The 106,895-nt window shown below is 38.3% G+C and carries 76 protein-coding genes, 1 other RNA gene and 1 pseudogene (1 of these 78 cut by a window edge); 57 read left to right on the top strand and 21 right to left on the bottom strand.

Annotation, left to right across the window (positions count from 1 at the left end; translation table 11 throughout):
* The first annotated feature begins 664 nt into the window (after positions 1-664).
* The 31 genes and pseudogenes from D0T53_RS02445 to D0T53_RS02295 all read left to right on the top strand — a co-directional run bounded on the left by D0T53_RS02445 (position 665) and on the right by D0T53_RS02295 (position 41,424).
* Positions 665-1,129: a hypothetical protein gene (locus D0T53_RS02445; protein ID WP_163264716.1), complete on the top strand. Its 465-nt coding sequence runs from the start codon at positions 665-667 to the stop codon at positions 1,127-1,129.
* A gap of 1 nt (position 1,130) precedes the next feature.
* Entirely contained in the window at positions 1,131-2,327 is a 1,197-nt protein-coding gene (locus D0T53_RS02440) for a DUF2586 family protein (RefSeq protein WP_163264714.1), read from the top strand.
* A 1-nt stretch (position 2,328) separates the two neighbouring features.
* Positions 2,329-2,784 (top strand): hypothetical protein, encoded by a 456-nt coding sequence (locus D0T53_RS02435; RefSeq protein WP_163264712.1) that lies wholly within the window; start codon positions 2,329-2,331, stop codon positions 2,782-2,784.
* Between the two features lie 5 nt (positions 2,785-2,789).
* Positions 2,790-3,080 (top strand): hypothetical protein, encoded by a 291-nt coding sequence (locus D0T53_RS02430; protein ID WP_163264710.1) that lies wholly within the window; start codon positions 2,790-2,792, stop codon positions 3,078-3,080.
* A 157-nt stretch (positions 3,081-3,237) separates the two neighbouring features.
* Positions 3,238-5,007 carry a tape measure protein gene (locus D0T53_RS02425; RefSeq protein ID WP_163264708.1) on the top strand — a complete coding sequence of 590 codons (1,770 nt, stop codon included), beginning with the start codon at positions 3,238-3,240 and terminating at the stop codon, positions 5,005-5,007.
* 4 nt (positions 5,008-5,011) lie between these two features.
* Positions 5,012-5,515, top strand: coding sequence for a DUF6046 domain-containing protein (locus tag D0T53_RS02420; protein ID WP_163264706.1), 504 nt, complete (start codon positions 5,012-5,014; stop codon positions 5,513-5,515).
* Between the two features lies 1 nt (position 5,516).
* Positions 5,517-6,461 carry a hypothetical protein gene (locus D0T53_RS02415; RefSeq protein ID WP_255489372.1) on the top strand — a complete coding sequence of 315 codons (945 nt, stop codon included), beginning with the start codon at positions 5,517-5,519 and terminating at the stop codon, positions 6,459-6,461.
* Positions 6,461-6,910: a hypothetical protein gene (locus D0T53_RS02410; protein ID WP_163264702.1), complete on the top strand. Its 450-nt coding sequence runs from the start codon at positions 6,461-6,463 to the stop codon at positions 6,908-6,910. Before D0T53_RS02415 ends, D0T53_RS02410 begins: the two co-directional genes overlap by 1 nt.
* Positions 6,907-7,227, top strand: coding sequence for a hypothetical protein (locus D0T53_RS02405; protein ID WP_163264700.1), 321 nt, complete (start codon positions 6,907-6,909; stop codon positions 7,225-7,227). The genes D0T53_RS02410 and D0T53_RS02405 overlap by 4 nt, the downstream gene beginning before the upstream one ends.
* A complete protein-coding gene (locus tag D0T53_RS02400; protein ID WP_163264698.1) occupies positions 7,211-7,495 on the top strand; it encodes a hypothetical protein in 285 nt (94 codons plus the stop codon). Before D0T53_RS02405 ends, D0T53_RS02400 begins: the two co-directional genes overlap by 17 nt.
* Before the next feature lie 20 nt (positions 7,496-7,515).
* Positions 7,516-7,806: a hypothetical protein gene (locus D0T53_RS02395; protein ID WP_163264697.1), complete on the top strand. Its 291-nt coding sequence runs from the start codon at positions 7,516-7,518 to the stop codon at positions 7,804-7,806.
* Positions 7,807-7,809: 3 nt separating this feature from the next.
* The gene (locus D0T53_RS02390) at positions 7,810-8,214 is read left to right on the top strand and encodes an N-acetylmuramoyl-L-alanine amidase (RefSeq protein ID WP_163264695.1); all 405 of its coding nucleotides are present in this window, start codon (positions 7,810-7,812) and stop codon (positions 8,212-8,214) included.
* Entirely contained in the window at positions 8,211-8,726 is a 516-nt protein-coding gene (locus tag D0T53_RS02385; RefSeq protein WP_163264693.1) for a hypothetical protein, read from the top strand. The genes D0T53_RS02390 and D0T53_RS02385 overlap by 4 nt, the downstream gene beginning before the upstream one ends.
* 2 nt (positions 8,727-8,728) lie before the next feature.
* Positions 8,729-9,598 carry a hypothetical protein gene (locus tag D0T53_RS02380; RefSeq protein ID WP_163264691.1) on the top strand — a complete coding sequence of 290 codons (870 nt, stop codon included), beginning with the start codon at positions 8,729-8,731 and terminating at the stop codon, positions 9,596-9,598.
* A 166-nt stretch (positions 9,599-9,764) separates the two neighbouring features.
* Positions 9,765-10,073 (top strand): hypothetical protein, encoded by a 309-nt coding sequence (locus D0T53_RS02375; RefSeq protein ID WP_163264689.1) that lies wholly within the window; start codon positions 9,765-9,767, stop codon positions 10,071-10,073.
* On the top strand, positions 10,066-10,941 hold the full coding sequence (locus tag D0T53_RS02370) for a tail fiber protein (RefSeq protein WP_163264687.1): 876 nt from the start codon (positions 10,066-10,068) through the stop codon (positions 10,939-10,941). The genes D0T53_RS02375 and D0T53_RS02370 overlap by 8 nt, the downstream gene beginning before the upstream one ends.
* Positions 10,942-10,945: 4 nt before the next feature.
* Positions 10,946-13,135, top strand: a complete 2,190-nt coding sequence (locus tag D0T53_RS02365) for a sialate O-acetylesterase (RefSeq protein ID WP_163264685.1) — start codon at positions 10,946-10,948, stop codon at positions 13,133-13,135.
* Positions 13,136-13,306: 171 nt separating this feature from the next.
* A pseudogene (locus D0T53_RS02360) lies at positions 13,307-13,495 on the top strand (transporter); the annotation flags it as partial.
* Positions 13,496-13,636: 141 nt separating this feature from the next.
* Positions 13,637-15,049, top strand: coding sequence for a glycosyl hydrolase family 28 protein (locus tag D0T53_RS02355; RefSeq protein ID WP_163264683.1), 1,413 nt, complete (start codon positions 13,637-13,639; stop codon positions 15,047-15,049).
* A gap of 174 nt (positions 15,050-15,223) precedes the next feature.
* A complete protein-coding gene (locus D0T53_RS02350; RefSeq protein WP_163264681.1) occupies positions 15,224-17,734 on the top strand; it encodes a TIM-barrel domain-containing protein in 2,511 nt (836 codons plus the stop codon).
* Positions 17,735-17,862: 128 nt separating this feature from the next.
* A complete protein-coding gene (locus D0T53_RS02345; protein WP_163264679.1) occupies positions 17,863-20,178 on the top strand; it encodes a glycoside hydrolase N-terminal domain-containing protein in 2,316 nt (771 codons plus the stop codon).
* Positions 20,179-20,187: 9 nt separating this feature from the next.
* Positions 20,188-22,890: a glycoside hydrolase family 2 TIM barrel-domain containing protein gene (locus tag D0T53_RS02340; protein WP_163264677.1), complete on the top strand. Its 2,703-nt coding sequence runs from the start codon at positions 20,188-20,190 to the stop codon at positions 22,888-22,890.
* Positions 22,891-23,093: 203 nt separating this feature from the next.
* Complete coding sequence (locus D0T53_RS02335; RefSeq protein WP_163264675.1) at positions 23,094-24,530, top strand: family 43 glycosylhydrolase; 1,437 nt, start codon at positions 23,094-23,096, stop codon at positions 24,528-24,530.
* A 652-nt stretch (positions 24,531-25,182) separates the two neighbouring features.
* The gene (locus D0T53_RS02330; protein WP_163264673.1) at positions 25,183-27,705 is read left to right on the top strand and encodes a fasciclin domain-containing protein; all 2,523 of its coding nucleotides are present in this window, start codon (positions 25,183-25,185) and stop codon (positions 27,703-27,705) included.
* A gap of 4 nt (positions 27,706-27,709) precedes the next feature.
* Positions 27,710-31,009 carry a SusC/RagA family TonB-linked outer membrane protein gene (locus D0T53_RS02325; RefSeq protein ID WP_163264671.1) on the top strand — a complete coding sequence of 1,100 codons (3,300 nt, stop codon included), beginning with the start codon at positions 27,710-27,712 and terminating at the stop codon, positions 31,007-31,009.
* Between the two features lie 21 nt (positions 31,010-31,030).
* Complete coding sequence (locus tag D0T53_RS02320) at positions 31,031-32,614, top strand: RagB/SusD family nutrient uptake outer membrane protein (protein ID WP_163264669.1); 1,584 nt, start codon at positions 31,031-31,033, stop codon at positions 32,612-32,614.
* Between the two features lie 16 nt (positions 32,615-32,630).
* On the top strand, positions 32,631-34,568 hold the full coding sequence (locus D0T53_RS02315) for a fasciclin domain-containing protein (RefSeq protein ID WP_163264667.1): 1,938 nt from the start codon (positions 32,631-32,633) through the stop codon (positions 34,566-34,568).
* 29 nt (positions 34,569-34,597) lie between these two features.
* A complete protein-coding gene (locus D0T53_RS02310) occupies positions 34,598-36,157 on the top strand; it encodes a fasciclin domain-containing protein (RefSeq protein WP_163264665.1) in 1,560 nt (519 codons plus the stop codon).
* A gap of 12 nt (positions 36,158-36,169) precedes the next feature.
* Positions 36,170-39,316 carry a SusC/RagA family TonB-linked outer membrane protein gene (locus D0T53_RS02305; RefSeq protein WP_163264663.1) on the top strand — a complete coding sequence of 1,049 codons (3,147 nt, stop codon included), beginning with the start codon at positions 36,170-36,172 and terminating at the stop codon, positions 39,314-39,316.
* A 13-nt stretch (positions 39,317-39,329) separates the two neighbouring features.
* Positions 39,330-40,994, top strand: coding sequence for a RagB/SusD family nutrient uptake outer membrane protein (locus tag D0T53_RS02300; protein ID WP_163264661.1), 1,665 nt, complete (start codon positions 39,330-39,332; stop codon positions 40,992-40,994).
* 265 nt (positions 40,995-41,259) lie between these two features.
* Positions 41,260-41,424 (top strand): hypothetical protein, encoded by a 165-nt coding sequence (locus D0T53_RS02295; protein WP_163264659.1) that lies wholly within the window; start codon positions 41,260-41,262, stop codon positions 41,422-41,424.
* A 35-nt stretch (positions 41,425-41,459) separates the two neighbouring features.
* Here D0T53_RS02295 and D0T53_RS02290 read toward each other — a convergent pair whose 3' ends face one another.
* The 3 genes from D0T53_RS02290 to D0T53_RS02280 all read right to left on the bottom strand — a co-directional run bounded on the left by D0T53_RS02290 (position 41,460) and on the right by D0T53_RS02280 (position 50,786).
* Positions 41,460-42,854, bottom strand: a complete 1,395-nt coding sequence (locus D0T53_RS02290; protein WP_163264657.1) for a glycosyl hydrolase family 28 protein — start codon at positions 42,852-42,854, stop codon at positions 41,460-41,462.
* Between the two features lie 251 nt (positions 42,855-43,105).
* Entirely contained in the window at positions 43,106-47,140 is a 4,035-nt protein-coding gene (locus tag D0T53_RS02285) for a hybrid sensor histidine kinase/response regulator transcription factor (protein WP_163264655.1), read from the bottom strand.
* 76 nt (positions 47,141-47,216) lie between these two features.
* On the bottom strand, positions 47,217-50,786 hold the full coding sequence (locus D0T53_RS02280) for a Tat pathway signal protein (protein ID WP_163264653.1): 3,570 nt from the start codon (positions 50,784-50,786) through the stop codon (positions 47,217-47,219).
* Between the two features lie 268 nt (positions 50,787-51,054).
* Between D0T53_RS02280 and D0T53_RS02275 the strand changes: the two genes are divergently transcribed.
* From D0T53_RS02275 to D0T53_RS02250, 6 genes are all read left to right on the top strand, one after another.
* Entirely contained in the window at positions 51,055-52,653 is a 1,599-nt protein-coding gene (locus D0T53_RS02275; RefSeq protein WP_185152962.1) for a hypothetical protein, read from the top strand.
* Between the two features lie 6 nt (positions 52,654-52,659).
* On the top strand, positions 52,660-53,781 hold the full coding sequence (locus tag D0T53_RS02270) for a serine hydrolase (protein ID WP_163264649.1): 1,122 nt from the start codon (positions 52,660-52,662) through the stop codon (positions 53,779-53,781).
* Between the two features lie 52 nt (positions 53,782-53,833).
* Positions 53,834-55,822 (top strand): glycoside hydrolase family 97 protein, encoded by a 1,989-nt coding sequence (locus D0T53_RS02265; protein ID WP_163264647.1) that lies wholly within the window; start codon positions 53,834-53,836, stop codon positions 55,820-55,822.
* An 86-nt stretch (positions 55,823-55,908) separates the two neighbouring features.
* Positions 55,909-58,647 (top strand): hypothetical protein, encoded by a 2,739-nt coding sequence (locus D0T53_RS02260; RefSeq protein WP_163264645.1) that lies wholly within the window; start codon positions 55,909-55,911, stop codon positions 58,645-58,647.
* Positions 58,644-60,311: a glycoside hydrolase 43 family protein gene (locus tag D0T53_RS02255; RefSeq protein ID WP_163264643.1), complete on the top strand. Its 1,668-nt coding sequence runs from the start codon at positions 58,644-58,646 to the stop codon at positions 60,309-60,311. The genes D0T53_RS02260 and D0T53_RS02255 overlap by 4 nt, the downstream gene beginning before the upstream one ends.
* 20 nt (positions 60,312-60,331) lie before the next feature.
* On the top strand, positions 60,332-61,549 hold the full coding sequence (locus D0T53_RS02250; RefSeq protein WP_163264641.1) for a glycoside hydrolase family 88 protein: 1,218 nt from the start codon (positions 60,332-60,334) through the stop codon (positions 61,547-61,549).
* A 120-nt stretch (positions 61,550-61,669) separates the two neighbouring features.
* On the opposite strand, the gene D0T53_RS02245 is transcribed toward D0T53_RS02250, so the two are convergent.
* Positions 61,670-61,972, bottom strand: coding sequence for a hypothetical protein (locus D0T53_RS02245; RefSeq protein ID WP_163264640.1), 303 nt, complete (start codon positions 61,970-61,972; stop codon positions 61,670-61,672).
* Between the two features lie 159 nt (positions 61,973-62,131).
* On the opposite strand from D0T53_RS02245, the gene D0T53_RS02240 reads away from it, so the two are divergent.
* From D0T53_RS02240 to D0T53_RS02220, 5 genes are all read left to right on the top strand, one after another.
* The gene (locus D0T53_RS02240) at positions 62,132-62,674 is read left to right on the top strand and encodes a phBC6A51 family helix-turn-helix protein (RefSeq protein ID WP_163264638.1); all 543 of its coding nucleotides are present in this window, start codon (positions 62,132-62,134) and stop codon (positions 62,672-62,674) included.
* 735 nt (positions 62,675-63,409) lie between these two features.
* Positions 63,410-66,025, top strand: a complete 2,616-nt coding sequence (locus D0T53_RS02235) for a valine--tRNA ligase (protein ID WP_163264635.1) — start codon at positions 63,410-63,412, stop codon at positions 66,023-66,025.
* Positions 66,026-66,163: 138 nt separating this feature from the next.
* Positions 66,164-66,520, top strand: a complete 357-nt coding sequence (locus tag D0T53_RS02230) for a hypothetical protein (protein WP_163264633.1) — start codon at positions 66,164-66,166, stop codon at positions 66,518-66,520.
* Between the two features lie 146 nt (positions 66,521-66,666).
* The gene (locus tag D0T53_RS02225; protein WP_163264631.1) at positions 66,667-68,520 is read left to right on the top strand and encodes an ABC transporter ATP-binding protein; all 1,854 of its coding nucleotides are present in this window, start codon (positions 66,667-66,669) and stop codon (positions 68,518-68,520) included.
* Positions 68,521-69,424: 904 nt separating this feature from the next.
* Positions 69,425-70,498, top strand: coding sequence for a M20 family metallo-hydrolase (locus D0T53_RS02220; protein WP_370457774.1), 1,074 nt, complete (start codon positions 69,425-69,427; stop codon positions 70,496-70,498).
* An 11-nt stretch (positions 70,499-70,509) separates the two neighbouring features.
* On the opposite strand, the gene D0T53_RS02215 is transcribed toward D0T53_RS02220, so the two are convergent.
* Positions 70,510-72,498 (bottom strand): KUP/HAK/KT family potassium transporter, encoded by a 1,989-nt coding sequence (locus tag D0T53_RS02215; RefSeq protein ID WP_163264629.1) that lies wholly within the window; start codon positions 72,496-72,498, stop codon positions 70,510-70,512.
* An 83-nt stretch (positions 72,499-72,581) separates the two neighbouring features.
* Positions 72,582-73,568 (bottom strand): glycosyltransferase, encoded by a 987-nt coding sequence (locus tag D0T53_RS02210; protein WP_255489371.1) that lies wholly within the window; start codon positions 73,566-73,568, stop codon positions 72,582-72,584.
* Positions 73,569-73,766: 198 nt separating this feature from the next.
* Between D0T53_RS02210 and sufB the strand changes: the two genes are divergently transcribed.
* Both sufB and D0T53_RS02200 read left to right on the top strand, forming a co-directional pair.
* Entirely contained in the window at positions 73,767-75,215 is a 1,449-nt protein-coding gene (sufB, locus tag D0T53_RS02205; RefSeq protein WP_163264625.1) for a Fe-S cluster assembly protein SufB, read from the top strand.
* 266 nt (positions 75,216-75,481) lie between these two features.
* The gene (locus D0T53_RS02200) at positions 75,482-76,888 is read left to right on the top strand and encodes an exopolysaccharide biosynthesis polyprenyl glycosylphosphotransferase (protein WP_163264623.1); all 1,407 of its coding nucleotides are present in this window, start codon (positions 75,482-75,484) and stop codon (positions 76,886-76,888) included.
* Between the two features lie 2 nt (positions 76,889-76,890).
* On the opposite strand, the gene D0T53_RS02195 is transcribed toward D0T53_RS02200, so the two are convergent.
* The 4 genes from D0T53_RS02195 to D0T53_RS02180 form a co-directional block, all read right to left on the bottom strand.
* Positions 76,891-77,586 (bottom strand): ComF family protein, encoded by a 696-nt coding sequence (locus tag D0T53_RS02195; RefSeq protein WP_163264621.1) that lies wholly within the window; start codon positions 77,584-77,586, stop codon positions 76,891-76,893.
* Entirely contained in the window at positions 77,567-78,049 is a 483-nt protein-coding gene (locus D0T53_RS02190) for a regulatory protein RecX (protein WP_163264619.1), read from the bottom strand. The genes D0T53_RS02195 and D0T53_RS02190 overlap by 20 nt, the downstream gene beginning before the upstream one ends.
* A gap of 380 nt (positions 78,050-78,429) precedes the next feature.
* Positions 78,430-79,419, bottom strand: coding sequence for a tryptophan--tRNA ligase (trpS, locus tag D0T53_RS02185; RefSeq protein WP_163264617.1), 990 nt, complete (start codon positions 79,417-79,419; stop codon positions 78,430-78,432).
* 176 nt (positions 79,420-79,595) lie between these two features.
* Entirely contained in the window at positions 79,596-82,022 is a 2,427-nt protein-coding gene (locus tag D0T53_RS02180) for a hypothetical protein (RefSeq protein WP_163264615.1), read from the bottom strand.
* A 184-nt stretch (positions 82,023-82,206) separates the two neighbouring features.
* Here D0T53_RS02180 and D0T53_RS02175 point away from each other — a divergent pair, with 184 nt between their 5' ends.
* Both D0T53_RS02175 and D0T53_RS02170 read left to right on the top strand, forming a co-directional pair.
* On the top strand, positions 82,207-83,538 hold the full coding sequence (locus D0T53_RS02175; RefSeq protein WP_163264613.1) for a UDP-glucose/GDP-mannose dehydrogenase family protein: 1,332 nt from the start codon (positions 82,207-82,209) through the stop codon (positions 83,536-83,538).
* Positions 83,539-83,666: 128 nt separating this feature from the next.
* Positions 83,667-84,722 (top strand): DUF6340 family protein, encoded by a 1,056-nt coding sequence (locus tag D0T53_RS02170; protein ID WP_163264611.1) that lies wholly within the window; start codon positions 83,667-83,669, stop codon positions 84,720-84,722.
* A gap of 33 nt (positions 84,723-84,755) precedes the next feature.
* On the opposite strand, the gene D0T53_RS02165 is transcribed toward D0T53_RS02170, so the two are convergent.
* Positions 84,756-86,081, bottom strand: coding sequence for a YihY/virulence factor BrkB family protein (locus D0T53_RS02165; RefSeq protein WP_163264609.1), 1,326 nt, complete (start codon positions 86,079-86,081; stop codon positions 84,756-84,758).
* A 66-nt stretch (positions 86,082-86,147) separates the two neighbouring features.
* An RNA gene (rnpB, locus tag D0T53_RS02160) (RNase P RNA component class A) lies at positions 86,148-86,503 on the bottom strand.
* Between the two features lie 219 nt (positions 86,504-86,722).
* Between rnpB and D0T53_RS02155 the strand changes: the two genes are divergently transcribed.
* From D0T53_RS02155 to D0T53_RS02145, 3 genes are read left to right on the top strand one after another with little or no spacing between them, the layout of a single operon-like run.
* Positions 86,723-86,965 (top strand): ferredoxin family protein, encoded by a 243-nt coding sequence (locus D0T53_RS02155; protein WP_163264608.1) that lies wholly within the window; start codon positions 86,723-86,725, stop codon positions 86,963-86,965.
* A gap of 5 nt (positions 86,966-86,970) precedes the next feature.
* On the top strand, positions 86,971-87,327 hold the full coding sequence (locus D0T53_RS02150) for a hypothetical protein (RefSeq protein ID WP_163264606.1): 357 nt from the start codon (positions 86,971-86,973) through the stop codon (positions 87,325-87,327).
* The gene (locus tag D0T53_RS02145) at positions 87,327-87,905 is read left to right on the top strand and encodes an RNA polymerase sigma factor (RefSeq protein ID WP_163264604.1); all 579 of its coding nucleotides are present in this window, start codon (positions 87,327-87,329) and stop codon (positions 87,903-87,905) included. The genes D0T53_RS02150 and D0T53_RS02145 overlap by 1 nt, the downstream gene beginning before the upstream one ends.
* A gap of 3 nt (positions 87,906-87,908) precedes the next feature.
* Here D0T53_RS02145 and D0T53_RS02140 read toward each other — a convergent pair whose 3' ends face one another.
* The 3 genes from D0T53_RS02140 to D0T53_RS02130 are packed head-to-tail and all read right to left on the bottom strand — an operon-like array spanning position 87,909 to position 90,933.
* Positions 87,909-88,364: a MarR family winged helix-turn-helix transcriptional regulator gene (locus D0T53_RS02140; protein WP_163264602.1), complete on the bottom strand. Its 456-nt coding sequence runs from the start codon at positions 88,362-88,364 to the stop codon at positions 87,909-87,911.
* Positions 88,365-88,412: 48 nt separating this feature from the next.
* Entirely contained in the window at positions 88,413-89,510 is a 1,098-nt protein-coding gene (locus D0T53_RS02135; protein WP_163264600.1) for a hypothetical protein, read from the bottom strand.
* A gap of 4 nt (positions 89,511-89,514) precedes the next feature.
* Positions 89,515-90,933 carry an MBOAT family protein gene (locus D0T53_RS02130; RefSeq protein ID WP_163264598.1) on the bottom strand — a complete coding sequence of 473 codons (1,419 nt, stop codon included), beginning with the start codon at positions 90,931-90,933 and terminating at the stop codon, positions 89,515-89,517.
* Between the two features lie 210 nt (positions 90,934-91,143).
* Here D0T53_RS02130 and rpsF point away from each other — a divergent pair, with 210 nt between their 5' ends.
* The 3 genes from rpsF to rplI are packed head-to-tail and all read left to right on the top strand — an operon-like array spanning position 91,144 to position 92,267.
* A complete protein-coding gene (gene rpsF, locus D0T53_RS02125; RefSeq protein ID WP_163264596.1) occupies positions 91,144-91,503 on the top strand; it encodes a 30S ribosomal protein S6 in 360 nt (119 codons plus the stop codon).
* A gap of 3 nt (positions 91,504-91,506) precedes the next feature.
* Positions 91,507-91,773, top strand: coding sequence for a 30S ribosomal protein S18 (gene rpsR / locus D0T53_RS02120; protein WP_006798740.1), 267 nt, complete (start codon positions 91,507-91,509; stop codon positions 91,771-91,773).
* Positions 91,774-91,823: 50 nt separating this feature from the next.
* Positions 91,824-92,267 (top strand): 50S ribosomal protein L9, encoded by a 444-nt coding sequence (rplI, locus tag D0T53_RS02115; protein WP_163264594.1) that lies wholly within the window; start codon positions 91,824-91,826, stop codon positions 92,265-92,267.
* 80 nt (positions 92,268-92,347) lie between these two features.
* Here rplI and D0T53_RS02110 read toward each other — a convergent pair whose 3' ends face one another.
* Both D0T53_RS02110 and D0T53_RS02105 read right to left on the bottom strand, forming a co-directional pair.
* Entirely contained in the window at positions 92,348-92,944 is a 597-nt protein-coding gene (locus D0T53_RS02110) for a hypothetical protein (protein ID WP_163264592.1), read from the bottom strand.
* Positions 92,941-95,535 (bottom strand): thiol protease/hemagglutinin PrtT, encoded by a 2,595-nt coding sequence (locus D0T53_RS02105; protein ID WP_163264591.1) that lies wholly within the window; start codon positions 95,533-95,535, stop codon positions 92,941-92,943. The genes D0T53_RS02110 and D0T53_RS02105 overlap by 4 nt, the downstream gene beginning before the upstream one ends.
* Positions 95,536-95,704: 169 nt before the next feature.
* Here D0T53_RS02105 and D0T53_RS02100 point away from each other — a divergent pair, with 169 nt between their 5' ends.
* Positions 95,705-96,505: a glycosyltransferase family 2 protein gene (locus D0T53_RS02100; protein WP_163264589.1), complete on the top strand. Its 801-nt coding sequence runs from the start codon at positions 95,705-95,707 to the stop codon at positions 96,503-96,505.
* Positions 96,506-96,545: 40 nt separating this feature from the next.
* Here the strand turns inward: D0T53_RS02100 and D0T53_RS02095 are convergent, their stop codons facing one another.
* The 4 genes from D0T53_RS02095 to D0T53_RS02080 form a co-directional block, all read right to left on the bottom strand.
* Positions 96,546-97,730 (bottom strand): TolC family protein, encoded by a 1,185-nt coding sequence (locus D0T53_RS02095; protein ID WP_163264587.1) that lies wholly within the window; start codon positions 97,728-97,730, stop codon positions 96,546-96,548.
* Positions 97,727-100,840, bottom strand: a complete 3,114-nt coding sequence (locus D0T53_RS02090) for an efflux RND transporter permease subunit (RefSeq protein ID WP_163264585.1) — start codon at positions 100,838-100,840, stop codon at positions 97,727-97,729. Before D0T53_RS02090 ends, D0T53_RS02095 begins: the two co-directional genes overlap by 4 nt.
* A 14-nt stretch (positions 100,841-100,854) precedes the next feature.
* A complete protein-coding gene (locus tag D0T53_RS02085) occupies positions 100,855-102,153 on the bottom strand; it encodes an efflux RND transporter periplasmic adaptor subunit (protein ID WP_163264583.1) in 1,299 nt (432 codons plus the stop codon).
* A 97-nt stretch (positions 102,154-102,250) separates the two neighbouring features.
* The gene (locus D0T53_RS02080; protein ID WP_163264581.1) at positions 102,251-102,643 is read right to left on the bottom strand and encodes a DUF6769 family protein; all 393 of its coding nucleotides are present in this window, start codon (positions 102,641-102,643) and stop codon (positions 102,251-102,253) included.
* 816 nt (positions 102,644-103,459) lie between these two features.
* Here D0T53_RS02080 and dut point away from each other — a divergent pair.
* The 4 genes in view from dut to D0T53_RS02060 are tightly spaced (at most 43 nt apart) and all read left to right on the top strand, a layout consistent with a single transcriptional unit that may run on beyond the window.
* A complete protein-coding gene (gene dut / locus D0T53_RS02075) occupies positions 103,460-103,891 on the top strand; it encodes a dUTP diphosphatase (protein WP_163264579.1) in 432 nt (143 codons plus the stop codon).
* A 43-nt stretch (positions 103,892-103,934) separates the two neighbouring features.
* Positions 103,935-105,680, top strand: coding sequence for a tetratricopeptide repeat protein (locus tag D0T53_RS02070; protein WP_163264577.1), 1,746 nt, complete (start codon positions 103,935-103,937; stop codon positions 105,678-105,680).
* A gap of 6 nt (positions 105,681-105,686) precedes the next feature.
* Positions 105,687-106,514: a DUF4292 domain-containing protein gene (locus D0T53_RS02065; RefSeq protein ID WP_163264575.1), complete on the top strand. Its 828-nt coding sequence runs from the start codon at positions 105,687-105,689 to the stop codon at positions 106,512-106,514.
* A protein-coding gene (locus D0T53_RS02060) for a murein hydrolase activator EnvC (protein ID WP_163264573.1) crosses the window boundary here: on the top strand, positions 106,511-106,895 show its 5' portion. 899 nt of this gene lie beyond the right edge of the window; only the first 385 of its 1,284 coding nucleotides appear in the window; the start codon lies at positions 106,511-106,513; its stop codon lies beyond the right edge, outside the window. Before D0T53_RS02065 ends, D0T53_RS02060 begins: the two co-directional genes overlap by 4 nt.

The raw sequence follows: 106,895 nt of genomic DNA, 5'->3' as shown, positions 1-106,895 counted from the left end.
CACACATTTTACCTAACTGGTGGTATACTTTTCAATTATTTTAGTGGACTACTTTTCAATTATATTATACAAATACCATTCCGCAAATTCGGATATGGTGCGATTTACAGTGCCAACGCATAAGCATAATAAAGATAAGATTAAACAAAACAGGCTTTAACCTGGATTTAAAGCCTGTTTATAAACTAAAGAAATCATGTCAGAATTAGAAAACAAAGAAAAAGATGCTTCAACGAAGGTGAACCTGAAAAACGTTGGGCTGATTATCGTGGTTGGTTGCTTGGATTCCAAATGCGATTTGTAGCAATACCATTCCGCAAATTCGGATATGGTGCGATTTACAGTGCCAACGCATAAGCATAATAAAGATAAGATTAAACAAAACAGGCTTTAACCTGGATTTAAAGCCTGTTTATAAACTAAAGAAATCATGTCAGAATTAGAAAACAAAGAAAAAGATGCTTCAACGAAGGTGAACCTGAAAAACGTTGGGCTGATTATCGTGGTTGGTTGCTTGGATTCCAAATGCGATTTGTAGCAATACCATTCCGCAAATTCGGATATGGTGCGATTTACAGTGCCAACGCATAAGCATAATAAAGATAAGATTAAACAAAACAGGCTTTAACCTGGATTTAAAGCCTGTTTATAAACTAAAGAAATCATGTCAGAATTAGAAAACAAAGAAAAAGATGCTTCAACGAATCCTGAAAATACTGTTTTGGTACAAGGTGAAGAAAACACCAATCCTGAACCAAAAGACGAAACGCAGAAGGTATCGAAAGACACCGCAAAAGCCAAATCAACTGGTGGTAAAAGCACAAAAGGTGGAAAAACTACCAAAGTGGATTCTAAAAATAAAGCAACAGGAACTTCAACGAAAGAAGGGGATCAACCTGGTGGTGAAGTGAACAAAGGTGATCAGTCGGACAAAACACCAAAAACGGCAAAGCCTGGTGGAAAAACTGATCAACGTGATAAGGTTGCAACAGATGTGTTCAAAAACAATCCGAACTGCACCAAACTATTCTTCACCAGTGATGACATTCCATTTTTTGCAGAAAGCGATGCATTGAAGCATGCAAGATCGCTTGATGATCAAACAGTCGTACCAAAATACAAAGAATAAAATGGCAGGATTACCAAAAGTAACATTCACATACGGAAACGGTGCATTAGGTCAAACCATTGCCAGTGCTGATGGTCTGTTGTGTCTGATTGTAGTTGGTGCAGCAAGTGTTGATGACACTTTTGTGCTTGCAACAAATTACAGTATCAGAAAAACAGCAGATTTGGAAGCACTTGGTGTGACTGCTGACAATAACGCACTTCTTCATAAAACTGTTTCAGATTTCTACAAAGAAGCACAAGAAGGAACACAATTGTTCATTTGTGGCTATCCTGATACACTGACCATGTCAGCAGTTTTGGACAAAGAAAATCCGTATGCAAGAAACATAATTGAATCCACCAATGGTCAGGTGCGTGGATTGATAATCACGAAGGTTGCCAAAGAAGGTGCAACCATTGAAAATGGGTTGGATTCAGATGTTGCACAAGCAATGATGAATGCAAATGCACTAGGTGATTGGTCGGCTGAAACGAAATATGCACCAATATTCACCATTATTGATGGACTTGGATTTTCAGGTGATCCACAAGAACTGGTGGACTTGAAAACATACAGATATAATCGTGTGGGTGTTGTGATCGGTTCAAGCGAAAAAGGATCAGCAAATCAGGCTATCGGTTTTATTGGTGGACGCATTGCCAGTTCGAGTGTTGACAATAACATCGGACGTGTTGCAGATGGTGCATTGAATACGCTGACCATGTATGCAGGTGACAAAGCTATTGAATTAGCAGATGTTGAAAGCATATATGACAAAGCATATATCACTTTCAGAACCTTCACAGGTATTGCAGGATATTTCATTTCTGATGACCTGTTGGCAACCAAAGCAACAGATGACTACAACCAACTGACACGCAGACGAACCATTGACAAAGCATTGCGGATCGCTTATGCAGTTTTAGTTGAAAAACTGTTGGACAAAGTGCCAGTGAAAAATGATGGAACAATGTTGCAGCCTGTGATTATCGGATGGCAGCAAGATGTTGAAAATGCAATTGCAATCAATATGACAGCCAATGATGAATTGTCTGCTGACAGTTCTGATTCATCGGATCGTGGTGTGCAATGCTTCATTGATCCAACACAAGATGTTTTGGCAACCAGTACAGTGAACGTTGAATTGCGTGTGCGTCCATTCGGTTATGCCAGGTATATCAAAGTGGTTTTAGGTTTTACAGTAAACGAAAATTGATATGGAAGATATAATCAAAGATTTATTCAGAATCAATGGACGTGAATATGAGTGGGCTGATATCAGCATTCTGTTTGGTGGAATTCCAATTTCAGGATTCCGTGAAATCAAATATAAGAAAGCAACTGAAAAGGAAGCGATGCATGCCAAAGGACGCAATGCACACACCATTCAGCGTGGCAATAACTCTGTCACAGGTTCATTGATATTCACACAAAGTCAATTATATGCACTGGATGCAGCAGTTGCCAAAGGTGATCTGTTGGACATGCAGATTGATATTGTGGTGTCTTATGGTGCTGAACTGAATTCAGTAGGTGGAGCAGGAAAAACAGCCATCAATACGCGTGTGATCAAAGGTGTTGAATTCACCGAATACGAAGAAGGAATGTCACAAGGTGACAAGTTCATGGAAATTTCAATGCCGTTTTTGGCACTGGACATATTAAAAGCATAATCAAAATGGCAAAAGCAACAAAAGATCAAATCGAAAAGTGGAAAAAGCAGCATGGTGAAATATACCATGTTGAAGTTGGTGAATATGATGCATATCTGAAAACACCTGACCGAAAAACAATGAAGTACGTTGCACAAGTTGCAAATGATCCAATCAGAGCAAACGAAGTGCTGTTGGAAAATTGTTGGGTTGGTGGTGATGAAATCATCAAAACTGATGATGAACTGTTTTTTGGAGTTTCGGCAAAACTCAATGAAATAGTAAAAATCAAAGAGGCTACTATTTCAAAGCTCTAAAGTCAGCACAATATGTCGTTGCCCAAAATGGATTGATGCAGACTGATGTACAACTAAGATACTTTCTTCACATTGATCCTGACGTGCTGACTGATGCAGAATGGGCAATTCAGGTCAAATCACTGGAATGGATAAGAAAAAAAGAAGCTGAACAACAATGAATATCCTAAGCTATACACTTCGATTGAACGATCAGATGTCATCCACACTTTCACGTGTGGGTGCATCATCGAATTCAACACGTTCTGATGTTCAAGATTTACGTGAAGAAGTTCAGCAATTGGATAAAACATCAGTTAGTGGAATCACTTCATCCATGAGTGGATTGGCAAAGATCGCAGGTGCTTTGGGTATCGGAACACTGATTGGAAAAGGTTTGGCAACATCGGTGACAGCAGGTATGGAAAGGGAAATGCAAAACGTTTCTTTTGAAGTGCTTTTTGGTGGTGCTGACAAAGCTAAACAGATGATCAGTGAAATTTCTGATTTTGGAGCAAAAGCCTATGGAAGCAATGCGATAAGTGGTGCAGTTCAGATGATGAAAGGTTTTGATGTTGCATCGGATCAGATAATGTCTGATTTGCGTGTGATTGGTGATATTGCAATGGGTGATGTCAATAAATTCAATTCATTATCGCTTGCATTTGCACAGATGTCATCAACTGGGAAACTGACAGGTCAGGATTTATTGCAGATGATCAATGCAGGTTTCAATCCATTGACACAGATGGCAAAAACCACAGGAAAAAGCGTTGCGACACTGAAAGACGAAATGGCAAAAGGTCTGATCACATCTGAAATGGTCAAAAAATCATTTTATGATGCAACAACAGCAGGTGGTTTATATCACAACATGATTGATCGTATGGCATCACAAACAGGTGGTGAATGGTCACGATTGCAGAATACAATAAATGAAAGATTGATCCAATTGTATGATAATATTTTGCAACCGTTGATTTTGCCTGTTTTACGTGCAGCAAATATGTTGTTGACAGACACCATCGGTTTTGTCGCTAAAGTAACCGAAAAAATAACCAATTTGAATCCTGTGTTGCTGATTGCAGGTGGTGCAATGCTTGCTTATGCATCTGCAATCGGTATTGTCAAAGTAGCAACGTTGGCTTATGTCGGTGTCACTAAAATGTTAGCTTTTTTCAAAGGAATTGAAACTGCTGCATGGTGGGCAAATAATGCTGCCATGTTTGCAAATCCTGTGACATGGATTGTTGCAGGTGTGATTGCTTTGATTGCCGTGCTTGCTTATCTGATATTGAAAATTGATGGTTGGGGTGCAGCATGGGAACACACTGTGAATGGTGCTAAACTTATATTCAAAGCCTATGTGGAATCTGTGAAACTCTATTTTAACACCATGATCAATGGTATAATGATAGGGTTGAATAAGATCAAAGAAGGTTGGTATGAGTTTAAAGAAGCAGTTGGAATCGGTGACAGTTCTGACAATCAACGGATGCTGCAACAGATACATGCAGACACAGAAGCACGCAAAAAAGCAATTGTGGATGGTGCAAAGAATGTTGCAAATTTAAGTATTGAAGCAGCCAACGAATTCAAGAAAGCAGCAGGAAGTTTCAGTTGGAATGACAAATCATTGTCTGATGTTGTTGGTGGTCTGAAAGGTCAATTGGGCATTTCTTCACCAACAGTGCCAGGAATGGAAGCAACAGGTGGTGGATCAGGTTCAGGTGGTGGATCAACTGGTGGAAAAGGAAGCAAAGATGCAGCCAATGCAATTGCAACAGGTGGATCGAAAACAACACATGTGACCATCAATATTGGTGAAATGGGAAACAGGATTGTCATCAATGCTGCCAATGCCAAAGAAGGTGGAACACGGATGCGTGAAATTATTTTGGATGAATTAACACGTGTGCTTTCAATGGCACAAGGTCAATTGATATAATGCAATGAATACGATTCTAAACAGACGAAACAATATCACTGTGCATCAGGCAAAAGATTTGATGCAGAAAGGATATACAGTGGAAATGGTTTTGCCATTGTCATTGCGGATGCCTGATGGTGATTGGTGGTTGTTTCCTATCGAACCATTGATTTCAATTGCAGGAAAGAATGAAATCATCAAAAGAAGCGTTGCAAAATCAGACAAGCGTGGAACGATCAAAGAACGTTGGTCAGAAGCAGATGTTCAGGTTAGCATACAAGGTTCATTTATTCATCCTGATATATATACCTATCCATCACAAAACGTGACTGACCTGACCAATCTGATCAGGCAAAAAACAGCCATTGAAGTTCAGAATGAATTGCTGCAACTGTTGGATGTTCATCAGATCGTGATTGAAGATTATAAATTTCCATTCTCGAAAGGTGAAAATGTTCAGAATTATAGCATTGAAGCAGTCAGTGATGATTTGTATAATCTTTTTATTGATGTGAAAGATGTTTAACATGGTTTATGACATACAGATAGGCAACTACAAATTAGGATTGTTAGAATCGGTTGAAATAACCAAATCGGTCAGTGTGATCACTGGTACGGCAATCATCACTGTGCCTGGTGTGGTTTATAACCAATCACTGGATATTGAAAATAAAGTGAAGGTTGGTGATCCTGTGATCGTAAAACTTGGATATGATGATGACCTGGTGACAGAATTTGAAGGATATCTGCAACGTATTGACACGGATGACAGCAGCATCATATTCAATTGTGAAGATTCTATCTACTTGACACGCAAACCTGTTGTTGATAAACAGTTCAACAAAACATCGGTGAAAGAAATTGTGCAATATTGTTTGTCACAGATCGGAATGAAAAACCTGAATTGCACCTATGACATCACTTATGAAAAATTTGTGATCAAAGATGCAAATGCTTTCGATGTACTGAAAAAATTGCAAGATGATACGAATGCACACATCTACATGCAAGGTGACACACTGAATGTGCATCCTGCATATATTGAAAAAGGTGGTGATGTGGTCTATGATTTTGCAGTGAACATTGAATCATCTGATCTGAAATATAGGAACAAAGATGATCGCAGGTTTGAAATCACTGTTGAAGGAATTGGATTGGATGGAAAGAAGAAAACAGTGACCATTGGCACAACTGGTGGTGAAAAACGAACCATCAAGGTTTTCAATGTGATGGATGATGCTGCACTGAAACAACGTGGTGAAGAAGAAATGAAACATCTGTCTTATGATGGATATGAAGGAAAAATCACCAGTTGGTTGATTCCTTATGTTGAACCGACCTATTCTGTACGCATAAAAGACAAAGAATATGAGTACAAAGAAGGCATTTATTATGCTGTTTCGGTTACAACCACATTCAGTGATCAGGGTGGTGTTCGTGAAGTTGAAATTGGACGAAAATTGGCAAAGTAATGAGTAAATACGCACGCATAGCAGAATTATTGAAAGGTTTTCAGAAAAACAGTGTTGTGTTCTTCAATGCACAGGTGGTGAGTGTTGAAGGTGCGACATGTACTGTGAAAATTGATAATCTGAAACTGGATGATGTGCGATTGCAACCGACCACAACAGGTGCAGATAATAAAGTGCTTCTGATTCCTGCAAAAGACACACACGTTTTGATTGGTTCTTTTTCAGGTGATTATAATAATCTGTTTGTATTGGCAGCAGATGAATATGAAAAGGTTGAAATCACCTGCAATGGTGTGAACTTGATGGAAACTGTATCTGATTTAATTGGTGCATTCTCAGGAACATTGGTGCTGACTACATCAGTAGGAACGGCAACAGGCACTTTTGATCCTGGTACTATTGCGAAATTAAAGAAGGTTGAAACGCAATTTAAACAGATTTTAAAATGAAGAATGTTGGTTTATTGCTTGATCAGGAAACAGCAGATTTGCATGTGCAGATTTTGAAGGATGCAGAAGGAAAGATTGTGCAGGGTTTGCATCTTGGTGATGTGACAAATCAGAATATCACCATCATTCTGAAAATGCAACCAGGTGAAATGAAGGAACAACCAACAGTGGGTGTCGGTATTGACAGCATGTTGTTAGATCACGAATATCTGTTGTATAAACACAAGATCAGACAGCAGTTGGTGGATGATGGAATGACAGTGAAGTATTTGGAAATTGAAGATCAAAAAGTGAATATAAATGCAGTCTATAAGTAAACAAGGACAATGGTTGGGTGATATCACTGTGCGTGAAGCAGGAAGCATTGAAGGTCTGATTGATATGGCTGTCAAAAATGAAATATCAACCACTGATGCTTTGGAAATAGGAACATCATTGCTTAATCCTGATCCAATCAACAGACGTGTGATCAATTATTATAAACGCAATAACATTTATCCTGCAACAGCATCAGATTACAAAGAAGAACAAATTGGTGGTGGTATTGGAAATATGGGTATTGAAATAAATTTTGTAGTGTCATGATCGAATTTTTATCAACACATTTGGACACAATAATTGCTTTTCTTTCAGGTGGTGGATTGCTGACTGTGATCACTGCACGTGCAACCAAAAGACAAGCAGAAGCACATGCAATGAAAGCCGTTCAGGAAGTTTATCAGGAAACTATAAAGGACTTACGGACTGATAAAGACAAAATGCGTGAAGATAATGCAGAAATGCGTGAAATGGTTGACAAACTTGAAATCAGGGTTCGTGAAATATCCATTGAAGTTGGTAAACTGAAAAGGTATAAATGCACAGTAGTTGGATGTGCAGCAAGAAGAAAAGATTGAAATATGAGAAAAATCGACAAAATTATATTGCATTGTGCAGCAACCAAAGAAGGTCAGCACTTCACAGTTGAAGATATTGACAAATGGCACAAACAGCGTGGATTCAAGAAAATAGGCTATCATTTTGTGATCTATTTGGATGGTTCGGTACACAAAGGACGTGATCTGTCTGAAATAGGTGCACATTGCCTGAATCAAAATGCAAATTCCATTGGCATATGCTATATAGGTGGTTTAGACAGCAATGGAAAACCAAAAGACACACGGACGCTTGCACAAATAAATGCAATGCATAAACTGGTTGAAACGTTGCAGTCAAAGTTTGATAATCTGACAATTCATGGACACAACGAATTTGCAAACAAAGCATGTCCATGTTTTGACGTAAAAAAAGAATTTAAGCAATGAAACACTTCCTGTTGATAATTATTTCGCTGATGGTGTTTTCATGCAAAGCACCACAAAGCACTGTTGTTGAATCGAAACTGAAAGAAGAAAACAACATTCAGAAGGATGTTTTGATGTTAGATGCACATGACCTGTCTGTGATATCAGATCAGGTGATGAAAAAGCTGATGAATGAGAAATTGAACATCAACATCAATCAAAAGAAATACGACACTGAAAAACCTATGAATCCTGAAACTGGTTTACATCCATTGAAAGAAGAAAATGATATCAATATCAACAAAGAAACGGATGTGCAGGAAGAATCAGAACATCACCAGGTGACAGATAGCGTTGCAAGTTCAGTGATCAAAGATGGATCAGTTGAAAAAAGCAAAAAAGATATTCAGATAGAAGAAACGAAAAAGCCAGGACTTTCCATGATAGAAAAAATATTGCTTGGTTTCGGACTGATGGTGGTGGGTGTGATCGTGTTCTTTGTGTCTAAGTTTCTATATAAAATATTCAAATAATTATGACAATTGCTGAAATAAAGAAATCAATGACTGACATGTTTATTCAAAACGATGATGTAAGGAATAAATATGGATTGAAGGATGGATTGACATTTGAAGATCAGTTTTCAACAGTGTCTATCGAAAATATATTGTTCTTCATTGTGGCAACTTGTATGTGGGTGAATCAACAGTTGTTTTCACAGCACAAGATTGATATTCAGCAACTATTGAATGAACAAAAAGCACACACAAGCAACTGGTATGCACACATGGCAAAGCAATTTCAGTTTGGTCAGGATTTGATTGCAGAAACAGACAGATATGACAATACTGGATTGACCAGTGAAGAAGTTGAAAAAAGACGTGTTGTCAAATATTCAGCAGCAGTTGAATCATTAGATAAAAGCATCTTATATCTGAAAATTGCCACTGATTCAAATGGTGTGCGTCAACCATTATCAAACAACCAGTTGACTGCATTTAAAGCATATATAAATGCCATTCAGGATGCAGGTGTACGAATGCAGGTGATCAATGATCAAGCAGATGATATGCGATTGAGAATCGACATTTATTATGATTCATTGATTCTTGATCAGGATGGAAAACAGTTGGATGGTGAAAATGATTCACCAGTGCAAAGTGCAATCAGAAATTATCTGAACAACCTTCCTTTCAATGGTACATATACCAATCAGGGTTTGGTGGATGTGTTGCAAAACCTGAATGGTGTTGAAGTTGCAGAACTCAAATCAGCAGCATCAAGATATGGTTATTATACTGAATATACTGAAATAGATGCACGTGAAATTCCACATGCAGGATATTACAAGATATCAGACAGTAATTTGATATTGAACTTTATTCCAAATGAAGAGATACTATAATACAAATTATTCGTTGTTGGTGACTTTGCTGTTGCCTATAATGCTGCGTAAAAATATTACCACAATTCTATTACGGTCACTGGTGCGTCCACTTGAATTGATCAGTGATTCATTTGTCAGATACATTGATTCATTGGTGGTGTCTGCAAATTCACAGGTGTGTTATATGGAAGCGATGATCAATGATGAATTTGACTTTATAGAAAGACGTATAAAAATACGCACAACAGACGTGGATTTGGATGCTTTGATCACCTGGAAGAAAACAACAACTAAACGGATATTGATTCCATCACACAACACTGATCAACGCTTTCTGCTAAATGCAAAAGGTCAGATTGGTGCAAATGAAAAAGACTTTGAAATTGTGTTTCCATCAGGTTACACACTTTCAGAAAGTGAAATGATCAAGTTAAAACAGATAGTGAATAGACATAAATTATCAACCAAAAAATATATTGTAGTCAATGAATAATGCAAATTTTTTAGCAAAGGAAAACTTTCCACAATCAACATATACATTCGATTTTCTGCAAAACATGATCAAGATGGCAGGAAGTTTGGCATTGCTTGGTGGTGATAATTTCATTCTGACAGGATGTGCAGATGGTGGAAAAGGTGTGTTCAGTGAAGGATTGATTGTGATCAATGGTCAGTTGTACCCATTTGCAGGTGGTGCAAAGAAAGCGAAAATAAAAATTCAGGAAACGAAAGAATCAGACCATTATGCAGGTGTTGATTATCCCGAAGCATACATTCATCGAAAAGTGATATTTGCTGATGATGGTGATATTCTTTGGGATGATCTGAAACAGGTTTTGACCAATAAGGATTTGGAAAACAAAATCAATGCACTTCGTGGTGAATCACCTGGATTTGTGAAAATGTGGTCAGGATTACCTGAAAGAATGGGAAAAGAATATCTGCTTTGTGATGGATCAACAGTGAACACTGCTGACTATCCTGATCTTGCATACTTCTATGGAAAGGAAGGTGAAAGCAGCTTTAAATTGCCTGATCTTCGACAAAGGTTTATTGTTGGTTATGATAATGGTGTGACTGACTATAATGAAATAGGCAAAATAGGTGGTGAGAAAGAACATGTTTTGACCACTGATGAAATGCCTGAACATAAGCACATCATGCCCTGGGGGGAAAATGTGAATCAGGATTGGAATCCACCCTGGGGATATGCAGATGATTATCTGACAGGAAGGCGTGGAAGTAACGGAAATGACAGTGATAATGCGTGGGCATGGTCATCACCATCAGGTAAGAATAAAGCACATGAAAACCGTCCACCTTTTTATGTGTTGGCTTTTGTAATACGTGCAAAATATTAAAATCATGGCTAGTTTAAAAGACATATTGAGTTGGTTTGAAAAGAATGACTATCCAACAGAAGAACAATTTAGAGAATCATGGAAATCTTTTTGGCATAAGTCAGAAAGAATTGATCAATCATCTGTTTTGGGGTTGCCTGATGCACTCAACAGTAAAGCATCAAAAGAAGATTTGGCAAATGCGACAACCAATTTCAAAGGGTATCACACATCATTGGCTGCATTGCTTGCTATTCATCCACAAAATGAGAATAAAAAGGACTTTTTTGCGTGGGTTGGCACACCTTATCCTGGCACAGTTCACAAAGTTTTTGCGGACAAAGGTGCATGGACTGACACTGGTGAAGTGCCAACACAACAGGAGATTGATTTGGCTGAATATACCAAAAGAGTGGATTTATTCAATAATGCCACAATTCCTTTTATTGCAGATGGCAATGGCTATTGGACAGGAACTGTTGGACAACCTGCAACGATAAGCACCGAATTTGAACAATACAGGTACATGAATCTTAAACATGTTTTACCTGGTACATTGGTTGTTTGGGATGGTTTTTTTGCGAATGCTCCAACTTCTGCAATATGTGCATTAATAGATTCAGCAGGTAATTTTGTGAAACGTCTGAATTTCAACGGATGTTCTAATATTGATTACAATACAGGACATTTTGAATATACAATGCCATCAAATGCTTCACAAATCGGTTTTTTCTTTGATATAAACAATGCTGCATTTCCAATTGCCAATGCAAAAATAACCATTGGCATAACAGATGAATCTGTAATAAAAGATGAAGTTTTGCCAACAGCAACCGAAATTCAGAAGGGTATAACAAAACTCACTGCTGCAATAGATGATCGCAATGATATAGCATTGTCATCTAAAGCTATGTTTGATTATAACAATATGCTGTTTGATAGTGGTGTTGCACCTTTTCCTTTCATTGCAGATGGCAATGGTTATTGGACAGGAACTGTCGGACAGCCTGTGACAATAAGCACACAATATCCTGAATATAGATACATGAATTTGAAACAGGTATTGCCAGGAACACTGATTGTTTGGGATGGTTTCTTTTCAACGCAACCAACATCAATGCTTTGTGCATTTGTTGATAATGATGGCAATTTTGTGAAACGTTTGAACTTCAACGAATGCACTAATATTAATTATGACACAGGACATTATGAATATATAATGCCATCAAATGCTTCACAGGTGGGTTTTGTTTTCAATGTTAATGGTGGTGCTTTATTTCCAATTGCCAATACAAAAATAACTATTGGCAAATCAGGGAAAATAAGAATTGAGCATATTAATATTGATGCTATTGTTGAAGAAATAGGTGGTGGATCAATAACAACAGGACGTGTCCTGGCTTCACAGTCTGATATGTTTATGCGTGGCAATGTATCAAAAAAATATGCAGCATCCACAAAGAAAAAATGTATCATTGTTGCAGGTCAAAGCAATACAGATGGACGTGTTCCTGCTGCACAATTTCCTTCAACCTATGTTGATGAAGGTGGTGCAACTGTTAATTATCTGACAGGTGGTCAAATACCAAACACAAAGTATTGCAAAAACAATCTGAATGCAAATTTTGGTACATGGTCACTTGGTTCTAATCGTTGGGCATACGATGCTATTGTATTAAGCAGGTTGCAGCATCTATTGAATGACACTGTGTATGAAATCAAATGGTCACAGGGTGGAACGGCTATTTCACCGAATGGTGGTGATGGTGGTGGATTTTGGACACCTCGATTTGAAAACATACCATCAAATAAAACTAAGTTGTTGCAAAACTTTGAACAATCAATCAGGGCAGCTATTGCAAACAATCCTGATTCATTTGATATAAAGGCTTTCTTATGGCATCAGGGTGAAAGTGACTGGTTGGCAGCTTCTGCACCTCAATACTATGACAGTCTTTGTGATGTGATTGATTATGTGCGTGGTGTTGTTGGCAATCCAATACTTCCATTCATCTTTGGAACTGTACCACACGCATCAGGTCAATATTCATCAATTGTTGAAGAAGCAATGAAAAGAGTTGCAGCACAGGACAAATATGTTTTCATGGTTGACATGTCGAATGGAACACTTTTGGATGCTTACCATTTTGATGCAGCTAGCAGCGAATATTTAGGCACTAAGATGTATGAGATATTGAGAGATAGTGTATTGTAATTAAATAGCGTTTAAATATAATTTAAAAGCCATTCAAACAATCTGAATGGCTTTTGCTATATTTGTACAGTTGTAGATGTATTTCAAACATCCGTGCGTGTGTTTTGATGTACATTTCATTTTAAAAAATTGTACAATTCGATTTTGCGATTATAAATGATAGCCAGAATTGTATTCAAAATAAATTATTTTACTCTGATGGGTTTGATAGCCGGAAGCATGACCGATCCACCTGCCTTGGCTTATGCTAATTCTGTTTCCGACAACGATGCACCGGCGGTCGGATATGCATCGGTTTATCCGCTAGTTATGTTTTTAAGGGTGTTGGCAGCCCAGTTGTTGATATTGTTCTTTCTTTAGCAAAACAAGCGTGAGCACCTCTGTTTAAATGTGATTTATAGCACAATGATACATATTGTCCTATAATTGTCTACAAAATGACTCATAGTAAAGGGTGTTTATTTGATAACTTTGCTGCAAGTAATAGTTAAATCTTTTATCATGACTGGGATATTAAATATTCGAGGAATTTTTCTTTTCGTAATATGTTTCTTTTTAAGCCAGGGACTTTTAGCTGAAATTATCACTTATCCGATTCCTGCCGAGTTGTACTATGCTCGCCATAACGACGATTTTACTGTAAAAGTAAGAGAGAAGGGAGGGAAATGGGTCGACCTTTTCGAATATACTGTAAAAGTAGATATGGATACACAAAGCGAGGCTTCGATGGCGTATTTCGATTTTTCGGGAACGGTCGAAGTACGTGTTCAAAAAAATAACGGAGAACTAAATTCTGCAATTATAAGTCCATTATCGAAAGGTATTGTGCCCGAAATAGATGGTAATGTTATAAGTTTTACTATCGACAAGCCTCAAAACTTATCGATAGAATGTAATGGCAACCGTTTGAATAATCTTCATTTGTTTGCGGGAGATATAGATACAAACAAACCCGACAAGAACGACCCCAATGTAATATATTTCGAAGCAGGCTATCATAAACCAACCGATTCGATAAATAAGGTGTTTAATATACCATCTAATTCGACTGTTTACTTAGAAGGGGGTGCTGTTTTGGCAGGAAAACTGAATTGCCATAAAGTTGAAAATGTAAAAATATGCGGACGGGGAATTTTGTTGGAGCCAACTCAGGCTATTAGTGTCGATTTTTCGAACAATATAACAATTGATGGAATTATAGCTCTTAATCCACGGTATTACACTGTTAGTGGAGGACAATCTACAAATATAACTATCAGCAATCTGAAATCGTTCAGTTATCAGGGTTGGAGCGATGGCTTGGATTTTATGTCGTGCAGGGATGTTGTTATCGATAACGTTTTTATGCGTAACTCCGACGACTGTATTGCAATTTATAACCACAGATGGGATTTTTGGGGCGATTCGCGTAATTTCTTAATTCAGAATTCGACCCTATGGGCTGATGTTGCCCATCCTATAAATATAGGTACACACGGAAATACCGAAACAGGCGATGAAGTAATGGAGAACATCGTTTTTCGTAATATCGATATATTGGAACACGATGAGGACGACCCCGATTATCAGGGCTGCATGGCTGTAAATGTTGGCGATTATAATACGGCAAGGAATATACTGTTCGAGGATATCCGTGTCGAGAGCATTCAGGAAGGGCAATTGTTTCATTTGCGGGTAATGTATAACAAGAAGTATAACACAGGCGAAGGAAAAGGTATAGAGGATATAACGTTTCGGAATATTTATTATAATGGAAAAAATGAAAATTCGGCGCTGACAGAAGGGTATGCTCCGGATCGAATGATAAAAAATATTACGTTCGAAAATATTGTAATAAATGGAATACGTGCCAAGTCGTTAGACGAATTGAATATGAATAGGGGAAAATATACGAAAGATATTCGTGTTAAATAGTTGTTAGCAATGGAAGCACTAAAAAGATTCGGAAAAACACAAAAAGATTGAGTGAAAAGCTGCCGTGGTTGGGGCAAGCCAAAACGAACCAAACAAAGAGCAGGCTTGAAATATATCCGTTGCCGGTTTTCGGGATAATTTGAAAAACAGATACAATATATATTAATAATAACTATGAAATTAAAAGTCTTAAGTCTGAACAAATGGATACATAAGCTACTGATAGTAGTGTTTTTTTGTTTAACAGCATCGTTTGTTTATGCTGAAAATAATCAAGGGTATGTTGTTTTACAGAATGGAGTCCAGTTTCAAACAAAACAAGAACAAGGGCTTTTGCGTGTAGAATTTGTGTCGCCGGAAGTTGTACGAGTACAGTATACAAAAGAGGCGGATTTTTTAGGAAACGGAACGATAGTTTGTTTGGAGCGTTCGGAAAAGAAAGTGTTTTTCAAAACCAAACGGACAGGGGATATTTTGTCGCTATTGTCTGATAGCCTGATTGTTCAGGTGGATATGAGAACCCATTCTGTTGCCTACAAGGATGCTAAAAGCAATCGGTTATTATTGGCCGAGAATAATATGAATCCACACGAGGGAGAACAAGTTTACAAGGAGAAAGTAACATACGACGAAAAATCTAAACGGATTGTAAAAACAGCTGATGGCGAAAAAGAGGTGATGGATGTATTACGTCGTGATACTATCGGGTATAATTGGAAGTATCGCAATCATTTTCAGTGGTCAAATGACGAAGCTATCTATGGTTTAGGTTCACATATGGAAGATTACCTGAATTTGAGAGGTAAAGAACTATTTTTAACCCAACATAATCTGAAAGCCATGGTTCCGGTTCTTAATTCGACAGCTGGATATGGTTTGCTTTTCGATGCAGGTTGCGGAATGATTTATTCGGATAAAGGAGCCGGTAGTTTTATAGAACTGGAAGCCGCCAAACAAATCGATTATTATTTTATGAAGGGGGTTACCATGGATGAAGTAATAAAACAATATCGTTTACTAACCGGAGAATCTCCCATGATGCCACGTTATATATTTGGGTATATTCAGTCTAAAGAGCGATACAGAAGTTCGAAAGAAATAATTGATGTGGTAACAGAATACCGTAAGCGTGAGGTGCCATTGGATGTAATTGTTCAAGATTGGAATTACTGGCCTCAGGGATGGGGATATATGAAAATGAATCGTAAACATTACCCTAATCCAGCTAATCTGGCAGATTCGGTTCACATGCTGAATGCCAAATTGATGATCTCTATTTGGCCTAATCCAACCAACTGCCCACAGACAGATGATTTCAGGAAAGATGGCTTTATGCTTGAACGTTCAATTTATGATGCATATAATCCGCTGGCTCGAAAAAAATATTGGAATTATGCCGATAACGAATTTTTCAATAATGGTTTTGACGCTTGGTGGTGCGATTGTACGGAACCACTTGATGCTGACTGGAGAAATATGAAAGACGGTTACGGATGGGATAGTCATAAGGAGCGCTGGGAGCATAATATGTCTTTATTGAGTGATGTTTTGGGAGCCGAACGCAGCAGTACTTTCTCGCTCTATCACTCGAAAGGTATATATGAAAACCAGCGGGCTACATCAAGCAGTAAACGTGTAGTAAACCTGACACGCTCCAGCTATGCAGGGCAACAACGCTATGCAACCATTACATGGAATGGAGATACGTATGCTTCGTGGAAATCTTTCGCACAACAGATTCCTTCGGGATTGAATTTTATGGCTACCGGGTGTCCTTATTGGACTGTAGATATAGGAGCTTTCTTTACAAAAAAGAGAAGTCAATGGTTCTGGAAAGGAGATTTTGAGCAGGGAGTGAACGATTTAGGCTATCGGGAGTTTTATACCCGTATGTTTCAATATGCCGCCTTTTTACCGCTTTTCCGCAGTCATGGTACAGATACTCCGCGTGAAATATGGAATTTTGGGAAGCCCGGCGAGCCTTTTTACGACAGTTTGTTGAAAATGATTCATTTACGTTATCAATTACTGCCTTATATTTATTCTCTTGCAGGCAAAGTAAACCAAAATCATTATACAATAAGCCGTTTGTTAGCTTTCGACTTTCCGAATGATGTAAATGTGTTTGATATAAAAGATCAGTTCATGTTTGGTCCCGCCTTTCTTGCATGCCCGGTAACTACTCCGATGTATTATGAAAAAGAATCGCTTGAACTGACAGGTATAGATAAAAAACGAAATGTATATCTACCTGAAGGAGCAGGCTGGATTGATTTCTGGACCGGTAATTATTACAAAGGCGGACAGCATATTGAAGCAGATGCGCCGATAGATAAAATTCCGCTGTTTGTGCGTCAAGGCTCAATCGTCCCGATGGGTCCGGTAATACAACATACAGGAGAATTGCGTGGAAAGGATATCAGAATTTCGGTATATCCCGGAAAAAATACTAGTTTCACTTTTTATGAGGATGAAGGGGATAACTACAATTATGAGCAAGATGCTTATTCGACAATTGAGTTAAACTGGAACGATAAAAAGAAGACTTTAACTTTCGGAAAGAGAAATGGAGAATTTTCTGATATGGAAAAAGTACGTACAATACATGTTGATTTACATGATAAAAATAAAGTAGTAACTAAAACTGTTTCATATTCAGGAAACGAAACTAGCTGTAAGTTTTGATGAAATTTGTGTGAAAAAAATTATAGCACTTTTTTATAACACACATTTTTTAATTTCGAGTAACGTTGAAAAGAGAATGTGTGTTTAATATAAATCTGATTATAGCCTTAAAAATTTAATTGAAGATAATGAAAAAAAAATTTGGTAGTTTAATTCTGTTTTTAGCTGCACACTTTTGTGTTTTAGGTGTTTATGCTGCCGGTCAGCCACCAATGAAATTATGGTACGACAAGCCTGCTACGGCGTGGATGACTTCGGCGTTACCTATCGGGAACGGCGAATTTGGCGGTATGTTTTTTGGAGGAGTTGAAACAGAACAGATGCAGTTCAACGAAAAAACCGTTTGGCGAGGAAGTACTAGTATACGGGGTGCATATCAAAACTTTGGTGATGTGTTTGTTGAATTCGAAGGACAGCAAGCGTACACCGATTATTATAGAGAATTGAGCTTGGATGAAGCTGTTGGTTCTGTTTCGTACAAAATAGGCAATGTAAAATACCTACGCGAATATTTTACCAGTAACCCCGATAGTGTTTTGGTGATGCGTTTTACGGCAAGCAAAAAAGGAAAACTTTCTCTTTCGGTCAGCCTGAAAGATGCGCATGCAGGAACTACTGTTGTTTCGGGGAATAATATTACCATGACCGGTAAACTCGAACTGATTTCGTACGAAGCACAGGTTCAGGTGTTAAACGAGGGCGGAAAACTAAGTTCGGATAATGAAAAAATCAGGATTGAAAACGCTAATTCAGTGACTATTTTGCTAACAGGAGCAACCGATTACGATATAGCTTCGACCAATTATATAGGAAAAACGGTTACTCAATTGCACAAAAATCTGTCAGGACGTATTGCATCTGCTTCGGCAAAAAAATATGCCGACTTAAAAAAGGCTCACATAAAAGATTATCAACCCTTTTTTAATCGTGTTAAATTAGATTTGGGTGTGCAAATGCCCGATATGACAACCGATAAACTGGTTCGTGAACATAAGGAAAACAACTATCTCGATATGTTATATTTTCAGTACGGACGTTATCTGATGATTGCTTCATCGCGTGGAATGGATTTACCTAGTAATTTGCAAGGAATATGGAATAATAGCAACAATCCACCGTGGCAATGCGATATTCATACAAATATAAATGTTCAGATGAATTATTGGCCGGTCGAAAACACGAATCTATCCGAATGCCACATGCCGTTCATCAATTATGTGAAAATAGAAGCTTTAAAGGAAAATGGTTCGTTTAGGCAAGTTGCTGAAAAAGAAAATAATCGGGGTTGGACTTTACACACTCAGAGTAATATTTTCGGACAAACCGACTGGAATATAAACCGACCTGTTAATGCTTGGTACTGTATGCATTTGTGGCAACATTACTTATATACAAACGATAGGGATTACCTCAAAAATACGGCATTTCCGGTAATGGAAAGTGCCTGCCAATATTGGTTCGATAGGTTGAAAGAAGATCAAAATGGAAAATTGGTTGCTCCGGATGAGTGGTCGCCCGAACAAGGCGATTGGGAAGATGGCGTAGCCTATGCTCAACAGCTTATTTGGGAACTTTTTGACAATACCCTGAAAGCAGGTAAAGTGTTGAATGCCGATGCCTCGTTCATGTCCGAATTGTCTGATAAGTTTTCGAGACTCGATAATGGACTCGAAATCGGTAGCTGGGGACAGATTAAGGAATGGAAATACGATAAAAAGAAACTCGATGTTTACGGAAATCAACATCGCCATTTGTCGCAACTCATGGCTCTATATCCGGGAAACCAGATATCTTATCTAAAAGATAAGGCTTTTGCCGATGCCGCAAAAAAAACACTGGAGTCGCGTGGCGACGAAGGTACCGGCTGGAGCCGTGCATGGAAAATAGCTTGTTGGGCGCGCCTATTCGATGGCGACCATGCATACCGATTGATAAAGCAAGCTCTCAATGTAACTTATATACAGGGTACTAGTATGAGTATATCTGATGGAGGTGTTTACGAGAATCTGCTGGATGCACATCCGCCCTTCCAAATTGATGGAAACTTCGGAGCAACGGCTGGAATTGCCGAAATGCTGGTTCAGAGCAATCAGGGTTTTATACATTTATTGCCTGCATTGCCTTCGGCGTGGCCAACAGGAACATTTGGCGGCTTAAAAGCAGAAGGAAATTTTACAATAGGTTTAGATTGGAAAAATTCGAAACCGAAAAAAGCAACAATACAATCTTTGTCGGGCAATGTATGTAACGTTTATTTCCCATTACTAAACGTTAGTAAAGTAACAAATAGTAATAATAATGAAGTAGCATTCGATAAGTCGGTTGAAAATAGGATTTCTTTCGATACCGAGAAGAATGAGGTTTATACCGTTTTTTTTGATGAACATATAGCCGGAATAGTTCCTTATATTCAGCTAAAAATACAGGAACTGATTGTTAATTAATAATTTACCATGAATTGTCGAAAAATATCATTTATAGTACTGTTTATCAGCCTTTTTACAGCAGTAAATTTAAAAGCAGAAGAAGTTCGGTCGAAGATAAATATTAACAGGGACTGGAAATTTGTATTAGGCGATTGGGCTGGAGCACAAAATTTGTTGTTTAACGATAGCGATTGGGGTAATATATCTATACCCCATTCGTTTTCGATGCCTTACTTTTTGTCGAAGCAAGTGTATGATGGATACGGATGGTACCGTAAGGAGGTAGAAATGCCTGCCTCGTGGACAGGTAAAAATGTAACACTTGAATTTGAGGCTTCGTTTATCGAAACCGAAGTTTATGTAAACGGAACATATCTGGGAAAACATGTTGGAGGTTATACCGGTTTCTTTTTCGATATAACAAACAATCTGAAAAAAGGTAAAAATACTATAGCCGTAAGAGTTAATAATTTGTGGAATGCTCGTGTTGCACCAAGGGCGGGCGATCATCAGTTTAGCGGAGGAATATACCGCGATGTTTTTCTGAATGTAACCGATAAACTTCATGTTGATTGTTACGGAACATTCATATATACTCCGCAAGTGAATAAAAAATCTGCTGTATGTAATTCCGAAACAGAGGTACGTAACAACCATAATGAAGACAAGGAATGCACAGTAAAAACAGAGATAAAAGATGCAAACGGAAAAGTTGTAGCTTCAGTTTCCTCAAAAGGAATCGTTCCAAAATCGGGCGTGAAGATATTCAAACAAACACTGCCTCCTTTAAAGAATCCTAAGTTATGGTCGCCCGAAACTCCTAATTTATATAAGGCTGTAACAACAGTTATTCAGAATGGGAAGCAGGTTGATAAATATGAGACAAAATTTGGAGTCCGTTGGTTTGAATGGACTACCGATAAGGGGTTCTTTCTGAATGGAGAGCATTTTTATTTAAGAGGCGCAAACGTTCATCAAGATCAGGCTGGATGGGGCGATGCTGTAACAAATGCAGCACTGAGGCGTGATGTACAAATGATGAAAGATGCAGGCTTTAATTGTATTCGAGGATCGCATTATCCGCACGATCCGGCATTTTCGGAAGCTTGCGACGAAATAGGGATAATTCTTTTTCAAGAAAATGCATTCTGGGGAATGGGCGGAGGCTCGGGCGACCGTGATGGTTGGGGAGGTCCCTCGTCGAGTTGCTATCCACCTAAAAAAGAAGATCAGCCTTATTTCGATAAAAGCGTTCTTGCCCAGCTGAAAGAAATGATAAAAATACACCGTAATCATGCTTCAATTGCAGCATGGAGCATGTCGAACGAGCCATTCTTTACCGATCAATCGACTTTAGAGCCTATGAGGAATTTGCTGAATATGGCAACAGATAGCTCCAGAGTGTGGGACCCAACCCGAACTGTAGCCATAGGCGGTGCTCAGCGGGGAGAGATTGATAAATTAGGAAAAGGTGCAATTGCTTTTTATAATGGAGACGGGGCCTCGTTGTATCAAAACCCCGGTGTACCAAGTTTAGTTTCGGAATATGGAAGCACAACGGCTCATCGTCCCGGTAAGTTTTTTGCCGGATGGGGCGATATTTTAAAATCTCCGGAAGGAAGCAACAACCCGTGGAACCCGCCAATGTGGCGAAGTGGGCATGTTATCTGGTGTGGCTTCGATCATGGTACTATTGGAGGTGTAGGACTTGCAACAATGGGAATGGTCGATTATTTCAGATTGCCCAAAAGACAATATTATTGGTATGTAGAAGCTTTAAAAAATGGAAATAGAAATCCACAGGAGCCTCAATGGCCTGCCGAAGGCGTTCCTGCAAAACTTAGACTCGAAGCAAGTAATACTATATTGAAATCGACAAATGGTACGGACGATGCACAGATTATTGTAACAGTGCTCAATTCGGAAGGAAAGCATATAAGTAATAATATTCCGGTCGAACTGGCTATTGTTTCGGGGCCCGGAGAATTTCCAACAGGATCGGTTATTAAATTTATGCCTCCATCGGACTACGAAGAGTCGGATATAACCATTCGTGACGGACAGGCTGCAATAGCTTTCAGATCTTATCATGCAGGAACTACCGTAATAGAAGCAAGGGCGCCGGGTGTCGAAAGCGCAACCATAACAATAACAACAGAAGGGTCTCCGGTTTGGGTCGAAGGTGTAACGCCAAAGACGAAAGAGCGTCCATATAAAAGGTATGTAAAACAAATAGGAGATGTGCCTCCAATAACATCGTCAGAAATGTTATTGGCAAAAAACAGGCCTTCGTGGGTAAGTTCGACGCAGAAAGGTACAAGTAAAGCTAATGTGAATGACGATAATAGCTCTACTATTTGGAAACCCGAGGCTGGGGACTCGGAAAAATGGTGGAAACTGGCTCTGGAGGCATCTTACTGTGTGAACCAAATTCAGCTTGAGTTTCCCTCCGAAGATGCTTACCGTTACATAATAGAAGTTTCGGGCGACGATGTTGACTGGAAAACTGTTGTCGATCAGACTGAAAGTTCTATTAACGATAAAGTACGTACTGCTTGTGGCAATTTTGGCTGCGACATAGCTTTCATCAGGATTAAATTTGTATCCAACGTTGCAGGTTTGGCGGAAGTCAGGGTGGGAGGATCTTCAACCCTTCCGTTCAAAAAAAATCTGTTGACAAGCACTATTATAGGTGCAGATGGGTTGTGGAATGATAGTACGAACTTATAGTGTGAATACTATTAAGTTTACGCAAAAAGCAAGTGGGCGATATGTAATGTATATTCAGAAAGTATTGTTTTGAAAATAAAAGAGTAACGTGGAAAGGATGTTTCGTTTACATCTTCAGAAAAGGATGTAATTTCATACCCTACGAAGTAAGGAAGTACATATATTGTCTATTTTCAGTAATAAATTAAGTAGAATCTTCAAATATGAAAGCAACAACTAGTTCATTTTTAATTAAGAAGCTAAATAAAATTAATATTTTTTTAGTGTTTTGTTTTTTCTTTTTATTTAATCAATCGCTAAAGTCGCAACCCTCCAATCCTTTTGGCAATGCGCTTGTACCCGACATGATTGCCGATGCCAGCATTCAGGAAATTGACGGTGTTTTTTATTGCTATGCCACTACCGACGGATATGATAACGGATTGCATACTTCGGGGCCTCCGGTGGTGTGGAAATCAAAAGATTTTGTAAACTGGAGTTTTTCGGGATATTATTTCCCATCGGCTGTAGGTCAGGTGTATTGGGCACCAAGTAAGGTTGTTCAGGCAAATGGCAAGTATTATATTTATCCTACAATAAATAAGTTTATGTATCCGGCGGTATCGGATTCGCCTGATGGTCCGTTTAAACTGGCTAAGGGAGAAGACGAGTTTATTAAACCCTATTCACCTTCGTCTACATTGTTAAAGGCAAACGGATCGAACCCGCCATGGGGTATTGATGCCGAAATTTTTATCGACGACGATAATCAGGCTTATGTTTATTGGCAAAAAAGAAACGCTGCCCGATTGAACAGTGATATGATTAGCCTCGATTCTACCAGTATTATTACAATCGATTCGCCTCGCAAATCATATTCCGAAGGCCCTATTTTCTTTAAACGAAAAGGCATTTATTATTATCTCTACTCGCAGGGAGGCGATGAAAGATATCAATATGCTTATATGATGAGTACCTCGTCGCCACTGGGGCCGTTCGAAGCACCGCAAAACGACATCATTTCGACTACAAATTATGAAAGAGGAGTTTTTGGACCCGGACACGGCTGTGTTTTCAATCTTTCGGGAACGGATGACTACTATTTTGCTTATCTGGAATTTGGACGCAGAAGCACCAATCGTCAAACTTATGTAAATAAGCTTGAATTTAACGAAGATGGTACTATCCGCCCTGTCGACCTGACGCTTGATGGAGTAGGGGCATTACGGAAAATTAAGCAAGATAAGAAAATTGCAATAAAAAGTTGTAAAGCTTCGAGCGTTAGAGACAGTTTGAAAATTGCGCCAAATCAGGACAGTTTATTAAATAGAACAGAATATTTTGTGCCTGAATTTGCTTTCGATTCGGCAAACGGTTCGAGGTGGATGCCTAATAACAAAGACGAAGATTGTTGGTTGACAGCTGATTTGGGAAAGACCCGAAAACTAAAGAAGAGTGAGGTTTTCTTTGTTCGTCCAACGGCAGGACATGCATATATACTTGAATATTCGACTGACGGTAAATCATGGAAATCGTGTGGCGGACATGATGAGACAGAAATAAAATCGCCCCATACTGATGTTCTTAATATTAAAGCCCGTTATCTTAGACTTAAAATAACCAAGGGGATAAAAGGCGTATGGGAATGGAATATATTCTAGTTTGTTAGGCTGGCTACAAAAAATATAAAGACAAAGAGATGTGAAAAAAGCTTATTTTTCTTCTTTGTTTATTTAGGATATTTGCAGGTTGTTCTGCCATCAATAAAATTGAGGCATGAGCAGCCTGTAATAGTATGGATGAATTTGTCGGCCGATGCAGGTAATGGTAATGTTGCTGAGGTTGAGTTTTATGGTAACCTCTATTTAAATAAAATTTAATATTTACGTTTTTTTATTATCACCATAAATTTATACACAAATTATCAGGAGAGAATGGAGACAATAGTCTTTATTCTCTTTTGTTTTATACATTAATGCAGGGTAGAGTATTGTTTTTAACTATGCAGAAATAGGGATGCAACAAAATGTACCAGTAATTGAATGTTTTCATCCTATGTAATAACCGTCTTTTAGCATTAATTTGCATTTAGAGAAAAGGGCTTTTCCCAATCCCTATAAACATTATAAGTATGGGGCTAGTTTACCATGAATAAAGAAATATCAATATTTAAAAGAAAAAGAGGTATGTTATTGTTAAATACAAGTTGATTCTTATATACTGTATTTAACAGTATTGTATTATGTAATACTTAACAGATGTAAAATAATAAACAATGATTAGCGTTTAGTTTCGATTAATAAATTTAATAGCATGAACAAATTTTCACTCTCATTAATTTCTCTGATTTGTATTTGTCTGTTTAGTTGTAACGACGAATATTACTACGAGAATAATATCCCCGAAACATTAGGGAAGAGTATTTATGACTATTTAGAAAGTGATGGACATTTTAAAACCTATGTCCGTCTTATCGACGATTTGGAGTATAGCGAGGTTTTGGCCCGAACAGGTAGTAAAACCTTGTTTGTAGCAGATGATGAGGCTTTCGAACGTTTTTATGCCAATAACGAATGGGGCGTAAGGCGTTACGAAGATTTATCGTTGGCTCAGAAGAAAGTTATACTGAATTCGTCGATGATAAATAATGCTCTATTGATAGAAGGGTTATCAACTCTCGAAGGGCCGGTTAAAGGTCAGGTGTTGCGCCGTAGTACGGCTATCGAAGTTTCAGACTCTATTCCTTTTGTTGGAGGCAGTAATTTGCCCGAAAATAAATACTGGAATAGATTTAGAAGTTCCGGAGTCCACTTGGCAAAAGATGGAACGGCCACGCCAATGCTTCATTTTGTGAAGGGGCAAATGTTGGCACATAATATTACAAAAGAAGATTTTACTATTCTGATGAATGGTATTGATGCAGGAAAAGATGATGCGTATATTTATGATGTAAAAGTAAAAAAACGCGATGTAATCTGCCAAAATGGATATGTACATGTTCTGGACGATGTGTTATTGCCTCCCTCCAATATGGCGGAAGAGTTAAACAATCTGCCTGAAACCCGTATATTCAGTTCTCTTTTAGAAAGATATGCAGTGCCATATTACAGCGAGTCTTTAACATCTCAACACCATTTGTTAGGAGGAGCCGACTCGGTATTTATTAAGGGGTATCTGTCGAAACGCACAGCAGATGATGCCAATAGAATAAAAATAAAAGACAATGTTGTTTCGGTTTTAGACCCAAGCGATCCTAATAGAGAAAAAACAGTGCCAAGTTTTCTTGAGTACGATCCGGGATGGAACAGATATACAGCTAGTACATCTGTAGGAACGTACCAAACAGATATGGCAGCTGTATTTGCACCGTCGGACGATGCTTTAATCAGATATTTTGAAGGTTTGGGGCGTCCTTTGCTCGAACGCTATGGAAGCATTGATAATATTCCTGATGGAGTAATAGAAGAATTGGTAAAGAATCATATGCAATCGAGTTTTCTTGCGGCATTACCATCTAATTTTATGAATATAACAGACGATGCCCAAGAGAAAATGGGTGTGGAAAAAAGTCATGTCGATAAAGTTCATTTGTCGACAAATGGTGTGATATACGTAACCAATGTGGTTTATCCTCCGGCATTGTATTCGTCTGTTATGCTTCCGGCAGAAATAAATGAAAACATGAAAGTGTTTAAATGGGCTATCTCTACATTATCATTTAAGCCATATTTACTTTCTATGGTTAACTATTATAGTTTCTTCATTCCTACCGATAATTTTACATATATTGTTCCTAACTCATTGGTATCGGCGAATCCTTTCGCTTATAAATTCCATTATAACGACGTGAAGAATGATGTTTATGCGTCTGTACATTATTACAATCTGACAACACATGAAGTAGGCGACTCTATTGGAGCCGTATCTTCTTCCACATTGAGAAGCCATTTAGAAGACATGCTTAACTACCATATTATAGTAGGAAATATTGAGGATGGAAGAGATTATTACAGAACCAAAGGTGGTGGTACTATTAAGGTTGCACGTAGCAGTAACGATATAATAGTTGCCGGAGGTGGAGATATAGAACGTGACAACACTATAACTGTTGAAGATATATACGATCAAACAAAGGAAACAAATGGTAAAGGTAATGGTAAGACTTATGTAATAGATGAGCCGCTTCAAACACCAACTAAATCGGTTTATAAGATTTTATCAAACGAGCCGAAGTTTGAAAAGTTTTTCAAATTGTTAGAAGGTCGTGACGATTTATGGCTTGGAGACAGCAAGCGCTCGGCAAAATACAGTATTTTCTACAAAGATGTTTCGCAAGCAGGTTTAGATTATAATGTGAGGTTCTTAAACACTTTCCACTATACTCTTTATGTACCTACCAACGAAGCCGTTCAGAATGCTTTAGACGCAGGGCTTCCCAGCTGGGATGATGTAGAAGCCGAAACCGATCAGGATAAGCGCGATGCTTTGGCCGAGAAGATTATTCGTTTTTTACGTTACCATTTTCAGGATAATGCGGTGTTCCTTGATAAAGTAGGAGTATCGGCATCTTACGAAACAGCAACACTAGATAAGAATACAGACACATTTTATAAATTGACATTAAACGGAGGTAATTATGCGTTGAATATTCAGACCGAATCGGGTGGCAGCACATCTGTGAAAACAGATGAATCTCTTTTCAATATCATGGGCAGAGATTTTAAATTTAATACTGCAAATCCGGTTACATCAAGCTCTATTGTAACGTCTTCATATATTGTAATTCACCAGATAAATGATTGTTTGTATTATGAGAATAACCAATTTAATGACTAAATATATGAAACAGCATATTTGTGCACTATTGTTAATTGTAACCTTTTTATGTTCGTCTCAGTTTATTGTGGCTCAGCAGGCTTCGGGCGATATTATTGTCGGAAACGTTTACTCGAAGGCCGAAGGTGGGCTCATAGGTGTATCTGTTCAGGAAAAGGATGCAACAAACCGTGTAGTATCGGGAACGGTTACCGATATAAACGGAGACTTTTCGTTGAAGATTAAAAGCCGAAAAAATAAGCTGGAAATCAGTTATATGGGTTTTAATAAGCAAACAATTTCTATTGACGATCGTAAAAGTTTTTCTATAGAACTGAAAGAAAATACTACCGAGCTGGAAACGGTTGTCATTACGGCTAAACCAAGAACAAAAACCGGAACAATCGATATTCCCGCAAGGGAGAATCCTATGGCAATTCAAACCTTGCAAGCTAACTTTGAAGAATTGTCGGTATCGTCTTTAGACGAGGCACTTCAAGGGCAGATTGCGGGGCTGGATATCATTTCGAATTCGGGAGACGTTGGATCAGGATCGGCTATGCGTTTACGTGGAGCATCTTCAATAAATGGAGACGTTACGCCTTTGATTGTTGTAAACGATTTGATTTTTGATGCAGCCAATACTGATAACTTCGACTTTGTTAATGCCAATCAGGAAAGTTTTGCAAATCTATTGTCTATCAATGTCGATGATATAGAGAGCATTTCTGTAATGAAAGATGGTGCATCTACTGCAATTTGGGGGTCGAAAGGTGCTAACGGGGTTATATCAATCAGAACCCGTAGAGGGATAAAAGGTAAACCACGGGTTCGTTACTCGTACCGTTTATCAGGTGAATGGCAGCCGGAGGGTATGAAAATGCTGAATGGTGACGAATATACAATGTTTCTCAAAGAAGCATATTATAACCCGACTCACAGCGATCAGGCTTCAAACATAAAGGAACTGAATTATATTCAGAACGATGCAGTATTTCCCGAATGGAGGATGTATGACAATAATACCGATTGGGTTGATGCTGTGAAAACTACCGGTTATACGCACGACCATTATGTAACATTAAGTGGAGGAGGTGATAAAGCAACTTTTTATGTGTCGGGTGGATATTTTAACAAAACAGGTAGTATTATCGGACAAGAATTGGAACGTTATACTTCGCGTATGGATTTGAATTACGATGTGTCGGATCGTATTAAATTTAAGTCTGAGATGTCTTTTACATATACCGATGAAGACAAAAATTATGATAAGTTATTGGAAATTGCCTATAAAAAAATGCCTAATTTGGCAATATACAAAGAAGATATAAACGGGGTAAGCACCGGCGCTTATTATGCGCTGCCGCAGGATATGTCGGAAAAATTGAAAGATCAAAAAGGCTTGAGAAATCCTGTAGCATCGGCAAATTTAGCTAAAAATACAGTAAAGAGTTATCGTCTTATTCCTACGTTTCGTTTAGAGTATGACCTATTACCTTACGAAGAAAGACAAATGCTTCGCTTAAAAGCATTAGTTTCGTTTGATATCCAGAATAACTCATCTTATTCTTTTTTACCGAAAGAATTGTCTACTGCAGTATGGACTGATGGACAAATAAACAAAGTGGATAAGGGAAGTAGTAAATCGCGCACAACAACAGGTAGGCTCGATATTACATGGGTGCCCAAGTTTAATAGTGAAGATCACTCACTTACATTGTATGCTGATGCTGAAATAAGCGGAGGAACTTCGTCGTCTCAATCCAGTGCCTCTTATGGGTTACCCGAAGGAGTAGAAAGCCCATCAACAGGCTCATACGTGTCGGCTATGAAGTCAGGTTCGGGTTATTCGAGAGGGATGATATTCAGGCATTCGGCCCATTACTCTTATAAATCAAAATATAGTTTGGGCTATAACTTGGCGTATCAGGGAAGTTCGAGGTTTGGTCCAAATAACCGTTTTGGCCTTTTTGGAGGAATTTCGGGACGTTGGAATATTGTTGACGAAAATTTTATGAAACCTACACATAGTTGGTTAAGTATGTTAAGTCTTCGTGTCAGTACAGCAGTTGTAGGAAATCCTCCGAAACATGAGTATTTACATTTTAGCCGTTATCAGGCATGGGGTAATTATCTGGGAACAGGTACAGTGCGCCCTTCCACAATCAGGTTAAATGACCTTAAGTGGGAAAAAGTTTGGGATGTAAACCTTGGAACCGACTTCGGGTTTTTCGACGATTTGTTTACCGGAGCCTTCAACTATTATAATAAGGAGACATCCGATTTGCTAAACGAAAAAGTTAGAATTCCAACTACTTCGGGATATTCTTCACTATCGTGGAAAAATGTTGGAACTGTACGTAACGAAGGCTGGGAATTGTATTTTAATTTAAACAGATTTCTAAAAATCGAAAAATTTCATGCCGATTTAAATCTGAATTTCTCGAACAACCGAAATACTGTTTTAAAATTGGATGAGTCGATATTAAAACAACACAATGGAGATTATGGTTTTGATAATGGAACATATATGTCTCGTCTTCAGTTAGGCAATTCTTTGGGTTCTATTTATGGTTTCCGTTACAAGGGAGTTTATCAATATAGCATAGATAACCCCGATTTAAAGGAAAGTGGTTATACTTTAGGTTCGGCACCTATTGCCCGCGATGCAAGTGGTAACATTATTTACGACTCGGAAGGCAATCCGGTTCCTATTTATTTTGCTTATGGAACTTCTAACGAATTGGCGTTTCAGGGAGGAGATGCTATTTATGAGGATATAAATAACGATGGAAATATAAACGAATTAGATATCGTGTATTTAGGTAATTCATATCCGAAGTTTAACGGAGGACTTGGTTTAAAACTTACCTACGATCGTTTATCAGTCAGTGTAAACACTGTATTCCGTTATGGAAATAAGATTGTAAACACAGCGCGGATGAATGCCGAGAACATGCATAACAATAACAACCAAAGCCGTGCAGTAAACTGGCGTTGGAGAATGGAAGGTGATAAAACCAATATGCCAAGGGCTTTAAATGGAGCCGGACGAAATTTTTTGGGAAGCGACAGATATGTTGAAGATGGTTCGTTTTTGCGTATAAGGCAAGTTTCGCTTAATTATGCAATTCCTCAGAAGTTTTTATCGAAGTTTTCGATATCGTCGGCATCGGCTTTCTTTACTATATATAATCTGTATTGTTTTACGAGCTATTCGGGAGTCGACCCCGAAGTTAGTTATGGATCTTGGGGAGTTAGTGTCGATAATAACCAAACACCTCGTCCCAAATCATTTACTGCGGGTATAAGTGTTCAATTTTAATTGACTGGAAAAATAATGTATATGATGAAAAATATTAAATATTACCTACTGATTTTGGTTTGTGTAATTACAGGAGTTTCGTGTAATGATTATTTAGATGTCCGGCCCGAAAACGAAATGTTGCTGGATGATTTTTGGCAAAAAGAATCAGATGTAGAAGCTGTAGTTATGGCTTGCTATAGAGGTATGCAGGAAGATGCTTTTATGCAACGAGTAATACTTTGGGGCGAATTAAGGTCTGACAATATGATACCTAACAGTTCGTCTAATGATGAGTGGCAAATACACAATATGAATATATTGCCATCGAATAGTCTTAGTTCGTGGGAGTCTTTTTACCAAGTTATTAACTATTGTAACACAGTATTAAATTATGCTCCGGCCGTAGTTGGTCGTGATGCTAATTTTACCGAAAACGATTTGCGGGCAAAAGAAGCCGAAGTTAAGGCGATACGCTCTTTGTGTTATTTTTATTTGATGCGTACTTTCAGGGATGTTCCTTTTGTAGGCAATGCAACCGTTGATGATGGTCAGAATTTTGTGGTTCCTCAAATTTCACCCGATTCATTGTTGAACATCATAACAAACGATTTGCTTTTTGCCGAAGAGTGGACTTTGTCTGTTTTTCCAACAACAAGATCGACAAAAGGTCGGATGACAAAAGATGCTGTTCGTGCTCTTTTGGCCGATATTTATTTATGGAAGGGGGAATATAATAAATGTATCGAGTACTGCGATAAATTGATAAATGCTGTTGTTTCTGAAAGTTTAGGGGGAGCCTTGGTTGAAGTGCCTAAATACGATTTGAATACGACGGAATCGTTTGCTTCGGCTATTTTTTACAGAGGTAACTCAACCGAGAGCATTTTTGAATTACAGTTCTATTCCGATAAATTCAACGAAAATATTAAGAAACTCTATGGATATTTGGATAAAGCAGGCGCCATTTTTGCTAATCCTGTATATGCCGACCCTTCGACTGAAAATACTTTCATGAAAACCGACGGTCGTAAAATGAATTCCATAGTGTTAGACGAAGCTAAATCGGGCGAGTTTGCGATATTCAAATATCGTGGAACTGTTGATAAATTTACTTCCGGCTCAAAAGATACTTATTCGTATTCTTTTTCTACTACCGAAGAAGCAAACTGGATATTTTATCGTATCACAGATGTTATGTTAATGAAAGCAGAGGCGTTGGGGCAATTAAACCGTTCGGAAGAAGATTTGCGAGAAATGTTGCGTATTGTAAACACAACTTATATGCGGGCTAATGACTTGGCATCAAAAGATGACACCTTGTCTTTTGACGATTATGGAAATGTAGATGCATTGAATAAGCTGGTGTTATTGGAGCGACAAAGAGAGTTGATGTTTGAAGGAAAACGTTGGTTTGACTTGGTAAGACTTTCTGAACGCGAAGGAAATACTGAAACTTTATCCGATCATGTGATAAGTAAATACACATCGAATCAGAATACAATAATAACAAAGTTGTCGGTTCTAAATTCTTTGTATTTACCTATTCATCGGGATGAGTTGTTGGTGAACAAACTATTGAAGCAAAATCCATATTATTTATCTTCTTCTAGTATCGAAAAATAATAAAGAGTAAAATGCAATGAAAATACAAGTAAATTATAAATATAGAAGTTTTATCCTAACATTGGGTTTTTTGTTGGTATCGTTTCTTTTACCCGGATGTTATGATAGTGATAGTGTTGGCGATAACCTTTACACCTTCACAGGCGAAACGATAGGGAGTTTTTTAGAAACTGACCCTGAACGATATGGCGAATTTGATAAGGTTGTAAAAAAAGCCGGATTAGGCGATTTGCTGAAAACATATAACAAATATACCTGCTTTGCTCCAACAAACGAGGCAATGTATGCATGGTACGATTCGTTGGGGGTTACATCAATCGACTTTGTCCCCGACTCGATAGTTAGATATGTGGCATACAGCCATTTGATTCCGGATAAAGTTTACGAGTTTTTTACAGAAGCAGGCGCTCTGGCATCTACTAACATGAACTCCAGATACTTGGTTGTTGGTTTCAGGGCTCAAGGTGAAACTGTTAATGTTGTTATTAATTCAAGTTCGAGGATTATTGATGTCATCGGACTGAGCGATGATGAAGATGACGAAGATAAAGTAAACATAGAGAATGGAATTATACATGTTATAGATAAAGTGTTAACTCCTTCTACGGCTGCAATACCGTCGTTATTGGGCAAGGATTCCCGACTCACTATTTTTTCAGCAGCCTTGGAATTAACTGCCTTGGAAGATTCTTTGCAGGAAATACGCGATCGGGAGTATATTCCGGTAAAAGATCCGTTGTCGATAGACGGAAAAACAATATGCCGTAGCCCTAAAGAGAGAAAATATGGATATACTATTTTTGCCGAATCCGACGAAGTTTTGAAAAATAAAGCCAATATTACCGATTTGGAAGGCTTAAAAACTTACGCAGCCAGTGTTTACGACGAAATGTATCCGCAGGATGCAGGTATAACCGATTTTACGGACAGAAGAAACAGTTTGAACCGTTTTGTTTCGTACCATATTATAGACAAAACAGTTCACTACAACAACTTCTTCTATAAGGCTAATATGGCAAAAAATATCACTCTTTACGAGTTTATGGAAACATTTTGCCCGAACACAATATTTAAAGCATCGAACGATAATGGAGAGGTTGTTTTAAATAGCGACATAGCCCGTGGCGTTTTGGGGGTAAAAGTTTTGCCAGCAGAATCGGGAAGAGAACAGGACACTGACAACGGAGTATATCATTTATTAGACGACATACTTGTTTATGATAGAAAGGTAAGAACAATGTTGTTAAATACTCGTATAAGGGTAGATGCAGCAAGTTTACATCCCGAATTAATGACTAATGGTATCCGCTACGAAAAAGGAGATAATCCGGCGGGAGTTACCGGTGCCTCTAACTACTATAAGTTTGCAAGTGGATTTTTAAAGAATGTAGAGTTTATATCTCCTTCAACAGATTTATATTATTTGCAAGGCCAAAAAAGTGGTGGGTCGTGGAATAACTATCAGGCCGATGAGATGATGGCAACAGGAGAGTTCGACTTTATTATGCGCTTGCCTCCGGTTCCGGCCGGAACTTACGAAGTGCGGTTCGGGTATACAGCAAATGTTAAGCGTGGTATTCTACAATTTTACATAGATGGACAACCTAAGGGCATACCTTTGAACATGAAGATAGCAGCATCCGATCCTAGTATTGGATGGGTTTCGGACCAAAACACGTTGGACGAAGGCTACGAAAACGATAAAATGATGCGTAACAGGGGATATATGAAAGGTGGAACTTCTTATTTAAGTGGCGATAACACTGCCCGCGATAATAATGGAGCGTTGCGACGCATAGTGAGCACCGAAACATGGACCGAAGATGCTCCGCATTACTTACGCTTCAAATCGGTATCGGGAGATAAGGGAGATCAGTTTATGATCGATTATTTCGAACTTGTTCCTAAAAATGTATATGAAAGTCCAAGTGGAGCTCCAGAGGATAGAATTTAATATTGTAGATAAACAACTGAGATAAAATTATGAACAAAATAAATAAAATAATGTCGCGGATATCGGGTTGTGTAATTGCCTTAATATTAGCAGGTTCAATTTGTTCCTGTAGCGACGATACATGGGATAATCATTATAAAAAAGATGATGCCATTGTTGCCGAGGATAATTTATGGCAAAGCATCGAGTCGGTACCCGAACTTAGTGTATTTGTGTCGATATTGAAGAGCTATGGTTATGATAAAATATTATCGCAATCTCAGGCCTATACAATATTTGCACCCGATAATGATGCATTGGCTAGTTTAGATACAAGTGATATAAACGTGAAAAGCGAATTGATAGATAATCATATCGCCCGGTTCTTTTATCCGGCTTCAGGCGATTTTGTTCCGTCAATCAACACGCTGAACAGAAAAAGAAAAGATTTGATTAAATACGCAGGAAGATACTTTTTCGGGAATGCAGCTTTTGCTCAGCCTTCGAAAACAATAGTGGCTTCTAATGGTATTATACATGTTTTGTCGGACTACAATACGTTTTTCCCTAATATATGGGAATATTTGGCTAAAGGAAGCGATTTGGATTCGATAAAAAACTATCTGTACTCTTTTGACGAGATCATTTTTGACGAGGCTTCAAGTACACCGGGTAGTGTTGTAGATGGCAAAATTACTTATTTAGATTCGGTTTTTATTAGTTCGAATAGAATGTTGCGCCGATTGGGGTATATAAACAGGGAAGATAGTTCTTATACAATGATTGTTCCTAATAATGCAGCATGGATTGAAGCATACGACCGAATAAAGGATTTTTATGTGTATTATAACCCAAATCAGAGTACGGCCGACTCTATGCAGCGCGCTAATACAGCTTATTCTTTAATGAAAGACCTGATATACAGTAATAGTGTACAACCTTCTCCTACCGATTCGCTGACTTCGACTTCGTATAACACATATTACAAGCCTCAATACCTGTTTGAAGGAACAGAGGAAGTTGCAGCAAGTAATGGAAGCTTGTTTATTACCAATCGGCTATTGTTTAAACCGTACGAATCGTGGCATAAATTGATAAGAGTTGAAGCAGAATATTCTATTGGGCGAACAAATACTTTTTCTACGGCAACTACCCGTTCTGTGCCTCTGGATTCTGAGTTCAAAGTATCGGGTGGACGGTATTTATATTTAGACCCATCTTCGTCTTCGGGTAACCCAACTGTGACTTTTGAGATACCTAATACATTATCGAGTACTTATAATGTTTATTGTGTATTTGCTTCAAAATTACTTATAAAACCTTCGGGGTTAGGTATACAGCCTTACAGGCTATTTTTCACGATGAGTTATCAAGATAACACAGGAGCTACTCGATCAATGCAATTCCCTTCTGATACGGCCCGTATTAGTCCTAATCCTTATGTAATGGATACGGTTCTTATAGCCTCTGATTTCAAATTCCCGACGGCGAATTATGGAGAAGAGGAAAATACTGTAAAAATAAGGGTTGTAAGTAACGTGCGCCAAACAGCAATTTGGGCACGCGACCTAATGATAGATTGTATTTTGCTTGAACCTAAACGGGATTAAAACTATAAACACATGAAAAAATATATTAATTTGAAGATGTTATTTGGGGTTGCTTTGTCTTTCTGTGTTTTCCAGGCATTGGCTCAGGATAATAATGGAAATCAAGAAACAAGCAATTCTGCCGATTCTGTATCCTTATCAGCGGAAGTTGTTGAACAAGTGGATCTTAGAGCAATTAAGGGACGGATTCTGGATGTTGGTACAAAAATGCCAATTCTGGGAGCCAGGGTTCAAACGCAAGATATGCAGTATTCGGCAATGACCAAAGAAGACGGAACTTTTACTATTCAGGTTCCCGATTATACGAATAGATTACAAATATCGGCTCTGGATTATTTATCGTTGGATTATCCGATACGCAATCAGGTTGAATTGGAAGTTGCTCTGTTCAGAAGCGGAACAGAGGATTATACTCCGTCATTAACCATCGACACCGAAATTCAGACAAAACTGGGTGGAAGCGTTCGTACCATAACTCACTCGGGAACACCCGGAATAGGGGCGTCTATGTTTATCCGTGGTTATAATTCGTTGAATGCCGGAGCTCAACCTCTTATCATTTTGGATGGAATGATTTTTGACAATCAGTACGACAGGGTTTCTATACATGATGGCTTTGTCTTAAATCCTCTGTCAAATATCAGCGTTGACGATATCGAGAGCGTAGAGGTTATGAAAGACGGAGCATCTATTTATGGAACTAAAGCCGGAAATGGGGTGCTTATAATAAAAACCAAGAGAGGAAAAGACCCCGTTACTAAAATTACGGCTTCGGCAATGATTGGTTATAACGACAAGCCTAAAACAATGCCGGTGCTAAATGCATCGCAACTTCGTGTATATATGAGCGATATGCTAAAGTCTTTCTCCTCCGATCCTTCCGATTTATCGTCTCTTCCTTTTTTGAATGACGATCCGTCGTATTACGATTATAAACGGTATCACAATAATAATAATTGGAAAAACGATGTTTACCGAACAGGCTTTACCCAATCGTACGGCATTAACGTAAGTGGAGGCGATGATGTAGCTCTTTATAACCTGTCGATGGGCTATGCCGACGCAACCAGCACTTTAAAGGCGAATGACTTTTCGAGATTTAATGCACGGTTTAATTCGGATGTAAAGTTAACCTCTAAGCTTGACTTTTCGTTCGATATATCTTATTCGCAAACCGACAGAGAGCTCAGGGACGATGGCTTTAACGAAAGCCGTACAGCCTTAGTTACTTCGCCTTCGGTATTGTCGTTAATAAAGGCTCCGTTTCTTATACCTTACGAGTATTCTAATAAAGGAAATATAACTCCGGATATTTCGGATGCAGATATCTTTAAGATTGCGAATCCTGTAGCTATACTGAGCAAAGGTAAAGGAGAAAGTTCGCAAACTTATCTTTCGTTAGCTGTAAGGCCTACTTATAAAATTACGAACGAATTAAGCGTTTCGGGTGCTTTTAACTATTCGTTTAATAACATGTTCGAAAAATATTTTAGGCCTCATGCCGGTGTTCCTACGGTTGTATTACCTGAGGGAGGTAACTCGATAAGGTTTGCAAAAGCACAAAACGCAAAGCAAAATTCTATTTCAGCCGATTTGCACATGGATTGGGTTAAAAAATTTGCTGTTCACTCTGTAAATTTACAAGCAGGAACACGTTTTATGACAGATTCGTATGAGGGAGAATATGGTTCGGGGCATAATTCGGCTACCGATAACGATCATAACCTTAGTGACGGATTGGCATACCGAAAAACTTATGGATATGACGATTCGTGGCGTTCTATGTCATGGTATATGAAAGCTGAATATGGAGCTTATGATAAATATTTTCTGTCGGTAGCTGCATCGGCCGATGCATCGTCGCGCTTTGGAAAAGATGCAGATCTTTCGTTAAGCGCAGCAGGCCTTAACTGGGCAATGTTTCCTGAAGTGAATGCTGCCTGGTATGTGTCTTCCGAAAATTTTATGAATGCTTTGCCTTTTGTCAGCTTGCTGAAGCTGAGGGCAGGTTTGGGTCTTTCGGGTAACGATAATATTCCCGAAGGTGCAGCCATAACGTATTTTGGAGCTATCCGTTATATAGATAGATATACAGGCTTAACGTTATTGAATATAGGGAACAACAAACTGAAGATGGAAACTGTAACCAAAAGAAGTGTTGGTGCCGATTTAGGATTGTTTGACAACAGAATTACTCTGTCGGCCGATTTTTTTCATAACACAACAAACGATTTGTTAACATTGAACAACTTTGGTTACCAGATAGGAAAGGAAGCATATTGGGCAAATAGCGGAAAATTGGAGAATAAAGGATTCGAACTGTCTGTTAATGCAAAGGTACTGGCTATTAACGATTTTAAATTAGAAGCAGGAGCCAATTTATTACACTACAAAAATAAAATATTAAGCTTGCCCGATGGAGACTATACTACACCTATTTATGGCGGTGAAGTAAAAACATCGGTAGGTAATGCGGCCGGACTTTTTTACGGATACAAAACAAAAGGTGTTTTCTCTACAACTAAAGAGGCAAGCGAAGCAGATCTTAAAGTTCTAGATTATACAGGGGTTAGGTATTATAAGTTTGGAGCCGGCGATGTGTGGTTCGCTGATTTAGATAAAAGCGGGTTTATTGATAAAGATGATAAAACTATTATCGGAGATCCAAATCCTGATTTTACCGGAGCCTTTAATCTGAAGTTTACATATAAAAAACTTTCGTTGAATACTATGTTTACTTACTCTTATGGAAACGATATTTACAATTATGCCCGTTCGCAAATGGAGTCGGGAGCTACACTTAATAACCAATCGGCCGCTATGCAAAACAGATGGGTTAACGAAGGACAAATTACTTCGATACCAAAACTGGCATACGGCGATCCATTAGGTAACAGTCGTTTCTCGGATCGCTGGATAGAAGATGGCTCGTATTTGCGACTAAAAACTCTAACTTTGGCTTATGAGGTTCCTACAAACTGGTTATTCCTTTCGGGCTTTACTGTTTGGGCATCGGCCAATAATTTGTGGACTTATACTAAATATCTGGGAAGCGATCCTGAATTTTCGCTGAATAATTCGGTTTTATATCAAGGTATTGATGCCGGATTATTGTCTCAAGGGAGAAGTTATTTTGTTGGACTAAAGTTGAATCTATAATTATTTAAGAAAAATGAAAAAATTATTATATATCTTCATTATTGCATCTTCTGTCCTTTGCCTGGCTTCTTGCGAAGATATGCTGGACGTCGATTCGGATCGTTATGTTGAGGTTGACGATAATGATTTGGATACACCAAGCGACTCGGTGTATTCGATATTAGGAGTTCTTACTCAGTTGCAAAATATAGGTGAACGTTATATTTTGTTTGGAGAAATGAGAGCCGATTTGCTTGATGTAACATCGTACACTACGGCTGCTATGCGCGAATTGAGCGATTTTACCGTTACCGGAGAAAATGAGTACACCAATCCTCTCGATTATTATGCAATAATAAATAACTGTAACTATATAATAAGTCGTACCGGTGCGGCAAATAGTCCTCTGAAAAATGAGAATGCCGTAGCACGGGCTATAAGGGCATGGACTTATATGCAGATTGCATTTAATTGGGGGAAAGTATATTACTATACCGACCCTATTTTATCGGTAGAGGATTCGAAGAAAGATTTTCCTGTTTATATGTTCCCCGATCAAAAAGTTGAGTTTTTGGATTTATTAATAGCCGATTTGGAAGATTGCTATGGGGTAAAATATCCTAATTACGGTAAAATTTACAATTTCGCTTCAGATTTGTTATTAGTTCCTGTGCCATTGTTGTTAGGCGATTTATATTTGTGGAGAGGTCAATCGGAATTGGATTATGAAAGAGCAGCGTCTTTCTATGCCGAAACTATAGTAGACAAAAGACCAAGTGGTTCATATACTTGGCCTACTATACGTTGGGGGTATCAGAATTTTTTAAATCAGAATTTCGAAACAGCTTCGCCTTCGAACAGCTGGACTCCTTCTACTCTTGCTTATTATTCGTCGGAAACTATAACAGCAATACAAATGGCAAGGAGTGCTTCGGATGGAAAAGTAAATGGATTGGCCGGTATTGATGGCGCAGTAGGATTTAAGGCTTCGAATACAATATTGAACTTATGGAACAATCAGTCTTATATGCTTGCATATTCAACAGGATCGGGTGGTGGCTACTCTTCGCATTTCACCACAGGCGATTTAAGAAAACAGGGTAATAGTCTCGGTACTATTACTATATCGCAGGGCAAGGGAACGTCAGAAAAATTTTCGATATTGTATAAATTATATGTGGACGATATAATGCTTTATCGTACAGGATTAGTATACTTGCGCTATGCCGAAGCTCTAAATCGTTCGGGTAGACCAAATGCTGCATTTGCAGTATTAAAATATGGTTTGAACCCGAAGACTTTGACTGAAGTACCTGCAATAATACCCGAAGATGAAATGGCTCCTTTTATTACGGTTTTTAATAATCCTTTATATTCAGCAGTATTGGGAATTCATGCCAGAGGGTGTGGCGATTCGGGCTTTAATCCTCTTTACACTGTGGAGGATGGATTGAATCCATTGTTGACAAAAGAAGACTCGATAAGCAGGGTTGAAGATTTGATTTGCGACGAACTGGCTTTAGAAACATCGTTCGAAGGAAATCGTTTTCAGGATTTGATGCGTATGTCTATCCGACGCGAAGATCCATCATTCTTGGCTCAACGTGTTGCTTCTAAACATGGTGCATATTATAACGTGATATACGAATTATTATCAGAACCCAAAAATTGGTTCTTACCAGAGCCTAAAAAAAAATAATGATTTAGTCCGTTTGTTATAAACTATTGACACATAGTTGATCAGTTTGTCGAGTATATAAAAATCCCCTCTTAACGATTGAAGTTAAGTGGGGATTTTTTATAACTAAGCTTATCGCATATTGGCCCGAAAACAGAAAGTATCGTAATATGCAGATTACTATATTATGAATACTATACCATAGATTATCAAAAAGGTATATATTCTTGTTTCTGTGAAGCTAACAATGTATATATGCTGTAGGCTGTTTTTTACCCGATATAAGATGTGGCAAATATTTATGGACTCGTATCTTCTTTCGCTTATTGTAAAGCCTGAGATAGGCTTTGTAATTGTCGTTAAAAACAAAATGGTACTGAATATTATTGTGGTTAGTTTTAAATACACATTAATAAAAACGAAAGAAGGACCATTCCATATATATGAATAGCCCTTCTAAACTAACTTCAATTTAAACCTTATTTTTTACTTTAAGATTATATTTTGGGTGTATTTTCCAACCTTAATATTTGCATCTTCAAATGTTTCGACCCTTTTGCCGTTGATTGTAAAGTTCTCCCACGAGATATTTTCTACATTACACTTATCATTGAATCCTTCAATTATTGATGGGTTTTCGCCATATCCCGTATAATGTATATTCTTAAAACGAACGTCCTTGATCGATTTTCCGGGCCCATCGCTGTATTTTTCGTTAAATAAAACTCTTATATTAAACAATTGTCCTTCTTGTATATCGTCAATCCATACGTTTTCGAAACTGATATTTTGTACCAGATTATTATCTGCTGCATTAATAGCTAAACATCCCTGATAATTACGGTCGTCTTCATCATGTTCTAAAATATGTATATCCGAGAAGTGAACGTTTTCTACAATGTATCCTTTTTTATAATCACCATGTCCGCCTATATTAATAGGATGTGCAATATCGGCCCAAAGTATAGCATTTGTTACTTTATAATTGCGGGCATCGCCATTGTATGTCCATCTATGAGTGTAAATTGTTATGCAATCGTCGGAGTTTCTCATAAATATATCGTTTATTGTAACATCCGAGCAGCTCATTAAATCAATTCCATCGCTCCAGCTTTTACAACTGAACGATTTCAAGTTATTAATTTTTAGTCCGGTAACTTCGCCTCCATATACCGTGTAATGGTTCGGATTTATTACTGTGATTCCATCAATTTCGATATTTTTACAATAGGTTAGCTCAAAGCCCCTTTCGGGCTCCAGAATTATTCCTCGTCCAATAAAGCGAATGTTTTCGGCTTTGTTACATACAAATTTACCTTTTATAACTGCTCCGGGTGCCAAATATACTGTTTGGTTTGAGCTTACCCTAAATACATTACCCGGCAGGTCTTTAGGAGTGTGTATTCCTTCGCCAAAATATATAACATCCGTATCATTTGCTGATGGAATTTCTTTTTCCACTTCATTGGCAAATATGTGCAGGTTTTTAAGCCTGTCGTCATTTACCTCTAACGATAGTTTGGAGGGTTTGTCGAGTGTGAAATATATGATGTTATTTTTTTTTGTGTATTCTATATTTTTGTTGGTAGGGCGTATTTTTACATTATGTACGAATCCGTTATTAACTTTTACCATCATTTCTACTTTACCTTCGAAATCGAATTGCACCATTGATGCTACCTGCGGATTGTCGAGGTCTACAGTTACTTTATATTCGAATAGGTCTTGCCACTCTTCGCCCGGAATTCTCACTTTAACCGTAAAATCGTCGTTATGTAAACTATAAATGAGCCCTTGAGGTACCGGATGCAAATTTAATTTTTGTGCATTTATCGTAATCAGAGAACTGCAGAATATAAGAAAGATTATTAGTTTTTTCATTGCTTACTATTATATATAAATATTGTTTGTTTTTTATTTATCTACGGTATTGATATCTGCAGAACTGGTTGCTTTATTTTCAGCCTTTGTTTGTTCTGTTTCGGGGGTTTTACCTGAAAACAAAAATATTTGATAAATAGATAAGTATATAGGTTAATATATATCAATAAATGGTACCTTTTGATGCATGACAAAAAAGAACCCCTATTTTTGGTAAAATAGGGGGGACATTTAGTGTTGATTTAATTTTTTTATTTATTTTTTAGCCGGTATTGCGTAGGAGGCATTCCAAATTCTTCTTTAAAGTATTTATTAAAATATTTGAGGGTGTTGAATCCTACAATGTCGGCTATTTCCGATATGTTGTATTGGCTGTTTATTAGTAACTGGGCAGCTCGTTTGAGTCTGATAGACCTGATAAACTCGATAGGGGTCAGTCCTGTTATCGATTGAAGTTTTCTGTATAGTTGCGACCTGCTTAAACCAATGTCTTTGCTTAAATTATCTATTGAGTAACCGGTATTGTCCATGTTTTTTTCAACCAACATTAATGCTCTTTGTACCAATTCTTCGTCCAGCGAAGTGGTAGTTATGCTGCTGGGTGTTACTTCTATTGTTTTATGAAACAGTTCTTTTCTTTTTTCTTGTTGCTCAATCAGTTTATTAATACGGGTAAGCAACATATCGAAATTGAAAGGTTTTGATATGTAAGAGTCTGCTCCGGCTTCGTATCCATCAATTTTGGCTTCGTCCGAGCTTCGTGCGGTAAGAAGAATAAATGGTATATGCGATGTTTGTATATTTAGTTTTAGTCTTCTACACAATTCCAAACCGTCAACTCTGGGCATCATAAGGTCGGAGACAATAAGATCGGGCAATTCGTTAATTGCTATCTGTTCTCCGTTTACTCCATCTTCGGCTTCCAGTATTTTAAATATTGGGCTGAGTTGCTCTATAAGGAAATTACGAAATTCGTTGTTGTCTTCAACAATTAATAGTGTTTTTGTCGATATTTTTTTATCAGTCGATTCTGCCTGAATTCCATTTTCGTTTACTTCCTTTTCTTCTGTGCCCATTAAATCGGTTGGGATAAGAACCGAAAACTCGCTGCCAATACCAATATCGCTTTCTACGGATATGCTTCCTTCGTGTAGTTTTACATATTCTTTCACTAAATGTAGCCCTATGCCGCTTCCGGGCTGCATGTTGTTTTGCTTTTTGCCCTGATAAAACCTGTCGAATATCTGCTCCATATCTTTGGGAGCCATACCGCATCCTGTATCGGATACAATAATATTAATAAAATTTCGTCTGCCTTCTTTTACTTTTGATATTTTTAAAGATATATGTCCTCCTTCTGGTGTGAATTTTAATGCATTAGATAAAAGGTTGTTCATTATTTTATGCATTTTATCCTGATCGAAGAACATGATTGTGCTATCGATATCCGTTTCTAATGCGAAATCAATATTTCGGCTTGCTGTGGTATCTTTAAATTGAATGTAAATACTTTCGATAAACTGTACGATATCACTTTTCTGAAGATAGTTTTTTTCGCCTTTCATTTCCAGTTTGCGAAAATCGAGCAATTGATTTACTAATTGAAGCAGGTTGGCTGCATTTTTATATATCGATTCGAGCCTCTTTTTTAAAGTTTCATCGTCTTGTTGTTTTATCAGTATATCCAATGGGGTGGTGATTAAAGTTAATGGTGTACGAAATTCGTGACTGATATTGGTGAAGAACTTAAATTTCATTTGATCCAGTTCTTCTTTCTGCTTGCGCATATTAACTTCTTTTTGTTCCGATATTTTTCTTTTAGTTCTTTTATCCTGAAGCTGGTACAGGTAATATAATACGAACATTATTATTACTATATAAATAGCAATTGCATATGCTGTTGCCCAAAAAGGAGGTTTTATGATAATAGTTAACTCCGAGGGTTCGTCGCCCCACACTTTGTCGTTATTTGCTGTATATACTACAAATTTATATTTTCCTGATGGTAATCCGGTATATGTAACTTTACCCAGTCCGTTTGTTAATACTTCGTTCCAGTTTTCATCAAAATTATGCAATTTATATCTGTAGTATGTTTGTGCAGGGTTTACATAGTTGAGCCCCGAAAACTCGATAGATATAAAATTTTCGTTGTGATGAAGCTTTATTTCGTTTGTCAGGTTTATAGGCTTTTTCAGAATAACATGGCCGTTGTAAATCGAATCTTTTTTTATGGGCGAATTAAACAAGCTTAGCCCCGTAAATATGGGGCGGTTTATGCTTTTGTTATAATCTATTTTTTGAGGGTCGAAATAATTAAAGCCATGTATTCCGCCAAAATATAGTTTTCCATCTTTTGCTTTTAACGACGACCTGTCGTAAAATTTCCCACTCTGTAAACCATCGGATGTGCCGAAACTAACTATCGAAAATGTATGTTCGTTATAGTTCGTTTGAATGTTTATTTTACAGATTCCATTAGCTGTAGATACCCACATGATTCCATTATTGTCTTCAATAATGGCCGATACCGCATTATTGGGAAGCCCATCGTTCGATGTTATTTTATAAAGCCTGTTGTTTGTGTTATCCCACAGCCTTATGCCGGCTTCTGTTCCATACCATTCAAAACCTCTGCTGTCTTTATATATGCAATAGTATTTGATGTTAAAATCCTGAAATTTAGGGCTGTCGGGCGTGTCCACATCCGGAACCCATACTTCGTCTTTTTGCGGATTGTAATAGAATATTCCACTTTCGCCTACAACGGCAAAGGTTTCGTTATCTACAGGGTAAAAATTATATACTGTTGTGTGGTTTTTTATTTTAGGGTGCTTATCGGCTAGTATGTATATTATTTTACCTGTATTGGGGTCTATTGATGCAACGCCTCCGGGCACGCTGCCCCAAAAGTGTCCGTTATTGTCTTCGTAAATTGCTCGCGAAACGTTCTGGTTTGGGTCTAAGTCTAAATTTGTGGACGACCTGATGAAGTGTTTTATATTCTTATTATCGATGCAGTAAAAACCGTTCAAAAATGTACCTACCCAAATGCGGTTTTTGCTATCGCGGTATAAGGATAAACAGAGGTCGTTGATTTTATCGGCATAAATTTTTTCAACTATTTTTGTTTCGGGATAAAACCTATACAATCCATTTCCTGCGCCTACAAGAATGGTGCCGTCTTCATCTTCCAGAAAACAACGTATGGTTTCGTTTGTAATGGCAGTTTCGCTATGCACGGTTTGTATTAATTGAAATTTGTGCATGCTTGGCTGGTAATAACATAAGCCTTGGAATAGTGTTCCTACCCACACGCCATTGTTGTTGTCAACAAAAATGGAGTATATGTCGTTGACTAATGTCCCGCCTTTGTCGAGTTTCATTCCGCTTATTGTAGTTACGTCTAATGTTTTACTGTTTATATGACGTAACCCTGAACGTGATGTCCCTACCCAGGCATTACCATCCAAATCGATGTCCATACATGTAAAAAAGTTAGACAGTCCGCTTATCGAAGCAATATCTGTCCATGTTTTTTCGGTACGGTTATAAAGATGAACTCCATAGTTATACATTAGCCATATATCGCCGGTAGAACTGGGATGGATGTATAGGCGGTCGGTAACAAGACCTATTTTGTTAAAAAAACGAGTGTCTTGCAATACAAATTCCTGAGAAGTATAGTCCCAACAACGTATCAGTCCGTTACTATAAACTATCCAACATAGGTTTTTGTATTGGGTAAGTTCGATAGGTACTCCGTGTTTGCGGGTAAAGTCGCTATCGCCTTCTGTAATTACAATTAGTTCTTTTTTATTTATATCGTAAAACGAGAAGGTGCTATCGTTGGTGACAAACCAATAGTTTTTAGATTCGTCGAGAAACAGGTTGGTTAATTTTTTATCGATACCGAAAGATTTCAGTTCGTCTTCGATGTTGTAATTGAATTGGTTGCTATTTAAGTCTAAAAGAAGAAGGTAGCCTTGCTCTTTCATCCATATGCGACCTTGTTTGTCGTAATACTCCTTTGGCGGGCGAGAATAATCCCAAGCATGCTCCATTCGTTTATTTTGGTAGTAATAATCGAATGTCGCGCCATTGTAGATATTGAGGATGGATGCTGTTTTTATTCCTATACGCCCATCTGGGAGTTGACTCAGATTACGTATTTGGTTATCAGAAAGTCCATCCACAATATCAAGATGGCGAAATATATATTGATCCTGAGATTTTACACTAAATATAAAGAGTAAATTCAGAACTATAACTATGGTAGTTTTCATGCACACAAAATATGTAAAATAACTAACCAAAGTTACAAAAAAAGCCTGTTGCCTCGGCCTATTTGGTTGTATAATATTAATTAAATATTGCTTCAATGTTATCAAATTCGGCCTTTTGTGCACCGGCTGCACTAACTCCTATGTATATGGCCATTGGGAATGGAGTGAATAATTCGCCAACGCTTTGCCAGTTTGTTCCGTCTTTAGATATATATCCGGTAATAATATGATCTTTGGCGTTTCGTTTTAATTTAATGTACGGATATTCATTAATTATGTGTCCGGGCAACGAAACGTTATACGGGCTCAGCTTGTAGCTGTGAAACTCGTGACGTGTATCCCGTGTGCGGCTTTGAAATACAATTTGCCCAAACTGGTTGGTTCCCAAAAATATGTATCTTGTGTTTGCTGTTAGCTGGTCGCGGAACATTATTCCGTGCATTAAAGCTCTTCGTGGGGTTATTTTTGCCGAAAACTCAACATCTCCGTTAGCTATGGTGTGTACAAACATAAAAGAATCTTCAATGTCGCGGGTTTCGATCATGTAATCGTCTCCTTCACCAAGTCCGTATCCGTCGGTGTCGTGTATCAATATTTTCGAGTCGTTTATTTCGGCTTTACCTGTCGATATATTACCAATGGCATCTTCTCTCCATTTTGCGTCGTTTATAGTTGGTTTAGTTAGGTTTGCTTTTGCTCTGTAAGAGTCCCAGCTTTTACCATAATTATTAACCGGTACAATTTTGTAGAACGCCAATGTTCCGTTTGTTATGTCCGAATCTTCAAAATATTCGGTTTGAATGTTTTCGGCAATTGTTTCGTATTTACCATCTTCGGCGAAAGCCCTTTTTACGGTATACGATGTAGCTCCATGGGCAGGTTTCCAACTTAATGCCACTTTGTTGTTGCCATGTAGGGCTGTAACAAAGTCTACCGGATAAGGTGTAAAGTCGAAATAAGAGTCTTTATTTAGTTTTAGTACAAGTGCCGAATTTGGCGAAACCGTTACTTTGTTCTTCTTTACATTTAGCTGTTTGCCACTTATCAGGTCTAGTATTTTACCTTTTTTATATTCTTTAGGCAATTCTACCTCGTAGGTTTGTTCGTTGCCATATTGCTTGCGTGTTGTGTTGAAAACAAAAAGGTATTCTCCGTACTGTGCTTCCAGATAATCGGGGAAAGCCGAGTAGGGATGATCTACTTCGAAATTTTCGCGAACCACTTTTCCTACGCCCGGTTGGTATGTGATAGGGCATATTTCTCCGGCTAACGCCTGAGGGCTATAAGTATAAACATCGTTAACATTGGCAATAAAATCCATGTAGGTCGAGTTCATGCGCAGGTAATAGTCGTTATATATAAATTTCGCTTTTGTAGCCAGATGCACAATGTGGTCGTAATTCTTTTTCTGCACATGTATTTTTCCTACACCCGAAAAGGCTCTGTTCTGAAAATTGAATACTCCGGTCAGCACATTGTCTCCATCGCGAACCACAGCCATCATACAATCGATGTCGGCCCAAGCCAGTTGTTCGTAATCTTTTTTGTCGACGTGCAATTGTTTCAACTCGTTGTCGGTATAATAGTTGAAGTTTGTTAGCGGGTGTATGTAGCCAGCCTGTACATTTTTGAAACGAGTGAAAGCCGAACGCCCCGAAGTGAGGTATTTATAGGTTTCGGGTAACACATAATCATATTTTCTCAGGTTTAATAATGCATTTGCCCGTCCTTTTTCTATCGAACCGGGAAAGTACTGATTGTCGAGTAATTGTTGTTGTGCAAAGCCTACTATTTCGGCTGCATATTTCCAATATTTGTTCCATTCGGGCGACGAATATCTTTTTTCGTTCTCTACCATATGTTTTTCGAGCGAAGCAAAATGTAGCATTTTGTTTGTCGAAACCCTTATTGCATATGCATACATGCCGGGGTAGCCCGAGTTGCGGTTGTCTACAACCTGTTGCATACGCATTATTCGCTTGTTGTTTTCGTCGGTCGATGTGTAGCGGGCAAATCCTCTGGCATGTACATTTAGTAATGCAAGTTTCAATATTTCGTCGTTCATCTCTTCGTCGCCTTTGTGATTTAGGGTTCTGTAAAACCATTCGGACAGATAATTGGGGGTTTCGCCGTAGTTGCCAACATATCCATTCTCTTTGGTCAGTCCTGTTTCCGATATGCCGTAATAGTGTTTTCCGTAGGGCAATCTTCGAACTATGTTGCCGTCTTTGTCTAATTTGCTTTTTGCAAGCCCTTTTGCCACAATAAAAATAAAGTCATCGGTAAAGAATGCTTCCCTGTCGTGATAGAACAAAGAGTGGAACAAGTTCAGTTCGCGTCCGTCGGGAGCAACTAAAACTTCTTCGCCCAAAAACGGGCCCATTCCCAATGCTTCTTTCAAAATTTGGTGGCTGCGTTCTTTTCCTTCGTAAAAATCAGAATTTATAATTCTGAATCCTTCGTGCGATTTCCATGCTCCATCGTAGGTGTAATAAACCTGATTGTAAATGTACGACAGGCGTGCACGGGCAAAATCGTAGTTTGCCTTAAATGCTCTTTCCCATGCCGATCTTCTGGTTAGTGTTTTGCCGGCCCAGTCGGCTTCGGGCAACGAATATTTGCTTTCTTTTGTGTTTGTTTTGAATTGCTGATCGAGAAACTTATTGAATTCGGATTGCCCCAAAACATTATCGTCGTTTATGTAATTTTCAACTATATACAGAGCTTCGCCCAGTGCGCCCAGATAACCTCCCCAGTCGCCCTGATGTCCTCCTCGGGTCACCAATCGATAATCTTTGTAATAATCTATTACGTAATTGTCTATAACCTGAAATATACGAAATAATACTTTCTTCTTTTCTTCGTTTGTCTGAGCGGGACACCAAGGTTCAAGCAGACTCAATGCATAGTATCTTAATTCATCTTGATATTTTACAATCGAAATTTTAGCGAGTGGGTCATCGTCTAATTTTTTCGAGAATTTATTGAAATCCTCAATTTGTTTTTCCCTGTATTGAGCCAATAAAGTGTTTTTGTCGTTTTCGCTAAGTCCTTTGGCTACAATGTTTTCCAAATCAATGTGTTTAGTGCCTTGCTTTTCGTTCGAAAAATCGATGTAAGGATTTGTGTGTACATATCCTTTATACACCTGACGGTTAACTTGCTTTCCTTCCGATGTTATTGTGAGTTCCACCTTTTCTTTTCCTTTTGTCATATTAAAAGGCAGTAAAGTTGTAACATAGTAAAACCTGTCGGGCAGTGCGTCGGAATAACTATTGTTAAACGGGCCATAGTCGGCAGTGCGGTTATAACCTATTTGTTTTCCATCTATAAATACCTTATTCAAAACGCTGCAGGTATCGGAACCCCAGAATTTTACAGTCAGGTAATTTTGGTATGTGGGGTCTACTTTTATGGTAAATGTTAAATCTCCTCCTTTTTCATGGTTGTCTGGCATTCGTTCAGTAATTCGTGCCGATTGCCCCAAAGCGGCATTTTCTTTTATGTGGGTTTGTTTTCCGGAAAAAGAGTGTTCGGCTTCAGATTTTTGATTGCCAAACGTGATTACATCAATCAGGGTATTCTGGGATTGTAAATTGAAAAAATTAACAGATATACATAGAAAGAGAATCAGGGTTTTTTTCATGATCATGGTTTAAAAATGTTTTAAGCAATAGTATATAGTATAATGTGCAAAAATAGTGAGAATAAGTTGTGTTTTATAGGGTAATTTGTATCAATATATGGGATGTTTTGTTGAGGTGGTAGTATATTTAGTTGGCTGTAAAAGGGTAGGGTGGTGTAAAATGTCACATTTTTTGGATTAAAACGTACCACTATTTATGATGAAAAAGTGGCATTTTTGTATTCTGAATATATTGGCTTTTGTATATAAAGTTATTTCTATGAACCTTATGAAAAAAAACACTATAATAATTCTTATAGCAATCTTTTCTGCTTTCAGCTTAAATGTATATCCTTCGGAGTGGCAATGGTCGGTCGAGGTGGAGAAATTTGTTTCGGGAGAGACAAACGATCATCCCCGTGCTTTTTTGTGGATTCCGTCAAATTGTGAGCGGGTTAGGGCTGTAGTTTTCGGGCAGCATAATATGTGCGAAGAAACGATATTTGAACATCCTGTGTTTCGCGACGCTATGAGCGAGTTAGGTTTTGCGGTTGTTTGGGTAAGTCCGGGATTCGAACAGCAATGGGATGTTAATAATGGGTGTCAGGATATTTTTGATAAAATGCTGGCAGATATGGCAGATGTTAGTGGTTATGAGGAGTTGCAAACTGCACCGATAGTACCTTTAGGGCATTCGGCAATGGCTACTTTTCCATGGAACTTTGCTGCATGGAATTCTAACCGCACGTTGGCTGTTGTTTCGTATCATGGCGATGCGCCACGTACCAATCTTACAGGTTATGGAGGTAGTAATCTCGAATGGGGGAGAACACGAAATATTGACGGAATACCGTCGTTAATGGTGCAGGGCGAGTACGAATGGTGGGAAGCAAGGGTAAACCCAGCATTGGCATTCAGGTTGATGTACCCTCAAAGTTGTATATCGTTTTTATGCGATGCCGGACACGGACATTTCGATGTGTCTGACGAGGTGGTAAGTTACATTTCCCTATTTTTGAAAAAGGCGGCTCGGTACAGGTTGACCGATGCACAACAGGAATTGAAAAAAGTGGATATAAACAAGGGCTGGCTGGCCCAACGCTGGTACTCGAACCAACAAAACAGGGCAGAGGCTGCTCCGTTTTCGGAATATGAAGGAGATACTCACGATGCATTTTGGTATTTCGACGAGGAAATAGCAAACCAAACCGAAAAGTATTATGCCGAATCGAGAGGAAAGAGGTTTCAGTATATAAGTTATATACAAGACAGACAGCAAGCACTGTCGGGTAAAAGCAATATCGGTTTTTATCCGAAAGAAGATGGAGTGACGTTTAATCTGGCGGCTGTTTATTCCGATTCGTTGCGTCAGAATATAACAACCGAACATTCGTCGGTAGGAAAAATAAGCATCGACCGCTTATGCGGACCTGTGACAAAAGTGAACGATACAACGTTTACGGTGCGTTTTTACCGAATGGGGCTTAATAATAATAAACGCACAGGCGATATGTGGTTTATTGCCCATAACAAGGGCGATGCTGTTTATAAGAGTGCAGTGCAGCAGTTAAACATCCGTATACCGTACCCAAATAAAGAGGGGAGGGCACAGTCTATAACATTTGCCCCGATAACCAATATAAAAGCGAATACTAAAAAAGTGAAGCTTAATGCTTATGCCGATAGCGGTTTGCCGGTTTATTACTATGTAAAAGAAGGTCCTGCGGTTGTTGACGAAAAAAAGAACTACTTGCAAATAAACAAAATTCCGCCACGAGCGAAATATCCGATAAAAGTAACTGTTGTAGCCTGGCAATATGGACGAACAGTAGGCGATAAAATTCAGACAGCCGAGGCTGTGGAGCGAAGTTTTTATATCGAAAAATAAATGTTGATGAAAAAGAGCTACATATATTATTGTTTAGCAGTTTTGCTGCATGTTATTTTATTGGGTTGTAACGATAACCGAAAAAAAGACTCTGACCTTCGGGCAGAACTTCCTGCTTTGAAGTCTCTTGACGAAAAAATAGCGTCGTGGGTAGATAGCGGATACTACGAAGGTGTTGCAATACGGGTAGTGAAAGACAATGAAGTTTTTTTTGAATCGTGTTACGGCAATTATACCGATACAACAGCACGCCATGTAGCTTCTGCCGGAAAATGGATTGTTGCGGCAACAATTGCAGCAGTTGTTGATGATGGAAAACTATCGTGGGACGATAAGGTAAAAAAATATTTACCCGCATTTACCGATGCTAAAGGCGAAGCTACTCTTCGGCAATTGTTGTCGCATACGGCAGGTTACCCTGATTATCAGCCTGCAGGACGAAAACGCGATGATTATCAAACATTGGAAGAGGCTGTTTCGCATATCGCAGATTTACCGTCGGATACCTTGCCCGGAACTAAATACAAGTATGGCGGACTGGCTATGCAGGTTGCCGGGCGTATGGCCGAAATAGCAACCGGCAAGGATTGGGAAACAATATTTCAGGAAAAACTGGCTATGCCCTTAGGGATGAAATATTCTCGTTTTGTGCCTGTCAGTAGCGAGGGAGGTTTTAGTCCGATGTTGGGCGGAGGTTTTAAAACTTCGGTTCACGATTTTTCAAACTTTCTCAGCATGTTTATTAATAACGGGCTGTTTAACGGCAAGCAAGTATTATCGGTCGAAGCGGTGAAAGAGATAGAGTCGGATCAGATTAAAGGTGCTTTTTTGCATCAACCCGAGTTTGCTGCTACTGTGCGGCAAAACTTTCATAACGATGCTTATGGCTTAGGTATATGGCGCGAGGAAATTGATGCCAACAGGAATGCAACCCTGATGAGCAGTCCCGGATGGGCGGGAGCATATCCTTGGGCTGACAGGAAAAACAACGTCTACGGATTTATATTGGCAAAAGTAAACGTACATAAGGCAAATGCAAACAGATTTTCGTCGTTTTACGAGAGTGCATCAATCCCTCTAATTATAAGAGATGCTATCGGGCAAAAGGATCGTCCCGAAGGCTTATAAACAGCTACGTGCCTAAACTGATATTGTATCATAAAACTAATAAATTAAGAATATGACTCGTTTAAACTTATTCCTTGCTTTATTTTGTCTGTTGCCACTAGCTACTCGCTCTCAAACAATTATAGAGTCAACGCACAAAGTGTTGGCTTCGCCCGACGGTAATTATGAATTTACGTTCTATCAGAAACAATTTTCTGACGAAACAAAACAGATGTATTACACGGTGTCTTTTAAAGGCAAATCTGTAATAGAGGAATCCGAATTGGGTGTATTGATTGAAAGCCGTTTGCTTGAAGCTGCTTTAGCAATACCGAACGATGATTACCGGATATGGGGCGAGAACCTTGATTTTATTGGGGACGAAAAGTCGTCGTCGGATCAAACATGGAAGCCTGTATACGGCGAACGCTCAGAGATTAGGGATAATTACAACGAAATAGTCCTCAAGTTCAAAAAGGGGCATATCGATAGCAACAAAGCGCTACAAGGCGATTATGACAGAAGCCGTTACTATATGATGAATGTTGTTATCCGTGCCTATAACGAAGGAGTTGCTTTCCGCTATTTTTTTCCCGAAGCTACCAACGGGCTATTTCTGCATATAGTGGGAGAACAATCTCAGTTTACACTCCCCGAAGGTACAATGGCTTACTACGAGCGTTGGGCACAAGGCCCTTATTTATTACTGCCTTTAAAAAACTGGACGGACGAATGCGAACGCCCGCTGACAATGAAACTGAAAAACGGATTGACGGTAGCTCTTGCCGAAGCCGAAATGGTCGACTATGTTCGTGGTAAATTCCGTTTGAGCAAAAAGAAAAACAATGCATTACAGTTGTCTATGTACGGATGTGCAGATGTTATTACTCCTTACCTTACGCCGTGGAGGGTAATTATGGCTGCCGAAAAACCGGTAGATTTAATAAACAATAACGACCTTATTTTAAACCTGAACCCATCTAATAAAATAAAAGATACTTCATGGATTAAGCCCGGCAAGGTAATTCGTTCGGGCTTAAGTCAAAGTGAAGCAATTGCCTGTGTCGATTTTGCTGCGGAAAGAGGTTTGCAGTATGTACATCTGGATGCTGGATGGTACGGATTAGAAAAAAACATCGACTCGGATGCAACGAAAGTTCATCCCGATAAAGATATAGACTTTCCGGCTCTCACAAGCTATGCCGCGAGTAAAGGTATCGGCATATTTGTTTATGTTAATCAACGGGCACTTTATCTCCAACTGGACGAAATACTTCCGCTTTACAAAAAATGGGGTATTAAAGGTATCAAGTTCGGATTTGTGCAGATTGGAAATCAGCATTGGTCGACATGGCTGCACAATGCAGTAAAAAAATGTGCCGAGTATGAGATGCTGGTGGATGTTCACGATGAATACCGCCCTACAGGTTTTAGTCGCACTTATCCTAATTTGCTGACACAGGAAGGTATACGCGGCAACGAGGAAATGCCCGATGCTACCCACAACAGCACATTGCCGTTTACCCGTTTTCTGGCAGGGGCAGGCGATTATACAATATGTTATTACAATGATCGGATAAAAACAACTCATGCGCATCAACTGGCAATGGCAGCCGTATATTACAGCCCGTTGCAATTTATATATTGGTACGATAAACCGTCGATGTATAACGGAGAACCCGAAATAGAATTTTTTGACACCGTAAAAGCCGTGTGGGACGACACTAAGGCCTTGGACGGCGAAATTGGCGAGTTTGTAACAATAGCACGCCGTTCGAATACCGATTGGTTTTTGGGTACATTGGGCAATAACAACGCCCGCAGGGTTGAAACTCCCTTATTGTTTTTAACAAACGGGCAAAAGTATGTGGCTAATATCTATACCGATGATGACGCCATAAAAACCAAAACAAAAGTAAAGATAACGCGCCTGATAGTATCTGATAAAGATGTTTTACAATTCAACCTGAAACCTAGTGGCGGGTGTGCCGTACATTTTACGCCGGCAACAAAAACGGATTTGAAGAAGTATAAATCGTATAAGAAAAATCAACAGTTATAAAAACAGGAAAATCTGTGAAAAGTATAATGTCGAAGACTATATAATTAATCAATTTAACTACTTATTTATATTCCTTATATTTTAAAATGAAAAAGATTATATTATTCTGTTTGTTTATTTTAGGTTCTGTATTTATTTACAGCCAACAGATACCCCTGCCTTCCGACTTGCCGCAGGGACACCCTCGCTTGCTGACAACAAACCGGCATAAAGCCAATCTGAAGAAACAGGTAAAGGACGAAGTATGGGCAAAGGAAGTATTACAAGGCATACAGGGCAGAATTGACCCGTATGTTGAAAAAACACAAACTGAGCCCGACTGGTTATATTCGCGATTGATGATGTATTGGAAAAGCAAAGCCACCAACGTATACATCAACGGAGGGGTATATTCGCATGCCGATGGCGAAGCACCTGTCCCCACTGTTCGCTTTGGCAGCACACGGGGAATAAACTCACTCATCAAACGCCCCAAACTTGATAATATTATCCCCTATATGGATGATACTAAAGGCGTCTATTTTCTGAATACAGCAAAAGATGGTAGTCCCTTGGAGTGGGTAGAGCAAGGCAGCGTATCGGGGATGAATATCGAAAGTGTGAACAACGAGATTCTTCGTCTTGGGCGCGATGGCGCATTCCTCTATTGGCTGACAGGAGACGATAAGTATGGGAAATTAGCCTACGATGTATTCAATACTTATATGACAGGTATGTATTATCGCAACGAACCGGTAGATATCGGCAATGGGCATGCACAAACGTTAGTCGCTATGTCTACATTCGAGGTAATTCAAGAGCACATTCTGCACGATATGGCGGCTTATTACGATTTTTTGTACGGTTACATAAGCGAAAAACATTCGGATAAGATCGATATTTTTGAGTCGGCTTTCAAAAAATGGATAGATGTAACTATTAAGAACGGAGTACCTCAAAATAATTGGAATTTGCATCAGGCAAATGTAATACTAACTGTTGCAATGATACTCGAAGACAATAAAAACTATACCGACGGAAAAGGGCGTGAATATTATATAAATTATATACTGAATAAAACTTCTGCCCGTCAGTGGTCGATGACCAAACTGATGGAATATGGTTACGATTATAATACAGGTATCTGGAACGAATGTCCCGGATACGGACAAAGTGTAACTAAAGAATTTATGCACTTTATCCGTAATTACGACAATACATTCAATCAGAATTTGTTGCCTTATACTCCTGTTATGAGAAAGGCGGTTGAGGTGTTGCCGCAATACCTTTTTCCAAACAGCCAGACATCGGCATTTGGAGACAGTTTTTATGCAGCATTGGGAACAGATGCGATGAGCGATATGGTACGCATGGCTCAGAAGTATAAAAACAGAGAGGATGAAATTTATTTCACAAAAATGTACAAGCTGTTTAACCCTGAAGCAGGAAATGAAAGCGAAAAGCCACGAAAATTAGCTTCTCAGGTATCTTCTTTCTTTCTGACAAAGCCTTTGGTGTTGGATAAAAAAACAGAAGCAGGAAAACTTACCGATTATATTACTCAAACTTTCTATGCGCCTAATGTAAGCTGGTTTGTTCAGCGTAATAAATACGACAATAAACAAAATGGGCTGATGATATCGCAATACGCATCGTTTGGTAATCACGCACACAGCAATGGTGTAGCAATCGAACTGTACGGAAAAGGGTATGTGCTTGGTGCAGAATCGGGCATAGGCTCCAGCTACTTCGAAAAGCCATACTTGGAGTATTATTCCCAGTTTCCGGCACACAATACCGTGATGGTTGACGGTATCTCCAAATATCCCGAGATGCTCAGTCACCATCCCTTCGATCTGTTGGGTAGTTATCCTCAATCGGGGCAAAAGGATGGCTATTATCCCGATGTCACTTATTCCGATGTCTACTTCCTCGAACCCGAAAGCCGCAGCGACCAGAATCGTCTGCTGAGTATTGTCAGCACAAGCGAGTCTACAGGTTATTATGTAGATATTTTCCGTTCGAAAAAACAACGAAAAGACGATAAGTTCCACGATTACTACTATCATAATATTGGACAAGAGCTGTTTATCCGGGATATGCAGGGGAAATCGCTCGATTTGCAACCCAGCGATGAGATAGGCTTTGCCGGCGGACATTTGTTTGCGCTCGATTACATGTGGGATAAACAATCGGTAAAAACAAATGAAGATTATCAGGCGGTATGGAAAATGTCGATGAAAGACAATAACCACATTTATATGAACTTGTGGATGAAAGGATACCCCGACAGAGAGGTGTTTTCGATAAAAGCACCGGCATGCAAAGCATTCAGAAATAATAACAATTTTCCCTACGAAGTCAACAAAGAACCTTACCTGACTATTGCTGCCCGCCAACATGGCGAAGCATGGGATCGTCCCTTTGTCAGTATCTTTGAACCGACCACCGAACAAGAAGGAAAATCAATACAGTTTATAGAATCGTTCGAAGCAGAAGGGGTTTCTTCCGATTTTGTGGGGTTAATTGTTAAGAGTAAATCGGGGAGGAGCGATTATATTTTCTCGTCGGTAAAAGACGAAGTTGTTTCGTATAGCAACATGTCGGCAAACGCCACCTATGCAGTAATAAGCGAAAACGGAAATAACTTTACGCTGTTTTTGGGTGGTGGTACATTAATTGGGGCAAAAGGCTTTACTATCGAATCTGTTGAAGAAACAAATGCCGTACTCGAATATAAAAACGGCGAATATTTCTTCACAAGCGATGCTCCCGTAACAGTAACAACAAGTAGCAACAAAAAAATAAAATTGGATAAAACGCCTTACAAAAAAATAGAGCTATGAAGAAAATACTTTTAAGTTTCTCTTTGTGTTGGTGTACACTGCTTTCGGCTCAGGAATATAAGTCGGAGGTATGGGGGGCAGATCAGGGCAATGGTACATATAAAAATCCGATACTTTATGCCGACTATTCCGATCCCGACGTCATACGGGTAGGCGACGATTATTATATGACTGCTTCTAGTTTTAATTGTGTGCCCGGATTGCCGATTCTGCACTCGAAAGACCTTGTTAACTGGAAAATAGTAAATTATGCCTTATCCAATCTGTATATGGACGGATTGGAAACTGCTAATTTTTTCGATACGTCACAACACGGCAAAGGAGTGTGGGCACCCTGTATCCGTTACCATAAGGGCGAATATATGATTTATTGGGGCGACCCCGATTTCGGCATCTATGTAGTCAAAACACGTGATATATTGGCGAAATGGGATAAGCCGGAGCTTGTTCTTCCCGGAAAGGGGCGTATAGACCCCAGTCCCTTGTTCGACGATGACGGTAAGGTTTACCTCACCCATGCGTGGGCAGGAAGCCGTGCGCGGCTAAACAGTATAATTACAGTTTGCGAACTGAATTCCGATGGCACAAAAGTAATAGGCGAAGAAACTTTGGTATTCGACGGAAACGATGGTATTAACCACACAGTTGAAGGTGGCAAATTCTATAAAAAAGACGGTTATTATTACCTTCTAGCTCCGGCGGGAGGTGTTGAGATGGGGTGGCAAATAGCCTTACGCTCGAAAAATATATATGGTCCTTACGAAATGAAAAAGGTGCTTGCACAAGGTAAAACCGATATAAACGGTCCTCATCAGGGCGGATTGGTAGAAACCCAAACAGGCGAATGGTGGTTTATGCATTTTCAGGACAAAGGAGCTTATGGCCGTATTATCCACCTTCAACCTGTTACATGGAAAGACGGATGGCCCGTAATGGGCACTAACGATAAAAACTATTGCGGCGAACCCGTAAAACAGTATAGGAAGCCCAATGTGGGAAAAAAATATCCCGTTGAAACACCGCAGGAGAGCGACGAATTTAACTCCCATAAATTGGGTTTGCAATGGTCGTGGCATGCCAATCCGCAGCAGGCTTGGGGTTTTGCTTCGGCAAACGGATATTACCGTATGTACGGGCAATATTATCCCGAAAATTTCATTAATTTCTGGAACATACCCAATCTGTTGATGCAGAAACTGACTGCCCCCGAACAAACAGTTACCGCAAAGCTGACGGGTGTGTTTATTAACGAAGGCGATAAAATGGGGCTTATTATGATGGGGTGGGACTATTCGTACATAGCCGTAAAAAGAACATCGGCAGGTTACAGCATCGAACAAGTAATATGTAAAGATGCCGAACAGAAAACTCCCGAGACCAAGGTCGCCGAAATTTCCCTCAATAATCTGAAAGTAGAAAAACGCTTGAATTATAAAACCCCGATTGATAATGTTCATTTCTACTTGAGGGTACAAGTAAAAGATGGAGGTATTTGTACGTTCAGCTACAGTGCCGACGGAAAGAAATATCAGACGATAGGCGAACCCTTTATCGCACGACAAGGTAAATGGATTGGAGCTAAAACAGGTCTGTTTGTGATGAATAAAGAGGGCGGTTCTTCCCGCTCGTGGTTAGATGTTGACTGGTTCAGAATTACAAAATAATAAATCATATATATATTAACATGAAAAAAAGATTATCAGTATTAATGTTGGGTATCGGGTTGTTAGTTACAATAACTTCGTGTACCCAAAAAGAAGAGAAGAAGGCGTTTGATGTGGATAAAGCCCTATCGTATTGCGATAAGCAGGTACACCGCACATTGAAGGAGACGGACGGAACGGGTAAAATGCCCCGTAATATTATGGATAGCGTAACGCAATGGAAGCTTGTGCCTGTCGAAATTAGTGAATGGACTGCAGGCTTTTGGCCGGGAACATTGTGGTACGATTACGAAAACACCAAAGACTCGTCGATACTGAAAAGTGCGATTGAGTATACCGATTTGCTGTATCCGCTGACAAAACTATCGGCTTACGATCACGATTTAGGTTTCCAGATATTTTGCAGCTATGGTAACGGATACCGCCTGACAGGGAACGAAGCATACAAACAGATTATTCTGAATGCTGCCGACACGCTGGCTACCTTGTTTAACCCTACGGTAGGAACAATACTCTCGTGGCCTCGTGAGGTTGATAACGGACGTTTTGCTCCCTATAATACAATTATGGACAACATGATAAACCTCGAAATGTTGTATTGGGCGGCTAAGAACGGAGGTTCGAAGGAGTTGTACGATATAGCTACCAAGCATGCCGAAACCACAATGAAATATCATTTCCGCGAAGATGGAGGAAGCTATCACGTTGCTTTGTACAACGATGCTACGGGCGAATTTATAAAAGGAGTAACCCATCAGGGATATGCCGACAGTAGCCTGTGGGCTAGGGGACAGGCATGGGCAATATATGGATACACTTTTGTGTACAGGGAAACTCAGGATAAAAAATTCCTGCGTTTTGCCGAAAAAGTTACCGATTTGTACCTGTCGCGCTTGCCGAAGGACGAATATGTGCCTTTCTGGGATTTCGATGCACCCAACATTCCGAACGCTCCTAAGGATGCTTCGGCTGCTGCAATTGTAGCTTCGGCTCTTCTCGAACTGTGGCAATTAGAAGATAATGCCGAAAAAGCGAAAGAATATAAAGCGGCTGCCGAGAAGATGCTGACAGAATTGTCGAGCGATAAGTACCAGAGTGGCGATGCAAAACCATCGTTCCTGTTACATTCAACAGGGCACTGGCCTAATAAGTCGGAAGTTGATGCTTCGATCAACTATGCCGATTATTATTACATAGAGGCGCTTACCCGTTACAAAAAGCAGGAAGCTAAGAATTAGCAGCTTGTAATAATCTGTTTTTGGCGGCGTAGACCGATAAATTAAACATCAAATAAAACAAAACAGCCTGTTGCGGAAGTATTCCGTTACAGGCTGTTATTATTTTCGGCTACTTTTTAGTTATTGCCCGAAACCAAAGTGGCTGTGCATTGCATGCATTTTGTTTTCGAAAGCCTTTTTTCTTTCGTCAACAAACGCTTGCTTTTCTTCTGCCGACATCTTCATCCATTTTTCGCAACGGGCGTCAATTGCTTCCACCGAAAAACAATCTTCGCGGTTGTCGAAACCTTCCATGCGCTTGTTCATAAACTCAAGCTTTTCGCTGTCGCTCATTTTGTTCCATTCTTCTTTAAACTTTATTCTTGCATCTTTGTCGAAAGGATTTCTTCCGAAGAATCCCATTCCAAAACCTCTTGTCATCATAATTTGTTTTGTTTTTAATTTTACAATCTTTTTTTAAGAGCCCTCTATTAATGTAGACTGTTGAGGGCGAAAAATATTTTAAGCAAAGGCAGGAAATAACATTTTTTTTCGAAAGTTTTATCTATAAGTAAAAAACTAATATTTAAAACCACTAGAATTATGGCTAAATATACCCCCGAAACAGTAGAAAAAATTTGCATCCTTATTTCCGAAGATTACCTGTCGATTGCTAACGTGTGCGATGCAGCAGAAATAAGCCGCGAAACGTTTTACGAATGGAAAAACACCAAACCCGAATTTGCTCGGGCTGTTGAAGAAGCAATCGAAGAGCGTCAGGAACGCTTGTACCGTCTTGCCCGAAATGCCATGCGCCGCAAAATGGAAGGCTATACCCAGAAAATAGTGAAAAAGAAATACGTCCCTTCGGCACTTGACCCCGAAGAGATGGAGCTGAAAGAAATAATTGTAACCGAAAAACACTGCGAGCCAAAAGCTTCGGACATTGCCCATATACTGAAAATGGAGCGTGAAGAACGTCGCGAAAAAGCCGAGAAAGAAGAGAAGGAGAACTCGCCAAGCCGTCGGCCCATCATTGTTGAAGTTGTAGACAAAGAAACCAAATGGGAGATGGAACAATTGCCCCGCCGCCTTAACGACCCCAACTACGTATATCAACCTATGCCCGACGATTACGAAGGGTAGTTTTATTACTTAAAAAACGTTCTTTTAAATTATACTTACTGCATGCTTTGTCCGTCGAAGCTAAGGCCGCTCTCAGAAAATGCATCGCAAAAAGGACCGACCTCGCCGTATGTGCGGGGTACCCGCTTAGCGAAGTGAACGCCCGGAACAAAAAGCTGTTTGAGCATAGCCCGACTTAAAAGTCTGCACAATATTCTGTGCGAGTTATTTTTTGTTCAGTGAACAAGCTAAACAGCGGGTCGCACAGCAGGCGCAGTCTTGATTTTTTGGTTCGTTTTGCATCAAGGCAAAATGAACGAAGGCAAGCATCGGTAAGATGCGCGGCAGTAAATAAGTATAATTTTAAAGAACAATTACATTTTTGAAGATATTCCTTTTCCAGCCTTGCATTGAATAATGTTTGGCTTATGGCGGTTCTAGTTATTTATTAGTTTTAAGTATACGAATTATATATTTCTGCATTCTATTCAATAATCAGTCAAGTTTCACAGCTTTATAGAAGTAGAAAAGCCTACCACTTCCCTCCTTTTGAGAGTCTTTTCAGAAAGAGACGATTTTAAGAAACAAAAAAGCAAAAAACTGTCAGAACTGTCAGGTTTTTCAAACAACCAGCGTTAAAAGGCTTTTAAACCATCAGTTAATTCTATATAACTAGAACATAATAAAAAAACATAGCGCCGCAATTCCCGTATATTATAACAAATTTGTAATTTTGTATTTCAAATTTTTATAAACATGGAAATAGCAAGTAAGTACAATCCTGCCGAAGTAGAGGGCAAATGGTATGAGTATTGGATGAAAAACAAGTTTTTTCATTCCGAACCCGATAATCGTGAGCCGTTTACAGTCGTCATTCCGCCACCAAATGTTACAGGTGTGTTGCATATGGGGCATATGCTGAACAATACGATACAGGATATACTTGTGCGCCGTGCCCGCATGATGGGTAAAAATGCATGTTGGGTTCCGGGAACCGACCATGCCTCTATCGCAACCGAAGCCAAGGTAGTTGCAAAACTGGCTGCCGAAGGCGTAAAGAAAACCGACCTTAGCCGCGACAAGTTTCTTGAGCATGCTTGGGAATGGACTCGCGAACATGGAGGAATAATACTTGAACAGTTGAAAAAACTGGGAGCTTCGTGCGACTGGGATCGTACAGCTTTTACGTTGGACGAAAAACGTTCGGAAAGTGTACTTAAAGTTTTTGTCGATCTTTACAACAAAGGTAAAATTTACCGAGGCGTTCGCATGGTAAACTGGGACCCTTCGGCAAAAACAGCCCTTTCGGACGAAGAAGTTATACATAAAGAAGAACATGGTAAGCTTTACTATCTGCGCTATATGGTAGAGGGTGAGGATGGTTATGCGGTAATTGCAACCACACGCCCCGAAACCATCTTCGGGGATATAGCCGTTGCCATTAACCCCAACGACGAAAAAACTGCGCATCTGAAAGGTAAAAAAGTTATCGTTCCGATAGTAAACCGTGTTGTTCCCATTATCGAAGATGATTATGTGGACGTTGAGTTCGGTACGGGTTTCCTTAAGGTAACTCCCGCACACGACGTGAACGACTATATGCTTGGAGAGAAGTATAATCTCGAAGTCATCGACATTTTTAACGACAACGGCACATTAAATGCACACGGACTTCAGTACGAAGGAATGGACAGATTTGATGTACGCAAGAAAATAGAAAAAGACCTCGATGAAATGGGGCTTCTCGAAAAAACGGAAGCTTACACCAACAAGGTTGGATATTCGGAACGGACAAATGTAGCCATCGAGCCAAAACTTTCGATGCAATGGTTTCTAACCATGGAAGACATTGCAAAGCCTGCGCTTGATGCCGTGATGGACGATACAATTAAATTCTATCCTGCAAAGTATAAGAATACGTATCGCCACTGGATGGAGAATATTAAGGATTGGTGTATAAGCCGCCAACTATGGTGGGGACATCGTATTCCTGCTTACTATTTGCCCGAAGGTGGATATGTGGTAGCCGAAACTCCCGAAAAAGCATTGGAAAAGGCTCGCGAAACAAATCCGGATCTGAGTATGAACGAACTGCGTCAGGACGAAGACTGTCTCGACACATGGTTCTCTTCTTGGTTGTGGCCAATCTCGGTATTCGACGGAATCAATGTTCCCGACAATAAGGATATGCAATATTACTATCCTACAAGCGATCTGGTAACAGGCCCCGATATTATATTCTTCTGGGTTGCCCGCATGATTATGTCGGGGTATGAGTACACAAACGAGCCATGCTTTCGCAATGTTTACTTCACAGGTATAGTTCGCGATAAAATGGGACGTAAAATGTCGAAATCGTTAGGAAATTCTCCCGATCCTCTCGAATTGATCGAAAGATATGGAGCCGATGGCGTACGCATGGGATTAATGCTTACCGCTCCCGCCGGAAACGACCTTCCTTTCGATGAATCGCTCTGCGAACAGGGACGTAATTTCAATAACAAAATATGGAACGCATTCCGCCTTGTAAAAGGATGGGAAGTTGATAATAATGCAGAACAACCCGAATCGGCAAAAATTGCGATTAAATGGTTCGATATGGTTCTGTCGAAAACAATAGAAGAAGTCGACGATTTATTCGGTAAATACCGACTGTCGGAAGCTTTAATGCTACTTTATAAGCTGTTTTGGGACGAATTCTCGTCGTGGTACCTCGAAATGATCAAACCTGCTTATCAAAAACCTATCGATGGCAAAACTTATGCCGATACGCTCCATTTCTTCGACAAACTGTTACGCTTGCTTCATCCGTTCATGCCATTCATTACCGAAGAACTTTGGCAGGCATTAACAGAGCGCGAAAACGGAGACAGCCTGATGGTAAGTAATATGCCAAAGGTTAATGCGTACGATAATTCGTACCTTTCGTCGTTCGACTCCGTAAAGGAGATTATCGCAGGGATACGTACCGTGAGGCTGCAAAAGAATATACCGAACAAAGATTCTCTGGATTTGACCGTACTTGGCGAACATAGCAACGCTTTCGATTCGGTTATATTGAAAATGGCGAATATCACCGCCATTGAAAAAGCCACAGAGAAAAACCCGGCAGCAGTATCGTTCTTGGTCGGGACAACCGAATATGCAGTTCCGCTAGGAAACAACATTGATGTTGAAGCCGAACTCGAAAAGCTTGAAGCCGAAGTAAAATATCTGCAAGGTTTCCTTCAATCGGTAGCAAAGAAACTCAGCAACGAAAAGTTTGTAGCTAATGCAAAACCCGAAATTGTTGATAACGAGCGTAAAAAACAAGCCGATGCCGAAAGCAAAATAAAGACTTTGGAAGAAAGCATTGCTGCGTTAAAGAAATAATTTTAAACAATATCCCCAAAACTCCCGAATAGTGCGCCTGTTCGGGAGTTTTGATTTATACCGAAATTTTTATCTATAATTAAACCTATACAAAACTCTGTGGTCTGATATAGTATGTTAAATTAAAAATCGCACGTTATGAAAAAAATTAAATCATTACAAAAAGCCGCTTTCTTTATGCTTTTCTCGTTCATTCTGGCATCCTGCGGACCCTCGCTGCAAAGTGGAGTAAAAGACGTACAGCTAGGCATGAAAAAACAAGATGTAATCGGTAAATTAGGCAAGGATTACAAAGTTATGACTATGACAAAAACAGAGCAGGGCAACCTCGAAGTTTTGCGTTACACAACATACACCTATGTAGATGATAAAGGAGAAAGAAAAGCTATTCCATCGTCTTACAATTACCTGCACTTTTTGGACGGAGTTTTGATAGAAATGAACTACGAAGAAGAAAGACCACACATAGGACGACCCCGACATCCACACCCGTAACACCAACGTTTAGCTATTAAGATATGAAATTTTTGTAAAATACATTTCGGGTCTTATTAATAAGATATTAAAACTTTATAGCAAAGTCAAATTATCATTATCTTTGGGCTCTCTTTTTTACGAAAATAGAACAACAACATTACATAATGAAACAATTTATTAAAGTATTACGCCGCTTCATTCCTCCTTATAAACGACAGCTTATATTGAGTTTCGCATTCAATATATTATCTGCATTTATGAATGTATTTTCGTTTATGCTGATAATACCAATATTAAACATACTGTTTAAAATAAGCGACGAGGTGTACTCTTTTATGCCTTGGAGCGATCCTTCGATAGACGGATTTATGAAACAAGCCGAATATTTTGGAGGCGCCGCAAAAAATAACTTCTATTATTTCTGGACTAACAGCATAGAACAAAACGGAGCGGAACAAACGCTCATGTTACTAGCTGTGGCTTTAGTTATTCTTACTTTAATAAAAACAGGCGTTACATACCTCAGTTCGTTTTACCTGATACCTATCCGCACAGGAGTTGTACGCGACATTCGCAACCAGATTAACGACAAATTACTTTCGCTGCCGCTTGCCTTTTTCTCGGAAGAACGCAAAGGCGACATTATAGGACGTATGACGGGAGATGTAAACGAAGTTGAGAATTCGATAATGAGTTCGCTCGACATGTTGTTCAAAAACCCGATACTGATATTAGTGTATTTTACAACAATGATTGTTATAAGCTGGCAGTTAACTCTGTTTGTGTTAATAGTACTCCCTTTTGCCGGTTTTATTATGGGGCGTGTGGGTAAAACCCTGAAAAAACGTTCGACTGCAGCACAGGAAAAATGGGGAGAATTAATGGCACAAATAGAAGAAACACTTGGCGGATTACGCATCATAAAAGCCTTCAATGCCGAAAAGAAAGTTTCGAACAAATTTTATAAAGGAGGAGACGAGCTTCGCAGTATGACCAATAAAATATCGCGCCGCCAACAATTAGCCCACCCGATGAGCGAATTTTTGGGAACCACTACAATAGCCATAGTACTATGGTTTGGCGGTTTACTGATACTTGGCGATAGCGGAAGCATAACAGCATCGAGTTTTATGTTCTATCTGGTAATGTTCTACAGTATAATTAATCCGGCTAAAGAGTTTTCAAAATCGGCATACGCAATACAAAAAGGGCTGGCTTCGATGGAACGTATCGATAAGATACTTTCGGCAGAGAACAATATAAAAGACCCCGAAAATGCGGTAAAACTTTCATTCAATAACAAAATCGAATATCGCAATATATGGTTCAAATATCAAAATAACTGGGTATTACAGGACGTAAGCCTTACTGTTCCGAAAGGAAAAACCATTGCATTGGTTGGGCAATCGGGCTCAGGTAAATCGACAATGGTCGATTTACTTCCCCGTTTTTACGATGTAAACGAAGGCGGAATATTTATCGACGATGTAGATATACGTAATGCAAAAGTACACGATTTGCGCTCGTTTATGGGAAATGTAAATCAGGAAGCAATATTATTCAACGATACATTTTTAAACAACATTGCATTTGGGGTAGATTCGGCAACACCGGAAGAAGTTATCGAAGCCGCAAAAGTTGCAAATGCCCACGACTTTATAATGGCAACCGAAAACGGTTACGAGACTAATATAGGAGACCGGGGAGGTAAATTATCGGGAGGTCAGCGCCAACGTATCAGCATAGCGCGCGCAATACTCAAAAACCCTCAGATATTGATTCTTGACGAAGCAACATCGGCTCTCGATACCGAATCGGAATATTTAGTGCAAGAAGCACTGGAAAACCTTATGAAGAATCGTACAACGATTGTTATTGCCCACCGTCTGTCGACCATAAAAAGTGCCGATGAAATATGCGTTATGCACGAAGGACGCATTGTTGAACGCGGAGGACACGAAGAACTCTTCAATAAGAACGGTTATTATCGCAAACTGTGCGATATGCAGCAATTCTGACCAAAAGGAAATTCAGAACAATACAAATTATGGGGCGCTTTAACTTTAACGGTATAAGTGTCCCATATTTTGTATAATCTACCCTTTTCAGCGCATAACAAGCGTACTTTAATCCAAAATAAGCGTTTTTACCGAAATAATTACACCATTTACGTTATATGTGCTTACAACTCCAGAACAAGCATGCTATTTCGAAAAAAGTAACTATATACAATTAAATTCGACTATCCTTTTAGGCCAAAATACTTTGTAATATGACACAAATTTTAGATATACGAAATCCTTATTCGGAAGTTTTATACTGCAATTTATCTATTAAGTGAATACATAGAGTTTAAAGAACCTTTTACTCATTCAAAATTATCTTTTTTGAAAAACATATACACCATAATCATTTTCTTTAAAAATAAATTTTCAATTTTACATACTACCTATAAAATTTAATACAAATATCAAAAATATATCATAGTAATATATAACATTATAATTATTGGATATAATTAACCTTTAAAGTGTGTTCCATAAATAATTAAACTACTATTATAAAAGTAATTATTTATAATAGTATTCTATATTAGAATAATTATAATTATTATTTAACTTTTATATTAACAATAAGCAGAAGAAGATGGGAGTTAGAATATTCGAATAAATAAGAAAAAATAAAAATTGCAGAAAAGAATACACACGTAAAAAAATTCTTTTTGGCAGAAGATATTTGTAAAACAAGGAACTATTATTTCGTCCGGTCACAATCATTTTTTTCTTGGCATTTCTACCCACTGCTAGAATTTATGCCCAAAAACAATGTTTTTTTACTCTACATTTTGATCTGAGATAAGGCTGTAATAAAAAAAGGTTGTACTTTTGTTTTATACGCTGAAAAAATTTAAGTATTAAACTTATGAAAACAGATACAGATATAAGCTCAATGTTTTATGAAGCTGTTGAATTATTAAAAAAAATGATTTCGACCCCCTCTTTTAGCAGAGACGAATCACAAATTGCAGATTATATCGAAAAATACATAACCAAAATGGGCTATATTCCCCGAAGAAAAGGGAATAATATATGGATATCATCAAAAAAATTCAGCGCGGAAAAGCCTACCATACTACTCAATTCCCATATAGACACGGTAAAACCTGTATCGGGATGGACCAAAGATCCTTTCGTTCCCGAAATTGAGGGCGATTTTCTGTACGGACTGGGAAGCAACGATGCCGGAGCCAGTGTAACATCGCTGCTTCACTCTTTTTTTATATTAGATGCAAAACCTCAGGACTATAATTTAGTATTTCTTGCATCTTGCGAGGAAGAGGTTTCCGGAAAAAATGGTATAGAATACGTTTTACCCGATATTCCGACTCCGGCCTTTGCAATAGTAGGCGAACCAACAGGCATGAATGCGGCAGTTGCCGAAAAGGGTTTAATGGTTCTCGATTGCGTTGCTTACGGAAAATCGGGGCATGCAGCACGCAACGAAGGCGAAAATGCTATTTACAAAGCCATAGCAGATATAGAATGGTTCAGGACATACGAATTTGCCGATGAAAGCGATCTTTTAGGTCCTGTAAAAATGACTGTTACAATGATAAATTCGGGCACACAACACAATGTAATTCCCGATAAATGCGAATTTGTTGTCGACGTGCGCAGCAACGAGTGCTATACAAACGAAGAGTTATTTGACATTATAAACAAACATACCCTATCGGAAATAAAAGCACGGTCGTTCCGGCTAAATTCATCGAGAATATCATTAGAAAATCCTTTTGTACAAAGAGCAATAACAATAGGTAAACAAGCCTTTGGCTCCCCTACTCTTTCAGATCAGGCATTAATGCCCTTTCCATCGGTAAAGATAGGCCCCGGAGATTCGGCTCGTTCGCATACGGCAGACGAATATATCTTACTAAGCGAAATACGCGAGTCTATCGAATATTACGTCAAATTATTAGACGGACTTCGGATCTAATTAAGGAGGAGTTATCTTATCTTAAAACGATTGTCGTCGTCATCATCTTTCCCGTGTTTCATCAACTGAATAAGCTCCGAATCGTTATACTCCGGAGCAACTAACGGTACATTCTCAACATAGGCCGAAGTTGGGTCAAGATCGAACATTTTAGTGTCGGACGTTCCAACCTTTTTCATAAGATTGTAAAAATAAAGTATTGTGTTCCTCCAAAATCCGAGGGAGATATTATGAAATACACGATCGACAGCGACAAACAAGAAATCGCCCCGTTTATTTTCCTGCGACGAATAACGGGATGCAAGGTTAACAAGCCCTTCGCCCTCCATTTTGTTAGCAATAAGTTGCACAAACTGATCGGCATGTACTCCAACCTTAAAACCGACCAGAATATCAATACGGAATATTTTTTCGGCAATAAACGTTTTTACCGAATAATCGAAGTCGTAAGGTCCATCGGTACGGTGTATATGTACAAACCAATAAGTATCGGCACGTTTAGGCGTTCTTTCAAATAATGAATAAGCAATTTTACTTTCCAGCGCATTTTTATTCTTCGCCCTTGTTATATACACAAGGTGAGTCGCAAACTTCGGTATACTCTCGTCCTCGCTTATAAGCCTTATTTTTTCGATGTATTGGTCGTCTACCTGATCGTAAATAGTATGTTTTCGCTTAATACGCCGCCCATTGTACCAGCAATACATCATAATAAAAACAACTCCAGCTATAAGCATCGATGCAAAACCTCCGTGAGCAAACTTTTGCATATTGGCTACGAAAAAGCTCGATTCTATCGAGATAAAGAACATAGTTAACGGAATACTCATCCAAAGAGGCTTATTATTCTTTATGAAATATATAAACAGTAGAATGGAGGTCATTAACATACTCAAAGTAATAGAAAGCCCATACGCCGCCTCTAAAGATGTTGATGAACCGAACATAACAACCATCAACAAACAAAGTATCATTAACGTATAATTTACCGATGGAATGTACATTTGTCCTTTAATGTTTGTGGGATATTTTATATTCACATTAGGCCACAGATTTAGGGATATTGCTTCGCTGATTATGGTAAAAGAGCCACTGATAAGCGCCTGACTGGCAATTATGGCTGCAAGTGTTGCAAGCCCTATACCCACAAGCCTGAACCATTCGGGCATCATCATAAAAAAAGGATTAACCTCAGGCTGAACTTGAGCCGGATTATTGATAATCCATGCTGCCTGCCCCAAATAGTTGATTATAAGCATCGATTTTACAAAAATCCACGATATACGGATATTTTTCAGTCCGGTATGGCCTAAATCGGAGTAAAGAGCCTCAGCTCCCGTAGTACACAAAAATACTGCTCCCAGAATTATAAGGGTATTGGGCGTCTCAATTATGAAGTTTATTGCATAAACAGGGTTAAAAGCCCTCAACACATCAAGATGTTCAACAGTGTGTCCAAAGCCTATTACTCCCATTACAGCGAACCAAACCAGCATAACGCTTCCGAAATATTTACCAAGAGACCCCGTACCAAAAGGCTGAATTATAAACAGCCCCAATATGATAGCAACCGTGAGAGGAACAACCGGAACCGAAGGAAAAATAGCATTTACACCCTCCATAGCAGTTATAACAGTAATTGCAGGAGTAATTGCACCATCGGCAAGTAATGTGGCAGCACCTATTGCAGCAATAATATATGCCCATCGGTACTTTTGCCTAATCAGGGCAAAGAGCGACAAGATGCCACCTTCACCATTATTATCGGCTCTGAGGGTTATCAGCACATACTTAACGGTTGTTTGTATAGTTAAAGTCCAGATAACACACGAAACAGCCCCAAGTATATATTTAGGATCGGCATAATGCCCAACAGGTAACCCTAAAATAATAGACTTCATCACATATAACGGGGATGTACCTATATCGCCGTATACAACCCCAATAGCCATAATAATACCGATAGGGCCAAATGGGACTCTGTGTCGCTTATTTTCCATAAAAAACCGATTAACGAGTGGTGTTAAAACCCACTTTCATAAAACAAGCTATAAATAGAAAGGTTCAGTGGTTTTTCAAGCTTTTACAGCATCCGTTGCCAAATCATTCTGCTAAGCTTCAGAAATGCCTTCCAATTCAAAGCAACAGGAAGAAGAAATATGTTATGATAAGATTTCCATATTTTGCATCCGTAAATCCAACGGAAACAAGTAACAGCAAGAAAGGTATCGTAATCGTAGGCTCGGCACAATTGGTTCGCACCGACTAATTTTCGTAACCAAGGCCTCAACAACCTAAAGTATTCTCTTCGGGATATATCAATTGCTTTAACATCCCTTAGGGCAGCATGAAGGTTTATCTCCTCGTCCGTAGCGTATATTCCAAGATTTACCAATTCGCGTTTCATAACGCTCTTTACCAAAGTATCGGCAAGTTTTTCTTTTTCCTTACTGATATTATTTTGATGCCATCTGTACTTTATAAGAGGGGTCGGAATATTTTTCAACTTATGCTTTACCGATAATCTGCACCAAAGATCATAATCTTCAGCAACCGTAAACCCCGGATTATAAGTTTCATCTCCAAATAGTTTCTTTCTAATAACAACCGACGACTGGATAAAAGTATTGCTAAACAACAGGCTACACCTTATCTCTGCTGCCTCAGTTGCAATTTTAAGAACTTTCCCCTTCTTTCCTTTTTCGTCAATCTGTACCCCCCACGAACCACACATTCCGTAACGTACATTTTTATCGAGAAAATCAATCTGTGTTTTAAGCCTGTTTGGCAGAGCAACATCGTCACTATCGAGAAAAGCTATATATTCGCCCAAAGCCATATCAATCATTAACCGACGGGTAAATATCAGCCCTCTGTTTTCCCCGTTGTTGTGATACCTTATGCGTTTATCATTATACGAATTTATAATTGCTTCGCTGTTATCGGTAGACCCATCGTTAACAACAATAAGCTCCCAATCAGTAAAAGACTGATTAATAACACTATCAATAGATTCGGTAAGAAACTCTCCGCTATTGAACACAGGCATGAGAACAGACACTTTCGGCATAGCTCCGCAAAATTAAATTAAAATATTGAAAACCGAAATGATCTTATTTAAAAGCACAACTGAACCTTACCTACATTTTGTTTGTTATTTAGTCTGTGTCTTGATTATATTAATTTTTCGTTACAATTAAGAAACATAGTTATTAATGATTTTTTGTATCTTTGTGCCCAATTCTAAGTACAAGCAAAATAGATCATAATGCAAGAAAACCAAGATAAAATTTTAGACGATATAACATCCGGAGATTATAAATACGGTTTTCACACTGATATTGAAACCGAGATAATCCCTACCGGATTAGACGAAAATGTTGTAAAGCTTATTTCGTCGAAAAAGAATGAACCTGAATGGATGCTCGAATTCCGATTAAAGGCCTACAAACACTGGCTCACAATGGATATGCCAAAATGGGCACACTTGAATATTCCCGCCATTGATTATCAAGCAATAAGCTATTACGCGGCTCCAAAGAAGAAAGAGGGCCCTCAAAGTCTGGATGAAGTAGACCCCGAGCTATTAAAAACCTTTGACAAACTGGGCATTTCTCTCAACGAACAAAAACAATTGGTAGGCATGGCAGTAGATGCTGTTATCGACAGCGTTTCGGTAAAAACCACCTTCAAGGAAACTCTTGCTGAGAAGGGAATCATATTCTGTTCGTTTAGCGAAGCTGTTCAGGAACACCCTGAACTTGTGAAGAAATACTTGGGATCGGTAGTTTCTTACCGAGACAATTTTTTTGCAGCTCTAAACTCTGCTGTATTTAGCGACGGATCGTTCGTATACATACCTAAGGGTGTAAGATGCCCTATGGAATTATCTACCTATTTCCGTATAAATGCAGCCAATACCGGACAATTTGAGCGAACACTAATTGTTGCCGACGACGACTCGTATGTCAGTTATCTCGAAGGATGCACTGCTCCTATGCGTGACGAAAACCAGCTTCATGCTGCAATTGTTGAAATTATTGCGATGGACAGAGCAGAAGTAAAATACTCTACTGTGCAGAACTGGTATCCGGGCGACAAAGAAGGTAAAGGTGGCGTCTATAATTTTGTGACCAAAAGGGGCATTTGTAAAGGCGTGAATTCAAAAATATCGTGGACTCAGGTAGAAACCGGCTCATCTATCACATGGAAATACCCATCGTGCATATTGGCCGGAGACAATTCTATCGGAGAGTTTTACTCGGTAGCCGTTACAAACAATTATCAACAAGCCGACACAGGCACTAAGATGGTACATATTGGTAAAAACACCAAAAGCCGTATCGTATCGAAAGGAATTTCGGCCGGACAAAGCCAAAACTCGTACAGGGGACTGGTAAAAGTGTCGCCAAAAGCCGAAGGAGCCCGTAACCACTCGCAATGCGACAGTCTCTTACTTGGCGATAAATGTGGTGCACATACGTTTCCATATTCGGATATACATAACGAAACTGCTATTATAGAACATGAAGCAACAACGTCAAAGATCAGTGAAGACCAGATTTTTTACTGTAATCAACGGGGAATTCCCACCGAAGATGCTGTAGGCCTTATTGTTAATGGTTACGCTAAAGAGGTTATGCAGAAACTCCCTATGGAATTTGCTGTTGAAGCTCAGAAGCTGCTCCAAATAAGCTTGGAAGGTAGTGTTGGCTAATTATAATCAAATTTATTTGATTTATTTTGCCAGAACTACTATCGTCTTATACATAGATAAATTGTTAAAAAGATAATATAGTTTGGTTTAACGTCATTTATTTAACTATTTTTGCGACACGAATTCTTTATTTAGGAAATATCTCAAAACCTGTTTCCTAAGATGAATTTAAGACTATTACGCAAACTAGAATACAGGACTTAATTTCATTTGCACGAATATATGCAATACTATGAACTTTAACTGTTATATTTATTAGGCAGCCTATGAATCTTCGCTACTCAAAGTATATATCGTCTGTTTGTGTTATTACAGATATAATCATCGTGTGTGGTTTATTCTTTGTATTATACTCAATCCAACTAAAAGGTGAATTTTTGTTTGATGGGGCTTTTTCAACTCTTTCTGAATATTATAATGCTTTCCTTCTATTTATTCTCAGTTGGTATCTTATCGCACAAAAGACTCTCTTATATAAGATATATCGCAGTTCCGACTTGTTGTCTATTGCTAAAAAGACAATTATACAGATCTTATATTTTGGAATCGTTGTTTATGCATTCCTAAATTATCACGATCAAACCACATTTTCGGCCCGATATTTTGCCATCTATTTTTTTTCGTTGTTCATTCTCGCCATATTGTCGCGCTACATTATCCTTTTCTGGTTGAGAAGACACAGAACCAGAGGTGGGAACCTAAGGCACATAGTTTTTATAGATAGCAACTCAAGCACACGTATGCTGGTAAAACTACTCCGAAAACGTAAAAGTTACGGTATGGATATCAAGGGAATCTTTCTTGAAAATGCCACAGAAGACGATTCGAAAGATATTTACAAGTTCGACATAACAAAGTTAGAGACCTTTTTGAAGGAAAACCACATAAACATGTTGTATTTTTCGGTTGGAGGCGAATTATCTCAACATTTATCCGAAATACAAAAAATAGCCTACCGCAGCAGAATTCAGTTATTTTACATCCCTGATGCTGTAGACGACTTACCGAACAATCTCAGAATAGACTACTTTGAAGCAATACCTGTGATGGCAAATAAAAAGTTACCACTTGATAATGTATTCAATCAAGTGATAAAACGTATTTTCGATATTCTTTTTTCATTAACAGTTGTAATACTTATACTAAGCTGGCTATATCCATTATTGGCTTTATTTATAAAACTAGACTCAAAAGGACCGGTACTCTTTCTTCAGGATAGGAACGGGCTAAACGGACAAACATTCAAGTGCTTCAAATTCAGAACAATGAAGCCCAATTCGGAAGCAGGCATTGTAGCAACCGAAAAGAACGACCGAAGGATAACCCGTATGGGACGTATACTGCGAAAAACAAGTATCGACGAATTGCCTCAATTTTTAAATGTATTGCTCGGCAACATGTCGATAGTAGGACCACGCCCTCATATGGTGCATCAGGACAATTATTATAACAACTTGCTACCCAAATACTGTATCAGATATTATGTGAAACCCGGGATAACAGGCTTGTCTCAGGTATCGGGGCTAAGGGGAGAGATCAAAACTGACGAAGACATGGAGAAGCGTGCCCTGACAGACTCTTATTATGTACAGAAATGGTCGCTGATGTTGGACGTTTTGGTAGTATTCAAAACAGTATACTATATGGTTGTAGGCGATAAACAGGCTATCTGATTTCAACCAAGTACAACGCCAAACGTATAAATACTGACTTTTATATCTTCATTCGCCTCAATAAGTGCTTTAACACACGATTCGGACGTTGCCCCCGTTGTCAGAACATCGTCAATCAGCAGTAAGTGTTTTCCCGAAAACAGGTGAGGATTTTCGGCTTCGAATATACCCTCAGTATTTACTATTCGGTCGAATTTCGATTGTTTGGTTTGCGAGGTATTATCTACAACCCTTTTCAGATTTCCACTGCATACGCTTATACCCGTTTGTGTCGCTATCCCCTCAGCAATCTTTTCTGCCTGATTATAACCCCGCAGCTTCATTCTGTTCGGATGCAAGGGAACAGGCACAAGATAATCAATATCGTTTAAGAAAGTACTGCCTTGCAGTTTGCTTCCGCATAATTCGCCCAAATAGCATCCTAAATCGGGGTTGTTATTATACTTCAGTTCGTGAATTAAAGTCTGAACACTTCCCCCTTTAACAAAATAGGCAAAAGATGCTATACGGCAGAAATTAAAACGCCCTGCAAAAAGCTCCTCTATCTTATTATCCTTCAACAAATGAAAATCTGTTTCGGGCAAATCTGACAAACATGACAAACAGATATATTTTTCGCCCCTTATCAAACGTTTTTTACAAACTGTACATACAGGAGGAAATAACAGATTCAGCAAGTCAGAAAAAAGAGCCATCATCGGTTGGTTTTAAAAGCTTATGAAGGCACTTTTGCACCAATTCGTAACCGAACCCTCTACCGGCGGCAAAACGTGCCAATTTCATTCTTAATTCGTATTCATTCGCAGCTTTTACCGTTCTCACCTTTTTTTCGAGCAGAGCCATTAGTGGTGCTTCAAATTCGTCTTCTATATCCAGTTCTTCGAAAGAGGCATGAATAAGTGTTTCGGATATTTGCTTTTTACGCAGTTCGAATACAATTTTATTTTTTCCCCATTTATTGAACCTTAGCTTATCCTTAATGAAACTCTGGCAAAAACGTTCTTCGTTTAAAAAATTTTCTTTTTCGAGATACTTTATAATGCGTTCTGCAACTTCAGGGCTAAGTTCCCAAGTTGTAAGCTTTTTACACACATCATATCGGCACCGTTCGGCTTTTGCACAATAAGCTGCTATTTTAGCTATTGCCTGATTTTCGTTCATATTTGCATCATACACTTCAATAAATCTACCTATATAGAATTACACCTTTAATTTAATATCTTTAAAGCCTCCTTCCAGAGAAAACCTGACATATCTGACAAAAATATGCAAATTTTCGGTTTGGAGACTTTTATTGCATGTGTAATAGGCTTTTTATTATAATAAAATTTCACGAATAGGTTATAGTCTAATTTGTTTATTCTACCCAACTATAACAACACCTCTTTTTTAAGCCTTCAATTACATATTATAAAAAAACCTGACACATCTGACAGTTTTTCTTATCTCTAAAAAATCAGTACTCATAAATAACCAACAAAGGAGAGTAAACTACTACTCCCCCTTGTTTATAGATAAATTTAAACTAAATATTTTCGATTCTAAAAAGAACGTATTCCCATTATTTCGCGAACCTCGCGTAGAGTTTTAGAAGCACTTTCGCGTGCTTTTTCACGCCCTTGCATAGCTACCTTGTGCAGATAATCGTCGTCGTTTTGTATAGCCAATATACGCTCTCTGATGGGTGCTATTGTTTTTATAATATCCTCAGCCAATTGCTTTTTCAAATCGCCATAACGTATTTCGGCCGTATTCCATTTTTCTTCGAAATGAGCCACCACATCGTCGGTCGATACAACTTTAAGTATTGTAAATAAATTCTCGATGCAATCGGGTTTTGGAGAGTTCGGTACGGTTGGTCCCGAATCGGTTAAAGCGCGTTTAACTTTCTTCTCTATCGATTTAGGATCTTCGTTCAGATAAATACAATTTCCTTCCGATTTTCCCATTTTTCCGCTACCATCCAATCCCGGAATTTTGATAAGTTCATTACCAAAATTATAAGCTACCGGCTCTTTAAAATATTCTACTTGGTAAAGATTATTAAAGCGGCGGGCAAACTTACGCGTCATTTCAAGATGTTGCTCCTGATCTTTCCCCACAGGCACTTTGTCGGCGTTATGCATCAATATATCGGCAGCCATAAGCGTAGGATATGTAAGCAAGCCTGCGTTTATATTGTCGGGATGTTTTCGGGCTTTTTCCTTAAACGACGAGGTTTTTGCCAGCTCGCCCATATAAGCATGCATATTAAGAAGCAAGTAAAGTTCGCATACCTCGGGAACATCGCTTTGCACATATATAGTCGATATCTCGGGATCGATACCTGCCGCAAGGTACTCGGTAAGAACATTTTTAACATTGCCGTGCAGCAACTTAGGATCGGGGTGTGTGGTGAGAGAATGATAGTCGGCAATAAAGAAAAAACATTTGTTTTCTTGTTGCATCTTCACAAAATTTCTCAATGCACCATAATAATTTCCTAAGTGCAAATTACCTGTCGAGCGGATACCGCTAAGAACTGTTTCCATATTATCAGTAAAATATTTTTAGAAACACAAATTTACGAATTTGTTTACAATATATCAGGATACCAATGCGTTTTTTACAGAGAACGCTCAATCTGGCAATCTTTCGGATTAGAATAACAATAGCGACATTTCGATAAAAATGCCGCTATTGTTATATAATTGTGTAGAATATTTGACTAATTAACCACCATGATTTTGGTAACAACACCATCTTTTCCGTCTTCGCTCGACCCGAATACAAGATATACTCCTGTGTCAACTTTTTCGCGTCCAACATTTCGTCCATCCCACAAATACTGTCCGCCAATAGATATTCCCTGATTTATCAGATTTCCACGAACGTCGGTTATTTTAACTGTAGAATTAGCTTTTAATCCGGTTATAGTTATAGGACCATCATAATCGGGGTGTACAGGGTTGGGATATGTATACACATTAGAGTAACTATCGCTACCTGCCGTTGCTTCGGCCTTAAACGAAACCAATCCTTTTTCTGTTCCAATATACACAACACCCGTTTCGGAATCTATTGCCAGCGAAAGAACATTATTAGACGGCATCGGCGAATTATCCATTGTAAAATGGTACAAGTTCTCGTATCCGTTAGCACTTACACAATATACACCAACCGGTGTTGCAAGCCACTTTCTGTTTCCTCCATCAACACATATTGCATTAACCCTGATATTTTCGAGTAAAATATCGGCATTGTTCGTTCCATCATTTCTGGGAATTTTTATCTTATTCAATGGTATTGTCGATTTATTGAATATATTAGACGAATTATAGATGACAAATACCCCAATATCGGTACCTACCCAAATATTTCCGCTGGCATCCTCTTTTAAATCCTGAATCCTTTTTATTGAAAGAAGTGCTCCATCTTGATCGTAAAACAACGAATTTCCTCCTATCAGTTTAGTTTTATGAACTGATACATTATCAATATCTCCGTTTTCGTTAAAAACAAAGATGTAACATGTATTCTTATCTCCGGCAGTTCCCAGCCATTTGTTATTATACTTGTCGATAGCAAGTGCTTGATTATTCGACCCAAGATCGGCAATTTCTGAGTATTCTATTGACTTCCATTGAGGGGTATCGTCCCCGGGGTTGAGCAATACTTTTATCCGGACACCTCCTGTTGCACTAGGAAGCGTAGGAGAAATATACTTATTGCTTAACCATAATCTGTTTTTTGAATCGAAAACCAACGAGTTTATACGCATCCGACTATCAGTAGCACTGAATTTAGATAAAACTCCTCCAGTCGTTTTTTCATCATGCAGAAATTTGTACTCTTTGTTTTTAAATTCATACAAACCTTCCTGATTCCAGGTTGCAACAAATACATTGTTCGGATCCTTAGGATTAGCTATTACATAAATAAAGTCTCTTGAATCACGTCCTCCCGATGCCGCATCAGTTTTAGCTTTATCATAGTTATACCATTTATTATTTTCAAACTCGCTCAATTTTCCGGGCATTCCAAACGAATTCATATTTGTATAATATCCACCCACTAACAATAACTTCCCTCCTGCTTGCGCCATTTTAAAGGACAGATTACTCAATGGACCTGAAGGACGTATACCTGTTTGTATTTCCTCAAACTGTCCTTCATTGTTTACTTCAATCAAAGACAGGTTTTTTGAGTCGAAAGCAGCCCAATACCTATTCTGTTTATCAGAATGAGGTACTATATTTCTCAGATTGTTTGCATCAATCGAAACCTCCCGTGGAGCTTCGGACAAATTCGCAAAATCCCAAAAACGGTAAGATGTTGATATTATCAAACGATTATTCTCTGCAAGCATTTTCAATGGTTCAGATATTGCAGGAAGCATGTTTGCCGAAGTTCCGTCAAAAGAGTAAACCCCTTTTTGTTTGATAAGAAATATCAGCTTATTATCGAAGGTAAGAAATTCATTAATCTCTTCGTCTGAAAAAGTCCAGCTGCTACCTACATATTTATTGCTTAACTCAAATTTCTCCCAGTTTTCAGGAAATTGAATATTCTTTGTCGGATCGACAGTCATAACCCCTTGAGATGTGGCAACATACAACAAGCCGTTATATAACACAGACGAATTGAATGTATATCTGAAAATAACCGATTCTTTTATTTCCTGCTTTGCAATGTTCAAAACAAGCAATCCGAAGTTAGTAGACAAATACGCGTAATCATCGTTTATAAAAATATGATTAACTTTTTTGTCTAAGTTTGCTGAAAGATTTTTTAAATCGGGAATGTTTACGATATTCGAACTCGAATATATCAGATCAATATCTGAGTTTTCACTGATTGATATTAAACATTTATGTTTTTTACTATAAGCAATTTGCGCTACTGCATCCGATCCAATAGTTTTTACATACGTATCAGTAAGATCATCGGATGGGCTATAACTAAATAGCTTTGTGTCATAATATCCACTTTTATTTTGTTCGGCAACTACAGCAAAAACAATATCATCGCCTAAAGCAAGAGTTTCGATGTTGCCTTCATATGAAAAATGCGTCTGAAAATTCCACATTTTTTGAGAAAATGCAGATAACAGAGTAGTTGTAAGCAATATTATTGTTAAAATGTTTTTTTTCATGCCCCTCTTAATAATTTATGTAATGCTAATGTACAATTTATAATGCAAATATAACTTTTCGGTTGAATAAAACCGAAAATATAAGCTATTTTCGTGATACTGCGGTCTATATAATTTTCCTATAAAAAAAGAATAAGCTATATTTGTAAACTAAAAAACTGAAGTTTTATTATAACATAAACTTATGAAAATAGCAATCGTTGGAACCGGATATGTTGGACTTGTTACCGGAACCTGTTTCTCTGAAGTTGGAACCGATGTTTATTGTATAGATGTTGATGCAACAAAAATAGAAAATCTAAAAAAAGGTATCATCCCCATCTATGAACCGGGACTGGAAGACATGGTAAAGAAAAACTACGACGCCGGACGGTTACATTTTTCCACTGACCTTAGTGCAATACTTAACGATGTAGATGTTGTTTTTAGTGCCGTAGGAACTCCTCCGGATGAAGATGGAAGTGCCGATCTAAAATATGTTCTGGACGTTGCACGTACAATAGGAAAAAATCTGAATAAATATGTTCTGGTTGTTACTAAAAGTACTGTTCCGGTAGGAACAGCTCAATTAGTAAAAAAAGCCATTCAAGATGAATTGGACAAAAGAAACATGTCGGATTTAAAATTCGATGTAGCATCCAATCCTGAATTTTTGAAAGAAGGTGCAGCGCTTGATGATTTTATGCACCCCGACAGAGTTGTTGTAGGTATTGAATCGGAAAGGGCCAAAGAGTTGATGGATAAACTATATAAGCCGTTTACGATCAACAACTACCGAATGATTTACACCGATATTCCTTCGGCCGAAATGATTAAATACGCCGCAAATGCAATGCTGGCAACCCGTATCAGCTTTATGAACGATATTGCTAACCTTTGCGAGTTAGTAGGCGCGGATGTGAATAAAGTACGCACAGGTATTGGCTCCGATGTGCGCATTGGATCTAAGTTTTTGTATGCAGGATGCGGATACGGCGGCAGCTGCTTCCCTAAAGATGTTAAAGCATTAATTAAAACAGCTAAAAAATACGGATACGACATGAAAGTACTCGAAGCTGTTGAGGAAGTTAATGAAAAGCAAAAGAACGTACTTTTCGAAAAGATAAACAAACACTTTGCCGGAGATATTAAAGGAAAAACATTTGCAATATGGGGATTGTCGTTCAAGCCAAAAACTGACGATATGCGCGAAGCACCTTCCTTGGTATTGATAAATCATTTACTAGAGGCCGGAGCAAAAGTAAGAGTATTTGACCCTATCGCCATGGAAGAAACACATAAAAGAATAGGCGACAGTGTACATTACTCAAAGGATATATACGACTCTGCCCTTGAGGCCGATGCCATTGTTTTAGTTACGGAATGGAACGAGTTCAGACTACCATCTTGGTCGGTTGTGAAAAAAGTAGCTAAAGGCAATGTTGTTTTCGACGGGCGTAATATATATAACAAACAAGAACTTAACGAAGCAGGTTTCTCCTATTACAGTATAGGAAACGCATCTACTGACAGATAAGCTTCAGACGGTTCGTTTTTGTTATCAGAAAATATACTAAAACTTTCGGAATAAAAGAATATTTCTTTTTCCCGAAAGTTTTTTCTTTTAACTTTAAGGCAACATTATCACCTAAAAGTGGAGAGAAAATGAAAAAGTACATTTCAGCTTGTATACTATCATTGTTAATGATTTCGTGTGCTACTACAGAATTTTTTAATATTGAAATACAAAAACCCGCTCAATATCCCCTCCCTCTTGACATAAAAAATGTTGTTATTGTGGATAACACAATAACGCAACCGGCCGATATAGGACATAAAAACATAATTGGGAATAGCGAAGAAAGCATTTCGGTATCCAGCGACAGTGTAAGCACTGTTCTGATAGAGTCATTAGCCCAGTTTTTAGAAGAGGAAAAGTTTTTTGACAAAGTTACCTCCCTTAAAAGTCCTTTGCGTCAAACAGGGTCTTTTTTACACGAATTACAAATCGATTCGTCCACTGTTCAACAAATAGCACAAACAGAAGAAGCAGATGGCATAATATCTTTGGATAAATTGATTATGCAATCCGAAAAAAAAGCTGCGCCTCTAGGCGACGGACTAACACAAGAGAAGATGAAGTTATACATCGAAGCCCGTTTCAGAATTTATTCGGCTAAAGGATTGTTAATATCACCATCTATTTTGTATCAGGACACCCTACAATGGGAGAATACTAAATACCGAGACCTTAAAATAACAGACTTTAACCCCGAATTAGAAGAAATACCTTATCCTCGCAAAAAAGTACTATATCAAGGAGCTATATATATAGGTAGCGAAATGGTAAAAATGTTTACACCTTATTGGGAAAACCAAACCCGATGGTATTACACCAATGGAAGCACTAATATGCGACAAGCCGCGGCAAAAGCTTCGGGAAACAGATGGGATGATGCTGCATCTGTATGGGAAAACCTTTTCGACAAAGAAACCAAGCCCATAAAAAAAGCTAAACTAGCCTCGAATATTGCCGTAGCAAATGAAATGCAGGATAATATAGAATCGGCTTTCGAATGGAGTCTGCAAGCTGTTGATTTATACAACTCCGTTGATCTGAAAAATAAATCGGAGAATGATGCAATGAACGAAATCAGGGATAAAGAATATTCGAAAGAATTAGCCCGAAGAGTTAAAGACATGGAATTGCTTAGGAAATAATACCTGTCAGCATAAAATCAGCTGACAACTCCACTATAAAACACTCATAGACAAGTCTTTAAGCAAAGCGTTTCGATTTTCATTTACTGTCCGTAAATCAGAAACAACTTTCCATTCAGCATTAAATTTGTCCGTCACATCTATTTTAAAATCTTCGGAACCATACAAGTCGGCCTTTTCGAATAAATAATTCACTGTTATTTTATTTATATCTATTGCCGGAATATACGCCGGAACAAGATCGTCATGAGTTGGTGTTGATACAATTATCCCGATTTTGTGAAGGAAAGTCAGCGTATCATTCGTCAGCTTTGTTGGTATTTTGTACGTTGCCGATAATTCATTTGCAGTGTAAGGCATTCCCCCTATCTCGAAACGCTTTACAATAAGAGTTGATAATAATAATACAAGAAAATCCTTATAACGGCGACTTATGTTATTTATCTCTCGCTCGAAACTATATTTCTCAATATTTTGACTGGCAAACGACAACTCGGCTCCAATCAAACAAATGAGCCACGAAAGCTGCAACCAAAGCAGTAATAAAGGCAAAGCCGCAAAGCTACCATATATTGCATTGTATTTCGATATCCATATTTGCCCGCTAATATAAATGATCTGAAAAAGCTGAAATGCTAATCCTGCAAAAAATCCACCAAACAAGGCACTCGTAAACTTTACTTTAGTGTTTGGAATATAAACATAAAAGAAAGTAAACAACAATATAGTAATTACAAACGGTATAAACTTAACGACAGGGCTAATGAAAAAGCCGATAAAATCGATATCGAGAGATGAGTTCAGGAAAATAGTTAATCCCGAATTACATATCAGAAAAACAGGAGCAATAAGAAACAAAGCCATATAATCGGTAAATTGCCTGTAATAAGAACGCCCTTGGCTTACACGCCAAATATTATTGAAGTTTTCTTCTATATTCGACATCAAACTTATTACTGTGTATAGCAACATAATTATACCCACGCCAACAAATACGCCTCCGGATGCGTATTTAAGCGATTCATCGACAAACTGCATTGCCTTTTCGAGCGCAGTTTGCTGTCCCTCGAAATAATGGAACAATTCGCTTTTAACAATATTCTGAAAACCAAAGCCTCTTGCTATTGCAAACAAGATAGCCAACAACGGCACCATAGAAAGCAGTGTACTGTATGTAAGCGAGCTGGCACGTGTGTTCAGCTGCGATGCATTGATGTTGCGAAATGCAAGAATAAACGACTTGATTACATTGTATAAACTAAGCTTCGACGAGCTTGTAGAATCTTTATCGATTCTCCATATATCGTACGATAAGAATTTTATTATCTTCTGAATTCTATGTTTTATCCGGCTAACCATTTATTTATACAAGGTTAAATCTTATAAACAATCAACATAGTATATAAAGTTCACTTATTTGCAAAAAAGTGCAGCCTGTCTGTAAGCCGGGTTCTGTACTCCGTAAACAGAGTGTTTGTCATTTATCTACGCCAGATGTCACCAAATGGCTCTAGCGACCTACCCCCCAACATCGGGCGAGCAACCCTACATGCGTTGGTATACATGGTCTTGCAACTCACAAGAGGTACGGCTCAGGACATTGCTGCCCCAACCGGTAGGCTCTTACCCCACCTTTTCACCCTTACCCGAAAAACAGGCGGTTATTTTCTGTTACCCTACTCTACCCTCGCGGATAGCTTCCCGTTAAGAAATGTGATGCTCTGTGTTGCCCGGACTTTCCTCTTTCCGCCAAAGCGGACAGCGACAAACCGACCTGCTGCACTACCGCAAAGATAGCGATTATTTTAACCGTTAATCAGTTAAGATCTATAAAAGCTCAGGCGTTACGCACAACAACAAAAATATCAGCATTTTACAGAATATAGAAGGAATAAAAAAATGCTGAAAGAAAAAAAATCAGTTATATTTAAAATATATTTCAGCCTCGTTCGTCTTCAATAATAGCAACATGTCCATAAATAGTTATTAGTTGAAAAGCGATGGGTATTAATTTATTAAAGAAGTGTTTTAAAAAGAGTAACGAGAAATCGTATTTGTTTATCTCGTTGAAAGACTGTATAGCTTGCGGATATTGTGCCGAAGCATGTCGCCGCGATGTATTATCGATATATTGGGAGTCCGGCAGCCCTTGTGCTGTAATCGAACATCCCGAAAGATGTAGCGGATGCGGAAAATGCGTACAAGCTTGTGTATTTAGTGCAATAGAAATAATTAAAAAATAAAAGTTATGAAAAAAAGTTTCAGAGTGTTTTTACACATATTGGCATTTGTTGCAATATTTGCAGCAGCAACAGCCGTGGTAATGTTATTGTGGAATGCGCTTATTCCATCTATTATAGGTTGGTCGGCCATCAGCTACTGCCAGGCAGCAGGGCTGATTATATTAAGTAAATTGTTGTTCGGCGGATTCGGGAGGCATGGTAATTTTAACCATTGGGGTGGACGCCATAACAAAAAGCAACACCGCGAGTTTAAAGAAAAAATGAAAAATATGTCGCGCGACGAACGCCGGGAATTTATACGTCAACGTATGATAGGCAATTGTTGTGAGCCTGAGAATGAAAAATCGGGACTCGAAGACTAATGAAAAAAAACGATTTCGTAAATAAGAACCCAAATGCGGCAGATGTTGCGGAAATATACAACACCTATCGTTTGCCGCTTAAAGGATTTATTGCAAAGCATATACCTTCGAAAGAAGATTGTGAAGATATCCTGCACAATGTGTTTTATCAGCTAAGCAGAATCGATCTCGAAGAAAATCCTATCGAGCAAATGTCGGCATGGTTGTATTCGGTGGCACGTAATCAGATTATTGATAAAAGCCGCAAACACAAGGAAGAGGAATTACCATACTTTCACGACTCGGACGACGACGAAGTGGTAGTTCGGGATATTACCCAAATGCTTTTGGAAATAGATTCGCCGGAAACTGATTTTATGAAAACACTGGTTTGGGAAGAATTGGAACAATCTTTATCGGAATTACCTCCCGAACAGCGGGAAGTTTTTGAACTGACCGAACTGGAAGGTTTTTCTTTCAAAGAAATATCAGAAGCTACAGGTATAGGCGTAAACACTCTTATTTCGCGTAAGCGCTACGCTGTGCTTCATTTAAGGAAACGGTTATTGGATTTGTACGAAGATTTATTATCGGAGTAGAGGTTACAATGATTCTTTTAGGTTATCGAAAACTATTTTCAAAAGGCGTCGGACTTCTTCGATGCCTTTTTCGTCTATTCCAGCAAGTGCATATTTCATGGTATCGTAAACTGCTACTTCGGCACGTTCCTGTATAGAATGTCCTGCCTCGGTCAAGTATATAAGATTTGCCCTACGATCGGTTGGCGGAGTTTTACGGTACACTAGTTTTTGCTTAACTAAATTGTCGATAAGACGGGTCATACTGGGTTTGTCTTTAAAAGTTGCATCGCATAATACCTGTTGGGTAATACCGTCTTCCTTCCAAAGAAAAGACAATACAGTCCATTGTTCAGGTGTAATATCCAGCCCTTCTTTTTTGAAGTTCCTGTACAATTTACGGTTTATGGCAATAGATACTTTCCCATTTATAATCGGGAAAATAAGGTCAAGTTCTTTGAATTCGTCTTCTATCTTCATTTAATTTTGTATGCATTAAAACCCTTACTTGCCAAAGTTAGTATAAGTTTATCTGAAATTTATTATAGATAAATTTCTTTCAACAATCTGAAATAATAAAAAATCAGGTTTTTTATCCAACTTATCTATTTCCTGTAATGTCAATTCTCTGTCGAAGCAATTGCTCCGTATAAGAGATGCACGCCTAATAGAAGTTGAAAAAGGATTTTTTACGGCATTAAAAAAAGAATCCCGATAAATTAATGCTGTTATTTGAGATTTTTGATTGAGATTTCTTATATAAGTTATATTACACCCTTTAAGCATTTCATTTATTTCTTCAATTTCACCAAATTCGTCGTTTTTTATTACAAAATCGGTTTCCTTAGGATATATTTTAAGCAAGTTAGTTAAGTCTCCCCCTGTCTTTCCGACTTGTTCTATTATTGTTTTATTTTCATCAATTATGTTCAAATCATAATCTTTACTAATTTCATGAATAAGTTTTTTTGTTCCAAGAAGAGCTCCGTAATTATTCCAATGAGAATCATTTTTCAGGAATAAAGTAACACTATCTTTCAAAGGATATATATATTCTCCCATATCAATAGTATTAATCTGATAGTTTTTTTTCAGTTCACTTATTAACACCGATTTAAAGCGGATTTGTTTATTAGCCTTTAGTGGAAGATACTGCGGATAAACACTTCCCTTATCGGGAGAAATAGCAAAATAAAAACCTATTCCTAAACTATCGCAAAATTGTTTCATTTTTTGAATATTATCGCACGTGCGTTTTATGTTTGCCAAATCTATCGGACTTACTCCTAATACATTATTATAAGCGAAATTATTTTCGTTTCCTAAAAAATACCAACCATCCTTTCCTAATATAACACTGTTAGGGATAGGACTCTCATGCATATATTCTCTGAAGAACGACATGTATCTGTCCGACAATTTATCTCTAAACGCATGATGATCTATAATAAAATTATTCAAGCCAACAATAAAAGATGTAGAATGAGAAATAGAAAATTGAGGAAATTGTGCCATATTACGGTTCTCACTATTCTTGGCATTTTCTGTGTAAAAAAGCATTCCCCAAAATGGCGCAGAACTTATTAAGATGAAAATAACGATAAAACAATAATAGATCTTTCTCATAATTTTAAAACCTAAAATAGATAAAAGGGTTATATGTTCCTACCGAAATCATTGTGATAACACACATCAATAAAAGTATTAAAAGCAAATAATATATTATTATTCCAATATCTTTTTTTACCAGAGAGATAAATTTGTTTTTTAGCGGCAGAAATATCGGAAGACAGAATAACATAGCCGGAATTATTATGGTTACATTCTTTATAGTAACAAAAGAAGAAGCATAGTATACAACATCTGTCATATCGTTATCAATGAAAAACATTTTCTTTAATAAAGATATAGCCGACTGAAAATCATCGGCACGGAAAAACACCCAACCTATTATTACAATTAAAAGCAGATAAATATGCTGTAAAGGCTTCCATAACTTTTGCAATATCGAATCAAATCCAATTCTTTCAATTACAATAAAAAAACCATGCCAGGCACCCCAAAATATAAAATTCCAACTGGCACCATGCCATAATCCTGTGGCAAAAAAAACGATTGATAAATTTATATAGGTTCTGAAACTCGACCCTCGACTTCCTCCTAAAGGAATATATAAATAATCGCGGAACCAAGTAGAAAGAGATATATGCCACCTTCGCCAAAACTCTTTAATAGAGTTTGAAATGTAAGGATAATTAAAATTCTCATGAAATTTGAATCCGAATATCCAGGCCAAGCCTATTGCCATATCTGAATATGCCGAAAAATCGAAAAATATCTGCAATGAATATGCTATTGCCGCAATCCATGCTGCGCCTGCCGAATAAAAGGCCGGATCTAACGGGAAAATGGTATCCGCTATTATTGCACAGTTATTGGCTATAAACATTTTCTTTATCAGTCCGAGTATAAAACGCTCAATACCTTTAGCCGTTTGTTCTAAGGAAAGTTCTTTTTTCGTTAGTTGCTTTTCTATATGAATATAACGAACGATAGGTCCTGCAATCAGGTGAGGAAATAAGGTTATATATGTAGCAAAATTTAAAAGACTACGGCTTGCATGTATATTTCCTCTGTATACATCAATAGTATAAGATAAAACCTGAAATGTGAAAAAACTAATACCTAATGGTAAAACAATTTGCGGAATACTATGATACGACTCATTTATACCCAACCAATTAAAGAGATTAATAATATTTGTATATGCGAATGTCGCATATTTAAAGTAAAATAATGAACCCAGACTAAGTATAACTGCCGTCCAGAGCCCAATTCTTCTATGTCCTTTTTCAATTAACAAACTGCATCCGTAGTTGACACATATAGTCGAAAGCAATAATATAACATATTCTTTTTCGCCCCAGATGTAAAAGCAAAGGCTTGCAACTAATAGATATAAATTTTTAAACCGTTGTGGTATAAAGAAATAACATAATATTACAACAGGAAGAAAAAAGCAAAGAAATATTATGCTTGTAAATAACATTATCCTAGTTTTTATTTAAATTTAAAGCGAGTGCAAATATACTTATTATATTAAATAAGTAGTTTTTTAGTAACTCTATTTTTCGAAAAGGAAAATAAATTGGGATTTTAAGTGCTGATTTATTGCGAATTATTTGGCGCAACAATCAAAAAAGCATATCTTTGCAGCCCGAAAAACATTATTGTTTAACAATTTATTAAACTGAGTTTTATGAATAATTACGAAACCGTTTTCATTTTGACTCCCGTTTTGTCTGATGTTCAGATGAAGGAAGCGGTAGAAAAATTCAAAGGCCTTTTGACAGCAGAAGGTGCTGAGATTGTGAATGAAGAAAATTGGGGACTACGTAAATTAGCTTATCCGATTCAAAAAAAATCGACTGGCTTTTACGCATTCCTTGAGTTTAAGGCAGATCCTGCCGTTATCGCCAAGTTAGAACTTAACTTCCGTCGCGATGAGCGTGTAATCCGATTCTTGACTTTCCGTCAAGATAAGTATGCTTTCCAGTATGCTGAAAAGAGAAGAGGTTTAAAATCATCAACTAAAAAAGAAGAAGTAAAGGAGGACTAAACTATGGCACAACAATCAGAAATCAGATATTTGACTCCACCGTCAGTTGACGTAAAAAAGAAAAAATACTGTCGTTTCAAAAAGAACGGTATTAAGTATATCGACTACAAAGATCCTGAGTTTTTGAAAAAATTCTTAAACGAGCAAGGTAAAATACTTCCTCGCCGTATTACAGGAACTTCTTTGAAATTCCAACGTCGTGTTGCTCAAGCTGTGAAGAGAGCCCGTCACTTGGCTTTGCTTCCTTACGTAACTGACTTAATGAAATAAGGTCGCAGACCTTTTTATTACATTATTAATAAAAACAGGAGGACAAAAATATGCAAGTTATATTAATAGAAGATATCGCGAACTTAGGTTATAAGGACGATGTCGTGACTGTGAAAGATGGTTACGGACGTAACTATCTGCTTCCACAGAAAAAAGCTGTTATTGCTACTGAGGCTGCGAAAAAAGTTTTGGCCGAAAATCTTAAACAACGTGCTCACAAGTTGGAGAAAATTAAACAAGATGCCGAAGCTCTTGCTGCAAAACTCGAAGGAGTTTCTCTTACTATCGGTGCAAAAACAAGCTCAACAGGTACTATCTTCGGTTCGGTTACTAACATACAGATAGCCGAAGCCCTTGATAAATTGGGTTACCAAGTAGATCGTAAACTTATCGTGATTAAAGAATCGGTAAAAGAAGTTGGTAGTTATAAAGCTATCGCAAAACTTCACAAAGAAGTTTCGGTTGAAATTCCATTCGAAGTTGTTTCAGAATAATCTCTGAGAATACCTCAAAATAAACAACAGGCGACTCAATTGGGTCGCCTGTTGTTGTTTAGGTGTGGCATGTCTTATTTTTATTTTTTCATCTCTAATATGGGAGAACGCGATATCATTCTTGCACAGCCTTCAAAATTGACATCTATAAGAGCGTTTAGCTCGTTAATTTCGTTAGTATACGCACTTCTCTTTCCGCAATCTATTAAATCGGTCAGGGGCGATTTATCTACTATTTTCGACAACATATCTTCCATCGATGGAGCTTCGGACAGTTTACTGTATTCTTCGTACGTATAGGAAAGGAAAGCCGTATTAAGATTAATTCCCCTGTTATCGAGCAAATATCCCTTTTTCAAAGGGATTGGCTTTGCCAGCTTTCCGTTATAATATATATCAGACGGTGCCGGATACGAAATTATCTGGTTTTTTGTTTCGTCCATTGTTACAGGAACAAGATCGGAATAGTCTTTTCTTGTTTTATACACAATAGCCTGAGGACCCGACGCATATGCTCCGGTAGACGGTTGATCGCCCCTTATCGGTTGTATTGTCATTTTTTCTGTTTCGAGAGGGGTATCCACAGTTGTTTTCGAACCTGTTGTCTCGCCACTTCGGCAAGACAACAAGCTTATCGATACAATTGTTATGAATAATGTTCTGTTTACCAAATTCATTTTTTGATAAATTTGTCAGTTATAACCCCTTTGTCGGTCTCAGCCTGTAATATATAAGTTCCGTTACTTAAATCTTGTACGGGTACCGATATAGTACCATTCTCATTCAACGATTTCACAAAAACTTGTTTGCCAAACACATCGCTGATACGAACAGTTTTCACAACGTCTTCCGAATCGAATTTCACGAAATCGGTTGCAGGGTTAGGATATAGTCCTATACTCTTATCAGAATAGTTTTGTTCGATTCCGACTGTAGGTTCTAAAAGCGTGAAGTTTAACGACGATTTAAATCCAGATCTGTCAAGATCAACCCATGTTATTCCGTTATGATAATAAACTGTAATATTATAGGCAATATTTACAGGCAAATCAATAGCTCCTGAAAATGTCACTTCTTTTGTTTGTCCTTTATCAATTGATACTTCCTGATAACCGATGTGTGTTAATGAAACTCCTCCTGTTTTAGGGAAAATAAAAGCAACAACATACCCTTCAAATAGGCCTCCTGTATTCTTAATTTGAGCTGTTAACTTTGCACTGTTTGTATATACTTTATTTATATCAGGGAATGCAATTCTTTCGTTCAATGATAATGCGTATAACTCGGTCGGTTCAGGTAATATTTGTACACCACTCAGGGTCTTCAATGCACTCCAGTAAACACCTGTTTCACTGTTATTGGTTTCAAATCCTAAATGTACAGTATAGCTTCCCGAAACCAACAGATTGGTTGTATTAGGCGCATATGATATTTTTCCTTTAAAAGTCACTGTCTTGGTTTCTCCGGCAGCAATTACAACAGGTTCTTTTAAAACCAGAGCATTTCCGACTGATGGAATGTTGAATATAATAGACAAATTTGCATTATACTCGTTGTTGCTGGTATTAGTTATTGAAGCTTCAAATTCTCCCGTTTTTCCGGAATACAAGTTGTTTGACAATATATTAAACGAGTTTAGTTTAAGTACCGGCAAATTTTCGGTAGGAGAACTGAAGTATGCTTTGCTATTTTTCACTTCTGCTTTGATATAGCCAAGTGCACCCACTTTTGTATCCATCAATTTAAAATCGGCAGCAGCAGGATTCAACGTTTTGGTGGAGTATGCTAGTCTTATTCTATAATTTCCGGCCTGCGTTCCCGATGGTATTTCGCATACAAATTTAGGTGAAGCATAGTAATACCCTAATGACAAATCGGTTGGTCCATACGAATACAACATCGAGATAATCGCGTCATTCTCATTACATAGTGCTACTCCAAAATGGCCACTATCGAGAGACTTGGCTCCAGACAATACCACATGCTCGGCTTTAACTTCGAAATCAGAGCCTAGAGATATCGATTCAGTATCTGTCCATATTGATTTATATCCCATTTTTGTAACTGCAGGAGTAGACGAGCCTGTCGGCTTCTGTATGCCAATGATTACGCTTTGTTGAGAATTATATCCTCCGCTACCCGCACCTATCCCTAACGAACCCGGGTTTAATGCCGATAACTCGAAATACCCATTCGACATACCTCCCCATCCCCAGTTGAAATGGAATAAGTTAGACGAATTGTATCCGTCGCAAACAAAGGCGTGACCTCCACCCGACGATTGCCCACTGAATAACACGGGACGACTATTGCTTAATTCATTCTTAATTATGTCCCTCCATCCGGCAGCATCAAAGAATACTCTCGATATACAATTTATACCTTCGTCGTATCCAAAATACTTAGGCAGAGATTCTGCTACTTTTGCTGTTGTAGCCCCACTTTCGATGTTATAATTCATTTGAACTGAAACCCCACAATGATACATTAGGGTTGCAACTGCATTTTCCTGTTCTAATGTGCTGGAACTATTGTAAGTTCCGGTCATATTTGTCCAATCGTAAGTAGTATTACCAAAATTAACCGAAGGTATAGATATACTAAGAGTTCCTGTTGAATAAGCATGGCTTGATCCTGTTCCTTTTGTCGGCCATTTATGATATCCCATTATTTGTGCCATAGCTGTGGCTACGCATCCTGTAACCGTTCTTTTTCCCGCGTTTGTTCCGGAAGGAATAACAGGACAAAGGTTGTTATAAGGTGCACTCTGATTCCAATTTATATCGCCAAGTAACGGATTCACCGAGCTTGCCAACGATTGAGCAGTAGAAGATACAGTTTCTATTTCCTTATATTCGTTTCCCGATGCATTTATGAGTTCTTCTATTTCTTCTTTGTAGACCGCCAACCAGTTTTCGAAGTTTACAGGAAGGCTATTTACATCAAAATAACCCGATTGAGAATAACCTAAAACATCTTTAGCCCGATCATCTCCCGATACGATAACAAACCCATCGTTATCGCTAATATTAAAAACATAATAATAAGTTATACTCTCGTTATTTGAAGAGCGAGTTGACATATTTACATCTTCACAAGCATAGGCCAACGTTAGCTTTTTTTCTGCACTAAGGGAACTTCTTGTCTCTGTATTACTTTTCAAAAACACCTCAGCAATATTGTGAGCCTCGTACTGAGTACGCTGCTTTGCAAAACTTATTGCTGCAGGTATACAGAGCAATAATAAAAGGAATAATTTTCTTTTCATATGTTATTTGTAGTTTATATGTTTATTTTTGTGAATAAATACAAAAAAAGCCAAGCTACAAATTTAAAAAAATAATATTTTAGATGAGGTATAATTTACAAAATAAAGTGATAACTATTGCTTTATCATTTATATTTGTAAGCCTAAATAAAAACCGATAACTAAAAATATGCCTGCATTATCTATAATAACAGTCAATCTAAACAATGCCAAAGGGCTTCAAAAAACAATAGAAAGTGTTGTTTCTCAAACTTTTCGGGACTTCGAGTTTATTATTATTGACGGAGGATCGACTGACGGATGTCTGGATATTATTAATCAATATGCTCAACATTTTGATTATTGGGTAAGTGAACCCGATTCCGGAGTATATAATGCAATGAACAAAGGGATAACCAAAGCAACAGGTAAGTATTGTCATTTTCTTAATTCGGGCGATTATTACACATCTTCGGATGTTTTGGAAAAAATATTCGGAAGCGGACAAAGTATAGACGCCCCCTTTATTACCGGACATCAAATTAATGATTTTGGAGATCATAGAACATTATCGCCTGCCCCCAACAAGAATCTGACTCTTATCGATTTTTTTAAGAGTACATTAAAGCATCAGGCTACATTTATCAAACGCGATTTATTCGATCAGTATGGGTTATACGATGAAAATCTTCGAATTGTATCGGATTGGAAATTTTTTGTCGAGACTATTATTTTTCAGAATATGCAACCTGCTTATGTAGATGTAGATATTGTGGTTTTCGAGTGGTTTGGATTAAGTACCAATGAGGCTCAACAACATAAATTGCACCAAGAAAAACTTGACACTATCCAAAAACTTCTGCCCAAGCCTATTTTTAAAGATTATGAATACATGACCGAAATGAATAATTACGATTACGTTGTCGACTTAATGAAACGTAACAGATACTTTTCATTTATTATAAGGAGCTTAGTTAAGTTATTTAAATAATAAAAATGGAGGATAAATATCCCCCATTCTCGATTTGTTATTATAAGTCTGTTTTTAATAGTTCTGCAATTGTAGAATGATAATCCTTCTCGGTTTGCAAATAATTTTCTGTACTTTGATACAGAAAATTTATCTCGGTCAGATATTCGAGCAACGATATTTGCCCTAAATTAAGAGCCTTACTCAACAGTTGCTCATTGTTCTGTGCCGATAGGAGATTTTTAAAATCATCGCACGATTTTTTCAACGCCATAGCTTTGTCGAATAACTGATTTACCTCGCTCCGTTGCATTAATTGAGTATTATCTATTTCCATTTCGGTCAGTACCATTTCGGCTTTAGCCCGTTTCACTGTATTTTTGTTTTCCCACAAAGGGATACTCAATCCGGCAACAAAACCGTAAAACCTTTCCGAACCGGAAAAACTCATTTTATATCCTAAATTAAATTTTGGCAAAGCAAGGCTTTTTGCTAATGATACCGATCTTTGAGCTATCATTTTCTGATGTTCAAGAGATTTTAGTTCGGGATTGGCCTCCAATCGCTTTTGTGCTATTTGCTCCAAATTAATCAATTCTTCGGATAACGGATAAACAGTTTGAGTGAAAACAATATTTGTTCCTCCATTCATTTCCGTCAGTTTTTTCAACAAGTTGCTCCTTTCCGCCTCATTGGTTCGGTATTCGGTTTGTACATTCAGCAATTCCAGAGCAATTTTATTGGTTTCCAACAAATTTGCATCACCCGTTTCCAGTCTCTTTCGGTAAGAAAGGTTCAGGCTTTCGGCATTATTCAAGCGTTTTTCCAAAATTTCTTTCACTTTATTATAATATATCAAACTGATACAAAGCTGCTTGGCCTCCAATAATATATTTTGGCGTGCGGCTCTGTATTGGATATTCGCCTGATCGGTTTTCAGGTTTACTATTTTGTTCCGCTGAAAATATGCCGTGGGAAAATCAAATTCCTGAGCAACTGTCAGTTCATTTTCAATTGTATTGTCTGAAGCCCTATTACCCCACAAACGTTCATATTCTACATTCGGATTTGGTAAATAGATTCCGGTTCGGGCATCTATTTTCTGAAGTTCGGACGATTGCCGGGCAGATATCAACATTTTGTTGTTCTGTTCGATATTAGTCAATACGTCCTCGATAGAACTTTGCGCCAAAATGTTGCCGATGCCCAAAATAGTGATGCTTATATATAAAATTAGATGTTTCATATCTTATCTGCTGTTTTACGGCTTTTAATAAGTGAATATATAATCGGTATTATAAAACCATTAAGAAGAGTAGAGGTTATAAGTCCCCCCAAAATCACTTGTGCCATAGGACTCTGTATTTCGTTTCCCGGCAAATCGCCTCCCATGGCAAGAGGTATTAATGCCAAAGCCGAACATAAAGCAGTCATAAGTATAGGATTTAACCTGTCAATAGAGCCTTGAATAAGCGTATGGTATAGGTCGTGGCCCTCTCTCAATAACTGTTCGTAGTGAGATACCAATAATATACCATTACGTGTTGCTATACCAAATAAAGAGATAAACCCAATAATAGACGGTATACTCATTACCCCCGAGGTTAACCATATCATTGCCACTCCCCCTATTAATGCTAACGGAAGGTTGATAAGAACCAGAATAGCCATTTTGGAACTTTTGAACTCCTGATACAATAATCCGAATATTACCACAATAGCAAATATCGAGGCTATTATAAGCGTCCGTGAAGCTGCTGCTGCACTTTCAAATTGTCCTCCATACAGAATATGATATCCTTCGGGTAGCTTTATTTCGCTGTCTATCCTTTTTTGGATATCCTGAACAACACCTTGCAAATCGCGCCCCGCTACATTGGCCGAAATTACAATCTTACGTTGTACATTTTCTCTGTTAATTGTATTAGGCCCACTTGACGACACTATATCTGCTACATAACTGAGTGGTACTTTCTTTAATCGTTCGTCTCCCTCGATATGGGCATCCAGCATAAGGTTCCCTATCGACTCCATATTAAGGCGTGTATCGTCATTTGCTTTCAGAGTAAGGTCGAACATACGCCCCTCTTCATTTACTTGCGATACAACCCTTCCCGAAAATGCCGTATTTACAAAATTGGTAAATTCATTTATGGGAATACCATACTTTGCAAGTATCTCTCGTTTTGGTTTTATCTGGAGTTGTGGCGATTCGATAAGTTGCTCAACATTCAAATCAGCAACACCATCGATCCCCGATATAGCCGATTTAATCTGGTTTGCAGTTGCATATAACAGGTTGAGATCGTCTCCAAACAATTTGATTGCAATATTCGCCTTTGTTCCGGATAACATGTGGTCGATACGATGCGATATAGGTTGTCCTATCTCGAAATTCATTCCACTTACATGCGATAATCTGTGCCTTATATCCGACAAAAGCTCATCAAAAGAACGGTCTTTAAGTTCAAACGGAACCTCTATTTCCGAGGTGTTAGTGCCAAAAGAGTGTTCATCAAGTTCGGCACGTCCTGTTTTCCTACCCACAGTAATAACTTCGGGTATCTCCATTAACGATTTTTCCACTATCTGAGCCATTTTGTCCGATTCGTCAAGCGATATACCCGGAATAGTTGTAGCAGTTATAGTGAAAGAGCCCTCGTTAAATGTCGGAAGAAAACTTCTTCCGATAAAAGGCAGGGTTGCTATCGTTACAACAAATACTCCTGCAGAAATTCCTATCAATAGTTTTTTATGACATAAAGCTTTTTCGAGCAATATTCTATAGCCGTACTTGAGTTTTCGCGACAACCAAGGTTCTTTCTCATGTTTATCCAGCATCTTATTGTTAGCTAACAGATATTTGCATAAAACGGGCGTAAGAGTTAATGCCACAAGAAGCGATGCAAATAACGATACAACAAACGATATGCCCAAAGGACGAAGCATACGCCCTTCCATTCCGCTTAAAAAGAATAAGGGAATAAAAGTTACAATAGTTATCAGAGTTGCTTTTACGATAGACGACCTTATCTCGACCGAACTATTGAATATAACGGTTAAAGTTGGTGTGCGTTCTTTTTCGGGCTTAGCATGATTTTCCCTAAGACGCTTGAATACGTTTTCGACATCAATTATCGCATCATCAACCAGCGACCCGATTGCAATTGCCATTCCTCCCAAACTCATGGTATTCAGCGTGAGTCCCATTGCCCGTAATACAAGAACAGCTACAATAAGCGACAAAGGCATGGCTATTAACGAAATACCAGTGGTACGCCAACTCATAAGGAAAAAGAAAAGAACGATTACAACAAATATAGAGCCTTCGATAAGAGCTTTTTGAATATTTGATATAGAATTTTCGATAAATCGGGATTGCCGAAAAATATCAGTACTCATGTGCACATCTTCGGGCAAACTCTTTTTCAAATCGTCAACAGCATGTTCTAACTGCCCGGTCAATTCCAACGTATTTGTATTAGGTTGTTTAGTTACAGTAAGTAAAACTGCAGGTTGCCCCTTCTCGCTGGCAAGCCCCAACTTAGGCGATTTGTTCCCTATCTTAATATCGGCAACATCGCTCAACAATACCGGATAGGAATTACGGTTCACAACAACAGTTTTGCCTATTTCTTCCACATCGTTTGTCGAAACTATACCCCGTATTATATACTCATTTCCATATTCGTATAAAATTCCACCCGAAGCATTCAGATTCATATCCTGTGCAACCCCTTCAACGTCCTCTATCGATATACCGTGTAAACGCATTCGGGCAGGGTCGAGCAATATCTGATACTCCTTTATCTCGCCTCCTATTACCGATACTTGGGCAACGCCTCCTGTAGCTAAAAGACGCGGACGTATTGTCCAATCGGCAAGCGTTCGCAAATCCTGTAACGAAGTGCTGTCGGCCGTAAGGCCTATGAAAAGCACCTCGCCCAAAATACTCGATTGCGGCCCCAAAGTAGGAGTCCCCGCATTTGAAGGCAATTGCTCTCCTAATCCGGCTATCTTTTCACTCACAATCTGCCGGGCTTTATATATATCCGTACCCCAATCGAATTCGACCCAAACCACCGAAAATCCTGTAGTTGAGGAACTACGCACACGGCGAACATTTGTTGCCCCATTTACCGATGTTTCGATAGGGAAGGTTACCAAACGCTCAACCTCTTCGGGAGCCATTCCGTTTGCTTCGGTCATTACTACTACAGTTGGAGCATTTAAATCGGGGAACACATCTACTTCCATATTTATGGTAATGTACGTTCCCACCAGTAACAGTAGTATTGATGACAACACAACCAACATACGGTTATGCAGCGAAAAATCTATTATTTTGTTCAGCATGACTGTATGTATAATTAATGTTGATGTCCATGTGGCACTTCGCCCGACATTGACGCCAGTTTAACTGCAAATGCACCTTTCGTTACTACTTTTTCCCCAACATTAAGCCCACCAAGAATCTGATGGTTTATTCCGTCCGAAGCACCAATCCTCACTTCTTTCTTCTCGTATTCACCTTCGTGAACACATTGTACAAATACAAAGAAGTGTCCCTGTTCTTCAATCAAAGCAGATATTGGTACTACTATCGCATCTGTTACTAGCTGCGATTTAAGGTACACCTCAACGAATGAACCTTCGATAATATTTCCTTTATTATCGAATTCGAAACTAACGGGCGTATAAAATGTATTATTGTCTGTACTTCTGCCTACCGACATCAAACGTCCGTTCAAGTCACTCAATTCATACGTTTTGTTATCATAAGGAGTTGTAAAAGATGCTGTTTGTACATACTTAGCTTGCGAAAGGTAACGTTGCGACACGTCGGCTCTTAATACCAACCTTTTGCTTTGGGTTACGGTTGCTAAAAGCTGTCCGGTTTCGACATATTGTCCCGGTTGCGCCACTATACTTTTTACAAAACCTTTCATAGGCGAGGTTATCGCTTTTGAATTTCCTGACATTCCTGCCGAAATAGTTTCGTAATTAAGTTTAGCCTGATCGTAACTGAGTTTTATTTGCTGAAAATCGCGTTGCGATATAATATTATCCTTTATAAGCTCCAACGCCCTTTCATATTCCGTTTTCGCATTTTCGTATACCGATTTTGCCTCACTTACCCGCGTCAAAGGATTGTTTTCGGAAAGATTTTTTCCTGAAATACGAAATAATTGCTGACCGGAATTTACGGATAATCCTTCCACCAAATTAAGATTAGCTATTTCCAATATTCCACTTGTTGTTGCAACTATTTGCGATTCGTCGCCGGGTGCCGATAAAACTTGTCCGCTGGTTTTAAGTATCTGGTAAAAAGTTTGCGGCTTTATGGTTTCAATTTCGAATTCGATCAGGTTCCGAGCCTGTTCCGAAGTGAACATAATTATATTTTCATTGTCTCCGTGTTCGTGAGCTTGCGATTCTGAAACTACCGAATGCTCATGGTCGTGATTATGATCGTGTCCGTCGCATTCATCTTCATGGCTATGCTCCTCGGGTTCATTATGTTCATGAGTACATTCTTCTCCATGCTCGTGATTATGAGAATGTTCTGTAGTTTCTATTTTATTGTTTTCTGTAGTGCTTCCTTTTTTTCCACAAGCTGATAAATAAAATATCGAAGCACACATCAAAACATATAATAATGCTTTCATATAAAATGTGTGTAAAGGTCATTCTTTCGAATAACAGATAAAAAATGATTGTTAAATGATTTTGTATTTACTATTCGCAAATACAACAATGAAGGGACTAAGCTTGTGGAGGCCCGCGATACGAATTGTCAGCATATAAACATGCCGAAGCGTACAGATTTAAATAAGGTTTGTTCAATATCTCGGGCGGAGCAGGAGATAAACAAAAGAAATCGCCCAAAAACAACAGTATAGGCGGAAAATGATAATCGCACATCAATCCGTTATGGCAGTCATTCACTTTAAACTCCTCATTATTCTTACGAATAACATCTTGTTTATCAAGCTGGCAACAACTATCCGACTTACCTTTTTGGTTTTCTTTACTGTGCGAATGCGAATCTGCGGTTTGTTCTTTTTCGAAACATATCCTATCCCCATGGTCATGATGAGGAATTGCAGCATGTGCTATTAGCATTGCGATAGCTACAAAAATAAACGATATGGACATATTCCGAAACATTGCCACAAATGTAAGACGTAAATATTTAAAAACCAAAAAAAGAGGCAAAAGTTGTGTGGAAATAACTTTTGCCCTGATAACCTTAAACAACGTATCTATTGCTGCTTTTTAGATATGTATTTTCATAGTATCCAGATTCAATTCTTTTTCATTATATAATTTGCTTTGCAATCGTTTTTTAGAAAAAAGGCAGAAGAAAGTGTGAGGGGGTACTTTGCTTCTGCCTCATTACCTAGAATATCTATTGCTGCTTTAGCCAAAATAGTTTATGCCTCTTTCTTATTCTCTTTCCTGATATTGCATTCAGCAAGATTTATTCATAGAATGCAATATCAGTTTTCACCTAAAGTAGAAAAGAAATTTTTGCGAGGCAGTTTATCTCAAAAAATTAATACGAAATAAATAAAGAGCTCGGATGTAAAATTAGACCATGAAAATGTGAAAATGAAGGGATAAAGTTCATGATATAGTTTTTACACAGCCCATTAAATCAGTAACACGCTGTATATGTAACAAATACATTTAAGGCAAAGTCTCTTACATAGAGTTTTATATTGCCAATAAACAATCGAAATTTGTAATTTTAAAGCATAAATATGCTTAAATAACGGAGAATAATACAATGTGAACAGGGGGTAGTTAAGATAAAGGGCGATAATACCCCATAAGGTTTTACCAGAAATCGCACTTAAATATTAAAAAAGGAAGAATGGCTAAGGTCTTAATTTTTATCAATTTGTTAAACTCATTGCAAAGAATTCATTATTTTCGCAAGTTAATAGTATACCAAGCAAATTATTTAGTATGAAAATAAAAATTATCAATAAATCGAATCATCCCCTACCCCAATATGCAACAAAATATTCGGCAGGTGTCGATTTAAGAGCAAATATAGATGAAGATATAATACTGAAACCTTTACAAAGGGTTCTTGTTTCTACAGGATTGTTTATCGAATTACCCGAAGGATACGAGGCTCAGGTAAGACCTCGCAGTGGTTTGGCAATAAAACATGGAATAACAGTTTTAAATACACCCGGAACAATTGATGCCGATTACCGTGGCGAAATTAGAGTTATACTTGTCAACTTATCCGATACTGATTTTGTTATAAAAAACGGAGAACGTATTTGCCAAATGGTTATAGCAGCCCATGAGCAAGCCGAATGGGTTGAAGTAGAATCCATTAGCGACACTGAGCGCGGAGCGGGAGGCTTTGGGCATACCGGAAAGTAATATTTTTACTTTCGAGGTTTTCCTTAACAAAACAACAAATTTTATGCTGAGAAAGATTATACATATAAGCCTGGCTTCCTTTTTACTTTTCTTTTGTGTCGGAGAAGCAACTCTTGCCCAATCGGGGAAAGTAAAATTGACAACCGAAGAACAACGCAAATTCGATTACTATTTTTACGATGCCCTGATAGCTAAAACAGCTGAAAGGTATGACGAAGCTTTCGATTTACTCAATTATTGTTTACAGATAGATTCAACAAATGCAACGGTTCTTTATGAGCTTGGCAATTTTTACGTATCGTTAGACGAAAAAAGTAAAGCACTTGACTTTTATAAAAAAGCAGTATCCTACGATCCTCAAAATTTTTATTACAACGAAGCTTTAGCTACAATGTGTCTCGAGTTTCAAAAATATACCGAAGCAATTGACAGATACAAATACTTAACATCGGTAAACCCCGACAAGTATGAACTTTATTTGTATTTGGCTGAAGCCTATCGCTTAAACGGAGACTTCGATAATGCGATAAAAGCACTCGACAATTTAGAAGAGTTGGTTGGTATGAATGAAAAAATCAGCCTGCAAAAATTTCAATTATATTCTGCACTCGATCGTAAAGAAGAAGGATATGCCGAAATACAAAAATATATTGACAAATATCCCGAACAAATAAGATACTACATATTGTTAGGAAATATTTATTTACAAGATAATAAAACAACCGAGGCTTTTGATATATACCAAAAAGGACAGGCCCTAGATTCAGATGATCCTTATCTGATAGCGGCACTTGCAAATTATTACGAGAAAATAAATAATAAGGAGGCAGCCCAAAAAGAAATGTATTCGGCTTTGCTAAACCGTAAACTCGATATAGATACCAAACTAACTATTTTAGGACAATACGTTGGAGTATTACAGGAAAAAGATGGAGACACCAAGGAAGCTAATATTCTGTTCGACACACTATTGGTAGAAAACCCGCAAGAACCGAAACTAAACTTTATGTTTGGTAATTTATTAATGCAACAAGGAAAAAATTCGGATGCACATTTTCAGTTTCAAATATTTGCCGAAGCCAATCCTACCAATCCGTTTGCATGGGAACAACTCCTGAAATCGGTACCAAACGACAGTTTGGACGAACAAATAAAAATATGCGAAACAGCTATTTCATATTTACCCGAAGAACCTCTCTTTTATTTTTATTTAGGAGTAGGCCATTATCAGAAAAAAGAATATAACAGCGCAATGAAATCGTTGCGTGAAGGAGCTGTTTTAGGAGAACAAGTAGGAAACCCTATGCTATTATCAGAATTTCACAGTCTCATAGGCAGCCTTTACCACGAATTGGACAAAAAAGACAGTTCGTACATCGAGTATGAAAAAGCATTAAAATATAACCCTCAAAATTTGGGGGTACTTAATAACTACAGTTATTTTCTGGCAATTGAGAAAAAGAATCTCGAAAAAGCCGAAAAAATGAGTAGCGTAACAGTTAAAGCCGAACCTACAAATCCGACTTATCTCGACACTTATGGTTGGATTATGTTTGTGCAGGGCGATTATGTTACCTCGAAAATATACTTACAGAACGCAGTTAAATATAGTGAAGAAAAGGAGAAGGAAACAAGCTCGGAAGTTCTTGAACATTATGGCGATGTGCTTTATAAATTAAATAATCAGGAAGAAGCTCTTGAATATTGGATAAAAGCAAAAGAAAAAGGAGACAGTGATTCGACAACTCTTGACCGCAAAATAGAAACAAAAACTTATATAGCAGAATAAAAATTTATGAGAAATATTATAAAAGCATCGGCATTTGTTTTGCTGCTACTTATGGTTACAGCCTGTGGTTCAAAAAAAGCGATTGTAGGCAGTAGCGGCAGTTTAGAGTCAAAATCAAAAAAACAGCTTATATCGGACGTCCTTAACGAAGAGTTAAGATATAAAGCGATCAGCGGAAAAGTGGATATTGAGTTTCAGGCTGCAAATTCTAAAAAGGGATTTAAAACGGGAAGTTTTATGAAACTTGTTCGCGATAGTGTCCTTCAAATATCCATACGTCCTTTTCTTGGTGTCGAGGCTATGCGGTTAACTCTAACCCCCGACTCGGTATTCATGATAGACCGCTACAATAAAAAATATGCGGCTGAAAGCATGACAGGATTAAGCAGCAAAATTGTATTCAACTACTATAATCTTCAATCGTTACTAACTAATGCGTTGTTTCTTCCGGGACAACAAAATATTACTGAAGACGAATATAAAAACTATGATGTAGATATTGCTTCGGGAATGTATTTGGCTAAGGTGAAAGATAAATCGGGAATTCTTTACAATTTTGCAATAGATGCCTCGGATCGTATTGCCTCTACACTGATTTTTTCTCCCGAAAAGTTGTATACCTTGCAATGGTCGTATAACGATTTTATCAAAGATGCAAATAACATATATCCAACATCGATGACTGCAAATGTAGAAGTTAAAGATATGAGAATGGATGTAAAGATATCTTATCAGAAACTTGATATTGACAAAGAAGTAAAAATAGACTATTCTGTTCCTAATAAATACGAAAAATCATCGATACGGGATATTATTAAGGCTTATATGAAATGAGATTTACGATAAAAACCATACTATTTACTTCTATTTTGCTTTTTACCGGATTTGTGGTTTACGGGCAAAATGGAGATACTCGTAAATTAGAGGAACAGCGTAAGAAGATATTGGAGCAAATTGCAAACAATACTCACCTGATAACCAACACTAAAAAAACAGCAGCCTCGCTACTGAATAAGATAACGCTGAACAGAGAACAAGTAAAACTCCGTCAACAAGTGTTAGCTGTATTAAATAGCGAAATAAGAGCTATTTCTGCCGAGCAAAAGAAAACCGAATCGGAAATTAAAATGCTGGAAGGCGAACTCAAAGAAAAACGAGGACAGTATGCAACAGCTATAGAGGGAGTGATGTCGAGAAGACAAAATCAAAATAATC

This window comes from Dysgonomonas sp. 216 (assembly GCF_010501065.1).
Classification (GTDB): Bacteria; Bacteroidota; Bacteroidia; order Bacteroidales; family Dysgonomonadaceae; genus QVMM01.
Note: the sequence above shows the minus strand (reverse complement) of the source record. Positions and strands in the feature narration are given on the sequence as shown.

Excerpts from the sequence above, each read along its gene's own strand:
- D0T53_RS02445 (WP_163264716.1), top strand. The coding sequence starts at position 665 with ATGTCAGAATTAGAAAACAAAGAAAAAGATGCTTCAACGAATCCTGAA.
- D0T53_RS02440 (WP_163264714.1), top strand. The coding sequence starts at position 1,131 with ATGGCAGGATTACCAAAAGTAACATTCACATACGGAAACGGTGCATTA.
- D0T53_RS02435 (WP_163264712.1), top strand. The coding sequence starts at position 2,329 with ATGGAAGATATAATCAAAGATTTATTCAGAATCAATGGACGTGAATAT.
- D0T53_RS02430 (WP_163264710.1), top strand. The coding sequence starts at position 2,790 with ATGGCAAAAGCAACAAAAGATCAAATCGAAAAGTGGAAAAAGCAGCAT.
- D0T53_RS02425 (WP_163264708.1), top strand. The coding sequence starts at position 3,238 with ATGAATATCCTAAGCTATACACTTCGATTGAACGATCAGATGTCATCC.
- D0T53_RS02420 (WP_163264706.1), top strand. The coding sequence starts at position 5,012 with ATGAATACGATTCTAAACAGACGAAACAATATCACTGTGCATCAGGCA.
- D0T53_RS02415 (WP_255489372.1), top strand. The coding sequence starts at position 5,517 with ATGGTTTATGACATACAGATAGGCAACTACAAATTAGGATTGTTAGAA.
- D0T53_RS02410 (WP_163264702.1), top strand. The coding sequence starts at position 6,461 with ATGAGTAAATACGCACGCATAGCAGAATTATTGAAAGGTTTTCAGAAA.
- D0T53_RS02405 (WP_163264700.1), top strand. The coding sequence starts at position 6,907 with ATGAAGAATGTTGGTTTATTGCTTGATCAGGAAACAGCAGATTTGCAT.
- D0T53_RS02400 (WP_163264698.1), top strand. The coding sequence starts at position 7,211 with ATGCAGTCTATAAGTAAACAAGGACAATGGTTGGGTGATATCACTGTG.
- D0T53_RS02390 (WP_163264695.1), top strand. The coding sequence starts at position 7,810 with ATGAGAAAAATCGACAAAATTATATTGCATTGTGCAGCAACCAAAGAA.
- D0T53_RS02385 (WP_163264693.1), top strand. The coding sequence starts at position 8,211 with ATGAAACACTTCCTGTTGATAATTATTTCGCTGATGGTGTTTTCATGC.
- D0T53_RS02380 (WP_163264691.1), top strand. The coding sequence starts at position 8,729 with ATGACAATTGCTGAAATAAAGAAATCAATGACTGACATGTTTATTCAA.
- D0T53_RS02375 (WP_163264689.1), top strand. The coding sequence starts at position 9,765 with ATGGAAGCGATGATCAATGATGAATTTGACTTTATAGAAAGACGTATA.
- D0T53_RS02370 (WP_163264687.1), top strand. The coding sequence starts at position 10,066 with ATGAATAATGCAAATTTTTTAGCAAAGGAAAACTTTCCACAATCAACA.
- D0T53_RS02365 (WP_163264685.1), top strand. The coding sequence starts at position 10,946 with ATGGCTAGTTTAAAAGACATATTGAGTTGGTTTGAAAAGAATGACTAT.
- D0T53_RS02355 (WP_163264683.1), top strand. The coding sequence starts at position 13,637 with ATGACTGGGATATTAAATATTCGAGGAATTTTTCTTTTCGTAATATGT.
- D0T53_RS02350 (WP_163264681.1), top strand. The coding sequence starts at position 15,224 with ATGAAATTAAAAGTCTTAAGTCTGAACAAATGGATACATAAGCTACTG.
- D0T53_RS02345 (WP_163264679.1), top strand. The coding sequence starts at position 17,863 with ATGAAAAAAAAATTTGGTAGTTTAATTCTGTTTTTAGCTGCACACTTT.
- D0T53_RS02340 (WP_163264677.1), top strand. The coding sequence starts at position 20,188 with ATGAATTGTCGAAAAATATCATTTATAGTACTGTTTATCAGCCTTTTT.
- D0T53_RS02335 (WP_163264675.1), top strand. The coding sequence starts at position 23,094 with ATGAAAGCAACAACTAGTTCATTTTTAATTAAGAAGCTAAATAAAATT.
- D0T53_RS02330 (WP_163264673.1), top strand. The coding sequence starts at position 25,183 with ATGAACAAATTTTCACTCTCATTAATTTCTCTGATTTGTATTTGTCTG.
- D0T53_RS02325 (WP_163264671.1), top strand. The coding sequence starts at position 27,710 with ATGAAACAGCATATTTGTGCACTATTGTTAATTGTAACCTTTTTATGT.
- D0T53_RS02320 (WP_163264669.1), top strand. The coding sequence starts at position 31,031 with ATGATGAAAAATATTAAATATTACCTACTGATTTTGGTTTGTGTAATT.
- D0T53_RS02315 (WP_163264667.1), top strand. The coding sequence starts at position 32,631 with ATGAAAATACAAGTAAATTATAAATATAGAAGTTTTATCCTAACATTG.
- D0T53_RS02310 (WP_163264665.1), top strand. The coding sequence starts at position 34,598 with ATGAACAAAATAAATAAAATAATGTCGCGGATATCGGGTTGTGTAATT.
- D0T53_RS02305 (WP_163264663.1), top strand. The coding sequence starts at position 36,170 with ATGAAAAAATATATTAATTTGAAGATGTTATTTGGGGTTGCTTTGTCT.
- D0T53_RS02300 (WP_163264661.1), top strand. The coding sequence starts at position 39,330 with ATGAAAAAATTATTATATATCTTCATTATTGCATCTTCTGTCCTTTGC.
- D0T53_RS02295 (WP_163264659.1), top strand. The coding sequence starts at position 41,260 with ATGTGGCAAATATTTATGGACTCGTATCTTCTTTCGCTTATTGTAAAG.
- D0T53_RS02290 (WP_163264657.1), bottom strand. The coding sequence starts at position 42,854 with ATGAAAAAACTAATAATCTTTCTTATATTCTGCAGTTCTCTGATTACG.
- D0T53_RS02285 (WP_163264655.1), bottom strand. The coding sequence starts at position 47,140 with ATGAAAACTACCATAGTTATAGTTCTGAATTTACTCTTTATATTTAGT.
- D0T53_RS02280 (WP_163264653.1), bottom strand. The coding sequence starts at position 50,786 with ATGAAAAAAACCCTGATTCTCTTTCTATGTATATCTGTTAATTTTTTC.
- D0T53_RS02275 (WP_185152962.1), top strand. The coding sequence starts at position 51,055 with ATGAAAAAAAACACTATAATAATTCTTATAGCAATCTTTTCTGCTTTC.
- D0T53_RS02270 (WP_163264649.1), top strand. The coding sequence starts at position 52,660 with ATGAAAAAGAGCTACATATATTATTGTTTAGCAGTTTTGCTGCATGTT.
- D0T53_RS02265 (WP_163264647.1), top strand. The coding sequence starts at position 53,834 with ATGACTCGTTTAAACTTATTCCTTGCTTTATTTTGTCTGTTGCCACTA.
- D0T53_RS02260 (WP_163264645.1), top strand. The coding sequence starts at position 55,909 with ATGAAAAAGATTATATTATTCTGTTTGTTTATTTTAGGTTCTGTATTT.
- D0T53_RS02255 (WP_163264643.1), top strand. The coding sequence starts at position 58,644 with ATGAAGAAAATACTTTTAAGTTTCTCTTTGTGTTGGTGTACACTGCTT.
- D0T53_RS02250 (WP_163264641.1), top strand. The coding sequence starts at position 60,332 with ATGAAAAAAAGATTATCAGTATTAATGTTGGGTATCGGGTTGTTAGTT.
- D0T53_RS02245 (WP_163264640.1), bottom strand. The coding sequence starts at position 61,972 with ATGATGACAAGAGGTTTTGGAATGGGATTCTTCGGAAGAAATCCTTTC.
- D0T53_RS02240 (WP_163264638.1), top strand. The coding sequence starts at position 62,132 with ATGGCTAAATATACCCCCGAAACAGTAGAAAAAATTTGCATCCTTATT.
- D0T53_RS02235 (WP_163264635.1), top strand. The coding sequence starts at position 63,410 with ATGGAAATAGCAAGTAAGTACAATCCTGCCGAAGTAGAGGGCAAATGG.
- D0T53_RS02230 (WP_163264633.1), top strand. The coding sequence starts at position 66,164 with ATGAAAAAAATTAAATCATTACAAAAAGCCGCTTTCTTTATGCTTTTC.
- D0T53_RS02225 (WP_163264631.1), top strand. The coding sequence starts at position 66,667 with ATGAAACAATTTATTAAAGTATTACGCCGCTTCATTCCTCCTTATAAA.
- D0T53_RS02220 (WP_370457774.1), top strand. The coding sequence starts at position 69,425 with ATGAAAACAGATACAGATATAAGCTCAATGTTTTATGAAGCTGTTGAA.
- D0T53_RS02215 (WP_163264629.1), bottom strand. The coding sequence starts at position 72,498 with ATGGAAAATAAGCGACACAGAGTCCCATTTGGCCCTATCGGTATTATT.
- D0T53_RS02210 (WP_255489371.1), bottom strand. The coding sequence starts at position 73,568 with ATGCCGAAAGTGTCTGTTCTCATGCCTGTGTTCAATAGCGGAGAGTTT.
- sufB (WP_163264625.1), top strand. The coding sequence starts at position 73,767 with ATGCAAGAAAACCAAGATAAAATTTTAGACGATATAACATCCGGAGAT.
- D0T53_RS02200 (WP_163264623.1), top strand. The coding sequence starts at position 75,482 with ATGAATCTTCGCTACTCAAAGTATATATCGTCTGTTTGTGTTATTACA.
- D0T53_RS02195 (WP_163264621.1), bottom strand. The coding sequence starts at position 77,586 with ATGATGGCTCTTTTTTCTGACTTGCTGAATCTGTTATTTCCTCCTGTA.
- D0T53_RS02190 (WP_163264619.1), bottom strand. The coding sequence starts at position 78,049 with ATGAACGAAAATCAGGCAATAGCTAAAATAGCAGCTTATTGTGCAAAA.
- trpS (WP_163264617.1), bottom strand. The coding sequence starts at position 79,419 with ATGGAAACAGTTCTTAGCGGTATCCGCTCGACAGGTAATTTGCACTTA.
- D0T53_RS02180 (WP_163264615.1), bottom strand. The coding sequence starts at position 82,022 with ATGAAAAAAAACATTTTAACAATAATATTGCTTACAACTACTCTGTTA.
- D0T53_RS02175 (WP_163264613.1), top strand. The coding sequence starts at position 82,207 with ATGAAAATAGCAATCGTTGGAACCGGATATGTTGGACTTGTTACCGGA.
- D0T53_RS02170 (WP_163264611.1), top strand. The coding sequence starts at position 83,667 with ATGAAAAAGTACATTTCAGCTTGTATACTATCATTGTTAATGATTTCG.
- D0T53_RS02165 (WP_163264609.1), bottom strand. The coding sequence starts at position 86,081 with ATGGTTAGCCGGATAAAACATAGAATTCAGAAGATAATAAAATTCTTA.
- D0T53_RS02155 (WP_163264608.1), top strand. The coding sequence starts at position 86,723 with ATGGGTATTAATTTATTAAAGAAGTGTTTTAAAAAGAGTAACGAGAAA.
- D0T53_RS02150 (WP_163264606.1), top strand. The coding sequence starts at position 86,971 with ATGAAAAAAAGTTTCAGAGTGTTTTTACACATATTGGCATTTGTTGCA.
- D0T53_RS02145 (WP_163264604.1), top strand. The coding sequence starts at position 87,327 with ATGAAAAAAAACGATTTCGTAAATAAGAACCCAAATGCGGCAGATGTT.
- D0T53_RS02140 (WP_163264602.1), bottom strand. The coding sequence starts at position 88,364 with ATGAAGATAGAAGACGAATTCAAAGAACTTGACCTTATTTTCCCGATT.
- D0T53_RS02135 (WP_163264600.1), bottom strand. The coding sequence starts at position 89,510 with ATGAGAAAGATCTATTATTGTTTTATCGTTATTTTCATCTTAATAAGT.
- D0T53_RS02130 (WP_163264598.1), bottom strand. The coding sequence starts at position 90,933 with ATGTTATTTACAAGCATAATATTTCTTTGCTTTTTTCTTCCTGTTGTA.
- rpsF (WP_163264596.1), top strand. The coding sequence starts at position 91,144 with ATGAATAATTACGAAACCGTTTTCATTTTGACTCCCGTTTTGTCTGAT.
- rpsR (WP_006798740.1), top strand. The coding sequence starts at position 91,507 with ATGGCACAACAATCAGAAATCAGATATTTGACTCCACCGTCAGTTGAC.
- rplI (WP_163264594.1), top strand. The coding sequence starts at position 91,824 with ATGCAAGTTATATTAATAGAAGATATCGCGAACTTAGGTTATAAGGAC.
- D0T53_RS02110 (WP_163264592.1), bottom strand. The coding sequence starts at position 92,944 with ATGAATTTGGTAAACAGAACATTATTCATAACAATTGTATCGATAAGC.
- D0T53_RS02105 (WP_163264591.1), bottom strand. The coding sequence starts at position 95,535 with ATGAAAAGAAAATTATTCCTTTTATTATTGCTCTGTATACCTGCAGCA.
- D0T53_RS02100 (WP_163264589.1), top strand. The coding sequence starts at position 95,705 with ATGCCTGCATTATCTATAATAACAGTCAATCTAAACAATGCCAAAGGG.
- D0T53_RS02095 (WP_163264587.1), bottom strand. The coding sequence starts at position 97,730 with ATGAAACATCTAATTTTATATATAAGCATCACTATTTTGGGCATCGGC.
- D0T53_RS02090 (WP_163264585.1), bottom strand. The coding sequence starts at position 100,840 with ATGCTGAACAAAATAATAGATTTTTCGCTGCATAACCGTATGTTGGTT.
- D0T53_RS02085 (WP_163264583.1), bottom strand. The coding sequence starts at position 102,153 with ATGAAAGCATTATTATATGTTTTGATGTGTGCTTCGATATTTTATTTA.
- D0T53_RS02080 (WP_163264581.1), bottom strand. The coding sequence starts at position 102,643 with ATGTCCATATCGTTTATTTTTGTAGCTATCGCAATGCTAATAGCACAT.
- dut (WP_163264579.1), top strand. The coding sequence starts at position 103,460 with ATGAAAATAAAAATTATCAATAAATCGAATCATCCCCTACCCCAATAT.
- D0T53_RS02070 (WP_163264577.1), top strand. The coding sequence starts at position 103,935 with ATGCTGAGAAAGATTATACATATAAGCCTGGCTTCCTTTTTACTTTTC.
- D0T53_RS02065 (WP_163264575.1), top strand. The coding sequence starts at position 105,687 with ATGAGAAATATTATAAAAGCATCGGCATTTGTTTTGCTGCTACTTATG.